At 42.2% G+C, this 107,118-nt stretch carries 96 protein-coding genes, 2 tRNA genes and 21 pseudogenes; 90 read left to right on the top strand and 29 right to left on the bottom strand.

Annotated elements, in window-relative coordinates:
* Nucleotides 1–22: 22 nt before the first annotated feature.
* Nucleotides 23–823 (bottom strand): NAD-dependent deacylase, encoded by an 801-nt coding sequence (locus TT12_RS10395; protein ID WP_045454571.1) that lies wholly within the window; start codon nucleotides 821–823, stop codon nucleotides 23–25.
* 35 nt (nucleotides 824–858) lie between these two features.
* Here TT12_RS10395 and TT12_RS10390 point away from each other — a divergent pair, with 35 nt between their 5' ends.
* Nucleotides 859–1,227 (top strand): hypothetical protein, encoded by a 369-nt coding sequence (locus TT12_RS10390; protein ID WP_045454568.1) that lies wholly within the window; start codon nucleotides 859–861, stop codon nucleotides 1,225–1,227.
* A gap of 340 nt (nucleotides 1,228–1,567) precedes the next feature.
* On the opposite strand, the gene TT12_RS10385 is transcribed toward TT12_RS10390, so the two are convergent.
* The gene (locus TT12_RS10385; RefSeq protein ID WP_201605483.1) at nucleotides 1,568–1,861 is read right to left on the bottom strand and encodes a contact-dependent growth inhibition system immunity protein; all 294 of its coding nucleotides are present in this window, start codon (nucleotides 1,859–1,861) and stop codon (nucleotides 1,568–1,570) included.
* A gap of 39 nt (nucleotides 1,862–1,900) precedes the next feature.
* Nucleotides 1,901–2,173 (bottom strand): hypothetical protein, encoded by a 273-nt coding sequence (locus TT12_RS10380; protein WP_045454562.1) that lies wholly within the window; start codon nucleotides 2,171–2,173, stop codon nucleotides 1,901–1,903.
* 284 nt (nucleotides 2,174–2,457) lie between these two features.
* Between TT12_RS10380 and TT12_RS10375 the strand changes: the two genes are divergently transcribed.
* The 12 genes and pseudogenes from TT12_RS10375 (at nucleotide 2,458) to TT12_RS10320 (ending at nucleotide 17,937) form a co-directional block, all read left to right on the top strand.
* Complete coding sequence (locus TT12_RS10375) at nucleotides 2,458–3,219, top strand: hypothetical protein (RefSeq protein WP_201605485.1); 762 nt, start codon at nucleotides 2,458–2,460, stop codon at nucleotides 3,217–3,219.
* Nucleotides 3,220–3,775: 556 nt separating this feature from the next.
* Nucleotides 3,776–4,069 (top strand): annotated as a pseudogene (locus tag TT12_RS19410) (DUF2939 domain-containing protein); the annotation flags it as partial.
* Nucleotides 4,070–4,426: 357 nt separating this feature from the next.
* Nucleotides 4,427–4,882, top strand: coding sequence for a YfjT/YkfB family phage-associated protein (locus TT12_RS19405; RefSeq protein WP_045454601.1), 456 nt, complete (start codon nucleotides 4,427–4,429; stop codon nucleotides 4,880–4,882).
* A 278-nt stretch (nucleotides 4,883–5,160) separates the two neighbouring features.
* Nucleotides 5,161–7,582: pseudogene (locus TT12_RS10360) on the top strand (type I restriction-modification system subunit M).
* Entirely contained in the window at nucleotides 7,582–8,904 is a 1,323-nt protein-coding gene (locus TT12_RS10355) for a restriction endonuclease subunit S (protein ID WP_227678922.1), read from the top strand. Before TT12_RS10360 ends, TT12_RS10355 begins: the two are co-directional and overlap by 1 nt.
* Nucleotides 8,905–8,930: 26 nt before the next feature.
* A complete protein-coding gene (locus tag TT12_RS10350) occupies nucleotides 8,931–9,701 on the top strand; it encodes a hypothetical protein (RefSeq protein ID WP_045454554.1) in 771 nt (256 codons plus the stop codon).
* A 238-nt stretch (nucleotides 9,702–9,939) separates the two neighbouring features.
* The gene (locus tag TT12_RS10345; RefSeq protein WP_207804050.1) at nucleotides 9,940–10,656 is read left to right on the top strand and encodes a hypothetical protein; all 717 of its coding nucleotides are present in this window, start codon (nucleotides 9,940–9,942) and stop codon (nucleotides 10,654–10,656) included.
* A gap of 36 nt (nucleotides 10,657–10,692) precedes the next feature.
* Nucleotides 10,693–11,313, top strand: a complete 621-nt coding sequence (locus TT12_RS15585) for a hypothetical protein (RefSeq protein WP_201605491.1) — start codon at nucleotides 10,693–10,695, stop codon at nucleotides 11,311–11,313.
* A 34-nt stretch (nucleotides 11,314–11,347) separates the two neighbouring features.
* Nucleotides 11,348–11,470: a hypothetical protein gene (locus tag TT12_RS18510; RefSeq protein ID WP_265089044.1), complete on the top strand. Its 123-nt coding sequence runs from the start codon at nucleotides 11,348–11,350 to the stop codon at nucleotides 11,468–11,470.
* Nucleotides 11,471–11,611: 141 nt separating this feature from the next.
* On the top strand, nucleotides 11,612–12,922 hold the full coding sequence (locus TT12_RS10335) for an SEL1-like repeat protein (RefSeq protein ID WP_167541664.1): 1,311 nt from the start codon (nucleotides 11,612–11,614) through the stop codon (nucleotides 12,920–12,922).
* A 452-nt stretch (nucleotides 12,923–13,374) separates the two neighbouring features.
* Nucleotides 13,375–16,648: pseudogene (locus TT12_RS10325) on the top strand (type I restriction endonuclease subunit R).
* Between the two features lie 389 nt (nucleotides 16,649–17,037).
* A complete protein-coding gene (locus TT12_RS10320) occupies nucleotides 17,038–17,937 on the top strand; it encodes a hypothetical protein (RefSeq protein WP_045454545.1) in 900 nt (299 codons plus the stop codon).
* 1,016 nt (nucleotides 17,938–18,953) lie between these two features.
* On the opposite strand, the gene TT12_RS15580 is transcribed toward TT12_RS10320, so the two are convergent.
* From TT12_RS15580 to TT12_RS10290, 6 genes are all read right to left on the bottom strand, one after another.
* The gene (locus TT12_RS15580) at nucleotides 18,954–21,440 is read right to left on the bottom strand and encodes a DUF927 domain-containing protein (RefSeq protein ID WP_201605498.1); all 2,487 of its coding nucleotides are present in this window, start codon (nucleotides 21,438–21,440) and stop codon (nucleotides 18,954–18,956) included.
* A gap of 97 nt (nucleotides 21,441–21,537) precedes the next feature.
* On the bottom strand, nucleotides 21,538–21,750 hold the full coding sequence (locus TT12_RS10310) for a helix-turn-helix domain-containing protein (RefSeq protein ID WP_045454542.1): 213 nt from the start codon (nucleotides 21,748–21,750) through the stop codon (nucleotides 21,538–21,540).
* A gap of 50 nt (nucleotides 21,751–21,800) precedes the next feature.
* Nucleotides 21,801–22,031: a helix-turn-helix transcriptional regulator gene (locus tag TT12_RS10305; protein ID WP_207804049.1), complete on the bottom strand. Its 231-nt coding sequence runs from the start codon at nucleotides 22,029–22,031 to the stop codon at nucleotides 21,801–21,803.
* Nucleotides 22,032–22,156: 125 nt separating this feature from the next.
* Entirely contained in the window at nucleotides 22,157–23,065 is a 909-nt protein-coding gene (locus TT12_RS10300) for a coiled-coil domain-containing protein (RefSeq protein WP_045454539.1), read from the bottom strand.
* Between the two features lie 153 nt (nucleotides 23,066–23,218).
* Entirely contained in the window at nucleotides 23,219–24,682 is a 1,464-nt protein-coding gene (locus tag TT12_RS10295) for a tyrosine-type recombinase/integrase (protein ID WP_045454536.1), read from the bottom strand.
* Between the two features lie 172 nt (nucleotides 24,683–24,854).
* Nucleotides 24,855–24,931 (bottom strand) — tRNA-Arg (locus TT12_RS10290).
* A gap of 358 nt (nucleotides 24,932–25,289) precedes the next feature.
* Here TT12_RS10290 and TT12_RS10285 point away from each other — a divergent pair.
* The 9 genes and pseudogenes from TT12_RS10285 to TT12_RS10245 all read left to right on the top strand — a co-directional run bounded on the left by TT12_RS10285 (nucleotide 25,290) and on the right by TT12_RS10245 (nucleotide 31,988).
* A complete protein-coding gene (locus tag TT12_RS10285) occupies nucleotides 25,290–25,922 on the top strand; it encodes a c-type cytochrome (RefSeq protein WP_045454534.1) in 633 nt (210 codons plus the stop codon).
* A 230-nt stretch (nucleotides 25,923–26,152) separates the two neighbouring features.
* The gene (locus TT12_RS10280) at nucleotides 26,153–27,115 is read left to right on the top strand and encodes an ABC transporter ATP-binding protein (RefSeq protein WP_045454531.1); all 963 of its coding nucleotides are present in this window, start codon (nucleotides 26,153–26,155) and stop codon (nucleotides 27,113–27,115) included.
* 29 nt (nucleotides 27,116–27,144) lie between these two features.
* Nucleotides 27,145–27,917, top strand: a pseudogene (locus TT12_RS10275) (ABC transporter permease).
* Between the two features lie 63 nt (nucleotides 27,918–27,980).
* Complete coding sequence (locus TT12_RS10270) at nucleotides 27,981–28,838, top strand: hypothetical protein (RefSeq protein ID WP_045454528.1); 858 nt, start codon at nucleotides 27,981–27,983, stop codon at nucleotides 28,836–28,838.
* Nucleotides 28,839–29,363 (top strand): hypothetical protein, encoded by a 525-nt coding sequence (locus TT12_RS10265; protein WP_045454525.1) that lies wholly within the window; start codon nucleotides 28,839–28,841, stop codon nucleotides 29,361–29,363.
* Between the two features lie 49 nt (nucleotides 29,364–29,412).
* Nucleotides 29,413–29,706, top strand: a complete 294-nt coding sequence (locus tag TT12_RS10260) for a hypothetical protein (RefSeq protein ID WP_207804048.1) — start codon at nucleotides 29,413–29,415, stop codon at nucleotides 29,704–29,706.
* 99 nt (nucleotides 29,707–29,805) lie between these two features.
* Nucleotides 29,806–30,564 (top strand): hypothetical protein, encoded by a 759-nt coding sequence (locus tag TT12_RS10255; RefSeq protein ID WP_207804047.1) that lies wholly within the window; start codon nucleotides 29,806–29,808, stop codon nucleotides 30,562–30,564.
* A 63-nt stretch (nucleotides 30,565–30,627) separates the two neighbouring features.
* Nucleotides 30,628–31,502, top strand: a pseudogene (queF, locus tag TT12_RS10250) (NADPH-dependent 7-cyano-7-deazaguanine reductase QueF).
* A gap of 84 nt (nucleotides 31,503–31,586) precedes the next feature.
* Nucleotides 31,587–31,988, top strand: a complete 402-nt coding sequence (locus tag TT12_RS10245) for a lysozyme inhibitor LprI family protein (protein ID WP_045454513.1) — start codon at nucleotides 31,587–31,589, stop codon at nucleotides 31,986–31,988.
* Between the two features lie 86 nt (nucleotides 31,989–32,074).
* Here TT12_RS10245 and TT12_RS10240 read toward each other — a convergent pair whose 3' ends face one another.
* Nucleotides 32,075–33,793: a proline--tRNA ligase gene (locus TT12_RS10240; protein WP_045454510.1), complete on the bottom strand. Its 1,719-nt coding sequence runs from the start codon at nucleotides 33,791–33,793 to the stop codon at nucleotides 32,075–32,077.
* Nucleotides 33,794–34,351: 558 nt separating this feature from the next.
* Here TT12_RS10240 and TT12_RS10235 point away from each other — a divergent pair.
* Together TT12_RS10235 and TT12_RS15575 are read left to right on the top strand one after the other, a co-directional pair.
* Nucleotides 34,352–35,089: a DUF4230 domain-containing protein gene (locus TT12_RS10235; protein ID WP_045454507.1), complete on the top strand. Its 738-nt coding sequence runs from the start codon at nucleotides 34,352–34,354 to the stop codon at nucleotides 35,087–35,089.
* A gap of 168 nt (nucleotides 35,090–35,257) precedes the next feature.
* Nucleotides 35,258–35,419, top strand: a complete 162-nt coding sequence (locus tag TT12_RS15575; RefSeq protein WP_201605505.1) for a hypothetical protein — start codon at nucleotides 35,258–35,260, stop codon at nucleotides 35,417–35,419.
* A 277-nt stretch (nucleotides 35,420–35,696) separates the two neighbouring features.
* Here TT12_RS15575 and TT12_RS17395 read toward each other — a convergent pair whose 3' ends face one another.
* Together TT12_RS17395 and TT12_RS17390 are read right to left on the bottom strand one after the other, a co-directional pair.
* The gene (locus tag TT12_RS17395; protein ID WP_243443586.1) at nucleotides 35,697–36,788 is read right to left on the bottom strand and encodes a cryptochrome/photolyase family protein; all 1,092 of its coding nucleotides are present in this window, start codon (nucleotides 36,786–36,788) and stop codon (nucleotides 35,697–35,699) included.
* The gene (locus tag TT12_RS17390; protein ID WP_243443585.1) at nucleotides 36,746–37,387 is read right to left on the bottom strand and encodes a deoxyribodipyrimidine photo-lyase; all 642 of its coding nucleotides are present in this window, start codon (nucleotides 37,385–37,387) and stop codon (nucleotides 36,746–36,748) included. The genes TT12_RS17395 and TT12_RS17390 overlap by 43 nt, the downstream gene beginning before the upstream one ends.
* A 210-nt stretch (nucleotides 37,388–37,597) precedes the next feature.
* Between TT12_RS17390 and TT12_RS10225 the strand changes: the two genes are divergently transcribed.
* The 11 genes and pseudogenes from TT12_RS10225 to TT12_RS10175 all read left to right on the top strand — a co-directional run bounded on the left by TT12_RS10225 (nucleotide 37,598) and on the right by TT12_RS10175 (nucleotide 48,840).
* Complete coding sequence (locus tag TT12_RS10225) at nucleotides 37,598–38,281, top strand: phosphoribosylanthranilate isomerase (protein WP_045454504.1); 684 nt, start codon at nucleotides 37,598–37,600, stop codon at nucleotides 38,279–38,281.
* Between the two features lie 102 nt (nucleotides 38,282–38,383).
* Complete coding sequence (gene trpB, locus TT12_RS10220; protein ID WP_227678923.1) at nucleotides 38,384–39,658, top strand: tryptophan synthase subunit beta; 1,275 nt, start codon at nucleotides 38,384–38,386, stop codon at nucleotides 39,656–39,658.
* 129 nt (nucleotides 39,659–39,787) lie between these two features.
* Nucleotides 39,788–40,611, top strand: a pseudogene (trpA, locus tag TT12_RS10215) (tryptophan synthase subunit alpha).
* A 269-nt stretch (nucleotides 40,612–40,880) separates the two neighbouring features.
* Nucleotides 40,881–41,843, top strand: a complete 963-nt coding sequence (gene accD / locus TT12_RS10210) for an acetyl-CoA carboxylase, carboxyltransferase subunit beta (protein ID WP_201605568.1) — start codon at nucleotides 40,881–40,883, stop codon at nucleotides 41,841–41,843.
* 234 nt (nucleotides 41,844–42,077) lie between these two features.
* Nucleotides 42,078–43,481: a bifunctional folylpolyglutamate synthase/dihydrofolate synthase gene (locus tag TT12_RS10205; protein WP_045454501.1), complete on the top strand. Its 1,404-nt coding sequence runs from the start codon at nucleotides 42,078–42,080 to the stop codon at nucleotides 43,479–43,481.
* Between the two features lie 257 nt (nucleotides 43,482–43,738).
* Nucleotides 43,739–44,934: pseudogene (locus tag TT12_RS10200) on the top strand (SPOR and LysM peptidoglycan-binding domain-containing protein).
* 296 nt (nucleotides 44,935–45,230) lie between these two features.
* Nucleotides 45,231–45,749, top strand: a complete 519-nt coding sequence (locus tag TT12_RS19400; protein ID WP_502685181.1) for a DUF2726 domain-containing protein — start codon at nucleotides 45,231–45,233, stop codon at nucleotides 45,747–45,749.
* A gap of 257 nt (nucleotides 45,750–46,006) precedes the next feature.
* Nucleotides 46,007–47,452, top strand: a complete 1,446-nt coding sequence (locus TT12_RS10190) for a hypothetical protein (RefSeq protein ID WP_045454497.1) — start codon at nucleotides 46,007–46,009, stop codon at nucleotides 47,450–47,452.
* Nucleotides 47,453–47,579: 127 nt separating this feature from the next.
* Complete coding sequence (locus tag TT12_RS10185) at nucleotides 47,580–48,311, top strand: hypothetical protein (protein WP_207804046.1); 732 nt, start codon at nucleotides 47,580–47,582, stop codon at nucleotides 48,309–48,311.
* A 59-nt stretch (nucleotides 48,312–48,370) separates the two neighbouring features.
* Nucleotides 48,371–48,589, top strand: a complete 219-nt coding sequence (locus TT12_RS10180) for a hypothetical protein (protein WP_045454490.1) — start codon at nucleotides 48,371–48,373, stop codon at nucleotides 48,587–48,589.
* A 32-nt stretch (nucleotides 48,590–48,621) separates the two neighbouring features.
* Nucleotides 48,622–48,840 carry a hypothetical protein gene (locus tag TT12_RS10175; protein WP_045454486.1) on the top strand — a complete coding sequence of 73 codons (219 nt, stop codon included), beginning with the start codon at nucleotides 48,622–48,624 and terminating at the stop codon, nucleotides 48,838–48,840.
* Nucleotides 48,841–48,903: 63 nt separating this feature from the next.
* Here TT12_RS10175 and TT12_RS17385 read toward each other — a convergent pair whose 3' ends face one another.
* Both TT12_RS17385 and TT12_RS17380 read right to left on the bottom strand, forming a co-directional pair.
* Nucleotides 48,904–49,266: a hypothetical protein gene (locus TT12_RS17385; RefSeq protein WP_243443583.1), complete on the bottom strand. Its 363-nt coding sequence runs from the start codon at nucleotides 49,264–49,266 to the stop codon at nucleotides 48,904–48,906.
* Complete coding sequence (locus TT12_RS17380; protein WP_243443582.1) at nucleotides 49,260–49,859, bottom strand: DUF1853 family protein; 600 nt, start codon at nucleotides 49,857–49,859, stop codon at nucleotides 49,260–49,262. The genes TT12_RS17385 and TT12_RS17380 overlap by 7 nt, the downstream gene beginning before the upstream one ends.
* Before the next feature lie 493 nt (nucleotides 49,860–50,352).
* On the opposite strand from TT12_RS17380, the gene TT12_RS10165 reads away from it, so the two are divergent.
* Complete coding sequence (locus TT12_RS10165) at nucleotides 50,353–50,793, top strand: hypothetical protein (RefSeq protein ID WP_045454482.1); 441 nt, start codon at nucleotides 50,353–50,355, stop codon at nucleotides 50,791–50,793.
* A gap of 351 nt (nucleotides 50,794–51,144) precedes the next feature.
* Here TT12_RS10165 and TT12_RS10160 read toward each other — a convergent pair.
* The 4 genes and pseudogenes from TT12_RS10160 to gatC form a co-directional block, all read right to left on the bottom strand.
* A tRNA-Pro gene (locus TT12_RS10160) sits at nucleotides 51,145–51,220 on the bottom strand.
* A gap of 108 nt (nucleotides 51,221–51,328) precedes the next feature.
* The gene (gene gatB / locus TT12_RS10155; protein ID WP_045454478.1) at nucleotides 51,329–52,855 is read right to left on the bottom strand and encodes an Asp-tRNA(Asn)/Glu-tRNA(Gln) amidotransferase subunit GatB; all 1,527 of its coding nucleotides are present in this window, start codon (nucleotides 52,853–52,855) and stop codon (nucleotides 51,329–51,331) included.
* Nucleotides 52,855–54,350: pseudogene (gene gatA, locus TT12_RS10150) on the bottom strand (Asp-tRNA(Asn)/Glu-tRNA(Gln) amidotransferase subunit GatA). Before gatA ends, gatB begins: the two are co-directional and overlap by 1 nt.
* Nucleotides 54,351–54,418: 68 nt before the next feature.
* Nucleotides 54,419–54,732 (bottom strand): annotated as a pseudogene (gene gatC / locus TT12_RS10145) (Asp-tRNA(Asn)/Glu-tRNA(Gln) amidotransferase subunit GatC).
* A gap of 634 nt (nucleotides 54,733–55,366) precedes the next feature.
* Here gatC and TT12_RS10140 point away from each other — a divergent pair.
* The 33 genes and pseudogenes from TT12_RS10140 (at nucleotide 55,367) to rplQ (ending at nucleotide 75,230) form a co-directional block, all read left to right on the top strand.
* Nucleotides 55,367–56,403 (top strand): annotated as a pseudogene (locus TT12_RS10140) (rod shape-determining protein).
* A 189-nt stretch (nucleotides 56,404–56,592) separates the two neighbouring features.
* Nucleotides 56,593–57,451: pseudogene (mreC, locus tag TT12_RS10135) on the top strand (rod shape-determining protein MreC).
* A 161-nt stretch (nucleotides 57,452–57,612) separates the two neighbouring features.
* The gene (gene mreD, locus TT12_RS10130; RefSeq protein WP_045446600.1) at nucleotides 57,613–58,098 is read left to right on the top strand and encodes a rod shape-determining protein MreD; all 486 of its coding nucleotides are present in this window, start codon (nucleotides 57,613–57,615) and stop codon (nucleotides 58,096–58,098) included.
* 131 nt (nucleotides 58,099–58,229) lie between these two features.
* Nucleotides 58,230–58,895 carry a Maf family protein gene (locus TT12_RS10125; RefSeq protein WP_045454474.1) on the top strand — a complete coding sequence of 222 codons (666 nt, stop codon included), beginning with the start codon at nucleotides 58,230–58,232 and terminating at the stop codon, nucleotides 58,893–58,895.
* A 178-nt stretch (nucleotides 58,896–59,073) separates the two neighbouring features.
* Nucleotides 59,074–60,684 carry an Rne/Rng family ribonuclease gene (locus TT12_RS10120; RefSeq protein WP_045454471.1) on the top strand — a complete coding sequence of 537 codons (1,611 nt, stop codon included), beginning with the start codon at nucleotides 59,074–59,076 and terminating at the stop codon, nucleotides 60,682–60,684.
* Between the two features lie 441 nt (nucleotides 60,685–61,125).
* Nucleotides 61,126–61,437 (top strand): 30S ribosomal protein S10, encoded by a 312-nt coding sequence (gene rpsJ / locus TT12_RS10115; RefSeq protein ID WP_010196670.1) that lies wholly within the window; start codon nucleotides 61,126–61,128, stop codon nucleotides 61,435–61,437.
* Between the two features lie 48 nt (nucleotides 61,438–61,485).
* Nucleotides 61,486–62,121, top strand: coding sequence for a 50S ribosomal protein L3 (gene rplC / locus TT12_RS10110; RefSeq protein WP_045446609.1), 636 nt, complete (start codon nucleotides 61,486–61,488; stop codon nucleotides 62,119–62,121).
* 14 nt (nucleotides 62,122–62,135) lie between these two features.
* Complete coding sequence (gene rplD / locus TT12_RS10105) at nucleotides 62,136–62,738, top strand: 50S ribosomal protein L4 (RefSeq protein ID WP_045446611.1); 603 nt, start codon at nucleotides 62,136–62,138, stop codon at nucleotides 62,736–62,738.
* Entirely contained in the window at nucleotides 62,735–63,085 is a 351-nt protein-coding gene (rplW, locus tag TT12_RS10100) for a 50S ribosomal protein L23 (protein ID WP_010196677.1), read from the top strand. The genes rplD and rplW overlap by 4 nt, the downstream gene beginning before the upstream one ends.
* An 11-nt stretch (nucleotides 63,086–63,096) precedes the next feature.
* Nucleotides 63,097–63,922, top strand: a pseudogene (gene rplB, locus TT12_RS10095) (50S ribosomal protein L2).
* A gap of 12 nt (nucleotides 63,923–63,934) precedes the next feature.
* On the top strand, nucleotides 63,935–64,210 hold the full coding sequence (gene rpsS / locus TT12_RS10090; RefSeq protein ID WP_010196682.1) for a 30S ribosomal protein S19: 276 nt from the start codon (nucleotides 63,935–63,937) through the stop codon (nucleotides 64,208–64,210).
* Nucleotides 64,211–64,220: 10 nt separating this feature from the next.
* Nucleotides 64,221–64,550: a 50S ribosomal protein L22 gene (gene rplV / locus TT12_RS10085; protein ID WP_045446615.1), complete on the top strand. Its 330-nt coding sequence runs from the start codon at nucleotides 64,221–64,223 to the stop codon at nucleotides 64,548–64,550.
* Nucleotides 64,551–64,553: 3 nt separating this feature from the next.
* Nucleotides 64,554–65,282 (top strand): 30S ribosomal protein S3, encoded by a 729-nt coding sequence (rpsC, locus tag TT12_RS10080; RefSeq protein ID WP_045446618.1) that lies wholly within the window; start codon nucleotides 64,554–64,556, stop codon nucleotides 65,280–65,282.
* 3 nt (nucleotides 65,283–65,285) lie between these two features.
* Nucleotides 65,286–65,698 (top strand): annotated as a pseudogene (gene rplP, locus TT12_RS10075) (50S ribosomal protein L16).
* On the top strand, nucleotides 65,698–65,895 hold the full coding sequence (gene rpmC / locus TT12_RS10070) for a 50S ribosomal protein L29 (protein ID WP_011279794.1): 198 nt from the start codon (nucleotides 65,698–65,700) through the stop codon (nucleotides 65,893–65,895). Before rplP ends, rpmC begins: the two are co-directional and overlap by 1 nt.
* Nucleotides 65,892–66,164, top strand: a complete 273-nt coding sequence (gene rpsQ, locus TT12_RS10065; protein ID WP_045446623.1) for a 30S ribosomal protein S17 — start codon at nucleotides 65,892–65,894, stop codon at nucleotides 66,162–66,164. Before rpmC ends, rpsQ begins: the two co-directional genes overlap by 4 nt.
* 181 nt (nucleotides 66,165–66,345) lie before the next feature.
* Nucleotides 66,346–66,714, top strand: a complete 369-nt coding sequence (gene rplN / locus TT12_RS10060) for a 50S ribosomal protein L14 (protein WP_010196702.1) — start codon at nucleotides 66,346–66,348, stop codon at nucleotides 66,712–66,714.
* Between the two features lie 8 nt (nucleotides 66,715–66,722).
* Nucleotides 66,723–67,040 carry a 50S ribosomal protein L24 gene (gene rplX, locus TT12_RS10055; protein WP_045454466.1) on the top strand — a complete coding sequence of 106 codons (318 nt, stop codon included), beginning with the start codon at nucleotides 66,723–66,725 and terminating at the stop codon, nucleotides 67,038–67,040.
* Nucleotides 67,041–67,061: 21 nt separating this feature from the next.
* Nucleotides 67,062–67,598, top strand: coding sequence for a 50S ribosomal protein L5 (gene rplE, locus TT12_RS10050; protein ID WP_011512858.1), 537 nt, complete (start codon nucleotides 67,062–67,064; stop codon nucleotides 67,596–67,598).
* Between the two features lie 12 nt (nucleotides 67,599–67,610).
* A complete protein-coding gene (rpsN, locus tag TT12_RS10045; protein WP_021813378.1) occupies nucleotides 67,611–67,916 on the top strand; it encodes a 30S ribosomal protein S14 in 306 nt (101 codons plus the stop codon).
* Nucleotides 67,917–67,927: 11 nt separating this feature from the next.
* Nucleotides 67,928–68,325 (top strand): annotated as a pseudogene (gene rpsH, locus TT12_RS10040) (30S ribosomal protein S8).
* Nucleotides 68,326–68,500: 175 nt separating this feature from the next.
* Nucleotides 68,501–69,034, top strand: a complete 534-nt coding sequence (gene rplF / locus TT12_RS10035; RefSeq protein ID WP_045446634.1) for a 50S ribosomal protein L6 — start codon at nucleotides 68,501–68,503, stop codon at nucleotides 69,032–69,034.
* Nucleotides 69,035–69,045: 11 nt separating this feature from the next.
* Entirely contained in the window at nucleotides 69,046–69,396 is a 351-nt protein-coding gene (rplR, locus tag TT12_RS10030) for a 50S ribosomal protein L18 (protein WP_021813381.1), read from the top strand.
* 2 nt (nucleotides 69,397–69,398) lie between these two features.
* Nucleotides 69,399–69,914, top strand: a complete 516-nt coding sequence (gene rpsE, locus TT12_RS10025) for a 30S ribosomal protein S5 (protein ID WP_010196711.1) — start codon at nucleotides 69,399–69,401, stop codon at nucleotides 69,912–69,914.
* A 20-nt stretch (nucleotides 69,915–69,934) separates the two neighbouring features.
* Nucleotides 69,935–70,114 carry a 50S ribosomal protein L30 gene (gene rpmD, locus TT12_RS10020; protein ID WP_010196714.1) on the top strand — a complete coding sequence of 60 codons (180 nt, stop codon included), beginning with the start codon at nucleotides 69,935–69,937 and terminating at the stop codon, nucleotides 70,112–70,114.
* A complete protein-coding gene (gene rplO, locus TT12_RS10015) occupies nucleotides 70,114–70,554 on the top strand; it encodes a 50S ribosomal protein L15 (protein ID WP_045446637.1) in 441 nt (146 codons plus the stop codon). Before rpmD ends, rplO begins: the two co-directional genes overlap by 1 nt.
* A 19-nt stretch (nucleotides 70,555–70,573) precedes the next feature.
* Nucleotides 70,574–71,904, top strand: a pseudogene (secY, locus tag TT12_RS10010) (preprotein translocase subunit SecY).
* 32 nt (nucleotides 71,905–71,936) lie between these two features.
* Entirely contained in the window at nucleotides 71,937–72,053 is a 117-nt protein-coding gene (gene rpmJ, locus TT12_RS10005) for a 50S ribosomal protein L36 (protein ID WP_010196721.1), read from the top strand.
* 253 nt (nucleotides 72,054–72,306) lie between these two features.
* A complete protein-coding gene (gene rpsM, locus TT12_RS10000; protein WP_021813384.1) occupies nucleotides 72,307–72,663 on the top strand; it encodes a 30S ribosomal protein S13 in 357 nt (118 codons plus the stop codon).
* Between the two features lie 20 nt (nucleotides 72,664–72,683).
* Nucleotides 72,684–73,073 carry a 30S ribosomal protein S11 gene (gene rpsK / locus TT12_RS09995; RefSeq protein WP_045454458.1) on the top strand — a complete coding sequence of 130 codons (390 nt, stop codon included), beginning with the start codon at nucleotides 72,684–72,686 and terminating at the stop codon, nucleotides 73,071–73,073.
* 48 nt (nucleotides 73,074–73,121) lie between these two features.
* A complete protein-coding gene (gene rpsD, locus TT12_RS09990; RefSeq protein ID WP_010196731.1) occupies nucleotides 73,122–73,763 on the top strand; it encodes a 30S ribosomal protein S4 in 642 nt (213 codons plus the stop codon).
* A gap of 80 nt (nucleotides 73,764–73,843) precedes the next feature.
* The gene (locus tag TT12_RS09985) at nucleotides 73,844–74,851 is read left to right on the top strand and encodes a DNA-directed RNA polymerase subunit alpha (RefSeq protein ID WP_045446643.1); all 1,008 of its coding nucleotides are present in this window, start codon (nucleotides 73,844–73,846) and stop codon (nucleotides 74,849–74,851) included.
* Between the two features lie 19 nt (nucleotides 74,852–74,870).
* Nucleotides 74,871–75,230 (top strand): 50S ribosomal protein L17, encoded by a 360-nt coding sequence (gene rplQ, locus TT12_RS09980; RefSeq protein WP_021813387.1) that lies wholly within the window; start codon nucleotides 74,871–74,873, stop codon nucleotides 75,228–75,230.
* A gap of 78 nt (nucleotides 75,231–75,308) precedes the next feature.
* Here the strand turns inward: rplQ and TT12_RS09975 are convergent, their stop codons facing one another.
* Together TT12_RS09975 and TT12_RS09970 are read right to left on the bottom strand one after the other, a co-directional pair.
* Nucleotides 75,309–75,929, bottom strand: a complete 621-nt coding sequence (locus TT12_RS09975; RefSeq protein ID WP_045454453.1) for an L-threonylcarbamoyladenylate synthase — start codon at nucleotides 75,927–75,929, stop codon at nucleotides 75,309–75,311.
* 218 nt (nucleotides 75,930–76,147) lie between these two features.
* Nucleotides 76,148–76,878, bottom strand: a pseudogene (locus TT12_RS09970) (elongation factor P hydroxylase).
* 185 nt (nucleotides 76,879–77,063) lie between these two features.
* Here TT12_RS09970 and TT12_RS09965 point away from each other — a divergent pair.
* From TT12_RS09965 to lysM, 6 genes and pseudogenes are all read left to right on the top strand, one after another.
* Nucleotides 77,064–77,657 carry a YceD family protein gene (locus tag TT12_RS09965; RefSeq protein WP_045454449.1) on the top strand — a complete coding sequence of 198 codons (594 nt, stop codon included), beginning with the start codon at nucleotides 77,064–77,066 and terminating at the stop codon, nucleotides 77,655–77,657.
* A 337-nt stretch (nucleotides 77,658–77,994) separates the two neighbouring features.
* Nucleotides 77,995–78,177, top strand: coding sequence for a 50S ribosomal protein L32 (gene rpmF / locus TT12_RS09960; RefSeq protein ID WP_011512869.1), 183 nt, complete (start codon nucleotides 77,995–77,997; stop codon nucleotides 78,175–78,177).
* 438 nt (nucleotides 78,178–78,615) lie between these two features.
* The gene (gene fabD / locus TT12_RS09955) at nucleotides 78,616–79,584 is read left to right on the top strand and encodes an ACP S-malonyltransferase (RefSeq protein ID WP_045454445.1); all 969 of its coding nucleotides are present in this window, start codon (nucleotides 78,616–78,618) and stop codon (nucleotides 79,582–79,584) included.
* Nucleotides 79,581–80,309 (top strand): 3-oxoacyl-ACP reductase FabG, encoded by a 729-nt coding sequence (gene fabG / locus TT12_RS09950; protein WP_045454442.1) that lies wholly within the window; start codon nucleotides 79,581–79,583, stop codon nucleotides 80,307–80,309. The genes fabD and fabG overlap by 4 nt, the downstream gene beginning before the upstream one ends.
* Nucleotides 80,310–80,591: 282 nt before the next feature.
* Nucleotides 80,592–80,828, top strand: coding sequence for an acyl carrier protein (gene acpP, locus TT12_RS09945; protein WP_025652201.1), 237 nt, complete (start codon nucleotides 80,592–80,594; stop codon nucleotides 80,826–80,828).
* Between the two features lie 302 nt (nucleotides 80,829–81,130).
* Nucleotides 81,131–81,639 (top strand): annotated as a pseudogene (gene lysM / locus TT12_RS09940) (peptidoglycan-binding protein LysM).
* Between the two features lie 107 nt (nucleotides 81,640–81,746).
* On the opposite strand, the gene queG reads toward lysM, so the two are convergent.
* The gene (gene queG / locus TT12_RS09935) at nucleotides 81,747–82,979 is read right to left on the bottom strand and encodes a tRNA epoxyqueuosine(34) reductase QueG (RefSeq protein ID WP_045454439.1); all 1,233 of its coding nucleotides are present in this window, start codon (nucleotides 82,977–82,979) and stop codon (nucleotides 81,747–81,749) included.
* A gap of 191 nt (nucleotides 82,980–83,170) precedes the next feature.
* Between queG and TT12_RS18495 the strand changes: the two genes are divergently transcribed.
* Both TT12_RS18495 and TT12_RS17370 read left to right on the top strand, forming a co-directional pair.
* Nucleotides 83,171–83,638: an NAD(P)H-hydrate epimerase gene (locus TT12_RS18495; RefSeq protein WP_045454437.1), complete on the top strand. Its 468-nt coding sequence runs from the start codon at nucleotides 83,171–83,173 to the stop codon at nucleotides 83,636–83,638.
* On the top strand, nucleotides 83,599–84,909 hold the full coding sequence (locus TT12_RS17370; protein WP_279378872.1) for an NAD(P)H-hydrate dehydratase: 1,311 nt from the start codon (nucleotides 83,599–83,601) through the stop codon (nucleotides 84,907–84,909). Before TT12_RS18495 ends, TT12_RS17370 begins: the two co-directional genes overlap by 40 nt.
* A gap of 8 nt (nucleotides 84,910–84,917) precedes the next feature.
* Here TT12_RS17370 and TT12_RS09920 read toward each other — a convergent pair whose 3' ends face one another.
* Nucleotides 84,918–85,415: a DUF4124 domain-containing protein gene (locus TT12_RS09920; protein ID WP_045454433.1), complete on the bottom strand. Its 498-nt coding sequence runs from the start codon at nucleotides 85,413–85,415 to the stop codon at nucleotides 84,918–84,920.
* A 981-nt stretch (nucleotides 85,416–86,396) separates the two neighbouring features.
* Between TT12_RS09920 and TT12_RS09915 the strand changes: the two are divergent.
* The 10 genes and pseudogenes from TT12_RS09915 to TT12_RS18490 all read left to right on the top strand — a co-directional run.
* Nucleotides 86,397–88,108: pseudogene (locus TT12_RS09915) on the top strand (acetolactate synthase 3 large subunit).
* A complete protein-coding gene (gene ilvN / locus TT12_RS09910) occupies nucleotides 88,108–88,605 on the top strand; it encodes an acetolactate synthase small subunit (protein WP_045454430.1) in 498 nt (165 codons plus the stop codon). Before TT12_RS09915 ends, ilvN begins: the two are co-directional and overlap by 1 nt.
* 146 nt (nucleotides 88,606–88,751) lie before the next feature.
* On the top strand, nucleotides 88,752–89,768 hold the full coding sequence (ilvC, locus tag TT12_RS09905; protein WP_045446660.1) for a ketol-acid reductoisomerase: 1,017 nt from the start codon (nucleotides 88,752–88,754) through the stop codon (nucleotides 89,766–89,768).
* A gap of 270 nt (nucleotides 89,769–90,038) precedes the next feature.
* Complete coding sequence (locus TT12_RS09900) at nucleotides 90,039–90,464, top strand: hypothetical protein (RefSeq protein WP_045454429.1); 426 nt, start codon at nucleotides 90,039–90,041, stop codon at nucleotides 90,462–90,464.
* A 380-nt stretch (nucleotides 90,465–90,844) separates the two neighbouring features.
* Nucleotides 90,845–91,057, top strand: coding sequence for a cold-shock protein (locus tag TT12_RS09895; protein ID WP_010196799.1), 213 nt, complete (start codon nucleotides 90,845–90,847; stop codon nucleotides 91,055–91,057).
* Between the two features lie 252 nt (nucleotides 91,058–91,309).
* Nucleotides 91,310–91,873 (top strand): DUF421 domain-containing protein, encoded by a 564-nt coding sequence (locus tag TT12_RS09890; RefSeq protein WP_045454428.1) that lies wholly within the window; start codon nucleotides 91,310–91,312, stop codon nucleotides 91,871–91,873.
* A gap of 453 nt (nucleotides 91,874–92,326) precedes the next feature.
* A pseudogene (locus TT12_RS09885) lies at nucleotides 92,327–93,075 on the top strand (electron transfer flavoprotein subunit beta/FixA family protein).
* Nucleotides 93,076–93,226: 151 nt separating this feature from the next.
* A complete protein-coding gene (locus TT12_RS09880) occupies nucleotides 93,227–94,159 on the top strand; it encodes an electron transfer flavoprotein subunit alpha/FixB family protein (RefSeq protein ID WP_045446673.1) in 933 nt (310 codons plus the stop codon).
* 342 nt (nucleotides 94,160–94,501) lie between these two features.
* Complete coding sequence (locus TT12_RS09875; RefSeq protein WP_207804044.1) at nucleotides 94,502–95,323, top strand: cupin-like domain-containing protein; 822 nt, start codon at nucleotides 94,502–94,504, stop codon at nucleotides 95,321–95,323.
* A gap of 29 nt (nucleotides 95,324–95,352) precedes the next feature.
* A pseudogene (locus tag TT12_RS18490) lies at nucleotides 95,353–95,709 on the top strand (cupin-like domain-containing protein); the annotation flags it as partial.
* A 106-nt stretch (nucleotides 95,710–95,815) separates the two neighbouring features.
* On the opposite strand, the gene TT12_RS09870 reads toward TT12_RS18490, so the two are convergent.
* Nucleotides 95,816–96,610 (bottom strand): TrmH family RNA methyltransferase, encoded by a 795-nt coding sequence (locus tag TT12_RS09870; RefSeq protein ID WP_045454426.1) that lies wholly within the window; start codon nucleotides 96,608–96,610, stop codon nucleotides 95,816–95,818.
* A 103-nt stretch (nucleotides 96,611–96,713) separates the two neighbouring features.
* Entirely contained in the window at nucleotides 96,714–97,697 is a 984-nt protein-coding gene (locus TT12_RS09865; RefSeq protein ID WP_045454425.1) for a class 1 fructose-bisphosphatase, read from the bottom strand.
* A 416-nt stretch (nucleotides 97,698–98,113) separates the two neighbouring features.
* Here TT12_RS09865 and TT12_RS09860 point away from each other — a divergent pair, with 416 nt between their 5' ends.
* The 3 genes from TT12_RS09860 to TT12_RS09850 are packed head-to-tail and all read left to right on the top strand — an operon-like array spanning nucleotide 98,114 to nucleotide 101,000.
* Nucleotides 98,114–99,187, top strand: coding sequence for an aspartate carbamoyltransferase catalytic subunit (locus tag TT12_RS09860; protein ID WP_045454424.1), 1,074 nt, complete (start codon nucleotides 98,114–98,116; stop codon nucleotides 99,185–99,187).
* A 60-nt stretch (nucleotides 99,188–99,247) separates the two neighbouring features.
* Nucleotides 99,248–100,459: a dihydroorotase gene (locus tag TT12_RS09855; RefSeq protein ID WP_201605539.1), complete on the top strand. Its 1,212-nt coding sequence runs from the start codon at nucleotides 99,248–99,250 to the stop codon at nucleotides 100,457–100,459.
* Entirely contained in the window at nucleotides 100,452–101,000 is a 549-nt protein-coding gene (locus TT12_RS09850; RefSeq protein ID WP_045454423.1) for a DUF2127 domain-containing protein, read from the top strand. Before TT12_RS09855 ends, TT12_RS09850 begins: the two co-directional genes overlap by 8 nt.
* A 119-nt stretch (nucleotides 101,001–101,119) precedes the next feature.
* Here the strand turns inward: TT12_RS09850 and TT12_RS19135 are convergent.
* The 5 genes and pseudogenes from TT12_RS19135 to TT12_RS19385 form a co-directional block, all read right to left on the bottom strand.
* Nucleotides 101,120–102,393, bottom strand: a pseudogene (locus TT12_RS19135) (cation:proton antiporter).
* An 88-nt stretch (nucleotides 102,394–102,481) separates the two neighbouring features.
* Nucleotides 102,482–104,095, bottom strand: coding sequence for a DUF2254 domain-containing protein (locus tag TT12_RS09840; protein ID WP_227678924.1), 1,614 nt, complete (start codon nucleotides 104,093–104,095; stop codon nucleotides 102,482–102,484).
* A 184-nt stretch (nucleotides 104,096–104,279) separates the two neighbouring features.
* Nucleotides 104,280–105,134: an RICIN domain-containing protein gene (locus TT12_RS19395; protein WP_502685180.1), complete on the bottom strand. Its 855-nt coding sequence runs from the start codon at nucleotides 105,132–105,134 to the stop codon at nucleotides 104,280–104,282.
* Between the two features lie 11 nt (nucleotides 105,135–105,145).
* Nucleotides 105,146–105,574, bottom strand: a complete 429-nt coding sequence (locus tag TT12_RS19390; RefSeq protein ID WP_502685179.1) for a TagA domain-containing protein — start codon at nucleotides 105,572–105,574, stop codon at nucleotides 105,146–105,148.
* Nucleotides 105,544–107,118 (bottom strand): M66 family metalloprotease (locus TT12_RS19385; RefSeq protein WP_502685178.1); only part of this gene is annotated, 1,575 nt, incomplete at its 5' end. The genes TT12_RS19385 and TT12_RS19390, both read right to left, overlap by 31 nt.

Genomic DNA, 107,118 nt, shown 5'->3' with positions numbered 1-107,118 from the left:
CAAGTGACTTAGGTTCAGGCGACTAGAGCGCAGTGATTTTCTGGATTAATAACGGCATAATCACACCAGCTTTTTCTGCTAAGGTGATATCCACAATAGTATTCGGCGTTGGATTGGGATTTATCTCAATAATTTTGGCACCATTTTGTTTCGCTAACTGTGCGAGTCCAGCGGCAGGATAGACGAGACTGGAGGTACCAATGCTGATAAATACCTCACAATTTGCCGCCGCGTCTTCTGCCGTTTGCCATGCTTGTACTGGTAATGCTTCGCCAAACCAAACGATATCTGGTCTGATATAGCCACCGCAATGTGGACAGGTCATCAGTGTGTCATCAAAATTGATTGTATCCTCGCTATGATACGAACCCCTCGATTGACTTTGGCAGGCTGTCTCGCATTGACTACAGCGGTTATGCCACAGATTGCCATGCAAATGAGTTACCGTACTGCCAGCTTGCTCATGTAAATCATCAACATTTTGAGTGATAAGTGTTAATGATTGATTGGACGACTGAGTATGGTATTGCCACTGCGCTAAGGCAAAATGTGCAGGGTTCGGTTTTTTATCTGCGACCAATTGCCTGCGCCATTGATACCATGACCACACCAGTTTTGGATCACGAGTGAAAGCCTCAGGTGTCGCCAAGTCTTCCACACCATAGTTTTCCCACAAGCCTGTTTGCTTATCTCGGAAAGTTGGAATGCCACTTTCTGCTGAAATCCCTGCACCCGTTAAGATGCAAATATGCTGTTTGGATGTCAATAATTTAGCAGCAAGTTCTACTTCTGCTATTAACGCTGGTGATAATTCTGCTAACATGAGCCAACCCTTGCTAATAATGGATATCTCTTCTAATGATAGATGGAATTTGGTGGCTTGTCATATTGTTTGCCGTTATTGCCGCTTTATGGTTGTTGGCAAAGTCACGCGGCGTAAAAGTGGGTGAGACAATTCATAATAAATCGTCTAAAAGCGTGAAAAAACCTATTAATGACGACCTGCAAAAAACCTCCGTGCTGATCAAACAGTATTTTCCTGATTATCGAGTCACACGCAAGACCAATCATTTGTTGCTCAGTAAACAAGATAAAAAAATTGCAATGATTACGATGGATAAGAAAATTGCTTCAGGTCAGCGCCTGTTAGGTAACGTGCCCGTGATTAATTATCATCGTGTGCCTAACCGTGCCCAGCTAGCAGCTAATTTGCAGCAAGCAGAATAGGCGAGTGTTATAAGCAAAATGCCTATCATATAAGAAAACTGTCTATCAATAGACGAGCACGCACGGCGAAATCCGCAAATATTTTGAGCACGGAGTTGATAGATATTCAAGATTTAGGGTAATGCTAAGGAAGGATGAAACAAAGATTATTAATACGATGATTGGTGCGCTCGGCGGGAGTCAATCATTTATGGTAAGTATTTGATATTAAATAGTTTTAAATAAATTATTAATTATATGTACAACGTTATGTACAACATTTTAATATCGTTACTCTCGGCTTATAACTTGGAAGCTTACTCATAGCTACTTACAAAATAATTATGCTGATGAAAGTCAATTATCTAATTTCAGCCATTAGCGTCTTATAAGCTGACTCAATCCATGCTTGCTCACTAGCATAACCATTTAATAATGGATCGAAATCAAAAGTATTGTTTTCAAAAACTTTTTTTGCTAAATCATTGGCCAATATATACTCGAGGTCTTGAACTAAGCTATTTAAGATATCTAGATTTTCCTTACTCGCAAAATGAATGAGAACATCTGCGTCATTCACTTTTAGATCAGAATACTCCGCCCACCAACTTTGATAGAAGTAGGCGTTCATTAGATATATAAATGTATTTATCATGATGTCTTCTGTAGAGAATCTTCGCTAACTTATTATTCTTTATCTGCAAGCTAATTCTACTGCTTGCAATGCGGAGTCTCCATAACTATCAAGCATATCAGTAATCTGACAGCCTTCATCAGAACACTTCAATGAAAAGTCCTTGTAGTTGTTAAATTCACTGTCTCTAATATCTTCATCACCGTCAAGCAAGATACTAGCGCGCACATTACCATTATCTAGCACCTTATATTTTACATCAGCCGCTTCATCTATTGAATAGCCGTTCCCCACGCTCAAGTTTAATATATAACCAACCTCACTGTAGTCCAAGATTTCATTTACATCACCATAATATATACCAGTGATATAGGCTTAGTTTTCGTAGTGAATATCGCTATAAGGAGCGTCTAACTAATAACTTAGTTTTTTAAATATTCACAATTTGTCTCGAGAATCGAGATAAATGGGGTAACAAATTTTATTTTTAAAGACTTACTTATATTTACATTTATTGACCTAACAGTTACATTAGTTCGATTGTTTGAACATACAACAATTTAGCCGGATTAATACCAATCTGGATGGTCAATAAAATAATAAAAGAGATGGGAACAATGAGTAATTTTCAATCGAAGGTGTTTTCATTTTTTGCTTGGTTTTTTGGAATAATATTTATACTTGGAGGACTTCCTGTCCTATTTGCTGATGGTGAACTAATTTCTGGCTCATTAATGATCATTGGCGGCTGCTTATTATTACCTCCAATTAAACGATTGATTTTGAATAGAAAACCAAATCTGAGTAGAGGAAAAATAACAACAGTTGGATCTATCATAATACTGATAGCATATATTTTTCTAATATCAAACGAAGATATTAGCCAAACCACTGTCACAGATGAGCAAATACTGTCTAACAACGCAGATAATGGCAGCGTAGAGGTTACTCCGGAATCAAATGAGCAGGTTGTGGAAGAAGAGATTGTTAGTATAGATGCTGGATTTGAAGAAGATAGTTATGATGATGGGTATAACTCTCAAGCACATGAGGAAACTGATATGCTTGAAAGCAAAAGATCTAAATTGCCTGCTCTATCGCTTGAGTTTTATTTCACAGTAATGAATGATGGAAGAGGTAATCCGACAATTATAAGTATAGTGTCTAGAAATAAAGATCCCATACTTATATACGATATTATAGTGAATGATGGTTTGAGTTGTGCAATATATGATGATAAGACTTCTATAAGAAGACACGTATCTTTTGGAGAGAAGGCACAATTTGCTATTGTGGGTTGTGATCCTGATCAGATTATAGAAGTCAAAGTTGTAACAGAAAAAGGTTATGTTTCTGGTGATATAGAGATGTATCTATAGAAAAAATCAGTGGTAGCAAAACAAAAAAAAGAGCCTGCTAAATAAGGCTCTTTTTTATTTTGCTATTTGAGTCTAGAGTACTTCGAACGTGTTTTGAGAGTTGTGGTAATTCAATTAATAGACAGAAAATATAATTATTATTAAAGACAGGCTTTCAGTTAGAAAGACTAAAGCTCAGTAGTAAGACTAGGTTTGTGAATGAAGCAGAGTATCAGGTAGATATGACAAACTACGAATGAGCGCGAAATAACCCGTGTAACTAAGTGAGTTATCTTGCTTTCACGTCTATATAGTATTCGAATCAAAATAACTCTTAATAAGGCGTTCAAACTAGAAGCGTGATTTAGCAAATAAAAGTTTATTAAATTGTTTTGTAAATCAACTAATGTTAATATTATTTTCTAAATGTTACTACTATGTAAGTATGTATGAAGACAGAACTTGGCGAAAATTATGTTTCGTATATACGGTAGCTAATAACTTCAGACTAAGTATTAGCCATTACTACTTTATCTTCATCATATTTTAATATCGTTAGAAATTCAGGAGAGATTTTTTGAAAAAGCTTTTACCTTGGTTTGCTGGCTTGTTAGTTGTATTTGCGATTTATCTTTATGCTTCACCATATATAGCTTTGTATAATATTAAAAATGCTGCTGAACAGAAAGATGCTGATAAACTTTCAGGTTATATTGATTTCCCTAGTGTCAAGCAAGGTATCAAGGATCAAATCAAGACGTTCATGGTTAAGGAAATTGCTTCTAGTGAGGAAGAAAGTGGTTTCGAGGCATTAGGAGCAATGTTAGCCACTGCAATGGTAGATCCAATGGTTGATAGCCTAGTAACACCTGATGGCGTTGCAATCATGCTTCAGGGGGAAGAACTAGATTTTGATTTAGATAAGGAGAGAACTAAGGAAGAGCCCGAAGCCAAAGATGCAAATATTAATTATCAGACAAGCTACTTATCATTTAATCGTTTTAAAGTTCAGATAAATAATGAGGATGAAGTTGATAAATCAATCAATGTGATTATGCATAGAAATTGGCTTAGCTGGAAGGTCACTAGTATTAATTTTTCTTTAGACTCAAAAAGCACAGCATCTGAAAAAGTAATTGAAGAACCAGTGTCACATGACTTAGACTTATCTAATATAGAAGATGAAGTAGTCACAACTGAAGATGATAGTGACGATGTCTTTCATGGTTTGGCTGATGATAGTGACGAGTTACCTGATACTGGAAATAGTAAGCCGAGTATATGGAAATATGGGTTTGGAATGGGTTATTCTGAATATTCTATCCAAAATGGTGAAGGAATAACACTTTGGGTAGCATGTAATGAAGGGGCTGGAGCAGATTATGACCATGGAGTTAATTTAGAGATAGGTGATGAAAGTTATTCAAATACTGACTCAGATTATCCATTGACTTTTATTGTTGACGATCGAATAGAAATAGCACCTCCTGGTACAACAACGTGGCGTAATGGGGCTAATGCTTGGGCTGAATTTACAGATAATATATCGCAGGCTCGTAAAATTGATGTTTATCTTAACGATAATAAGGTAACTACCTTTAACCCAACAGTAGCGAGCATCGATGAAACTGGTAAATCTATTGCTGACTGCCAAGCAATGCTATTCAATGATACTGAGTGGTAGTTTTATGGATATAAGTTTTTTCTGATCGTGTGATATTTAAAATATAGGCTATTATATAAATTATATAAGAGCCTATATTTATTTTACTTTCATTATCTTTTTGGATAAAAAATAAAATATCTGTACGAGTGTTATCTTACTAAAGAGCTTTACAACACCTGCCATATCTGTAACTCACCTGTAGACCTGATATAATTCTAAATATCTTACTGAACATTTATTTATTCTAGCTTTTTATAATAGCACTCAACCTTGCCCAATAACCAAAAGATACTCCCATGACCAAAAACTTCTCTCAAACAGCGGCTTTCATCTGGTCAGTTGCTGATCTATTACGCGGTGACTTTAAGCAATCTCAATACGGCCGCATCATCTTGCCATTCACACTACTGCGCCGCCTAGAGTGCGTATTAGCAGACACCAAAGCTGCTATGGTGGCTGAGAGTGAGCGTATCGCTGAAAAAGGTCTGCCAGAGGAAGCACAAGAGAAGTTCATCATTCGTGCCAGCAAGCATGCGTTTTATAATACCTCGCCGATGGATCTTAGCAAGATGGGTCAAAGCGACATCAAGGATAACCTCAACACCTACGTGCAATCCTTCTCTAAAGACGCGCGTGAGATATTTGAGCATTTTAAGTTTGAAGAGTTTGTCGGACAACTGGCCGACGCCAACTTACTGTATAAAGTGGTACAGAAGTTCGCCAATACTGATCTTAGCCCTGAGGCTATCTCTAACCATGAAATGGGCTTTGTCTTTGAAGAGCTGATCCGCCGCTTTGCTGAAAGCTCAAACGAGACCGCAGGGGAGCATTTTACCCCGCGCGATATCGTCCGTCTGACGACTTCACTGGTGTTTATGGAAGATGATGATGCGCTGACCAAAGACGGCATCATTCGCACCATTTACGACCCTACAGCAGGGACAGGCGGTTTCCTATCCTCTGGTATGGAATACGTGCTAGAGCTGAACCCTGACGCGGTCATGCGTACCTATGGGCAAGAGCTCAACCTGAGTCTTATGCCATCTGTAAAGCTGATATGTTGATCAAAGGGCAAGAGGTGAATAACATTAAGCTGGGCAATACCTTATCTAGTGATCAGCTGGTCGCTGAGAAATTTGACTACATGCTATCGAATCCGCCGTTTGGGGTGGATTGGAAAAAGATATCAGGTGAGATCAACGACGAGCATACACAAAAAGGCTTTGATGGCCGCTTTGGGGCGGGCTTGCCGCGCGTCTCTGATGGCTCGCTATTGTTCCTGATGCATCTCATTAGCAAAATGCGTCCGATCGTTAGTAATGAGCGGGGTGATGAGCAAGCGACAGCTAGCAGTAGCGGTCAAAACAACACAAACAGCAATCAGGCAGCCGTATCGGTATTATCTTAAATGGGTCACCGCTATTCACAGGCGGCGCAGGCAGTGGCGAGAGTGAGATTCGCCGCTACATCTTAGAGGCTGATTTACTTGAGGCCATTATAGCCCTACCGACCGATATGTTCTATAACACGGGCATTGCCACCTATGTATGGGTGCTAAGCAATAAGAAAGCGGATGAGCGCCGTGGCAAGGTGCAATTAATCGATGGTAGCAATCTATACAGCAAGATGCGTAAATCACTGGGCTCTAAGCGTAATGAGATGAGTGAAGACGATATTAAAACCATTACCAAAAGCTTCGGTAACTTTGAGGTGGTCGATGCGCGCGTACTCGATAAACCAGAGGAAGTAAAATCGAACCGTGGTCGTCAATCTGCCAATCCTAAAGCTGAGCCTGCCAAAACCTTTGCTAGTAAGATATTTGCCACCCATGAGTTTGGCTATCGCCGTATCACTATTGAGCGTCCATTGCGTTTATCTGCCAAGCTATCTGATGACGCCATTGAAAGCCTACGCTATGCAGCTAAACCTTTTGATATGGTCATGCCAGCGCTATATGAGAAGTTTGGTAGCGACTGGGCTACTGATAATAACAGTGACAGCGATAACAATAGCTATGGTGATTTATCAGCGGTGACGGTTGATGCGCGTGCGATGATAAAGGCGGACTTTAGCGAGCTGAAAGAAGCCCAAGTCAAAGACGTGCTTGATGTCAAGATATGGCAAACGCAACTTACGCTGATGAATAAAGCCAAGGCATTACAAGCGGCTATTGGTGACCGCCAATCCGATGACTTTAATGAGTTCGATAAAGTCTTTAAACAAGCATTAAAAGATACTGATGTGAATTTGGATGCTAAAGAAAAGAAACAACTACTAGATGCGATCACTTGGAAAAATCCTGAAGCAGAACCGGTCATCAAAAAAGCGGTCAAGGTTGCTAATCCGCTCTATGGTGCGTTTAGTTATAAACCTACCACGACTAATCAAAAAGCAGACAAGCCTGCCAAAATCGTTGAGTTCCAAACCGATAGCGACCTACGCGATTATGAAAACGTGCCGCTTGATCCAAGCATGACCACCACCGCGCTGATTGAAAGTTACTTCGCTCGTGAAGTGCAGCCGCATGTACCAGATGCGTGGATTAACGCCGATAAGACAGATGCTATCGATGAAGAGGTCGGCATTGTGGGCTTTGAAATCCCTTTTAACCGTCACTTCTATGTGTATGAGCCACCGCGCGCGCTTGCCGAGATTGATGCGGACTTGGATGCGGTCAGTAGCGAGATTATGCAGTTATTGGGTGAGGTGCATTCGTAATGGCTGAATCAATAGCGAAGTATCAGCAATATGCAGAATATAAGAATTCAGGGGTTGAGTGGTTGGGAGAGATTCCTAAAGATTGGGAAGTTGTTAGATTAAAATATATAGCCGAATTATCAGGGAATAAAATTAGCGGTTCGGAAAATCAATATGTCGGTTTGGAAAATGTAGAAAGTAAAACTGGAAAATTCAAAGTAACTGAAGGAATAGTTTCTGAGGGGGTTTCTAATACCTTTGAAAAAGATAACTTGCTATTTGGTAAACTAAGACCCTATCTTGCCAAATCTTGGCTAGCTAGTTTCTCTGGAATATGTTCATCAGAATTTTTGGTACTTAATAGTCAGTTAGTTCATCCAAAATTTCTAAAGTATATGACACTAACGGATGAGTTCATTGAGCAAGTTAATTCATCGACATATGGCAGTAAGATGCCAAGAGCGAGCTGGGACTTTATTGGTTTATTACGGCTTCCTGTTATGGATTATTATGTGTCAGAAACAATCGCCAACTTCCTCGACCATGAAACTGCCCAAATCGATACCCTAATCGAAAAACAGCAAACCCTGATTCAATTGTTAAAAGAAAAGCGCCAAGCTGTCATCAGTCATGCGGTAACCAAAGGCTTAAATCCTGATGCACCGATGAAAGATTCTGGAGTGGAATGGTTGGGGGAAGTGCCTGAGGGTTGGACTATTCCTCAAATTGGTTATCATTCAAAGGTCACTAAGTTAACTGGATTTGAATACACCAATCTTTGGCGTCCTAATATGGAAGGCAGTATTATTGCTTTGAGAGGCTTTAATATTCAAGAAAGGTATCTAGATTTATCTAAAACAGAAAAAATTACTGAAGAGTTATCTAATAAGTTAGAAAGATCAAAACTACACGAAGGCGATATAGTCTTACCTTGTACAGGAACACTTGGGAATGCTGCCTTAATACAAGAAAGCAACCTTTACCATATTAATCAGAATATTGCTAAAGTTTCAATAAATAAAAAATTATTTAAACCTGAATTTGCAGTTTTTTGGATGACAAGTTTGCCATTTAGGCAAATGATTGACTTCAATAACACTTCAGGTATGCAACCTGTTTTATTGATAGGAGATATTAGAAAACTTCCTATTCCGTTAGCCCCACTAAGCGAGCAGCAAGAAATAATTGATTTTTTATTAATTAAAGTAGAGCAGTTTGATAGATTAATTGATAATGCAGAACAAGCCATTCAGCTTATGCAAGAACGCCGTACAGCTTTAATCTCTGCTGCCGTTACGGGTAAGATTGATGTGCGGGGTTGGGTTGCGCCCGAAAGCCGTTGAAATAAAAAAATAAAAGGACTTATAGAATGAAAAATTTTACTGTAGCAGCTTTATTAGGCGCAATAGCAGTCACCACTAGCGCCCAAGCGCAGACTTATGAGTGGCGCTCGGAAATGAAGTCTTGTCAATATCAAGGTGATTTTGATAATAATAAATATACTGCCAAACAAATAGAGAATTCTCATTTTGTATTGAACAGTTTGACGAGAGCAAATCTTGAAAGTTTTTCTGAGCCTATGAGCAATAATTTTTCAGACAATATATCGTCGAAAGACCCAGAGGTACTGACTAAAGAGTATAAGCAAGCCAAGAGACATGTAGAACGACTTGATATAGTGCCCGAAGCACAGACCTATAAACAACAGCTACTTAAGACTATTGATGGCGAATATAAAACGGCACAATTGGCTATTTTGGCTTATCGCAATCCTAGTAAAGCGCTTAAGCAAAGCCCGCCAATGTGTCAGCATTATGTAGAGGCTTTATTGCAAGATGAAACGGCAGTGCAGAATAAATGGCAGCAAGTGGTGGAAGAAAATATTCAAGATAAAGTACGTACAGGTGATTTGGGTGATGAGTTTTATCGTAAGATTGAGATGAGAGATTATCAAAAACAAAAGTCACTGAGTGATTATTTTTATGCGCGAAACGCTATTGTGTCTTCTGGGTTTTACAACTGTGTTAAGAGTACCGCTTATCGCCCTGAGCTAAAGACAGTGTCTGCTAATTATGCAAAGCTTAATCATAAAATATTTGACGGTAAATACACAGCGCAATGCGCAATGCACCAAGAGTAGACCTCTTGCAAAAGTAAAAAATAGAGATCATCAAAGGTAGAAAGTATCAGGTCGTTGGTATCAATAAAGTATGGTTGATTGTTTAATTCAATTTGACTGGCTTTAAAAAGCATCCTAAAAAGAATAGTGAGTTAAATGTTTGCTCGATTAATAAATATCAAAATAAGCAAGGCGAATGAAAAAAAGGACTCCAATGATGAAAAGGTATTCGTTGATAGCGGTAAGCGTATTACTGACTGTGCCTAGTATTGCAACAGCCGAAGTCTACAAATGGCAAGACGATCTATGCGATATGAAAGGGAGTTTTGATAATAAAAAGTACAGCGCCAAGCAAATCAAAAACTCCCATCTCGTATTGGATCGTTTAACCAGATTAAATCTGGAAAGCTTCTCTTCACCCATGAGTGTTGATGCGCTAGATAAACTATCTATGAAAGACTTAGATGTCTCGACCGAAGAGTATAAGCAAGTAAAGCGTGATACTGAGCGTCTTGATGTTGTACCTGAAGCGAAAGGCTATAAACGAAACTTACTCAAAACGATTGACGCAGAGTATGAAAAAGATCGATTAGTCATTTTAGGCTATCTAAACCCTAGTGAAGCCCTCAAACAAAGCCCTCAGATGTGTAAAAACTATATTGAACCTTTCATGCAGAACGAAGCGGCGGTGCAAAATAGATGGAAACAGTTTGTTGAAGAGCAAATTCTGGAAACAAGCGAGTATGGGGCTGATGAACTAGAACGATATCGTAAAATTGCGACCCAGCGCTATCAGGAAGAAAAGGTAAGTAACTCTGCTAAGTATGCCAGAATAAACTTGATAACTTTTGGCTTTGGTAATTGTGTTAACGATCAGATCTATCATGCTGACTCTGAAAAAGTCTTTAACAACTACAATCAGCTCAATAAAACCATATTTGGTAAGAGCTTGAAGATGGTATGTGAGGAGCCCTAAGGCTTGATTTAAGCGTATCAAAAAATAGAGTGAGCTATGAAAAACAACGTATTAAGATATCGCAAAATAAGAGGCATTAACCGCCGTAAGCGCACTATTGAAAAATGGGGCGAAGCTAATAAAGTTCTTGATGTTGATCTGTTAAATCAAGAAAAGCGAGATTACGTTAAGTTTTTGGTAGCTCCATGGTCACGCTTGTCTTTGATTAATAGTATCTATCCTGAGCCAATTGGCGACTGTGAATATCTATTGATTAAAAATGTGCAAAATATCTATCAGTCATGGAAAGATTCGCTAGAAAAGTTGCAAACCCCGTATTATTTACAAATCTGGCTATTTGAAACGTACATCAGTCGCTCACAAGTAGTTTGTGCGATAGAGGATTACAAAGACTTTTATCAAAATACGTTTGAGCCAATAGATGAGCAGCCCGAAAATGGTATTCAAAGCTCTATTCACTATAATTCAAAAACCGCTGAATACTTAGATCATTTTGAATGGAAACTTTATCGAAGGCTTGACTATTATGATATGGCTGATGAAGAAGATGTAGAGATGTTGCAAGACATTGACCCTATTAGATTTTTAAGAAAAGAAAGCATTGAAGGGCAGGAGCAACAGATCGTTGAAATCGATAAAGTGTGGTTGATCTCATAAGCCCAATTCATAACTTAATAATAAGAATCTCACCATGACTCAGACAAGTACTGCTATTAACGCGCATAACATCACTTACGAATCTGTCTTTCAAGCCGATATTGTCAGCCAAATGCAGGCGCAAGGTTGGCAGTTGAGTCATGCCAGCGGTTTATGACTATAGTATTAAGCAACGGGAATGCCCTTATACAATAACTTGATATAAATAAAATACCCTATATCCATTCCGCCCTAATATGTAGAGGACAAAATGAAAGTGTCAATCGTACCGCTAAGAATCAGACACAAAGTAATAGCTTTGAGCGCTGCTTTAGCGCTATCGTTATCCGCGCATGCAACCAGTTTTAGCAGTACCAAAGCGCTGGCGGAACAAGGTCATGCCGCCGCTCAATATAGCATGGGCGCGATGTATGAGATGGGCGATGGTGTGCCCCAAGACCCTAATAAAGCGGTAGCGTGGTATAAAAAAGCCGCTGATCAGGGCGTGGCGGCAGCGCAATACGATATGGGCGCGATATATATGACAGGCGAGTATGTGCCGCAGGATTATGCTACCGGCGCAGAATGGTTCCAAAAGGCTGCCAATCAAGGCGACAGCATAGCGCAATATAATCTTGGCGCGATGTATCAAGAAGGCTTAGGGGTAGAGCAAGATTATGCCAAGTCGCTCGCATGGTTCGAGAAATCTGCCAATCAAGAGGAGCCATTCGCGCAATATAGCATGGGCGCGGTGTACCAAGAAGGACTGGGCGTGACGCCTGACTATGCCAAAGCGGTCGAGTGGTATCAACGCGCCGCCGCACAAGATAATGTGATGGCGCAGTACAGTTTGGGCTTGTTGTATCAAAGCGGCATTGGGGTCGATCAGGATTTTACCAAAGCCTATGACTGGTATCAAAAAGCCATTGAGCAAGGAGATCTTGACGCTCACAATAACATCGGCGTGATGTATGAAGCAGGCTTAGGCGTGACGCAAGACTATAGCGAAGCAGCCAAATGGTATCAAAAGGCTGCCGATCAAGGACATGCAATTGCCCAAAACAATATTGGACAGTTTTATATAAAAGGCTTAGGTGTGACGCAGGATTATACCAAAGCACTGTATTGGCTACGAAAAGCCGCCGCGCAAGGTGATGATTTGGCGCAAAATAATTTAGGCTATATGTATGAGAACGGTAATGGGGTTGCGCGTGATTATGCCGAGGCTTTTAAATGGTATGAAAAGTCTGCCAACCATGGCAATGCATTGGGTATGGGCGGTTTGGGCTGGGCATACTATAGTGGTCAAGGCGTTGAGCAAAACTATGTTAAAGCCTTTGAGTGGTCACAACAATCTGCCAATCAAGGTGAAGCTGCTGGTCTAAACAACCTTGCTGTGATGTACTTAGAGGGCAATGGCGTACCGCAAAATTATGCCCGCGCCATGACGTTATTTAAACAAGCTGCCGCCCAAAATCATCCGTTCGCCCCGCGTAATCTGGGACTGATGTATATGAAGGCGCAAGGGGTAAAGCAAGACAACGTGCAGGCTAAGGAATGGTTTGATAAAGGCTGTGGCAATGGCGACTTGCAATCATGTCTTGGCTCTAAACTGTTAAATATGCCTTAAAATGACTTCCGCATATTAATAGATATAATTATGAATCATCCCGATCCAATTACTAAGTGCTACAAGCAGCTATTCTGGGCGCTCATTTATAGCCCTATTATTGCTTATCTAATAAATGCTTACTTAACTTACAGCGGGTACAAAAAGCACGACTCGAATTATACTGTTTCTTTAGAGTTTTTTAGTAGTACCGCTAAGTATATGCTGGACGATATTACCATTACTTTAATGTTCCTTTGGATTCCCTATGTTTGGATTGTAATTATTCCTTATCTGTTTATTTTTTATAAGGCACTTACTTCCAAAAGAGCAGTCGCTGAGAAATATAGAACGCTACTATTAACGTTTCTGCTAGTGCTGCTTTTTATATTTGCTAGAGAGTACTCAGACCTTATAGCGCTTTCGACCTAATTGTTTTAAGCAAAATAATAATAAAACTAAACGGACTTAACATGACCAACGCCCACGATATCACTTACGAATCTGTCTTCCAAGCCGATATCGTCACTCAAATGCAAGCGCATGGCTGGCAAGTAGGTCATGCCAGTGGCTATCAGGCAGAGACTGCACTATATGAGCAAGACGTACTCGACTTTGTGCAGACGACCCAGCCAAAGGAATGGGAGAAGTTTTGCCGTACTTCCCTATCGACTCTGAGCGCCACTTTATCACCGCATTAGTGAAGCAGCTAAACAAGGCTGATGAACACTCAACCGATCAAGCCTCACGCACTTATGGCACATTAGGCGTATTGCGTCACGGTCTAAAGATTCGTAATGCGCGCTTTTCATTATGCCAGTTTAAGCCTGAGCATAGTCTCAACCCTGAGATCATGGCACGCTATGAGGCCAATATCTGCCGTGTCGTTCCTGAGGTGGTGTATAGCCCGCATGCTAGTTTAAAAGACAGCACTGACGGCAAGGTCGCTAAGCGTAACCGTATCGATGTGGTGCTGTTCGTCAATGGCTTGCCCGTCACAACGATGGAGCTAAAGTCGGAGTTTAAGCAAGCGGTACAAAATGCGATTACTCAGTATAAGAAGACACGCCTGCCAAAAGACCCTGATACTAAAAAACCTGAGCCGTTGCTAATGTTTAAGCGTGGCGCATTGGTGCACTTTGCCGTCAGTCAGTATGAAGTCTATATGACAACCAAGCTGGCAGGTAACAGCACCTACTTTTTACCCTTTAATAAAGGCACTAAAGATGGCGGCGCGGGCAATGATACGCCTAGCGATAGCAGCCGTTATGCCACCGATTACCTCTGGAACGAGGTGCTCACGCCAGAGAACTTGCTATCGATCCTTGGGCATTTTATGCACTTGCAGATAGAGGAAGAAGAAGACGCAATTGGTCGTAAGTCTAAAAAAGAAACTATGATGTTTCCGCGCTATCATCAGTGGGATGTGGTGACCAAATTGGTCAATGCGGCCATTACTGAGGGCGCTGGGCAAAAGTATTTGATTCAGCATAGTGCAGGGTCAGGCAAGTCCAACTCTATCGCATGGACAGCGCATCAGCTATCGACCCTATATAACAGTGACGGTGATAAGCAGTTTCATTCAGTGATTGTTATTACTGACCGTACCGTACTTGATGACCAGCTTCAAGAGACCATCTATCAGTTGAACATGCCGATGGCGTGGTGGGCAAGATTAATAGAAAAGAGGGTGATGGCTCAAAGTCTGAACAGCTAGCTAGCGCACTGGTGAACTCACAGCCAATTATCATTGTGACTATTCAAACCTTTCCCTTCGTGCTCAAAGCGATTGAAGATTCAAGTGTGCTCAAGTCACGCCGTTATGCCATCATTGCCGATGAAGCGCATTCCTCACAGACAGGCTCAACGGCACGCCAGCTCAAAGAAGTACTGATCTCTGGTGAGATAGAGATTGATACCGAGAAGCAAGCAGATGATGAAAAGCCGCTCTCTAGTGAAGATATGCTCGATAACGTCATTGCCGCACGCCGCAGCAGTCCTAATCTCAGCTACTATGCCTTTACTGCCACGCCTAAGCCGAAAACCATCGAGCTGTTTGGACGTCTGCCTAATCCTGATTTGCCAGCCTCAAAAGATAACCTGCCAGCCGCTTATCATGTCTATTCCATGCGCCAAGCCATTGAAGAAAGCTTTATCCTAGATGTGCTAAAAAACTACACCAACTATAAAGTGGTCTATCAGCTCAAGCAAAAGCTTGCCGCTGCTGATGACGAAGTCGATGCTCGCCGCGCCAAGATTAAGCTCAATAATTGGGTACGCTTGCATGAGCATAATATCGCCCAGAAAGTGAAGATCATCATTGAGCACTTTAATGACAACATCAAAGGCTTACTTGGTGGCCAAGCCAAAGCGATGGTGGTGACCGGTTCACGTAAAGAGGCGGTACGCTACAAGCTCGCCTTTGATAACTATATCGCTGAGTACGGCTATAGAAACATCAATGCCATGGTCGCGTTCTCAGGGGAAGTGACCTTCAATGACAATGACCCTGACAGCGGCGCATTACTTGGTGAGAAGTTTACTGAGCACAATATGAATATTGGCCTAAAAGGCCGCGACCTACGTAAAGCTTTTGACAGTGATGACTATCAGGTGATGTTAGTGGCTAATAAGTTCCAGACAGGCTTTGATCAGCCCAAGCTATGCGCCATGTACGTTGATAAGAAGCTAACGGGTGTGGACTGCGTACAGACCTTATCGCGCTTAAACCGTACTTATAAAGGTAAAGCTGAGAGTGGCACGTTTGTGCTCGACTTCTTTAATGACCCACAAGATATTTTAGAGGCCTTCCAGCCATATTATGAGACTGCAACCTTAGCGGATGTGTCTGACCCTGATCAGGTGTTTGACCTTTATGAGAAATTGCGAGCATCTCAAATTTTCTTATGGCACGAGGTCGAGCAATTCGTTGAGGCCTTCTACAGCAAGAACAAGTCTAACGCCGCCATCAGTAATATCTGCAAGCCAGCGGTTGAGCGTTGGCAGAAGCGCTACAGCCAAGCACGTGAACAAGCACAGCATGCCAAAGTGATGCTAGAGCGTACCAAGGCCACGGGCGATGTGGTACTGATGACTAATGCTGAGAATGACTACAAAGGTTTTAGGGCCGATCAAGACGCGCTGGAAATATTTAAAAAGGACTTAGGCACCTTTACCCGCCAATATGAGTTTATGTCGCAGATTGTGGACTATGACGACAAAGAGCTAGAGAAATTGAGCCTATACGCGCGTAACTTACAGCCGCTATTACGTGAAAGCGTGGACAACGAAGATGAGGTTGATCTAAGTAACATCGTTATGAGTCATTACCGCGTCTCAAAGCTGCATCAGCAAGACTTAAAGCTACAAGAGGGCAAGTCTGAGTATCAACTAGATGGTGGCAGTGGAGCGGGCACGGCCACGCCTAAAGACAAACAAGAAGCACTGCTATCACAGATTATTGATAGATTAAACGAGGTTTTTGCTGGTGAGGATTTTACCGATAAGGACAAAGTGAACTTTATGAATACTATTTGGAATAAGGTCACTGAGAATGAGCTCGTGGTCAAACAGTTTACCAATAATAGTGTTGATCAGATTATGCTGGGTGGTTATCCAAACGCTGCCGAGGACGCTATGTTTGATGCAAAGGGTACGTTTGAAGACATGACTATGCATCTACTGTCTAACCCGAATCAGTTTAAGCAGTTTATTCGATTGATGCTCGATACGAAGCTGGGTGCTTAAGTTTTAGGATAGGTTATACAGAGAGTAAAGGGTACATAGTATGACGGATAAGAATATTAACCTTTGTGATACTAAAGATGAGAAATTGCGTTATAACATCAGTATGCTACCGTCCTCGCTTCTTTTGAAGAAAGGTATGCTGAAGGCAAAGCTTTAATGAGGAAGTTGACAAAAGAGCTGTCTAAAATACCTAGAAAGCAGAAGTTCAGGTTGCAGATATATTTAATAACTTAGCTACGACGCAGGAAAAAGGAAGTATTAAACCAGAAGATATAAGCTTAGAAGAAGGAGAGCTATCCAAACATCCTTATGAGTCATTAGTACGTACGCTGCTTGGTGCTGAAGAATCAACCCACTTACTTGAGCATGCCAAGATTGTAGATGACAGTTTGAGTCAGAAATTTAATAGTAAGCTTATTATAAATTTTAAGACTTACTTATTTAAGACTTTTAACTATGAAGATGAGGCGCTTAATATAAACATGCCAATAGGGGATTTCTATTCGTTTATAGTGCTTAGCTTTATCGCTAATCTTGATGCTCTAGTTCATGCAGCTTTTTATTCAAAAGATATTAGGCCGATTAGTCTGGGCTGGTTGTTTATGCATAAACGAGATCCAGATAAATGGGAATATGACACAGTAACTTCAAAATACAAGCTAACTAACAAAAATGGTAATCCTTTCACTTGCACCTCACGATCGTTCATACACTTTATATTAACAGATCTTTATTTTTATAGTAGCGAGAAAACTAAACAAGTCCGTAAAAAAACAAAGCCCAAAGAAATGCCAAAAGGTCATTATGGTCTTCGAAATGAGATTAATTGGAGAACGGATGATGAAGATGGTCAGTTGTATAGTTTTTTAGATAGAAAAAGCGAACGTGATAGTAAGAGAAACTGGATTAGTCTTGAAGAGTTTTATTGGTTGTTGGGTATGGAAGAGTCTCTAGAAGATGAGCCTGACAAAGCATTAGTTAGTTTCCAGAAATCGTTTGTAAGATATATAAAAAATGAAGATATAAATGAACTTGGTGGACTTCCTCCTACTGCTGAAGGTATGACTTGGTTCATATATGCTTTCTTTCAAAGTATTTATGAGCACACGGATAAACTCAACAAGCAGACCAAAAAACAACATTGTGTTATCTGTGATGAGTATTATGGATTGTGGGAATCAATGACGGCCAAGTACGAGAAGATGATCAGTGAGCATGTAAACAATCCACGGGTCGAATGGCCGGATTATTTGAAGAAACAAGCCACACATATTGAACGTATGGCTTGAATATAACTGGTAATTACCAGCTAGCTACCTATTTGCTTGATGGGTTATTGTCACGGCCGCCACCTGATGGGTTGCCTGTTGTGCTCGGCCAGCCTGCGCCTTGACCACCATTGTTCATATGAATTTTCATAGTTGTTACTCCGTTAAGTGTTTAGGTTATATAGTCAGTTGCTTACTGCCTACAACCAATATATTAACGGTTCACAAAAATTGAATCTCCCCCAAAAATAAGGATTTTGGTCAAAAGTTATACAGTTGGTTAAATACTATTAAAAATGGGTAGGATCACATAAAAAATGATACTGCTCTCACTGCCAAATCCGAATCGCTATTTGAAATTCAATAGACTTATGTTTTATATTAAGTTAGGTGTTTGGACGTGAATCAGGTTTTTTGACGAGGCTTTTAGGCGTTGTGCAAGATGATGAATAAATCGATTTTCCCAAAATTTTTTGTTTCCGTTTCCTCTGATTTTTCCATCTTTGTTTCCATAAAGGGGCTTGATTTATTTGGTCTAAGAGTCAATTTTTCTTGTTTCCATTTTACTTGGAGATAGGGCATCTTGTTTCCATTTTTTCCTGTTTACTGCGTTTTGTTTCCAAGTCTGTTTCCATATATTTGGTAAAATTCTTAAGAGAAACAGAGAGAAAATAACAATTTTGTACTTATGTATTTGATATTTTAGCTAAAAAAAGTTGGGTTTAATGGCATGTAACTCTTGGGTTTAGAATACAGTTCAGCATCTCACAACCTATAATGATAATCTAAAAAATTTACCATATTACTTAGTAGAGGGGTTTTGTTATCAGAATAGTTTATAAAGCTTCCTGATTTTTCTATGCTTCGCTATTTTACTTGGGACAAACGGGACAGACGGGACAGCGCTTAATTGGTATAGCTTACAGCCGTCCCGTCCCGATTTTTAGCAATGGGACAGACGGGACAGAAAAGCCAAAATATAAAATCCTGTCCCGTTCGACCCGTTATGGTTTCTAGCAGTGGGACAGCGAAATCCTTTAATACATATGGCCTGTCCCGTTCCTCCCGTCTGTCCCGTTCTTTTTCATAGGTTCACAAGAAAGTATGTTAGCAGTAACCGCGTAAACAGACGGGCGATGCTTACCATTAAATAAAGTATCAGGCGTTTTATAGATTTTACGATCACCTTGATTGAGCAGTAGTAGGTCGGCTTCCTCTAATACTTGTAATACTTTCTTTTTACTAAAAGGCGCACATACGCTATCAAAAGTTTCTTTAGAAAAATAATAATCCCCCGTGTCCATATTGCGATAGCCTATACGGTTTGGTGTCCTCTCTTCAAAGTTTAAGCGCGTGTTTTTATAGCAAGGCTGAAAGCGACTTGATCCATGCTGTTCAATAAATGCCTTGATATGATCTATGATTTGGCGTTGTTCATGTTCACCATCACGCCCATAGTTATCAAGCCAATTATCTAAGCAAGTCATCACGGCTGCGGTTGCTTGTCCTGCTTGCCAGCCCGTTATACCTGCCTGTGTTGCCAGCTCACCAGCTGCGCTTACGATAGCGAACCGTTTAGCCACTCTATGCGCTTGTGCTGTCAGGTCGCTGTACTGACTCATAAAGTCACTGACAAACTGCCCAGCGTTGGCGGTGGTCGCTGTCTTGTCACTGGTGATATGTTCTAGCCATGCTATGCCAGCTGATCCATAGTAAGCGTGTGATAACTCGTTGATCTTGTCGGCTTGGGCTTCGCTTGTTTTTGCTAGTATCAAACTATCAAACGTCTTTAACCCCTTGCCAGCATCAGCATCTATATGCGCCACTCGAACCTCAATACCTGCATTGGTTTTTTGCCCTGCTTGTGCCATGAAGTTCTGTAGCGACTCCTCACCATTAGACAAAAAGATAATGCGCCATGTTTTGGCTATGCGATTGTGTCCCGTGGTGGTGCTTCTACCTTTACCGTGACCATTAGCCAGCATGTAAACGGTTTTACCGACTATTTTAGGGTCACATTCGCTGATTTCATCAAGTGGCAGAAAACTGTCGTTGTGTTCGCTTGCTGTGCCCTCTAGGGCGTTGTCAGTGCTGCGCCATGTCTTAACGTACCTATCAGGGTTGCCCCATACGCTAGCAGCCAATTTAAGCGATAATGACTTGCCCATGCTTGATGATCCTAAGAGGTGAAAACCGCCCCCGTCATATTCCAATAGCTCCAGTAATTGACCAGCGAACGCGCAAGCAATAGAGAAAACGAATCGGCTTTGTTCGGCTAGTGGTTTGCATAAGTTATCACGCCACTGGGCTAGCTCTCCTTGCTGGGACAGTGTGCTATTGATTGCATGGGCAGACTGATAGACGATAAGCTGCTTACCATCGCTGCCTATGGCTCTGTCAGGTAATATATATTGCTTATCGTGCCAGCCTAACTTATCCACGCATAACGCCCGTTTGTGAATAGGGTAGTTTTGAATATAGGTGTCTAAGTAATTGCGCTGTTTGGGGTTGGTGGTAATGTTCAATCCTTGACTAGCCAGCTCCTTGCGATACTCACGGGCATCACCTTGTAATAGTGCTAATGGCATTGACCACGTATGTGGCACACCATCATCATCACGCCATTGCAATAACCGCCCCCATGTACCGCTGCTTGTGTCCCGTGTCTTAGCGATAACCTCAATCGGTGAACAAACAAACGCTTTAAACTTAAAGGTTATATTTGCTGGGTCATCATCGTTGTACTTCACGAAAAATAGCCCATCGTGATAGAGCTCAAAACGCCCATCACTATAGATCATTGGTTCATTCAGCTGTGGATCATCGCGCCATTCAGGATAATAGGCAGTATCTTGCAAATTGATTAGCTGGGTGTCACTGTCTGCTAGTATCGCTTCGTAGCTGTCATTTTGTAGCATCGTGACGATATGAGCCACCGTAACCAATGCTTGAGCCTTTACACCTGCCAGCTGGTTCATCAAGCCTTTATCGTCAAGTGTCATCGGTACAGTGACTTGTGATCCACTGCTCCAGTGCTGCACCATCTTTTTAAGGCATTGCTTTGTTTTGTGAGGGCTAATGATGATCGTCTTATCACTAGCCATTAGGTGCATATAAACATCAATACCGCTATCAGCGTCATTAAAGGCTATCACCTCATTGGCTTTGTTTGGCTCACCAATGACGATAGCGCCATAACCTGTAGGATCAATGACAATAGGCTTTGCTTTGCTGTTTGGTGTGTAGAATACCGCGCCTACTGTATCGCCTTGCTTGTCGGTGATTGCTATGGCTATCGTGTTGGCTGTGGGTTCGGTTTTGCCAATTTGTTCACCATGATATATAGTGGTGTCGTCTGTAGAAAATAGCAGCCGTTCAGGTTCTAATATGTCACAGATTTTGATTAAAAAAGTATCGCCTACCAGTTGCTCCTGCGTGGCTGGTTTGCAGCCTTGTAATATAGTGTCAGCGCCCGTGTTCACAGCACGGGTTTTTTCATGTATATCTGTTAAGGTAGTATTCATCTAGTCCCCCTCGTAGACGATTGGCATAAAGGGGTATCACCTGCCTTGAGTGTGCCTTGCGTATTGTGGTCATTATTAGTTATGGTGACGGTTTGTTCTATCCAATACGATTTGTATCGCTTACCATTTTTTTAATCATTTCATCTTGAATGACTATACCTTTGGCTCGTAATTCACTAATGCGTTTCAAGCAACAAGTCATGCCGTACTGGTCATAAGCCTCCATATTTGAAAGCCTTTTACCTGCCAGCAAATGATTAAGTATTATTTGGCTATAAGTTTTCTTGGTAGATTGCTTTGAGGTGGTCATAGTTTATACCTCGCCGCTATTAGTAGTGTTGTGGCTATCTAGCCAGCTATTTATATCAGACAAGCGCCATAGCTGGCACGCCCAATTTTGATCGGAGCGGGGAATTTATTTTCATTAATCAGATGATAGATATGCTTAGCAGAAAAACCAGTGATACCGCGTGTGGCGGCTTTGGAGGTGATAGCACGTTGCTGACCTGATCTGGTCGTATAGGTCTTAGCGGTACGTGCTGGTTGATTGGCAAGGTCTGCCATTCTTAGGTATTGATCATTTAATTTCATTCTCATTCACTCCATAGCAGTTAAAGGAATTACCAGTAATGGTAGGTTGCTATAGGTGAATGTTAAGGATAGGCTGGTCTGATGTCGTTTCTATAGAACTTTTGAAAATTTCTAATAGATATATATTATGTCGGAAGCTTTTGATTTAGATAGTTTTTTGATTCAGGAAATTTCTTTTTTAAAGTGCCTTCTGATATACCGCTAACTCCTTTGTACTTGTCTAAAATAACTTGAATTAGTAGTTCTTGGGTATAGTTTTTTTTAGCAGCATCTTGTATACAGTGCATGACTGCGCCTAGTATTAATAAGCTATCGCCTTGCCCTTCTTTTTTATTGGTATTAGTTGGCCTATCTGCTTGGTTATTTAATTGGTCATTGAGTTTATTTATGTCTTGCTCTTGCTGTTTGATCAGGCTATTAGCGATTGCGAGTTCTTCAAGCTGCTGTGTCAGGCTAGCGTTTTCAGACTTTAGTTTTTCGTTCTCGGACTCTAATTTTTCGATTTTAGACTCTGCTGCTTCCATTTTGATTTCATTCTCCATAGTCTTAGTCCGCTTTTTATTTAAATGCTCTTCTAAGTCTACCTTGAGCACACCGAATTTATTACTCTCAACCTCTATACGAGCGTGATAGCCGAACAGTGGTGAACGTCCACCAGTTTTAAATGAAATGATATCACCCTCTTTAGGTTCGAGATTATCAATTGGATTACTATCTATATCGAGTGGGTTCAAACGATAAATTCTAGCTCTCTCTATTACTATCTTCTCTAGAAAACCTTTAAAAATTAAAATGGCTTCGACGTTGTTTTCGATACTAAAGTAACCTTGTAATTGTTTGTGGTGCGGCTGATATTTGCCTTCACTTCTAAATTCCCATGTTACCCATCCTTTATATTCAAAAACTATTGGTATATTTCTTTCCTCTATAAATTTGATGACTTTACCTTGATTGAAGTTTCTTTCTGTCTTTTTATTTAAATACTCAACCACTTCGTCAATATCCATTAAATGACTATATTCGTCCATAACCATGCCTCTACACCTATAAATAAGAAAGACGCAAAGCATTAACAGCTAAGAGTACGGTTGCTATCATTCGGATTGTTAATCCTAGCCTTGCGATTTGATATGACAGCGATTGAGGCTATCAAGTCCGACTTTTCAGTCTAATACTGAACATACTAATTATATTTGTTTGGCAAGCTGCGCCAATAACTCAGGTGATACGCCTTGCGCTTTCAAACTATTTATCAAAATATCTTTATCTTGCAGTGCAATGTCAGTCGCTTGCTGGTTCCTACTATTCATTTCTTTAGTGACTTCGTCAGGTGTTAATAAGTCAAAGCTAATCCCTTTGTCAGCTCGTAAATCATCTAGATAATTTGCCCATTTATTCATCATCATTTGACGCTGTGCTAAATGTGCTGACAGATCATAACGCTTTTTGACGCTCGATTGCTCAAGGTGCGCTAACTGTATTTCGATGATGCTTTCGGAGAATTGCAGTTCGTATAATCCAGTGCTGGCAAGCTGTCTAAATCCATGACCTGTCATTTTAGGGTAGGGATCACCACTATAGCCCATTCTATTCAACGCCTGATTGAACCATGCTTCACTATATGGCTTGTTTGACTCAAAGTTATAGAAAACATAGCCAGTACTTTCTGTTAGTGGCCTTAAGCTTTCAATAATTGCCATTGCTTGGGATGACAGCGGGATAATGTGATCTTGACGCATTTTCATTTTATGAGCTGGTACACGCCAAACGCTTTTATGATAATCAATCTCTGACCACTCAAAAAACCTCAATTCTTTAGTCCTAACAAAACATAGCGTCATTAGCTGTAAGCCAGCGACAGTTTGTTGATGACCGTTTGGATGATTTTCTATATAGCTGTCAATATTTCGAAGTAGTTCAGGGAATTGGTGCTGCTCAACGGCTTTCATGCGCTCAGCTTTATGAAGTCGTAATGCTTTATTACGTCCGCTGGCAATGTTAACAATGTCATAGCCTAGCGTGTTGATAGCATAGTCAAATATGGAGCTGATAAGTCCCATGCATTTATGAGCGGTTTCAGAGGTATGTTTGCCTTGCTGCTCAAAAGTAGCTTGAATGGCAAGTCCTGTCTTAATAATATCTTGCGCGGTGATTGCACCAATAGGATATTCACCTATATGCTTTAAAATATGGTTATCTAGAAACCCTTGCAGCTTTTGCACGTTCTTTGATGTAGTTTTTGATTTTTCTGACATATAGCTTTTAGCTATGACTTCGAATAAATCTTTTTGTTCGTAGCTGTTTTTATGTCTGTTCTTATGCTCGTTGGGATCGATACCATCATTAATTAGTTTTTTGGCACTATCACGCTCAAGCCTTGCTTGTTTCAAAGAAACTTCGGGCTTAAAATTAGTATCTATCACTTGCGAGGAAAACTTGTAAGTACCTATATGATAAGTTTTTTGCTTTGGCTCAATATCTTTGTCAGATTGGTAGCGATAAGACATTACCCAATAAAGCGAACCTTTAGGATCATGAATTAAGGAGAGGCTGTCACCGTCACTATGTCTGGTGCGTTTAGTAGGTGCTGACTGTTTGGCTATTGCTTTTACACCATTGTCAGTTAGTAGATAGTTTTTGCGCTTATTCATCATCACACCTCTAAGAGTCATAGAATAGCAATGTTGTGTATGTACAACACTATGTACAACATTCTATAGGTGCTACTAGGTAATGACAAGTTATATCAAAAGACATAAAGCGACTAATGTAAAGGGGTTTAAAGGTTTTTGGTAATACTAGGGAAGGCTGTAATATGATGATTGGTGCGCTCGGCGGGAATCGAACCCACGACCCTCGGCTTCGGAGACCGATACTCTATCCAACTGAGCTACGAGCGCATAATAACAACGGCGTACGGTATTATCAACATCATGCCTAAACGAGCGTTATGAGCAGTAAATATGTCGAAAAATAAAGACCGCTTAGTCTAACAAATAAAATCCATAAAGCCAATGAATGAAGACAGTGATTGATGTTTTTTAAGAAAAAACAGGATAGTCATTAAACAAGCATGGCAATCTACCTGCCTTTTCCCTTATAATGACAGGGAGAATTCATATTTATAATCACCGATTACAAGTGTGCTAGTACGCGGGATGGCTGTTTGCTATTGATAACTATTTGGTTGTCAAAGGAGGACAAGCAGAATGTCTGAGCCGTATAAGCCTTTGTATATGTAATAAGAGAACGTGACGAATGAGAAAAGTAGTTATGTTATCGGCAGCTGCCATTCTAGGAATCGCTAGTATCGCGGTGAGCCAAGCTGAAAGTGTTGTAGACACTCCTGTAACTGTTTCTGATGTAGCAGCAGCGCAGGAAGTGGTAGCAAATGCGCCTGAGCAATTGGGTGATGATACCCAAGCTGCTGCAGATACGACTGATAGCGAGGCATCTGCCGCAGAAACTGCCGCTGCCGCACCTGCGGTTGATGAAGAGCCTATTCCGCAAGATACGCCGCAAGTGCAAAAGCTGATTGCTTTGTATCCTAACTTAATTGCTCGCATTCAGCCAGTTGCTAAAGTGTGCTTTGAAGACGATGAAGTTTGTGATGTGACGGCACGCGCCGCTGGCCCAGCAGCGGGTGATGGTCCTCGTGATGGCAAAGCAGTATACAATGCCGTATGTCAGACTTGTCATGCTGCAGGTCTACTTGGCTCGCCAATCTTAGGTGACGCTGGTGCATGGGGACCACGTATCTCCAAGGGTAAAGAAACATTATACACTCATGCTATCAATGGTTTTAACGCCATGCCTGCTAAAGGTGGCGCTGATATCCCTGATGAAGAAGTTCAAAACGCTGTCGATTATATGGTTGGTGAAGCAAGCTAATAGTATTGAATATCTGGCTAAGCCTTTTACCCTATATATCAGTGGAGCGCCTATTTCATTAAATGAGATAGGCGCTTTTTTAATGATGAGTATTATCAATACGGTACTTCTAAGGCATTACAGTTGAAATTCATCGACACTAGCCTCACTTTATGACACTACACAGTCTCTTCTGTCTGTTTATATTCTAAAACTATTTACATAAATTTATAACCAATAAAGAGGTTTTCATGTCTGAGGTACCAGCACTTGCTATCCAGAATTTATCCAAAACCTATAGCAATGGGTTTTCGGCACTCAAAGATGTCAGTTTAACCGTCCCGCAAGGAGGTTTTTTTGCGTTACTGGGGCCAAATGGTGCTGGTAAATCAACCATGATTGGTATTATTAGCTCGCTTTTTAAACCAACAGCTGGCAGCGTAAAGATATTTGGCACAGATTTACTAGAGAATCCGTCAGTCGCTAAACAGTATCTTGGTATCGTCCCACAAGAGTTTAATTTTAATATGTTCGAAAAAGTCGAAGATATTTTGATTACACAGGCTGGGTACTTTGGTATTCCTGCCAAAGAAGCACGCCCACGGGCAAAACGATTATTAATGGCGTTAGGTCTGTGGGACAAGCGCAATAGCAAGTCACGTGAGCTATCAGGTGGTATGAAGCGCCGGTTGATGATTGCAAGGGCGCTGATTCATAAACCAAAATTATTGATTTTGGATGAGCCAACCGCTGGGGTAGATATCGAGTTGCGCCGCTCTATGTGGGAGTTTATGCAGCAGATTAATATCGAAGAAAACACCACGATTATTCTGACGACTCATTATCTTGAAGAAGCGGAGCAGCTGTGCAAACGCATTGCGATTTTGGATCATGGTGAGATTCGTATTAATACCGAGATGAAGGACTTGCTAGCGCAGCTATCGGTTGAGACCTTTGTTTTTGATTTGGAGACACCGCTTACGCGTCAATTGGTTTTGGCAGGAGTGACAGACACATCGCAGCCTGATGATCAGACGCTCGAAGTCACACTGACTGAAGGCGAATCGTTGAATGGTGTTTTTGACCAGTTATCCGAGCAAGGTATCACGGTAGCCAGTATGCGTAATAAAGCAAATCGACTAGAAGAGCTATTTATGCGCTTAGTAGACAAAAATATCCAAAGTGCAGATAGCATGAAGGAGGCAGGGTTGTGAGTCAAGAAATGATAGATCCTAATAAAACCATGTCATGGAATAAAAAGTGGATTGCTTTTCGCACCATTTTGTTAAAAGAGGTTCGCCGAATTTTGCGTATTTGGCCACAGACCTTGCTGCCACCAGTGATTACGATGAGTCTCTATTTTGTCATCTTCGGTAAGATGATTGGCTCGCGTGTGGGTGAAATGGGCGGCGTACCATACATGCAGTTTATCGTGCCTGGCCTCATTATGATGTCGATTATTACCAACAGTTACTCCAATGTGGTATCGAGCTTCTTTAGTGCCAAGTTCACCTCTAGTATCGAGGAGCTATTGGTTTCGCCAGTTTCCAAACATGCGATTTTAATGGGCTATATTAGTGGTGGTATCTTTCGTGGACTGGCCATTGGTATCATCGTTTCAATAGTCGCACTATTTTTTACCGACCTTGGCATTGAGCATTTATTTGTAACGATATTTACGGTACTGGGTACGTCTATCTTATTTTCACTTGGTGGCTTTATCAACGCCGTGTTTGCCCGCTCATTTGATGATATTTCTATCATTCCAAGTTTTGTGCTTACGCCATTGACTTATCTAGGTGGTGTGTTCTACTCGATGGAAACTTGTCACCATTTTGGCAAAATATCTCGCTATTAAATCCTATTGTTTATATGGTGAACTCATTCCGTTACGGTATTCTTGGTTATTCTGATGTGAATGTCTGGTATTCGATGGCTGCTATTTTTGTCTTCTGTGCGGTATTCTATACCATCGCCTATCGTTTACTCAGTAATGGCTCACGTGTGCGCTTGTAGATTAGTTTGTAAAATGTAGCTTGTCACCTTATTATAAGAGTCCAACATTGTTGGGCTTTTTTTATGAAAAATTTTTTTGTCAGAAGTATGAGTAAGGCTTTTACAGCCACTTTATTGAGTACAATCACGAGCATTGCCATCGCAGCGCCACTTACGGCAATGGATGATTATGATTGGGTTGTCATGGAGACGCCTGTAGATCCTGCAACGTATAAGTATGATTGCCATAACGACTACAAATATGAAACTTATGATGCGCTACAAAACTGTCTTTATAACTTGAGGGAAGATGCGGATAATGCGCTTAGTAAGCAATGGAGTATCAGCGATAAAGTCGTTAGAGAGAGAAATGCCATTTATATCAAAGTCGCTAATCGGAAAAACCCACTAGTATTTGTTGATTACTCCAGTCCTTATGAGGAGGATTTTAATCCTTATTATTCGCTACAAGACTACGATAAATCACGGAAATTACTGACAATACATCAAAGATTTTATGAAGGAGAGAGCTTGACGGTAGTTAATTTGGTTACTGGGTTTTGGCAAGATTTTAGTCTCAGAAAGCTAAGTATCTCTTCTGATATGAGATATATAGTCGGTTTTGAAAGTGAAATGGGAGCGACGGAACACGTCAATATTTTGGAGCGACAAGATAGCGGTTATTATGAAGGCTACTATAAAAAAGTCTATAGCAGTAGTGACGATTCAAAAAACTACGACAATCATAAAAAGTTTTATCAAGCAGATAAAGCACAGCAGGTTTATGATAGCGAAACCTTTACTTGGGTAAATGATGATAAGTTTTATGCAGATTCTTTTTATAAGTTGAATCAAGCGGATTCAGCGGCTTTTAGAGTACGATATACCTTTATTAAAAATACCTCAACGAATAAGTGGCAACTGTATGAAGGTAGTAGGTAAATGATTACTATCTCTCATCACATAAAAGCAGCGTTGACTGTCGCAGGACTATTTATATTGACCACAATAGCATCCTTAGATGCACAGGCAGCGCCTTTAGCTTTAGAGCCATCGACAAATGAAGAGGTATGGATAAAAGTCCCTGCGCCTGTAGCGATAGACTGGTATGAAGACAGCTGTCGATACGATCATACTGAATATCGAACGTTTAAAGATTATGAAAACTGTATCTTTAAATCGTTAGCCCAAGCTGATAATGCACAAAGCCGAAAGTGGGGCTTGAGTGACCGCGTTATTCGAGAAAAAGATACCATTTATATTAATACACCCAACCATAAGCAACCATTGGTATTTAAGGATTATCTTGAACCGTTTGAAGAAGAGTATAGGGCTCATTATCAATTGCAGGATTATGATAAATCACATCATCTGTTGCAGTTACTACGTACGATGTATGAGACTCAAGCGACTGTCATTGTCGATTTAAACACAGCGCTGGCAAGAGCTGTATGCGACCAATCTTAAGTTTTCTAGCGATATGAATCAAGTGGTAGGGTTTAATGGTAGGCAAGGTGTGACCAGAGATATCATAATATGGGAGCGTCAAAAAGCTGACAATGACGGACGCTATGCAACGATATTTGCTAGTAATGAATTATATGAACAAGATTATGATAATGACAAAAAACATGAGGTGTACGAAGCGCGAGATATCAGTTGGACAAGCAATAATAAAGTTAACGTTGATTTTTATTACAGAGTCAATCCCACTGACACGGTAGCATTTCGCGTGCGCTATATTTATGCGGCTGATAATAAAGAGGGTAAATGGCAGAGAGTTTTACCTGATGTTAATACCAACGATTAAAAAACAATAAAAAGGTCTAGCTCTCATATGCAAATAACTCTATCAGTAGCCACTGAAATTCGCATCTGTATGACGAGTGCAATACTGCTAATGCTGTCAATGCCAGCACAAGCAGACCTGCCCAAAGCGACGATGGATGACTATGTTTGGAAAGTACTAGACCCAACCAGAAACTCAAATTACTTTGATGATAAGTGTGAATACGATAGTCTGGTCTTTTATAGGAAATGCCTTGAGACAAGCTTAGAGAAACATGATAACAAGCTTAGCAAAAAGTGGGGATTGGGCAACCGTGTTTCGAGAGAAAAAGATACTATATATATCAAAGTACCCAGTCGAAGCTTACCGTTGGTTTTTCGTGATGAGCTGTTTGCTCCTGACGGCCAATCTCACTCTTATTTTTCACTATATGATTATGACGAAAAGAGACAACTGCTGTACTTGTTGAGAAGTTTTCCCGAAATAGAAAGTACTGTACTTATTAATCTCAAAACTGGATTTAGTCAAGAATTTGATGGTATCGATTTAAGTGTATCACCCAACAAAGAACGTATTACTACAATAGAGCGTTATGTAGGTGAAGAAAATATTACGATTTGGCAAAAGCAGAAGGAGGGCGATTATCAGATTGTTTACGAGAGTGACCCCAGCGAATTAAAAGCGCACTTGGATTCTTATCAAAATCGAGACCAGAGACATAGTTTTGAAAATGTAGATATTGAATGGCGAAGTAAGAATAGTGTTTTAATCGATTTTTATTATCTTATCAATGAAACAGATGATGTCGGCTATCGAGTACGTTTTAGCTTGGTCAAAAATGCTAGTTCATCAGAGTGGCAAATGATTCCCATAAAATAGCCCATTGCTGTAAAATGACTGGTTTTTATTTCATTATATTTAAGCATGAAAGGTAAGTAACTTATGAGTATTCACGGTATCTTGGGTGAGCAAACCACTGACTATCCAACCGAGTATAGTCCAGAGACCTTGTATCCTATCGCTCGCAGTATGGGTCGCGATGTCATTGGCTGGCAAGACGATAAGTTGATGGTTGGCATCGATTGGTGGCAGGCATTTGAGATGTCTTGGTTGAATCCGCAAGGACTCTCGCAAGTGGCTATCGCGCGTTTTGGTATTCCAGCCAGCTCGCCATTTATCGTTGAGTCAAAGTCACTTAAGCTCTATCTAAATAGTATCAACTTTACTGAATTCGCTAGTTGGAATGATGTGCAAGCGCTGATTGCTAAAGACTTATCAGCTGTGTACAAGCAGACGTGCAAGTTGAGTTGTTTAGCTTAAATGACGACCTGCATAATAAGACAACAGGGCTATTGATTGCTCAGCCTGAGGGTGTTTGTATTGATAATGCCTTAGGAAATAGTACGGATAAAGTGGCATTGACGATGCACCCTGATGCGTCGCTATTGAGTGGTGATAAAACGGATGCTCATTCAGAAATCCACAGCGTGCAGCCCTATACTTTTTATTCTAATTTGCTACGTAGTAATTGTCCGGTGACCAATCAGCCAGATTGGGGGACGTTGGCGGTTTCGATTACCAGTAATAAAACAGTCGATGAGGCCGGAATGCTGCGTTACATCTTAAGTTTTCGTCAGCATAACGGTTTTCATGAGCAATGTGTGGAGCAGATATTTGCTGATTTGAGTCAATACTATGAGCCAAGTGAGCTGATGGTTCGCGCTTGGTATACACGCCGAGGCGGTATCGATATCAACCCTTGTCGCGTCAGTGATATCCGCTTAATGCCACAGCCAAGCCGCTTGATTAGGCAGTAAATAAATATTAATTTTTAGCTTTCATTGATGCGCGTTCTTTTCTATACTCAATAAACCTTATTTTATGAATATTGAGATGCAGTTATGAAGTTAAAAACCAGCTTTTTAACTGCTCTAGGGACTGCTACTTTGTCTCTAGCTACCTTGCAGTTGGCACAGGCTGCATTTGTGGAAAATCAATATAACTGTGAAAATGCTTATATGGAAGTGGCTTATGATTGTGGTAACGATGCGATTGTAGTCGAAAAAAATCGCCTTAATAAAATCTATATGAGCGTTTATCGTACTTTGAATAAGACACAACAACAGCAGTTGGATAAAGAACAGCGTATATGGTTAAAGATTCGCAGCGATAAGTGTGATTTTGACTACGAAGGTCCAATGAATAATTCTGTGGTATACGCCCAGATTAGCGCTAATGTTTGCACCGCTAATGAAACACAGAAACGTAGTAAGGCGATTGCCAAAAAATATAATATCAAATAACAATTTTCATTTTTTTAGAAGTAAAAAAAGCGCCTATCTCATTTATGAGATAGGCGCTTTTTATGGCACAGTTTTAACGAGTAAAACTATTTGCCGCTCACTTTTGCCATGACTTCTTCACGGCTCAGCATTTGCTTTTCTGTCTCACGGCGATTGACGTATTCGTACTTGCCTTCAGCCAAGTTACGGTCTGAAACCACGATACGATGTGGAATACCAATCAATTCTAGATCAGCAAACTTAACACCTGGACGCTCGTTACGATCATCAAGAAGCACATTGATACCTTGAGCCTTTAGCTCTTCGTACAGTGCTGTTGCCGTTTCCATTACCGTCTCTTCTTTTGACTTCATCGGTATGATAGCGACTTCAAAAGGAGCGATTGAATCATTAACCGTTGGCGTCTGTGGCCACATGATACCGTTTTCGTCGTTGTTCTGTTCGATAGCAGCGGCAATGATACGGCTCACACCAATACCGTAGCAACCCATCATTAGGGTCACAGGCTTACCATCTTCACCAGATACGGTAGCATTTAACGCTTGCGAGTACTTATCACCTAACTGGAAGATATGACCGACCTCGATACCACGTTTGATTTTTAGGCTGCCTTTACCATCAGGAGAAGGGTCGCCTTCTTGTACATTGCGTACATCAACGACACGAGTAATGCTCGCATCACGCGCCCAGTTCATACCAGTGGTGTGTTTGTTGACTTCATTGGCACCGCATACAAAGTCTGACAAAGTTGCTGCCGAACGATCAACAAAGACAGGCATATCCAAATTAACGCCAATATAGCCTTTATGCAGACCAGCAGCTTTCAGTTCTTCATCAGAAGCCATTGTCAGCGGCACATTGGCCTCTTCGATTTTCTCAGCTTTGATCGTATTTAGCTGATGATCACCGCGTAATACGATAGCGATAAGCTGTGGCTCATCATTTTCGGTATGACCATGAACGATTAATGTTTTGACCGTCGTTTCTAATGGTAAGCCTAAATGTTCAGCAACCATTTTACAGCTGGTCATATTTTCCGTCAGGACGTCTTCGCGCTCCATCTTCGGTGGCTGACGCTCAGCGGTGCTCACTGATTCAGCAAGCTCAACGTTGGCCGCATAATCAGAAGAATCAGAGAAGGCAATATCATCTTCGCCGCTGTCTGCTAAGACATGAAATTCGTGTGAAGCAAAACCACCAATAGAACCAGTATCCGCTTGTACCGCACGGAAATCTAAACCCAAACGGGTAAAGATACGTGTATAAGCGTCATACATATCATGGTAAGTCTTGGCGAGTGAGGCTTGGTCAACGTGGAACGAATAAGCATCTTTCATGGTAAATTCGCGTGCGCGCATCACACCAAAACGTGGACGAATCTCATCACGGAATTTGTTCTGAATTTGGAAAAAGGTGATTGGTAATTGTTTATAACTACGCAGCTCGCCTTGCGCCAGATTGGTGATGACTTCTTCATGCGTCGGACCAAGCACAAAGTCGCGATCATGACGGTCTTTGAAGCGCAACAGCTCAGGACCATAATCGTTAAAGCGTCCGGTCGTTTGCCAAAGCTCGGCAGGCTGGGTCATCGGCATGAGCACTTCTTGTGCACCAACTTCTTGCATCTCTTCACGAACAATACGTTCGACTTTTTGCAAGATGCGTAGCCCCATGGGCAACCAAATATATAACCCAGAAGCAATCTTTCGGATAAGACCGGCACGCACCATCAATTGACTTGAGGCAATATCGGCATCACTTGGGGTTTCTTTTAGAGTGGCAAATAAAAATTGACTGGCTTTCATAAATAAAGCGTAACCTTATCAACGATAAAATAAATAAGAAATAGTAGGATGTTGAGCGTGTGCTTTGATGGCCGACGCAAGCTTACCTTTGTATCACTTGGTAATAGTCTAGGACATGCCTAGCTAAAAAGTACTGTGACAAACAGTACATGAATAGAAAGTGCGTTCATAAAACGCCTTACAAAAAGGCTGGAACTTTTTATTTTGTATTAAAACGTTGATGTTGGCAGCGTCATACTTTACGCATAAAGACCAGAAAAATAGATGTACGCCAACATTTTGCTTATACAATCTGACTATGTTAGGTAAAGTTAGCCTAAGACGCAATGACTTTTTGTTTTTTCAGACAGAACGTGACTTAAACAAGCAAATGAGGTCACTACAACTCGATTATTTACCAGTTTTTAGGGTATTTATAGTAAATGGTAGCGCTAGTCATTATGTAGCGTATTGGTAGTTATTACTTGAAGTTGCTGCTCAAAAGTAGCATTTATCATTTAGACAGTTATTTGTTATACGTTTAATAAAAATAAATGATAAAACTCTGAGGGTGTTTATATGAATAATCCTGACAATCGATCTCCTGTTAATAATGATGCGACTAACTCACAAGCGAAAAAACCCATTGCGATGATGTCGTGGATGATATTGCTCATCGGTTTAGCCGCTATCGTTTTTGCTATTTATAGTGTGCAGAATATAACCAAGGAAGAGCCGATAGAAACCATTACTCGTGAAGGCGTGGTCACACAAATCCAAAAATTGAATCGTTTGGAAACGGTGGCGTTTAGTGTCGATACCGTCATTACCAGTCAACGTCCTGGCAGTTGGATGAAGCTGTGGCAAGACGAGCAAAAAGGTTTGTTTATCGCGCGCGGACGAGTGGAGGCGGGGATTGATTTAAGTGCACTTACCCCAGAGATGGTACAAGTGGTGCAGCCTGAAATTAACGTCGATGAGGTACAAGAAGCGGGTGCCAATACGCCAGTCTCAGTGATGCCGCAAATCAATATTACCATCCCACCATCAGAGATATTTTCAGTTTATCTAGACGATATCGAGATTTATGATTGGCAGACGGGTGCTTTTGGCATGATGCAAGTCGATCCAAAAATATTGCAACAAGCGCAAAGTATGGCAAAAAAAGAAGTGCTCGAACGCGCTTGTCGCGGTGATGTCATGAATATGGCACTAGAAAATGCGCAAACCCAACTGCAACAGCTATTTTCGTTAACTGGTGCAGTTGTGACGGTAACTACGCAAGGTGCAGGCGCGTGCCAGATACCAGTAAAATAATACATACATAATTTTATTAGAGCCATAGACTAGATAATCATACGTTAGCTTATTCATTGGAAACACTTAAAGTAACGCCATTTATATTGTATAGTAGAGCTTATCTATTATTCATAAGTAACTTATGAATTTCGTTGGTAATATAACCCTATATAAAAGGTGGCGTATATGACAACTCTTAATAATAAACCGTCTTCTAAGCCTGAAGATCAGCTTAATAAGCGCCCTAAAGCGAAAGAATCGCTTTCTTTTGCGACATGGGTACTGTTAATTATAAGCTTCACTCTACTAGCCTATGCCTTATACATTATCCAAACCCGCATATTATAAGCAGCCAGCTGATACTAGGGCGTGTCCTAAATTCAATCGATTACTTTCTAAATGTGCTAAAAATAGCTAAATTTTGCCAAACATCGTCAAACAGCTTCTTAATATTTCGATATTATGTGCGCTACTTTCCTTGTTTGACGGTAATTTATCTCATTTTTATCACCATTTTTAAAATGAGGACACGCCCTAGGAAGGGTAGATAATGTGATTAAAATACAATAGCTGACACTCTTAGTAAATTGAGGTTTTAGTGTTGATGTCATGCGTCGCTATTTTGCTATTTTTTAAATTCAGCAATCGCTAATTGGCGAGCCGCTTTATGTTCGACCATCGGTAATGGGTAATTAATATCAGCAAACTTACCGCCCTTTGCCAGTGCTTGACGCATTTTATCCTCGCTATGCAAGATGGTGGCAGGAATGGCTTTTAGCTCAGGTAGCCACGTCTTGATAAATTCGCCATCGGTATCGTGGGTTTTGGCTTGGCTAAAAGGGTTCATAATGCGAAAGTAAGGTGCAGAGTCGGTGCCAGTCGACGCGCTCCATTGCCAACCACCATTATTGGACGCAAAGTCACCATCTATCAGCTGCTGCATAAAGTAGCGCTCACCTAAGCGCCAATCAATCAATAAATCCTTGGTCAAAAACATCGCCGTGACCATCCGCAAGCGATTGTGCATAAAGCCCGTCGCATTCAGGCAGCGCATTGCCGCATCGACTAACGGCACGCCAGTTTTACCTATGCACCATGCCTCAAAATCGTCTTGATTATATGACCAGTTAATTTTGACATCAGTCTCATGTTTATACGCTTGATGGCGAATCAGCTCGGGCTTATAGTCTAAAACATGACGATAAAAGTCACGCCAAGCTAGCTCACTTATCCAGCGGTTAATGTCGTTATTATCAGTGTTGTTAAAGCTATCCCCGCTGTCTAAGGTGTCACCGCCATTCCCATGTAATTCTCCCAGTGCTTTGCTTAATTGTAGGGTAGCTTGTAAGTAGCAAAGTCTGGGGCTGATTGCGCCAATAGTCAGGTAGGCAGATAGCTGACTGGTGGTATTTAAACTGGGTACATCGCGACTGATATCGTAGTTATCAATATCCTCAGCGATGAAGTCCTCTAAACGCTGGCAAGCTGCATCTTCGCCAGCAGGGTAGGCTGCCCGAGCGTGCTCAAGCTGTATGTCTATATCAATGTGCTCTAATAAGCCAGTATTTTGCAGTGCCTTTTGATAATCTTCGCCTACTTCTTTACTTACTCTTTCTATATCTTCGATAGTAGCACTGGCGTTTGAGACTTCTAGTTTGGCTTTAGTGTTGCCATTTATGGCGGATGCCTCATGCATTTGTATGGTGCTGATATCCAAGGTATGCCGCATTTTTTATAAAATGGGGTAAACACCTGATACATGCTGTCATCGTTCGTGGTGATGGTTTGTGGTGGCAAGATACATTGATCATGCCAGCGGATAAATTCTATATTGTTGTTTGCAAGCTGTTTGGTTAAATGCTCATCACGCTTAATCTCATTGCCTTCGTACTCGTGATTTGCCATCACAGTGCTAATCTGGTTCGCGCTACAAATATCTAGCATCGCCTCAACACAGTCAGAAAAGCTTGAGCTGACTTGTACTGTTAAGTGGATATTTAATTGTGTTTGCAGAGATTTGGCTAGGATAGGCAAAGTGCGAGCTATATGGTCGAGCTGTGTCAGCGACATGTCATGTGCTTGCCATTGTTCAGGCGTCACGAAGTAAACAGCGCTTACTGAGGCGTTATCCGCATTTGCCTGCTCGCAAAGCGCAGCTAGAGCAGTATTATCATGAACTCGCAGGTCACGACGAAACCACATTAAATAATGTGCTGGATTTACGCTAGTGGCATCGTCGTTATTGTTGACATTGCTTGTTTCGGTGCTATCTGTGCTATCGGTGTTATGAGATGTTTCCGCCGCCGTTTTAGACATTCAACTATCCCTCTATTAATCAATCGCAATCATAAACAAAACTGGTAATAAAAGTATGCTAGGATAAGTTTTTGGATGCAATGGATTTACCATTCAATTAACAAATCCTCATATTTACGCTTTAGCGTTGGCAATTGACGTTTACTTGCCGTCAATGTAGCGAAGACAGTCTAATAATGTCGTACTGAGTGTTATATCTAAGGTCACATCATGCACGTTAAGTTTTGCGGATTTACCCAGCCTAATGATATTAAAATTGCCGCCCAGTTGGGTGTTGATGCGGTTGGCTTGGTGTTTTATCCGCCCAGTCCACGCGCTGTCACTATCGAGCAGGCGCAATCGTTAAGTGCGTCTTTGCCAGCTTTTATAAGTATAGTGGCTCTAGTGGTGAATATGCCGCGCGCAGAGCTGATAGAATTAGCGAATCAGGTCGCTTTTGATATCATTCAATTCCATGGTGATGAAACACCGGAGCAATGTGCGCAGCTGGCCAGTGCGGTCAATAAACGCTGGATAAAAGCGCTGCGTATTAATGCTGACCAACACACCGCTGCTAGCGTAAGCGCCGAGATTAATGAGTTTGCTGCCGCTGGCGCGAACAGTATCTTATTGGATGCTTATCATCCCCATAAATATGGCGGCACAGGGGCACGTTTTGATTGGAGTCTGCTACCGCAAGACAGCTCGCTACCTATTATTTTAGCGGGCGGACTGGATGCCGATAATGTCGCTGCCACTTTAGACTTGCCTATTTATGCGGTCGATGTCAGCGGTGGGATTGAGTCTGACAAAGGCAAAAAAGACGCTGCCAAAATGCGTGCCTTTATGAAAGCGGTAAAACGCGACCGATGGCAAAATGAGACGCTTGGCGAACCTTCGAATATCAGTAACTAGTTTTTTAGCCGTGAACTTTTTATCCGTTAAATAGCTAATTACTTGGAAAATTTTCCCCCTTATTTATCTTAAAAAATACCACTTATTAGAGTAGGAGTTATCATGAGTCATGTCGCGAGCAAAGATGTATCGGCTACTGCTAAAGCTATCAATACCTTCACCAATCCAGAGAACGTGCAAGATTTCAATCAATATCCTGATGCCCGTGGACATTTCGGCGTGCATGGCGGTCGCTTTGTCTCTGAAACCTTGATGGCAGCACTAGAAGAGCTAGAAGCGTTATATACCAAGGTCAAAGCCGATCCTGCATTCTGGGAAGAGTATCACAACGATTTGGTCAATTATGTCGGCCGCCCAACGCCTTTATATCATGCTAAGCGTCTCAGTGATGAGATAGGCGGTGCGCAAATTTATTTTAAACGTGAAGACTTAAACCATACTGGCGCACATAAAGTGAATAACACCATTGGACAAGCACTACTTGCCAAAATGAGTGGTAAAAAACGTATCATTGCTGAAACGGGTGCAGGTCAGCATGGCGTAGCGACGGCGACAATCGCCGCGCGCTTAGGGTTAGAATGTATCGTTTATATGGGTGCGGATGATGTCGAGCGCCAAAAGATGAACGTTTATCGTATGCGCTTGCTCGGTGCGACAGTGGTACCAGTAACTTCAGGTTCACGGACACTGAAAGATGCCATGAATGAAGCGATGCGTGATTGGGTTACTAATGTCGATAGCACCTATTATATTATCGGTACGGTCGCTGGCCCGCATCCTTATCCGTTATTGGTACGCGATTTCCAAGCGATTATCGGCAAAGAAGCACGTATTCAGCATCTGCAAATGACGGGTAAATTACCAGATGCATTAGTCGCTTGTGTGGGTGGTGGCTCAAACGCTATTGGCTTGTTCTTTGATTTCTTAAACGATACTGACGTTAAAATGTATGGCGTTGAAGCAACGGGTGACGGTATCGAAACGGGTCGTCATTCAGCACCATTGGCTGCTGGTCGTATCGGTGTACTGCATGGTAACCGTACCTATCTGATGGCCGATGATGAAGGTCAAATTCAAGAAACGCATTCTATTTCAGCGGGTCTTGATTATCCTGGCGTTGGTCCTGAGCACAGCTTCTTAAAAGACATGAAGCGTGTTGAATATGTCGGTTGTACCGATAAAGAATCGCTAGAAGGCTTCCATGAAGTGACGCGCAAAGAAGGCATTATCCCTGCGCTTGAATCTGCTCATGCCGTTGCTTATGCATTGAAGCTTGCTAAGACAATGACGCCTGATCAAACGATCATTGTTAATATGTCTGGTCGTGGCGACAAAGATTTGCATTCAGTGATGAAGGCGGAAGGGATTGAGTTGTAGTGGCCTCTATTTTTATAAGCTATTTTACGATTTATTCATTATAAGAAAAATTGCTTAACACCCTTTGTTTAATATGGATTCTTAAATAAAGGGTTAACTAGGCCAGTTTATAATAATCAAGAGAACACTATGACCAGAATTGAAAGCACTTTTGAAACCCTAAAAGCCCAAAACAAAAAAGCCCTGATTCCTTATGTCATGGCAGGCGATCCTAATCCAAGCAACTTCGTTTGCCTCTTACATGACTTAGTTAAGCACGGCGCGGATATGATTGAAGTAGGCTTGCCGTTTTCTGACCCGATGGCAGATGGCCCAGTCGTCGCTTTAGCTGGAGAGCGTGCATTAGCCGCAGGTACGAGTACACGTGATGCGCTAAAAATGGTGGCAGAATTCCGTCAGCAAGACACGCAGACCCCCATCATTTTGATGGGTTATCTAAATCCCGTGGAAATCATTGGCTATGACAACTTTGTCGCGCTATGTGAGCAGTCAGGTGTGGATGGTATTTTGATGGTTGATTTACCACCAAGCGAGGCGGGCAGTTTTACCCAACATTTGACTGAAAATTCGATGAATGAGATTTTCTTATTATCACCAACGACTTTGCCTGAGCGCCGTGAGCAAGTATTGACCCATTGCGGTGGTTATATTTATTATGTGTCATTAAAAGGCGTGACGGGTTCGGCAACGCTTGATACTGATGATGTTGCGACTCAAGTGCAAGCGATTAAAGCAGCGACCGATTTGCCAGTATGTGTGGGTTTTGGTATTCGTGATGCAACGTCTGCCAAAGCGATTGGAGCGCATGCGGATGGTATTATTGTCGGTAGTGCCTTGGTTCAAAATTTGCTGATATAGATGCCAATGATAGCACTGCGGTTGCCGCCGCTCAGCAAAAAATCATGGCAAAAATGGATGAGCTACGTGGTGCACTTGATAGTTTGAGTGCCTGAGTGAAATAAAGTTAAATTATCGTCACTTAAATCGTCATGGCAATATGAATAACAATGTTTATAAAGACAGGGTTAAATGACTTTGCTAAATTTAGTTTACGTGTGTAAACTAACATCACATATAAATTGTTACAGTTTCACGTAAGCGTGCCTTATAACTGCGCTTTATAACTGCGAAAGTTATGAGGATATGTGACGATTGAACTGATCCTTATAAATCGATTCTTAGGGACAAGCGCATGAGCCAGCTTGTCGATAAGCCTTTGATAATGGCGAATAATATGACTGATACGATAATAAAACCTGATATGACAACTCTGAACCATACTGAAAAAAGCAACGCTGAGCCAAACGGTAATACTGCTGGGCAATCGTGGTTTAATCGCCCGATACCGGGTATTAAACAGCAATTGACAGCGCCTTTGACAGCAGTAGAGACCGAACCGTCAACCAAGTGCAGTAATTGTCATTCGATGATTACCAATACGGCGCTTATTTTTAACTGCTATGTTTGCCCGCATTGTGATCATCATTTACCGATGAGTGCTCGTGAGCGCTTAAACTGGCTACTCGATCAAGTAGAAGGTGAGCTTGGGCAACAATTTACTGCCAAAGATCCGCTAAGATTTGTGGATAGCAAGCCGTATCCGCAGCGTATGATAGAAGCACAAGATAAGACAGGCGAGTCTGAGGCGCTGATTGTGCTGTATGGTAAGCTGCGCAATCTTGATGTGGTGACTTGTGCCTTTGACTTCCGCTTTATGGGCGGTTCTATGGGCTCAGTGGTTGGCGATCGTTTTGTCCAAGCAGCTGAGAAAGCACTGGCAGACAAAGTTCCTTTAGTTTGCTTTGCTGCCTCTGGCGGCGCACGTATGCAAGAAGGTTTGCTGTCTTTGATGCAGATGGCTCGTACTGCCGCAGCGATTGAGCGTTTGAGAATTGCTGGCGTGCCGTATATCGTGATCTTGACCAATCCTGTTTATGGCGGTGTGACTGCGTCGCTCGCTATGTTAGGTGATATTCATTTAGCAGAACCAAAAGCCATGATCGGCTTTGCTGGTAAGCGTGTGATTGAGCAAACGGTTCGTGAGACGCTAGAAGAGCCGTTCCAGCGTGCCGAGTTCTTGTTAGAGCACGGTGTGGTCGATGAAGTGGTGCATCGTCATCAAATGATTGATACCATTTATCGTTTGCTGGCAAAGTTAAGCCGCATGCCTAATGTTGATGCTTAATTTGCTCATCAGCTTGACTAATGGATAACTGAGTTTAATATTCCGCATGACTTATGCTTAGTAGCATGATCAATTTTGCTGACTAACTAAGATCAATCAATAGCATTTATCGTCAACAGCGGTAAATGCTATTTTTGCTTTTTAGGCAGGTAGTTATATACTGTCTCTACTTTCTTAATGAATGCTTTCTAATCCTCTATTTTTTATTCGAAAAATTATATATAGGTTCTGTCCATGTCTGACTCTCTACCTTCTAACCCTAACACTCCCAACAATCACTCTAGCTTGACCGAATGGCTCGATTATATGCAGCAGATTCATGTATCGGCAATAGATATGGGGTTGTCGCGAGTTTTGCCAGTTGCCGAGGCGTTAGGCGTGGTACAGTCAGCCAAAGACGATGCTTATGTATTTACGGTGGCGGGCACCAATGGTAAAGGCTCAACGACGGCTGTCATCGCGCAGATGTGCCAAGCAGCAGGTTATAAAACGGCTCTGTATCAATCACCGCATCTAAGTGTATTCAATGAGCGTGTGCGTATCAATGGCGAGATGGTCAGTGACGAGACGTTAATTGAAGCCTTTAGCAAGGTAGAAGCAGCGCGATTAGCGTGTGAGCTGACCTTGTCATTTTTTGAGATGACCACACTTGCCGCATTATTAATATTTGCCGAAGCGGACTGTGATGTCTGGGTGTTAGAAGTCGGTCTGGGTGGGCGCTTAGATGTGGTCAATATCATCGATCCTGATATGGCAGTGATTACCAATATCGCTATCGACCATGTTGATTGGCTAGGTGACAATGTCGAAGATATTGGCCGTGAGAAAGCAGGTATCTTACGTGATGGTATCAGCGTGGTTTATGGTGCTACCGCGATGCCAGTCAGTGTGCAGCAAGCGATTGATAAGCATCAAGCAACTTGTTATCAAGTTGGGCAAGACTTTGATTATCGTGAAGTGGATACAAGCGCTTGGCAGTACAGCAATGCCGCCGTTACCATGCAGTTACCACGTCCAGCGCTGTCATTGACCAATACTACTAATGCCTTATCAGCAGTGCTCGCAAGTTCATTAAATGTCGATAGTACTGCTATTGAGCAAGCATTACAAACGGTTAGGCTCGCTGGTCGCTTTGATTATCGTGAGACCCACAATCGTCATTGGCTGTTTGATGTCGCGCATAACGAGCAAGGCGTCGAGTTTTTATTGGCGCAACTATTACCGCTTTGGCAACAGCATTTAGCCAATCAAAATAGCTCTGAGGCTCTCAATCACAGCAGTAATCCAAATAGTAGCCGAAAAAATCAAACTACAGGAAAACCTGCCAGCATTAAAATGCTGTTTTCTATGTTGGGTGATAAAGATATCAATAAAGTCGTGCAGCATTTGACGATAGCGGGCTTACCGATTAGCGATTGGTTTGTCGCTGAGATTGATTATCCACGTGCTGCGAGCACTGAGCACTTGCAAGGTATCCTATCAAGCTATGTCGACAATGCTCAAATACACGAATTTAAACGTTTATCAGAAGCGACCGATGCAGCTATCAATGCCAGTCAGCCGCAAGACCTTATCGTGGTATGTGGCTCCTTTCATACGATCGGCGAGGCACTGGCAGCACTGGCGGTTGATAATTAACATTAAAATGGTGCTTATTTAATGTTAATCTTAGTAGTAGCATGATGGCAGACAGTATGAAAAATATGCTTTATAATCAAAGTGATTTGGCAAGCTGCTCTATAATGGCATTAAACGCTTGGCATAACATTTAAAAACAGATGGACGCAACTGGTGGCAATGACACCTATCAAGGCTATTAAAACTATCTAAACACAGTTTTGAGACGGCAGTTGCGCCGCTCAATCAACTTATTACCAACTAAGAGACGTAAACGGATGAACTTTTCGAGACAAGCCTTATTGGGCATTGGGATGATTATTGGCGGTAGCGTGATGCTATACGCATGGTGCAACAGATTGGTGATAGTAATGAACCACAACCAGCGTCAGCAATGGTAGATAAGCCAAGCCCTGAGCAAGAGTCTCCTCAGCCGCTGACGACGGATATCGAGACTGAAAAACGTATCTTGGCAGAAAAACAAAAAGAGCGCGCTGCTCGTGTGGCTGAACAAGAAAAACGTGCCCAGCAGTTCTTAACTGAACAGGAAGCCGCTGAGGCGGAAGCATTGGCAAAAGCCCGTGCAGAAAGTCAGCAGTACATGGCCAGTAGTGCGGCAGCTGCTGAAGAGAGTGATAAATCCAAATCCGATGCGGAAAAAAATGACGCTACAACGCCAATAAAAAAGACTAGCGCTGCTGAGTCAGCTGAAAGTGAGACAAACACTGGCGACCAGCAAAAAGCTGCCCAAGCGCAACAAGAGGCTCAAAGGCAAGCGGCGATTAAAGAGCAGGCTGCAGCTAAGAAACTAGCAGACAGTAAAAAAGAAGCGGAAGCAAAAAGACAAGCGGATGCTAAGAAACAAGCGGATGCTGCGGCTGAGAAAAAACAAGCGGCAGCAGAAGCGGCTAAAAATGAGCCACCAAAATCGCCTTCTGATTATCAAGTCAAAAGAGGAGATGGGCTGATTAAACTGGCGCGGCAATACAATATGCCAGTAGAAGTATTGGCACAAGCGAATGATCTGTCACCGTCGACATCGCTACAATTGGGTCAAAAAATCACCATTCCATCACGTAAGCAGGTCGAGCGATTAGCACGTGAAGCGGCAGCGGCTGAGCAGGCACGCGAAGACAAGCGTCAGAAAGAAGAAGCTTTAGCCAAAAAATCAGCGGATGCTAAGCGTGAAGCACAGCAGAAACTCAGCGAAGCCCGTAAAGAAGTCAAAGAAACCGACGCCAAAGGCAGCTTTGGGGTGCAAGTAGCATTGGCAAATGACCAAGCCAAAGCGGATGAGCTGGCAAAGAAATTTAAATCCGCAGGCTACCAAGTTAAGACCAGCCCTACTAGCCGCGGGGTTCGCGTCATCGTCGGTCCTGAGCGCGGTAAAGTGGCGGCATTAGCGTTAAAAGATAAAATCAATAGCGATCCTAAGGTCAATACGACCAGTGCTTGGGTTTTATACTGGCGCTAAAATAGTGTGAAAATCACTATAATCAGATGACTATTGTTGCTAAATAACAGCAGAGTCTTTGTTAGATTTTATTGTTTTATCTGAGTTTTATTCAAACACGACATTTATTGTCGTGTTTTTTGTTTTAGTGTTTGCTGATTGGCGTAAGCTTAGCTACGATGTGCGCCGACTGCCCTGATTTTTTCTGTATAACGGGTCAGCCTATAAGGGCTGCCCTGTCGCAGTTGAGTATGTATGTCACTTTATGGAAGTCGTCATACATATTTGGCTGCCTTAATCATGTATAAGGTAAAACCATGTCATTTGGTGTTATATTTTTAATATTGGCCGTTGGGTTTTTAGGGCTGATTACCGTACCAAAGCTGTTGAAAAAACCCCCAGTTGTTGAGCCTGATCCAAAGCCAGTACGCGGCGATGAGTTGGCTATTTGGCCGTTTGCGCCGATGCCGATTATGACGGATACGGAAGTCATTTTCTTTAATAAGCTAAAAAGTGCGTTGCCGGAATATCATATTTTCGTTCAAGTTCAACTGTCACGTATTATCGAAGGCAATAGCAGTGAAGCCTCCGAGCGTAGTTTTTGGTTCAATCGTATCTGTCGTCAAAGCGTCGATTATGTGATTGTGGATATTGATGCGCAGACACGCTGGTTGCTATCGAGCTTGATGATTGGACACACACGAGTAAAGCGCGTCAAAAGGCGGATGACAAAAAAGACAAAGCCCTTGCTAGTGCCGGTATTGCTATTGTGCGCTTTCACGCTGAGCGCATGCCAAGCGCAGATATGCTCAGGTACGACTGATGCAAGTGATTGAAAGCTATTGATAAAGTATCTTTGGTAGACAGTCAAGATTAGTCGCAACAACGGCATTTACTTTTTGTGTAACATTTCTGTTATATTCGTTTACTTTATAGATAAGTTGCTTAAATAAGAGTATTATTATTTTATTTTAAAGCAAACTTAAGTTTTCTAAATTAAGAGGCGGTTTTTTGAATTGAGGCATTATTTGCTTAATTATATAAAAATTTTGATGCTTCTAGTTTTTAAAATTACTCTATAAAGGACTGTGTTATGAAATTTTTTAAATTGAGCGCATTAGCGTTAGCCAGCACGTTAGCGTTAGCAGGCTGTGGTGATGACAACAATAACTCTTCTTCTGGTAATGGTACTAATACGCCAGATGTGCCAGTTAAGCCGCCTGTCGATAATAGTTTGTCTGAGATCGAGCAAGCGAAAGAGATGATTCGTACCGCCAAGCTGTTTGTCAGTGACAATAAAGCGGTTACAGATGCTTACGAAGATGTAAGCGATATCCTTACAGAAAAGCAAGATACACGTCTGGGTTATACCTTCGATATCCCAAGTGATCTAAAATACTATATGGAAGAGAATGAGGTATCACAGCTCACGGCAGCTGACATTACTGCATTGGCTAATGATGAAGAGTTTGAAACAGCATTAGGAAATATAGTCTTGACCCCAGAAAAAGACTTTTTAGCGACGTTAAATACGGATGGTAAGTTTACCTTAACTGGTAGCACCAAGGTTGATATTGAAGAATACGATTATGTGTATAACCCGCAAACAGGTTTGTACGGACCTGTTGTCGTCAATCAAGACAATTTTAAGGTAGCATTTGATGGCTTTGAAGATGCGTTAAGCTCAAACACCAGTACAGATAACTTTAACGGTAGTTTGGGTTTCAAGAGTATTAACATTGGCACTGGCACTGATACCGTTACCCTCAACTCAAGTACTAAAGGCGCAACAGTCAGTGGTCAATTCAGTGATAAAGTCGTGGTCAATGATGAGTTTGATATCAATGACGCAAATAGAGAAGGCATCACGCTAGAAAAGGCGGTCATCAAATTAAGCAGCCTGAAGTTGACGGCTAATGATAGCGTGATTGAAGCAAAAGATTTTGAATTTGCCGCACTGGATGTCAGCAGAAAGCTAGCAGATAACAGTCTGGTGGTTAGAACAATCCCTTATAAGTTTGCTATAACGGGCAAGATGACCAAGCAAAAACCGATGACTGATGTAGAGATTACACTGAACGCGACTGCCAATGACGCTGATATAAAGAAATTTATCATAATCGATGAAGTCGGTGATATCGAAGAGGCCGCCAATAAATACGTAGGTATGGAAATAGTATTGGCGCTTAAAGGCAAGGTAACTAAACAGGGCGCAACAACGATTCCACTTGATTTCCAAGCCAATCTTAAACGTACTGCTCGTAATGTTATTGAGCTACAAGGTCTGACTGCTAGCGTAGAGGGTAAGAAGCTATTTGTAACAGGTAAGTCAAGCTTAGATAATAACTATGATGTGGTTAGCACCCAGTTTACCGTTGAGCAAAATAAAGCGTCGATCAAGTTAAATGTTGATGCCAATGGTGATTTTATTAAAGATAAAATGGGTAAGCTTGGCGATATCATGGTTAACGGTAAAGACTACGGTGATTTAATGGATAATGATGCAAAGTTACTGCCAAGTTTACTGATGATAGTTTAATTATTCTATAATCAAATCATGTGTCACATCGACTCTCAACCGTTGTTAGTAGCGATTGAGGTATAGCAACAAAAAAGAGACAGATTCCTGTCTCTTTTTTATGCTCTCTAATAAACGTGAGAAATTTATGCCATATAACGTTTCAAGTCTCTATGGTTTTTTACCTAAAAGCTTAGCATCACATTTATACAGCCGTACCAAGTTAATCACTGCGCCAGCGATTGCCGCTATGATGATATCCAGCGCTGCGGTTGCTGATAGTGCAGATATACCAGCTGCTGACACGAATTTTTACTTCTACCCCCAAGCGACAGGGTTGCTGGACGGTCATATTGCTCAGTCAAACGCGCAGATAGAGTGGAGTCTGATGGCAACGGCTCATAGTCCAACCCAGCCTATCTCAGCATTTTTAGACGATTGGAGTGCCCCTTTGAACTCGGGTGATCATGCTTATGCCCAAGGTCGGACGTCGCTTGAGATTCGTCCTGCGGGCAGTGCGATTAGCTACGGTCTAGGTTGGCGTTATGATTATTTAATGACGTTTAGCAAAGAGACTGCCGAAGTTTATTGGCAGTATGAAAATAAACAGCCCTCAAGTACCAGTCAAACTTATCCGTTATTTTTGGAAGCCAAGCACAATGAAAGATTCGGTGCTAATATTGGTCTGACGCAGCAGCTCCTGCCTAACTGGCAATTGACGACTCGAGCCAATCTCTGGCAAGGACTGCATGCATTAGAAGGTAAGATAGTTGGCGATTTAAGCACCAGAGTGTTACCAAATAATGAGGTGACAGACATACGAGACAGTTTAGATAAAACCAACGCTTACATCGATTATTACTATGATGAACCGCCTTAGGGGAAGAAAATTTAGACTGGAACCCCGCGAAACCTTCGGGATATGGTTATTCGCTCGATTTGCAGCTCACCGGTCAGTTGTCTGATAGTACGCAGTTGTCTCTGAGTGGCTACGATATCCTTGGACGCATGCGCTGGAAAGACATGCCGAGCACTCGTTATGCGTTGGATTATGACGTCAACGGCAGACCTCTCTATACGATTGAAGGGCAGCTTAGTACTGACGATGTCACACAGACATTGCCATGGCGAGTTGAAGGTAGCTTCAGCATCAGCTAGACAGTCAATGGCAGCTCGGTCTACATGGTCAAGTGAATGACATTCAAGACTTATATCAATTATCCGCAGGCTACCAAACGTCCAATGATGCTTTCCCCATTACGGTGGCGGGCTTAATAGAGCCGCAAACGCAAGCATTGGGTCTCGCTGTAGACAGTCGCTATGCTGGCATCAAATTGCTGACTGACAGTCTCGATTCAGAAAAAGCCAAACGTAGTGAGATTAGCTTGTATGGACGCTATACTTGGTAGCTTCATTGCATTAATAAAACAGATGGCTAAAGCGTCCATGTGCATATAATGCGGTGGACGTTACTAAAATTTGTCATGCGTTTTGTCGCGCTGTTCAGGATAAATGACGATCGGACTATAACCTTCGAAGTATAGTCCTGTCGTAGGCAGTGCGTCGTTTGACCAAGCTACCTGCGGCTGTCTTCCATCATAGCAGTCGCGCCTAGTAAACCATTCGATATAATGGGCGGCTCGTAATGCCCTTATATCAAGCGTCGCAAGATTCGTCATATCAGTGCTATCGCACCATTCGTGCATCGGAAAGCTTGGTGCTAACCAAGGCGGATAAGTAAAGTTAGTGGTATTAATTGGCAAAAAGAATCGCCCTTTAATCACGCCATAACGCTTATCAATGTTAACTTGTCCATGCTTTTCGGTATCTACCATACGGTACGAAACTGCTTGGTTTGCATATGGGTCATTTTACGCTGTAGATTGTCCTTGGAGTTGATGCCAACCCAGTTCTCAGGAGCAAACGGTGCTGAGCCCATAAAAAACTTAATCGCCAGCTCCCAATGCTCGACCAGATTTTCTCCATGATTATATAAGATTAAATCCAGCTCACCAGTCGTCTGCTTACCGTTATACAACTGGACGTTACTGGCTAGCGTTTCATACGGATGTAGCTTGCGCGCAAAGCCATCCTCTAGCCAAAAGGACAGTAACCCTTCAAAGTGAAAACCCAAACGATTGGGGCTAGGGCGCTTGAGTAAATAGCGAGTCAGCACCTGATAAGCATTGGTGCTATCTAGCTCTTCTAAACGCTGCTGATACGCCGCAAACTGCTGTTGCCAAAAGTGTGCGCTATGTACCGACACGGTATGTGTATTCTGATGCGGTGTAACATCGAGCCACTCCGTCAAGACGTTAGGGCAGGCAAGTACATACGCTAAATCACGCACATAAGGTCGTTGGTATACGTCCCAAGGTGCGTCATCTATAAGGTAATTCGAGAGGGGCTGAGCGATAGCCTCAGACATGGGTTGAACCTTCATAAAGTGGTACATTTACCCTAGCTGCTCGCTTGCCAAAAGTCTATAGATGACAAGTATCGGTTAGGGTAGTGCTTGATTATGCTATTACTAAAGCATGATATTCATCATATAAAAATTAAGTTGAATAGCGCTTCTCAATAATGCCTTACTATTAAAACTAAGATGATAACCTATGATAAATAACCATCTATACCATACTTCATGCATGACAATTCCACTACTTGTCGCTGCCTGTGCGTCTATGTCTATGGTAATAACTTTGGCTATGATAAAAAACCCTACTTTGCCATAAGAACCTATCTTAAAAGGTATTTAACAAGCAATTAATAGTGCATGGCTCCTATCAAATTGAGAAAATAAACGGTATTTATGAAGTATCAAGTTCTGAGAAAAAAAGCAGTTATACATATGATAAAATCAAGAAACAGTTCGAATTGTTTGAAGAAATAAAGATGTTGATTATGATAGGTAGTATATTATGAACAAATGGCTAGTCGCAGTTATATCAATAGGAATAACAGTTAATGCTAACGCTGAAGTATTCAGTATGATGGATCAGTTTTTTGAAGATTTTGAGGTCGTAGATGACGACTACCATTATGTAGACTTAGACACTGCATCTATTTTTTTTGATTCAATGGATCGAGTGGCTAATGAAAAAATCAATAACGAGCAACCTGAGTTTAATCTGGGAGATAAAAATTACCTGATGAGCTGGAAAATGAACTTATATTCAAGCTCAATAGCAGTTAAGAATATGGAGCCTAGCCTTCAAGAATTAGGTGTTGATGAACTTTGTCAGAGTTTTTATAGTGCAAAATATCAAGCAGCTAATAATGTTGTGGTTAAGCTATCAAGTTATGACAATCAAGATAATCTAGTAGAAACAGTGATTTTGAACAAAGAGGTCTGCTCGTAGTATAGTAGTATGTAGGTTTTATAAAGCGTAAAAATAATAGGGTTGGAAGGAAGTGAGATGTTTATTAATCATAAGCGGTGCCCAGATTGTGGAACTAGGCTTAGAAAGAATGATTGGCGGTGTAGAAATTGCGAGAGTCAAAGCTTAACTAATTGGTCGCTCACGTTGCCAATGTGGGTAATCGGCTTGTTGATTATCGGAATAACAGCGACATTTATGATTGGTAATTTATGTAATGCCGAGCTGCTTCATCCAGTCATGAATAACTTTGGCATACAATGTTAATTTTTGCCAAATTTGTGCCAAAAAAATAACTCAACGACCTAAGCCGTTGAGTTATTTAGTATTTCTTGGTCGGAACGCAGGATTTGAACCTGCGACCACTACACCCCCAGTGTAGTGCGCTACCAGACTGCGCTACGCCCCGAATGACTGACTATTTTACGCAAAATTATGCATATTGCAAGAGCTATTTATTTTAGTCAAATTCTATAACTCTAATTTACGTATTACACTCAGTACAACCAATCAGCAATTAACCCAATAGCTCTTTTAAGATTTGGTTCACTTGCTGGGGATTGGCACTACCACGACTGGCTTTCATCACTTGCCCAACCAGACCGTTAAAGGCTTTTTCTTTACCGCCGCGATATTCTTCGACCATCGCTTGGTTTTTTGCAATGACTTCTTCAACGATGGCTTTGATAGCGCCCGTATCGGTTTCTTGCTTGAGACCTTTTTCTTCGATGATTTTGTCAGCGGCATCATCAGCATCGCCGCCCGCGCGCTCATAGAGCGCACTAAAGACTTTCTTAGCCAATTTGCCAGACAAGGTATCGTCTTTGATACGCGCTAGCATACCAGCCAATTGCTTGGCGCTGATAGGGGAATCAGTAATTTCTTTATCATCTTTATTTAGTGCACCGAGTAGGTCACCCATCACCCAGTTGCCAGCCATTTTGGCATCTGCTTGCCCAACTTCTGCGACCACAGCTTCAAAGTAATCGGCAATTTGACGACTACCAGTCAAGATACGCGCATCATATTCTGATAGACCAAGCGCTTCTTCAAAACGGGCACGACGAGCAACGGGTAGCTCCGGCATTGCTGCACGAATGCTATCAACCGTATGCTGTTCGATACGCACAGGTAGCAAGTCAGGGTCAGGGAAGTAACGATAATCGTTGGCGTCTTCTTTGGTACGCATCACACGAGTTTCGTCGCGCTCTGGATCATAAAGCATCGTTGCCTGCAGTACTTTGCCACCGTCCTCTAAAATATCGATTTGACGCTCGATTTCACGATTGATAGCGCGTTCGATAAAGCGGAACGAGTTGAGGTTTTTGAGCTCAGTACGCGTACCCAATTCAGCACCAGGCTTACGAATAGAGACGTTACAATCACAGCGGAATGAGCCTTCAGCCATCACTGCATCTGAGATTCCTAGCCACGTGACCAGCTGATGAATGGCTTTGATATAGGCAAGTGCTTCATGAGCCGAGCGCATATCAGGCTCAGAGACGATTTCGATTAATGGCGTACCAGCACGGTTCAAATCCACACCAGTCATACCATCGACGGCATCATGGACTGATTTACCCGCATCTTCTTCTAAATGCGCGCGGGTGATGCCCATACGTTTTGGATATTCGTTCTTATCCCCTTCATTGACCACGACATCGATATAGCCTTCGCCAACGATAGGGTTTGCCATCTGAGTGATTTGATAGCCTTTAGGCAAATCTGGATAGAAGTAGTTTTTACGGTCAAACGTATTAAATAGACCCAACTCAGCGTTGACGCCGATGCCAAATTTTAGGGCACGATCGACTACGCCAGCATTTAGCACTGGCAATACGCCAGGTAAACCCAAGTCGACGATACTGGCTTGGCTGTTTGGCTCATGACCAAAATCAGTGGGCGCACTTGAGAATATCTTACTTTCGGTATTGAGCTGGCAATGAATCTCGATGCCGATGACCACTTCATAGCCATCGACGAAAAGCTCTTTACGCACGGCATGCTCACGCACGGCATTGTTATCAGTAGTAGCTGTACTCATTATACCGTCTCCTTTGCGATGGTAGAGTGTTGTAAATGATGGTCGGTATGCTGCTGGAATAGATGAGCAGTCGTGAGCAATTGGCTCTCTTGCCAATGCTTACCGATTAATTGTAAGCCAACAGGCAAACCTTCTGAGGTTAGACCAACTGGCTGACTGAGTGCAGGTAGACCCGCTAAGTTGACCGCGATAGTATAAACGTCACCCAAGTACATGGTCGCAGGGTCGAGATTGTCACTCAACTTATACGCAGCCGTTGGTGCTGTTGGGCTAGCAATCACATCACAGCTAGCAAAGGCTTCATCGAAGTCTTTGACGATTAAGCGGCGGATTTTTTGGGCTTTGGTATAGTACGCATCAAAGTAACCAGCCGAGAGCGCATAAGTGCCGGTCAAGATACGGCGCTGTACTTCTGGGCCAAAACCTTCAGAGCGTGAACGCGTGTATAGATCGAGTAGATCGGTTGGATTCTCACAGCGATAGCCAAAGCGTACGCCATCGAAGCGTGACAGGTTGGATGATGCTTCGGCAGGGGCGAGCATGTAGTAAGTGGCAAGGGTAATCTCAGGATCAGTGATATTCACCTCCACAATCGTCGCACCTAGCTCTTCATACTTGTTCAGAGCAGCACGTACGGCCGTTTCTACTTCAGCGTCTAGTCCAGCACTAAAGTATTCTTTGGCAACACCAATACGTAGACCGTTAAATGGCTTATCGCCAGCCGCAGCTTCTGCATCGCTGATATCTTGTACGTAGTCAGGCATATCATACTTGATGGACGTTGCATCGCGTGGATCGTGACCAATCATTGGCTGTAGCAGATAGGCACAATCTTTAGCGCTGCGTCCCATGCTACCAGCTTGATCCAGACTTGAGGCATAGGCAATCATACCAAAGCGAGAGACGCGACCATAGGTTGGCTTGATACCGGTTAAACCACAAAATGAGGCAGGCTGACGAATAGAGCCACCAGTATCACTGCCCGTTGCGACTGGGACAAAACCTGCGGCAACGGCGGCAGCACTACCACCTGACGAACCACCAGGGACGCGCTCTAGGTTCCAAGGGTTCTGCACAGTGCCATAGTAAGAGCTACTGTTGTCTGAGCCCATCGCAAACTCATCCATATTGAGCTTGCCTAACTAATCATGCCTGCTTTGTCGATATTAGAGACGATGGTAGCGTTATAAGGTGAGATAAAATTATGCAGCATCTTAGAGCCACAAGTCGTCAGTACACCTTGAGTACAAAAGATGTCTTTGTGCGCCATTGGTATGCCAAGTAGTGGACGCTGATCGCCCTGAGCACGCATCTCATCTGCTGCCTTTGCTTGCGCGCGTGCTGTCTCAGAAGTATGAGTGATAAAGCTGTTAATCTTATTGTCAAGTGCGTCTATACGTTTGATGTAGTGTTCTGTCAGCTCAAGGCTGCTAAATTGTTTGTCTTGCAAGCCCGTAATAAGCTGCTGGGTACTTAATAAATGAAGTTCTGACATAAGGTGTCGTCCGTCAAAATGTGAATAGCATAAAGTAAAATAGGGTAGCGATTAAAGCAGCGCGCTGCTTATTCAATCACTTGTGGAACCAAATATAAGCCATCTTCAACAGCTGGGGCGACTGACTGATTGCGCTCGCGATTGATGTCGTGTTTAGCGACATCAGCCGCAATTCTTGGCAAGCTTCATGAATGTTTGCTAAGGGTTTGATGCCTGTGGTATCCACGTTAGATAGCGTATTCATCAGTTTTAATACTTTACTAATATCGCCGGCATAGCTATCGGCTGTGCTTTCATCGACACCCAAACGTGCAAGGTTGGCAACTTCTAGGATTTCTTCACGGCTGACGTTGCTGTCAGACGTTGCTGGTTGCTGTGACATAGTTTCTCCAGTGAAGGACAGTTTTTGTTAGAGTAGAATGCGGCTAAAATAGGCAAGCATTAGATATAGATAATTATTAACACAAACTAAAACAAGGGGTTTATCTTAAGATGTATATATAGTGGCTTTATTATAAAGCATCTGGCTTAAGTTTACAGAGCATGACGCTTGATTGATGCACAATATCAACCAAGATGGCGTGATTTGCAAAATTGACCGTATAATTCACGATTGATTCTCAATTGCTTACCCATTACGTTCTGAAATACGTTACAGTATGCACCTGTGCTGCTAAGTAAAATTATCATTTGCCTGTAGAGCCTTGTTAGTTATTGAATTAAATGATGTTTCATTAAGTCGAATGGTATTTACTGCTATTTTAAACTTTGTAACAACTTTTAGCGTTTAAGACCGAAATCCTGACTTACTGATGCAAATATCTGTGTTTTTTTTGAGCCAAATCGGTATAATTTAGCTCAGTTTTTCCATTGCATCATTATTGCTTAGGTTTGACTTGTTGCGAGGTTTAAATTTCGCCATAAGTAATGTCTAACGACGACCTGCTCAACGCTGACGAGTAACGCCTCAGTCAATCTCAGTCAATCTCATTCGCCTCATTTGTAATACGCTGGAAATATTAGTCATGAACCTGTTTGGATTTTTATCAAATAATATCGCTATCGACCTCGGTACTGCGAACACTCTCATTTTTATTCCTAATAAAGGCGTCGTACTTGACGAGCCTACGGTGGTTGCGTTACGAAGTAATCGTACACAAAACCCTACCGTTGCGGCTGTTGGTATTGATGCCAAGCAGATGCTTGGTCGTACACCTGCTAACATTACAGCGATTCGCCCATTAAAAGACGGCGTGATTGCTGACTTTGAAGTGACGCAAAAAATGCTCAAGCATTTCATCATGAAGGTAAAAGCCAAGCGTTTTATGGCGCAGCTAACGTGGTGGTTTGTGTGCCTTGTAAGTCTACTCTGGTTGAGCGTAAAGCGATTCGTGAAGCGGTATCTTCGGCAGGTGCGAGTAAAGTACTATTGTTAGAAGAGCCAATGGCAGCTGCCATCGGTGCTGGCTTGCCAGTTCATGAAGCCAGCGGTTCGATGGTGGTTGATATTGGTGGCGGCACGACGGAGATTGCCGTTATCGCGTTATCTGGTTGCGTTTATGCTGAGTCGATTCGTATCGGTGGCGATATGTTTGATGACGCGATTATCACCCACGTACGCCGTACCCATGGTTGCGTGATTGGTGAGACGACAGCTGAGCGTATCAAGCATGAAGTTGGCTCTGCTTTGAATGAAGACAGTCAGTTAGAAGTCGAAGTTCGCGGTCGTAGCATGGCAGAAGGCGTGCCAAAAACCTTTACTGTCAACTCAGAAGAAGTACAAAAAGCCCTGAGTGATCCGCTGAGCGGTATCGTTAGCGCGGTGAAAGCTGCACTTGAGCAGACGCCACCTGAGCTGTCATCAGACATCGCAGAGCGTGGTATTGTTTTGACGGGCGGCGGTGCGCTGTTACGTGATTTGGACAAATTGATTTCAAGAGAGACGGGTCTACCTGTGACCGTTGCCGAAGATCCGCTGACTTGCGTCAGCCGCGGCGGTGGTATTGCACTTGACTTTATCAATAACAAAAGCTTGAACATGATATTTGTTTAGATTGCTTTAGTTAAGCACTGCGGTATTGATAAATCATCTTCGTCGTGCTTGATGATAGCTTGCGTAAAAATAGTGGGTCAAAACAGTATAAAATTAAAGGTAGCCAGTTGCGCTGCCTTTAATTGCATTAATCAACTAGAACCCAGTACTGGCTACTGCTTATTTTATAACTCCTGAGTTAGACAACTTATGACCCCAAGTATTTTTGCGCGCCAGCCCTTAGCACTTCGTAAGACTGCCATTGTATTAATAGCAGCTCTAATACTGATGTGGTTCGATAGCAAAAATTCAGAATGGTTTAATCCAGTACGTAGTACCAGTCATGCCGCTATGCAGCCTATTTATGAACTATCACTGTTACCGAGTTATGCCAAGCATTGCAGGTGGCAGCTTACAGTCTAAAGAAGCGCTGCGCCGCGAAAACATGCAATTGAAGTCTCAGCTTATCCATGCGCAAGCCAAGTTGCAGCAGCAGGATTATATTTTGGCACAAAATGCGCGGCTGCAAGGTATTTTATCAACGACCAAGCCTGAACAGTTTGATCTTAATTTGGCACAGGTAATCGGTACAGACACCAACTTACTCAGACAAATCGTGGTGCTCAATAAAGGGATTCAAGACGGGGTTCAAGTTGGACAGACAGTGATTGATGAAGACGGTATTTTAGGGCAGATTATTAATGTCTATCCCAATACCAGTCGCCTACTATTGATTACTGATGAGCAGCAATCAGTTGCAGTTACAGTCAAGCGCACAGGTCAACGCGCTATCGTGACAGGGCAAGGGATACCAACCTCATTAAGCCTTGACTATGTATTCAAAACCTCAGACGTGCGTGTGGGTGATGAGCTGGTGTCATCAGGATTGGGTGGGCGTATTCCAGCAGGGTATCGTGTCGGGCGTATCGCCCATGTTAAAGATACTCAAGCTGATAACTTTAGAAGTATAGAAGTGACCCCAGCGGCGAACTTTATCGATAATGCGTATGTATTAGTCCTGCAAGATAAGCTGGTGAATAAAAATAATATTACCCTCAATGAGCGCTAAGAAGTTAGGCGCTCAATACGTAAGCACCAATCAGACAATGGCTGGCATCTATTTACTAATTGGTTTGTTTGTCGATACATTTTTAGCCATGGTTTTTACCCCATCAATGCCCACTCATGCTTTAACAGCAGCCATCAATACATTCGTTAAGGTAAGTACCCATGTCGTATCCTGATTCTGAGAATGCAACGGTACTACTGATTGCTACCATCATTCTAAGTTTTGTTATTGCGTCATCGCTTAATGTCTATCCGTTAAGTCCTAGTATGGCTACCTTACGCCCTATGGTCATGATCATGGTGCTGATTTTTTGGTTGTTATTTCAGCCGCGCTATGTTGGTATTTTTACAGCATTTACCATCGGTCTCATTGCTGACTTACTCATGGATACCCATTTGGGACAGCAAGCCTTTGCCGCCGTGGCAGTCGCCTTCTTCATAAAAATAACCAGTATTTATATTAGGCAACTAAATACCATCAGTGCATGGTTATTAGCGAGCTTAGGATTGGTTGTTTTTCAATTATGTTTATGGATATTGCAGATGTTTATCCAGAATGTCTTTGTCGCACAATCTGCCTTATCACTGTTGATGAGTATCATCAGCTGGCCATTGGTACTACTGGCTTTACGTAAATTTGCGTCATAAGAAAAATTCTGCTGATAGCCAATAAAATTGTAGCACTGGTGTTTATTAATTATGACTACCTAATGTTAATGCACTAACAGGCAGCAGTTTTCGGTAGTAGGTAGATAAATTCAGATATAAAGAGAGTAGCGATGGATATTATTTTAGCTTCTGGTTCGCCGCGCCGTCGTGAGCTGTTAGAAAGAGCACAACTAGAATTTAGCACATTGAGTGTAGATGTCGATGAAACACAGCATGATGAGGAGTCACCCACAGACTATATCGAGCGCATGGTCGCCACTAAAGCTGAGGCTGCCATACAGCAACTAGCATCACGTTTGAAAACGGATAAAAGCTGTTTTTCTGACTCACTTATCATTCTAACGTCTGATACCATCGGTGTGCTGGCAGATGGTCAAACAGTGCTGGTCAAGCCAGTCGATCGTGAGCACGCTTATAGCATGTGGCAACAGATGTCTGATAATGTCCATGAAGTATGGACAGCGGTTCAAGCAACGCATGTATCATTATCTTCTAAAGCGGCTAACAGCTCAACTCATGAGCCAGTATTTCAAATCATTAATCAGCAACGAATCACTGAGCGTACCGAAGTGACCTTTATAGCGCTAACTGCGGAGATGATGAGTAACTATTGGGAAAGTGGTGAGCCTGCTGATAAAGCGGGTGGTTATGGTATACAAGGTTTGGGTGCTATTTGGGTCAGCCGTATCAATGGGAGCTATACCAATGTCGTGGGTTTACCACTTCCACAAACGCTGGCGTTAATTAAAAACGTCACAGATATTAGTATCAAATAAAATACGAGACAGAACCGGATGGAGATTATTGGTCTCTCAGAGATTGGTTGTCACTCTAACCTGCTGCACATAATAACACGCGAGAGTAATGGGCGAGAGCCAGCTGCATTTGTTACACTATAAAGATAATAGACGATGAACGTCTAACAAGAAAGCTGAGAGATAAGAGAAAAACATTATGTCCGAAGAGCTGCTGATTAATATTAGTCCAATGGAATCCCGTGTCGCAGTCTTAGACAATGGCATCTTGGGCGAAATTTATATTGAACGTCATCATAAATTGGGTCTGGTCGGCAATATCTATCTGGGTACAGTCGTACGCGTTTTACCTGGTATGCAGGCAGCATTCGTTGATATCGGGCAGTCGCGGACAGCATTTTTACATGTCAATGATATGCAGCGTGAGCCGCGTCCAGTAGCAGAAAATAAAAGTAAAGCGGCTGACAATAGCGATAAAAACTCGGATAGCAATATAGAAGATGCTGTGGTAGAAAATAGTACTGATAACTTGGCTGTCACGCCACCGGTGATTAGTATACAAAATACCGAAGTCATCCCTGTTTCTAAAACGTTGATTCAATATCGCTTGCATGAAAGCCAACGTATTTTAGTGCAAGTGACCAAAGATCAGTTGGGCAGTAAAGGCGCTCGCTTGACCACCAATATATCCTTGCCATCTCGCTATTTGGTGTATCTACCCTCAAGCGAACACATTGGTATCTCTCAGCGCATTGATGGTGAAGAAGAGCGCACTCGTCTGAAGACTGAGCTATCTAGTTTGATGCAAACGGTCAATCTAAAAGGCGGTCTCATCGCTCGTACCGCCGCTGAACGTGTCCCTGTCGATAAGCTTGAAGAAGACATTTATTATCTATTGCAACTGTGGCGTACCATCTGCGCGCGTCGCCAAGAGATGAAACAACATCAAAGTTCTGAGCTTATTTATCAAGAGCTATCATTACCGCTGCGCTCTATCCGTGATTTGGTACACGCGGATACCGAGAAAGTCATCATTGATAATGCACAAATTTATGAACAAGTCAGATCCTTTGCCAAAGAGTTTGTGCCTTTTGTGTATGACCGCATTGTACATTATACCGCTGAGCCATCCTTGTTTGATGTCCATCGCGTCGAAGATGATTTGCGTGATGCTTTAAAACGTCGCGTAGATTTAAAATCAGGTGGCTATCTGATTATCGACCAAACAGAAGCGATGACCACAATCGATGTTAATACGGGATCATTCGTAGGCGGGCGTTCGTTAGAAGATACGGTTTATAAAACCAATCTTGAGGCAACTCATGCAATCGCCCGTCAGCTGCGTTTGCGTAATCTAGGCGGTATTATCATCCTAGACTTTATTGACATGCTTGAACAGCAGCATAAAGATGATGTGTTAGAGAGTCTGCAATCACAGCTAGTACAAGACTATGCCAAAACTAAGATTACTCAGGTCAGTGAGCTTGGGTTAATAGAGATGACGCGTAAACGTACGCGTGAGTCGCTCGGACAGCAGCTATGTGAGCCGTGCTCGACCTGTCAAGGACGCGGCTTTGTCAAAACGGCTGAGACAGTCTGCTTTGAGATATTCCGTGAAATCATGCGTTGTGCTCGTACTTATAACTCTCCCAAGAAATTTACGGTCGTTGCTCATGCTGCAGTTATTGATTTACTTCTCACTTCAGAGTCAGACACGGTGGCAGATTTAGAGTATTTACTTGGTAGAGTGATTACCTTTGATGTCGAAAATCTCTATACTCAAGAGCAATATGACATTGTTTTGGATTGATGTTTCATAGTTTTAGATTAACAGTGCATAGTTATCGATTCATATAAGCATGATTATTAAGCACAGATACGGTTGTTTACATATTACTGTTTATAAAGGGTAATATCATAAGTCGCTACAGATATTGCCCTTGCAATGACTGAAATACTATGTATAATATACACCACTGAATTATATATGCGCCGCCAATCAAACAGCGGGCGCTATGACAGCTAGAGCATCGTTTCTAGCACTATTTCATTATGCCTTTGCTGACATCCTATAATGGAAGGGTCGGCGGGGCTTTAAACTATTTTGCTTTTGGCACGCTACAAGTTCGGATAAAGAACTCATTCTGGTTAAGAACAGAAGGCCGCTTTAAGTGAATATTTAACCAAACGGCTTTTGATCATATCTTTGCAAAGCAAAGATGACAAAAGCACATATTAGGAGCTTGCTGGCATGGCTAACCAGAGAATCCGTATCCGTCTTAAGTCTTTTGATCATCGTCTGATTGATCAATCTGCACAAGAGATTGTTGATACTGCAAAGCGCACCGGTGCGCAAGTTTGTGGTCCTGTACCGTTGCCGACTCGCATTGAGCGCTTCAACGTTCTAACTTCACCACACGTAAACAAAGACGCTCGTGATCAGTACGAAATCCGTACTCATAAGCGTATGGTTGACATCGTTCAACCTACCGACAAAACTGTGGATGCGCTAATGAAGCTTGACTTGGCGGCGGGTGTTGACGTTCAAATTGCTTTGGGTTAATGCACATAAACACCCAACCCATTAATATAAGATATAAAGAGGTCTAAAATGGCGATCGGTTTAGTCGGTAAAAAATGCGGCATGACCCGTGTCTTCACTGAAGCAGGCGCATCTATCCCTGTAACAGTGGTTGAGATCAGTGCTAATCGCATTACTCAAGTAAAAAATACTGATGTAGATGGCTATCAAGCCATCCAAGTTACCACAGGTACCCGTCGTGACAGCCGCGTAGCAGCAGCTCAAAAAGGTCACTTCGCTAAAGCTGGCGTTGCCGCTGGTCGTGGTGTTTGGGAATTTCGTGCCAATGATAGCGATCTTGAAGGTCGTGAAATTGGTGGTGAGATCCTAGCTGACTTGTTCGAACAAGGTCAGATGGTTGATGTCACAGGTAACAGTAAAGGTAAAGGCTTTCAAGGCGGCGTGAAGCGTCACAACTTCAGCATGCAAGATGCCACTCATGGTAACTCAGTATCTCACCGTGCCATTGGTTCAACTGGTCAAAACCAGTCACCAGGTAAAGTCTTCAAAGGCAAAAAAATGCCAGGTCAGATGGGTAACAAACGCGTTACCGTTCAGGGCCTAGAAGTGATATCGGTTGATGTTGAAAAAGGGTTACTTGTCATCAAGGGTGCTATCAGGTGCACCGGTGGCGATGTCATCGTACGTCCGTCAGTCAAAGCCTAAGCAAGGGGATTAACGTGGATTTAAAAACAGTTACAGGGGCGGCAGTTGAGCTTTCTGATACGGCTTTCGGTCGTGAATTCAACGAAGCACTAGTGCATCAAGTCGTCACCGCATATCTTGCTGGTGCTCGTCAAGGTACACGCGCTCAAAAAACCCGTGCCGAAGTTTCTGGTGGTGGCATTAAGCCATGGCGCCAAAAAGGTACTGGTCGCGCTCGTGCAGGTTCTATTCGTAGCCCAATCTGGCGTGGGGGTGGTCGTGCATTCGCGGCTAAACCACAAGATTGGTCACAGAAAGTCAACCGTAAAATGTATCGCGGTGCTATGCAGTGTATCTTAGCCGAATTGATTCGCCAAGAGCGTTTGATTTTGGTCGAAGAACTAAGCGTTTCTGGACCTAAGACTAAAGAGTTGATTGCAAAGTTAGGTGAGTTAAATGCATCACGTGCATTAATCGTCACTAAAGAAGTTGACGAAAACTTATACTTAGCTGCTCGCAACATCCCACATGTCAATGTACTTGATACAAGTGAAGTGGATCCAGTGAGCTTGATCGCTTTTGATAAAGTGATCATGACAGTCGAAGCTGCGAAACAATTTGAGGAAGCACTAGCATGAATAACGCAAGACTTTATCAGATCCTAAGAGGACCTGTATTCTCAGAGAAATCTCAAATGCTTGGCGACTCACTTGGTGTGCAGGTATTTAAAATTGACTCTAACGCTACTAAGCTTGAAGTCAAAAAAGCGGTTGAGATGATGTTTGAAGGTGTTGAAGTTTTAAAAGTAAACACTTTGAATGTTAAAGGTAAGACAAAGCGTTTTGGTAAAAGTATCGGCCGTCGTAATGACTACAAAAAAGCCTATGTTACCTTAAAAGCTGGTCAAGATGTACAAATGGCTGATGCTGGTGAAGAGGTCGCGAATACGACTGCTTCTACTAGTGAAACAGCGAACAACGAATAAGGATTACACTCATGCCTATCGTAAAAGCAAAGCCAACATCACCAGGCCGTCGTTTTGTTGAAAAAGTGGTGCATCCACACCTTTATAAAGGTCGTCCGTTTGCAGCGCTTCTCGAATCAAAAAGTAAAACTGGTGGTCGTAACAATAATGGTCGCATAACGACTCGTCATATTGGCGGTGGTCATAAGCAGCATTATCGTATTATCGATTTCAAACGTACTAAAGACAATATCCCAGCCACGGTAGAGCGTATTGAATACGATCCTAACCGTACTGCGCACATTGCTTTACTTAAGTACGCTGATGGCGAACGTCGCTATATCATTGCTGCTAAAAAACAAGCAGTTGGCGATACAGTAATGTCAGGTGAGCTATCACCAATTCGTCCAGGTAACTGTTTACCGCTGAAAAACATCCCATTGTACTGTGATCCATAATATCGAACTTAAAATCGGTAAAGGCGCACAGATGGCTCGTTCTGCGGGTGCTAGCGTTCAGTTGTTAGGTCGTGAAGGTATTTATGCTATTCTACGTATGCGCTCTGGCGAAACTCGCCGTGTACACGTGAACTGCCGTGCCGTTATTGGTGAAGTTTCTAACACTGAAAACAACTTGAAATCACTTGGTAAAGCCGGTGCTTCACGTTGGCGTGGTGTTCGTCCTTCTGTTCGTGGTGTTGCTATGAACCCGGTTGATCACCCACATGGTGGTGGTGAAGGTCGTAATAAAGGTCGCCATCCAACCAGCCCTTGGGGTCAGAAGTCTAAAGGACTTAAAACGCGTAGTAATAAGCGTACTGACAATATGATCATCCGCCGTCGCGCCAAGAAGAAATAAAGGAAGAATTTCATGCCTCGTTCATTGAAAAAAGGTCCATTCATAGACGCGCATTTGTTTGCCAAAGTTGAGAATGCATTAGACACCAACTCACGCAAGCCAATTAAGACTTGGTCGCGCCGCTCGATGATCCTACCACAAATGGTTGGCTTAACCTTGTCTGTTCACAATGGCCGTACTCATGTACCGGTTATCGTGAGTGAACAGATGGTTGGTCATAAACTAGGTGAATTTGCCCCGACTCGTACGTATCGTGGTCATGGCATTGACAAAAAAGCTAAGAGATAAGGTGCTTACCATGGAAGTAACTGCAAAATTACGCGGTGCCGCCATATCGGCACAAAAAGTTAGACTCGTTGCCGATGAAGTTCGTGGCAAATCTATCGAGCGTGCTTTGGATATCCTAACGTATAGTAATAAAAAAGGCGCTGTATTTGTTAAGAAATGTCTTAACTCAGCCATCGCCAATGCCGAACATAACAACGGTCTAGATATTGATACCCTTAAAGTATCAACCATCTACGTTGATGAAGGCATTACGCTAAAACGTATCCTACCACGTGCTAAAGGTCGCGCTGATCGTATCAGTAAGCGCACCTGTCACATCACTATAAAGGTAGGAGAATAAGTTATGGGTCAAAAAGTACATCCAATCGGAATTCGTCTTGGTGTTGTAAAGAAGCATAACGCAAACTGGTATGCTAACCCTAAACAATACTCAGAATACCTAATCAATGACATTCAAGTTCGTGAATATCTGCGCAAAAAGCTTGATAGTGCTATGATTAGCAAAATCATGATTGAGCGTCCTACCGGTGCTGCTAAGATTACCATCGCCACTGCGCGTCCTGGTATTGTTATCGGTAAGAAAGGCGAAGACATTGAAAGACTTCAAAAAGAATTGACCAAAATTATGGGCGTACCTGCTCAGGTCAACATTGAAGAAATCACCTCGCCTGATCTTGATGCTCATTTAGTAGCGGAAGGTATCGCAAGTCAGCTTGAGCGTCGTGTTATGTTCCGCCGTGCTATGAAGCGCGCCGTACAGAACAGCATGCGTTCTGGTGCTAAAGGTATTAAAGTTGAGCTGTCTGGCCGTCTTGGCGGTGCTGAGATTGCTCGTACTGAATGGTACCGTGAAGGTCGTGTGCCATTGCATACACTACGCGCTGATATCGACTATTCGTCAGTACGTGCGGAAACTACTTACGGCACCATCGGTGTAAAAGTTTGGATCTTCCGTGGCGAAATCCTTGACGGTATGAACAGTGTATACAATCCCGTTAAAGAAGAGCAGACTCGTGCGCCAAAACGCCGTGGTCGTGGAAACGGAAACCGTCGAAACACAGACAGAGGTTAAACTATGTTACAGCCAAAACGTACCAAGTTTCGTAAAATGCACAAAGGTCGTAACACTGGCTAGCTCATCGTGGAAGCACCGTTGCATTCGGACAAATTGGTCTAAAATCGTTGACTCGTGGTCGTATGACTGCCCGTCAAATTGAAGCAGCACGTCGTACCATCACTCGTAAAATTAAGCGTGGTGGTAAGATTTGGATTCGTGTATTCCCAGACAAACCAATTACCAATAAACCACTAGAAGTACGTATGGGTAAAGGTAAAGGTCCTGTAGAATATTGGGTATGCGAAATCAAACCTGGTAAAGTGCTATATGAACTCGAAGGGGTTTCAGAAGAACTTGCTCGCGAAGCGTTTACGCTTGCTGCAGCAAAACTGCCCTTTAAAACTACCATTGTTAAGCGGACGATAATGTAATGAAGATCAGTGAATTACGTGATAAATCATTAGAAGAACTGACTCAGTTACTTGATGAAAAGCAACTTGATGCTTTCCGTATTCGTATGGCTAAAGCAACTGGTCAGTTGGGTAATACCCATGAAGTACGTGTTAATCGTCGTGCGATTGCTCAGCTTCAGACTTTGATTAACGAGAAACAACGAGGCGACTCATGAGCGATAACAATCAAACAGCTAATGCTAGCGTATTGACAGGACGAGTTGTCAGTGACAAGATGGACAAGTCCATCACAGTTTTGATTGAGCGTCTGGTTCGTCATCCTTTGTATGGCAAGCAGCTTCGTCGTTCTACAAAAATCAAAGCCCATGATGAGAATAATGTTTGCCAACAAGGCGACCTTGTCCGCATCAAAGAAACGCGTCCAATCTCTAAAACCAAGTCTTGGACTTTGGTTGAAGTGGTTGAAAAAGTAGAAAAAATCTAAGTAAATTGCATTAAAAGCCAGAAGCTGTTAAAATAGCCGCCTTTTTAAGGATGCTGATTGCGCCGAGCGTATATCACTCACATTAAGAGTAGCAGCGGTTATTATTATTAAAATGCCGACTACTCATACTGTGCTAGCGGCAGCAACTGGTTTTTATTGCTCATACGTGTGGAGTAACGCTATGATTCAGGTTGAATCGATGCTGGAAGTTGCAGATAATAGCGGTGCAAGACGAGTTCAGTGCATTAAAGTACTGGGTGGCTCTCATCGTCGTTATGCATCAGTTGGCGACATTATTAAAGTAACGGTTAAAGAAGCCATTCCTCGCGGTCGTGTTAAAAAAGGCGACGTGATGAATGCTGTAGTTGTACGTACCAAAAAAGGCGTTCGTCGTCCTGATGGTTCTGTTCTGCGTTTTGACGACAATGCTGCGGTATTGTTGAACCAAAATAAAGCACCGATTGCAACTCGTATTTTTGGACCGGTAACTCGTGAACTACGTGGTGATCAGTTTATGAAAATTGTATCACTAGCACCAGAAGTATTGTGAGGTAATCCATGTCAAAATTACGTAAAGGCGATACAGTTATCGTGATTGCTGGGAAAGACAAAGGCAAGCAAGGTACTGTACAAGCTGTAAAAAATGATCGTATTAAAGTTGAAGGCATTAATATTGTCACTAAACATCAGAAGCCAAATCAGGCAACTGGCGTTGAAGGTGGCATTCTTAAGAAAGAAGCTTTTCTACATATCTCAAATGTCGCAATATTAAATGCGCAAACCCAAAAAGCTGATCGTATTACTTATCAGTTCGGCGAAGACGGCAAGAAACAACGCGTCTATCGTTCGAGCGGTGAAGTAGTGGCGACTGCGTAAGACACTAAGGGTGTAATGGTAATGGCAAGATTAAAATCTTTATATAACGAAGAATTAAAGCAGCAAATCAAAGAAGAGCTTGGTTTGGCTAATGTGATGCAAGTACCTAAAATCACTAAAATCACACTTAACATGGGTGTAGGCGGCGCGTCTCAAGACAAGAAATTGCTTGAAGGTGCAGTAGCTGACATGACCGCTATCGCTGGTCAAAAACCTGTCGTCACCAAAGCGCGTAAATCAGTTGCTGGCTTTAAAATTCGTGAAGAATGGCCAATTGGCTGCAAAGTAACGCTACGCGGTGAGCAAATGTACGAATTTTTAGATCGTCTCATTGCCATTGCAATTCCTCGTATTCGTGATTTCCGCGGTTTTTCACCTAAAGCCTTTGACGGACGTGGTAACTACTCATTGGGTATCAAAGAACAGATCGTATTCCCAGAAGTAGATTTTGACAAGATTGATCGTATCCGCGGTATGGATGTGACAATCACCACGTCAGCTCAATCTGATGAAGAAGGTCGCGCGTTGCTTAAAGCATTCGGCTTCCCATTTAAATAAGGTAAAGACGTTATGGCAAAGAAGAGCATGATTAACCGCGAATTAAAGCGCGAAAAAATGGTTGCTAAGTACGCTGATAAGCGTATCAAGCTAAAAGAAACTATCAGTGATATGACTGCAAGTGACGAAACTCGTATGGAAGCGATGCTAGAGCTACAAGCTCTTCCACGCAATTCATCGCCAGTACGTCTACGCAATCGTTGTGCTATCACCGGTCGTCCTCACGGTTACTTCCGCAAGTTTGGCTTATCACGCAATATGCTGCGTGAGCGTGTCATGCAAGGCGATGTGCCTGGTGTTCGTAAAGCAAGCTGGTAAGGGGTAACTATATGAGTATGCAAGATACCGTTGGGGATATGCTAACCCGTATTCGTAACGCACAAATGGCTAACAAAGTATCGGTAGCAATGCCGAGCTCTAACTACGTAAATCAATTGCTGATTTGCTAGTTAGCGAAGGTTATGTGGCGAGCGCTGTTGTTACTGAAGAAGCAAACAATAAAGCAACCCTATCGATCGAATTGAAATACTTCGAAGGCCGCGCTGTCATCGAAACGATTCAACGTTTTAGCCGTCCTGGTTTACGCCAGTTCCGCGGTAAAGACGCTATCCCTACTGTTAAGCAAGGTATGGGTGTTGCTATCGTATCAACTAGCCAAGGCATCATGAGTGATCGTGCTGCACGCGCTGCTGGTATCGGTGGTGAAATCGTCGCATTTGTAGCGTAAGCTACACGACGATAAAGTCTATTTGATGATTGTTAGACTTCTATTGATTGAGTAATAATGAATTATTTCAAATTGATAGGTGTCTAACGCAGTCAACTATGCTAAACTAACACGCTTTTTAGCCTGTTAGTTTTTTCGCTAATATAAAGAAGTTAATTTTTTAAGGAATATTCCTATGTCTCGTGTGGCTAAAGCCCCAGTGACACTGCCAAACGGCGTAAGTGTTACTTTGAACGATCGGCAGGTCGAAGTGAAAGGCAAGAACGGCATTTTGTCTTTACGCCTGCATGAATTGGTCGAGCTGAAACAGGAAGATGATGCGATCATTTTCTCACCTACAGTCGATTCAAAAGAAGCTATGATGCACACTGGCACCATGCGCGCTCTTGTTAACAACTATGTTAAAGGCGTGAATGAAGGCTTTGAAAAGCGTCTTCAGTTAATTGGTGTTGGTTATCGCGCACAAGTTGCTGGTAACAAGGTAACTTTGAACGTTGGTTACTCTCATCCAGTAGAATATACGTTGCCTGAAGGTGTGTCAGCTGAAACCCCAACGCAAACTGAAATTGTTTTGAAATCAAACAATAAACAGCAGCTTGGTCAAGCAGCGGCTAATATCCGCGGTTTCCGCCCACCTGAGCCTTATAAAGGTAAAGGTATTCGTTATAGTGACGAGCATGTGATTCGCAAAGAAGCCAAGAAAAAATAAGGTGAGTTGAAATGTTTGATAAAAAAGCAGCTCGTCTGCGTCGAGCTAAGAAAACCCGCGCGCATATCCGTTTCTTAGGCGTTCATCGCTTAACGGTTACTCGCACGCCAAAACATATTTATGCCCAGATTATCTCTCCTACCGGTGGTGAAGTGATTGCTCAGGCATCTACCTTAGACGGCAGCTTGCGCTCAGGCGCGACTGGCAATGCTGATGCAGCAACGTCTGTGGGCCAAATGATCGCAGAACGCGCAAAAGCAGCTGGTATCACTAAAGTTGCCTTTGACCGTAGTGGTTTTAAATATCATGGTCGAGTTAAAGCTTTAGCAGAAGCAGCTCGCGAAAACGGATTGGAGTTTTAATCATGGCTAGAAATGATAAAAATGATAAAAATGAACAGACTGACGGTCTAGTAGAACGCTTAGTTACCGTTGATCGCGTTGCAAAAGTTGTTAAAGGTGGTCGTATTTTCTCTTTCACTGCATTGACTGTAGTGGGCGATGGCAATGGTCGTGTTGGTTTTGGTCGTGGTAAAGCACGTGAAGTGCCAGCTGCTATCCAAAAAGCACTAGAAGCTGCCAAACGTAATATGATTACTGTTGAGCTTAATGATGCAACTTTGTATCATCCGATCAAAGCACGTCATGGTGCTAGTAAAGTTTATATGCAGCCTGCATCTGAAGGTACTGGCGTAATCGCTGGTGGCGCAATGCGTGCTGTATTAGAAGTTGCTGGTGTCAAAGATGTTTTGACTAAATGTTATGGTTCTACCAATACTGCTAACGTTGTTCGCGCAACGTTTAACGGTTTACGTGATATGTCAACTCCAGAGAAGATGGCAGCAAAACGTGGTAAATCTGTAGACGAAATCTTGGGTTAACTTAGACTAGGTGAGTTACGATGAAAAAAATGAAAGTCACTCAATTTAAATCGGGTGCCCATCGCCTAAAGAGCCACAAAGCGAGCTTGAAAGGATTGGGTTTACGCCGTATTAATCATACTGTTGAAGTAGAAGATACACCTTCAACACGTGGTATGGTCAATCGCGTTAACTACATGGTAAAAGTGGAGGAAGCGTAATGGGTCTTAGATTAAATGAATTATCACCAGGTGTTGGCGCAAAGAAAACTGCCCAACGTCGTGGTCGTGGTATCGGTTCAGGTCTTGGTAAGACTGGTGGTCGTGGTGTAAAAGGTCAGAAATCTCGTTCAGGTTCTAGCATACGCTCAGGATTTGAAGGTGGTCAAATGCCTTTATATCGTCGTCTACCGAAATTTGGTTTTACCAGTAAAATGGCAATGAAGACGGCTGAAGTACGTCTTTCTGAACTGAATAAAATTGATGGCGATGTGGTTAGCCTTGAAACACTTAAAGCTGCTAACCTAATCCGTCACGACATGAAGCGTGCCCGTATTATGTTGTCAGGCGAAGTCACTAAGGCTTATACCTTTAAAGGTATCAAAGTGACTAAAGGCGCTAAGCTAGCAATCGAAGCTGCTGGTGGTAGCATCGAGGAGTAGTAACGTGTCAAAACAATCAATGTCATCGACTGGTATACCGCTCAATCCATTTGCATTCATACGCAAGTATGATGAATTGTGGACGCGTTTATTATTCTTAATCGGCGCATTGGTTGTTTATCGTTTAGGGTCACATATTCCAGTACCGGGTATCAATCCGGTCAACTTGGCTGATCTGTTTTCGCGCAACGAAAACACCATTTTGAGTATGTTTAACATGTTCTCAGGTGGTGCACTAGAGCGTATGTCCATTATGGCGCTCGGCATTATGCCGTATATTTCAGCATCGATTATTGTACAGATGATGTCTGCAGTATTGCCATCGCTTGAAGCCCTCAAAAAAGAAGGCGAAGCGGGACGACGTAAGTTGAACAAGTATACCCGTCAAGGGACACTTGCTTTAGCCCTAGTACAGTCATTAGGAATGTGTGCTGGCTTAATCAGTCAAAATCTTACCTTATCTTCTGGTCTGACCTTTTATATTCCAGCGGTTACCTCATTGGTAGCGGGCGCTATGTTCTTGATGTGGCTTGGTGAGCAGATTACAGAGCGCGGCGTAGGTAATGGTATTTCAATGCTCATTTTTGCGAGTATTGTGGCTGGTACGCCAGGTATGATTTCGCAGTCTATTGAACAGGTCAATCAAGGGCAGATGAACTTGATTGTACTGTTTATTTTTGTGCTACTAGGCATCGCGGTTACTGCTGGTATCGTTTATATTGAACGTGCTCAGCGCCGTGTTCCAGTGAACTATGCACAGAAGCAGCAACAAGGTCGCAAAATATATGCTCAGCAGCAGTCACATTTGCCGCTGAAGCTTAATATGGCAGGGGTTATCCCAGCCATTTTTGCCAGCTCGTTGTTGTTGTTTCCAGCAAGTTTAGGGCAGTGGGTGGGTCAATCAACTGATCCTACCCTTACACAAAAAATACTACAGAATATGGCATTGGTGTTGTCTCCAGGACAGCCGCTATATTTGGTTCTGTTTGGCGCGATGATTATTTTCTTCTGTTACTTCTATACGGCATTGGTATTTAGCCACGTGAAGTAGCTGAAAACCTTAAACGTAGTGGTGCGTATATCCCAGGTATTCGCCCCGGACAACAAACTCAGCGTTACCTAGATCATGTATTAAACCGACTGACCTTTATTGGCGCGATGTATATGACGGTTATTTGTTTAATGCCAATGGTCGTCCAGTCATCGTTTGGTGTGCCGTTTCAACTCGGTGGTACGTCTTTACTGATTATGGTGGTTGTGGTAATGGACTTCATTTCGCAAATCCAAGCGCATTTGATGACCCATCAATATCATGATCAGACGTTAATTCAATCGCCCACTCAACCTTAAATGAGCGGTACGATATCTCAAAGGAGCATGCTATGAAAGTTCAAGCATCAGTTAAAAAGATTTGTGGTAGCTGTAAAGTTGTGCGCCGTAAAGGCCGTGTACATATCATCTGTACAGCAGAACCTCGCCACAAGCAACGTCAAGGTTAATATTTAGTATTATAAAGTCTCAGACTTTTGTTACTATTTCAATTAATACTTGAAAAATGACGGCGGATGGGATATCATCCGCCACTTGCCGTAGTTTATGCAAAAACTTTTATAAGACCGTCAACGAATAGGCTTGTAACCAAGTCAAAGCAGCGATAATAATTATAAAAGCTTTAGTATTGACAGCAACAAATCTGAAAAATAAAGCCTTATTGATAAATAACGCTTATTTTTCTTTAATGGAGAGAAATCAATGGCTCGTATTGCCGGCGTAAACATTCCGGATAATAAGCATGCTGTTATTTCACTAACTTACATCTTTGGTGTAGGTCGTACCACTGCTCAGAAAATCTTAGAAGCAGTTGGCATTGCCCCTACTACTAAAGTTAGTCAGTTAGATGATACACAGTTAGATGCTATCCGTGCACAAGTTGCAAATTACATGACTGAAGGTGATCTTCGTCGTGAAGTGTCAATGAATATCAAGCGTTTAGTTGATCTTGGTTGTTACCGTGGCATCCGTCATCGTCGTAACCTACCAGTTAGAGGTCAGAATACTAAGAACAACGCTCGTACTCGTAAGGGTCCGACACGCCCTCTCAAAAGATAATTAACTTAGGAAGCTAAAAGATGGCTAAAGACACTCGTAGTCGCAAGAAAGTGACTCGTCGTTCAGTATCGGAGGGCATTGCCCATATCCATGCGTCTTTTAATAACACCATTGTTACGATTACCGATCGTCAAGGTAATGCACTGGCTTGGGCCACTTCAGGTGGACAAGGCTTCCGTGGTTCACGTAAATCTACACCATTTGCAGCTCAGGTTGCAGCTGAGGTCGCTGGTAAAGCGGCTCAAGAATATGGTGTTAAGAATATCGACGTTTTGGTCAAAGGACCAGGACCGGGTCGTGAGTCTGCGGTAAGAGCACTAGGTGCATTGGGTTATAAAGTTAACAGCATCTCTGATGTAACCCCAATCCCACACAATGGTTGCCGTGCGCCGAAAAAGCGCCGCGTCTAATATTAAAGACGAAGCTTTTTATCCCAAAAGCTTATAGGAGACATAACAATGGCCCGCTATATTGGACCAAAACTCAAATTATCACGTCGTGAAGGCACGGACTTAGGTCTTAAGTCTGGCGTTAAACCATACGACGTAAAAACGAAAAAAGCTGGTCGTCCACCAGGTCAACACGGTGTAAGCCGTAACAAGACCTCAGAATATGCTTTACAGCTGCGTGAAAAGCAGAAAGTTAAGCGTATCTATGGTGTATTAGAGCGTCAGTTTGCTAATTACTATAAAGAAGCTGCTCGTAAGCGCGGTGCTACTGGTGAAAACCTGTTAGCCATGCTTGAGAGCCGTCTAGATAACGTTGTTTATCGCATGGGCTTTGGCTCAACTCGCGCCGAAGCACGTCAGCTAGTCAGTCATCGTACTGTTATGGTAAAAAAAGCTGGCCGTGATGAGTTTGTTCGTGTGAACATTCCATCAATTCAGTTGCAAGATGGTGATGTCATCGCTATCCAAGAGAAGTCTCGCGAGCAATTACGTATTAAAAACGCAATTGAGCTGGCTACCCAACGTGGTATTCCAGAATGGCTAGATGTTGACCACAGCAAATTACAAGGCACGTTTAAACAAGCGCCTGATCGTATTGATCTACCTGCTGAAATCAACGAAAGCTTGATCGTTGAGCTATACTCTAAGTAATGACGTACTGCTCGATGTCGTGAAAACGGCATTGAGCAATCAACGTTAATTAAACCAGTTTAATAAATCGAGGTGACATCATGATGCTAAATGCAACTGAGTTTCTAACGCCGAATGCCATTAATGTGGATACGGTTAATGAAACGATTGCGAAAGTCACGCTCGAACCGTTAGAACGCGGCTTTGGGCATACCCTTGGTAATGCCTTACGTCGCATCTTGTTATCTTCATTACCTGGTGCTGCAGTCATTGAAGCTGAGATTGATGGTGTTGACCATGAATACTCAACGCTTGAAGGGCTACAAGAAGATGTACTTGACTTGCTTTTGAATCTAAAAGGCTTGGCTATTACGCTTCATGACCAAAATGAAGTATTTTTGACCTTGGATAAACAAGGTCCAGGCACTATTACTGCTGCAGACATCGCGTTACCGCATAATGTAGACATCGTCAATCCAGAATTGGTGTTGGGTACATTGAGTGATCGTGGTCATCTTAAGATGCGTTTGCGTGTAGTAATGGGTCGTGGATATGAGCCAGCAAACCAGCGCCGTGAAGATGGTGATACTAAAGCAATCGGACGTTTAAAGCTTGATGCAAGTTTTAGTCCTGTGCTTCGTGTTGCTTATCAGGTTGAGAACGCTCGTGTAGAGCAGCGTACTGATCTTGATCGTCTTATCATTGAGCTTGAAACTAATGGCACTATAGATCCAGAAGAAGCAATTCGTAAAGCAGCCACTATTTTACAACAACAGATTTCTATCTTTGTTGACCTAGAAGCTGAAGAAGCGCCTGAGCCTGTGAAAGAGAAAGAAGAGGTTGATCCGGTGCTATTACGCCCTGTGGACGATCTTGAACTAACGGTTCGCTCAGCCAACTGCTTGAAAGCTGAAAACATTTACTATATCGGTGATTTGGTACAACGTTCAGAGACTGAACTTCTAAAAACCCCAAATCTTGGTAAGAAATCATTAACGGAAATCAAAGACGTACTAGCGTCTAAAGATTTAGAGCTCGGTATGCGCCTAGATAACTGGCCACCAGCTGACCTTCGTGTTGATGATCGCTTTTCTTATCGTAGCCGTTAAACTTTAAGGATTTTTGACTATGCGCCATCGTAAGAGTGGAGTCAAGCTGGGTCGTACCGGCAGTCATCGTAAGGCAATGTTTCAGAACATGACTAACTCATTATTTGAGCATGAACTGATCAAAACAACTTTACCAAAAGCAAAAGAGTTACGTCGCGTTGCCGAGCCATTAATCACTATGGCTAAAGAAGACAGCGTTGCTAACCGTCGTTTGGCATTTAGCCGTATGCGTAGCAAAGCTATGGTAGGTAAACTATTTGGCACGTTAGGTCCTCGTTACCAGACCCGTCCAGGTGGATATTTGCGTATCGTAAAATGTGGTTACCGTGATGGTGACAATGCGCCAATGGCATATGTAGAATTGGTTGATCGCGACTAATTTTACAATAAGTAAAAGATGTATATAAAAAAGCTCCAATTGAATTGGAGCTTTTTTTGTGTCTGATACTTGAGTCTATTACCGTAGTAGTGAATCTACATCCGCGGCACCTTGTCTGATAATTTCAGGCTGGCTACCAGTCATATCAACAATCGTAGTGAGCTTAGTGGTTTTTATACCTGCATTTATCAAACCGTCGATTTGATTGCCTAATAAATCCTCAATCTCAAAGGGATCATCTAGTATGTCATCACGGTTAGGCAGTATTAATGAACTGGTTAAGATAGGTTCATCCATGGCCTCTAAAAGCGCTTGCGCAATGGGGTTGCTAGGTACTCGAATACCGATGGTTTTTTTCTTCGCATGTGCCAATTTTTTTGGTACGTCTTTTGTGGCATTGAGGATAAAGGTGATGGGCGCAGGAGTAAGTGCTTTGAGCTGTTTAAATTGTATATTGTCCACTGCAGCATAGTTGGCAATTTCGCTTAGGTCACGGCACAGTAAGGTAAACTGGTGTTTATCATCAAGTTCACGAATTTGTTTGAGCTTATCGAGTGCATCCTTTGCCCCTAAGCGACAACCAAAAGCATAGCTGGTATCGGTAGGGTAAATGATTAATTGATCCTTACGTAACAATTCTGCCACTTGCTCAATCAGACGTGGCTGTGGATTTTCTGGATGAATATAAAATACTTGCATAGCAATTCCTTGTTTTATAATTATGGGTTTTTAAATGTGGGGTTTTTGACTAAGTAGAATATTGGTAGCGCGCATGCTTCTTTCACTAAGTTTACTAAAAAAGCATCACTGCCTTCCTAGTATAGCGCAAAGCCAGTATAAGTTTGATTGCAAGCCGTTACTATGCGTAGACAATCGTTAACGCAAAAATGCTACACCTTTACGCTGATATGCTGCTGTTACTCTAGATCAGCTATAGAGACACTGAGTAAGGCATGTAATAAAGTTTTAGCATCAGGTGGCAATATATTGGGCTTAGCGATGTATTGTTGCACTTGTCGGTAGAGTCATTTGCGAATGTACTATTGCTCGTATCAAAGTCAGCAAACAAATTATCTTGTGACACCTCAAATGATCGTTCACAAGCGAGAGTAAATAAACACTCTAACGCTTGTGGCTTAATCTCTACGCGCTCAAATGCTTGCTGCTGAGCGGCGGTACGCCCATCTGGTGCGTACCAGTAGCCAAAGTCAGGCAAACGTCTACGAGCCTCTCCAGCCACACACCAATGGCTTAGCTCATGCAATGCGCTAGCAAAAAATCCATGAGCAAATTCAATTTTTGCGGGTTCGTTATTTTGTGCCGGAAAGTACTCTGGTTCTCCTTGTCCACGAACCAATGTAACGTTTTGATGAGCGAATAAATTATTGAATAATTGGATGAGCCAATCAGTAGCCGCTTGCTCGTACTTATTAAGCGATGATGGAGTGCCATCTAAGCCTTTGATAGTAGCTAACCTTTGCCATTCATTTTTTACATCCTCTAAGCACTGATTGTTTTTAAGGTTCCACGAGTCAGTGGAAGAGGCATTCACATTACTGGTTAACGTAGTGAGACGTTGTAATAGTATTTTTGCTTCAAGTGGAGAAAGTAGGTTCGGGAAGTCAGGTTTATTATTAAACACATTCATAGGTAAAACACTGGTCAAATAAAAGATAAAAAGAAGAACTATCTTTGAATATAAATAGGAGAAATAAAGAGATGAAAATAGAGCTCATATCAAACAAATTTAACATACTAGCGCTAGCGTCGCTTAATGCTTTCCGTTAGTATGGCAGGCAATATTATACACCGTTTTGATGAATGAGGTCGCGCATGTCAAGCACTCCAGAAAGTAAACCGTCAGCAGGTTATGCTGATAATAAAAAAGTGCCTTTATCTACTAGTATGCCTGAATCTATTTCTTTGGATAAATGGGCAGATACTGGTTATGAATGGACAGGAGAGGTAGAGCCAAGCGCTTTCAAACGTCTTGCTGCTACCTTAGCCACCGAACATGAACAAGCAAATATCTCGCTTAATGCCAATCTGTATCGCCGCAATAATGTTTTACATTTGGCATTCACACTGACGGGTGAAGTTTGGTTAACCTGTCAACGTTGCCTACAGCCAGTGGCTATCGATTTGTCTGATGATTATAATATTGCGCTACTAGAAGATGAGAGCCAAGCACGTTCAATCAATGATGAACAAGACTATTTATTACTTGATGAAATTATTACTGAGCCTGCACCAGAGCTTTTATTGCCATTCAAAAAATTGGTAGAAGATGAGATATTACTGAAGACACCAATGTCGCCAAAACATGACGACTGTGAAATGACGGTAGAGCAATTTGGTGAGATTCCAGAAGAGGAAGAAAGCGAAAATCCTTTTGCTGCTTTAGCCTCGCTAAAAGGCAAGTTGTAATCTTATTAAGAGACAAGTCATATATCAATGTACTACTTAATAAATTTATGATACCTTTCATCAGCTTTCTACCAAAGAGTGAGAAGCAGGGCTTTATTAATCCGCTAAACATGCGTATAATGTCCCGTTTATTGCATTCTAGCAATCTGCTACTGGCAGATAGATGCTGATCTTGCAGACTAACTATAGATTTTAGACGTAATCAACACTTTAATACGTGGCAATCTATTTAACTAATGATGCGTAAGACTTAGGTTGTTGTGATTATATAGCCTCTGTCAGTGTCGATTAAAGCTGAATTTCAAGCTTATCCCCTTTTAAGTATAGGAGCTATATCATGGCCGTTCAAAAAAGTCGTAAAAGTCGTTCTCGTCGTGACATGCGCCGTTCACATCATCGTATGGAAATCGCTGAGATAAGCGTAGATGCTACCACTGGTGAAAAACATCGTCGTCATCACATGACTAAAGATGGTTTCTACCGTGGTCGCCAGTTGTTTAAAGTTAGTCAAGACGCTTAAATTATTGGCTATTCAATAGCTGATTGTAAAAATAATGATAGTACTGGTGACTGTCATTATTTTTACAACGCTGTTATTAGGTAATATGCTTTGAGCTGAAGAAAGCCAAGTTATTTCGCTATCATATATTATGTGGCTAGATAACTTGGCTTTTTGCTATTGGCTTTTATGGTAGGTATTTGAACAACCTTTTACCATGTGCCTTTAGAAAATATGAAAATGAACCGATATACTCTACCATTTTAATTTGAGTGGTATCTTTTACTATACGTGTTTCAGTAGCATCCGCTATGATAATAGTGTGCGTCAGTGTATAGTTTATCGATAATCCGTTTTTTTTAGACAAATACTAAAGCAACGGCTTTATATCGCCTCTAATAATATAATAAACCCCAATTGTTTTTAGGGATATTTCCAATTAAATAAGGAATATTGGTTATGGCCTCTGTACCCGATATGGTAAAAAAGCCGCCGACACGTATTGCGGTAATTTTTCCTGGTCAAGGATCGCAAGTAGTCGGGATGACTAGTGAGCTTGCTGAAATCTATCCAGAGATTCTCGATACCTTTACTGAAGCTAGCGCCGCGCTTGGTGAAGACTTATGGGCAATCTGTCAAAATGAAGAAAAACTCAATCAAACACAATATACTCAGCCAGCATTACTGACGGCCAGCATCGCCATTTGGCGTATCTTAAAACAAAAGATAACCACAGCGCCTTGTTATTTAGCGGGTCATTCTCTAGGTGAGTACAGTGCGCTTTGTGCGGCTGAAGTCATATCGCTTGCTGATGCGGTCAAATTGGTACATCAGCGCGGTCAATTGATGCAAGAAGCCGTTGTAGGTGTCGATACTGCCATGGCAGCAGTGTTAGGGCTTGAGGACAATCGAGTAGAAAACTTGTGTGAGCAAGCGACTGAACATGTCGAAGGTGCCATTGTAGGTGCAGCCAACTTTAATAGTCCAGGACAAGTGGTGATATCGGGTAATGCTGCTGGTGTGAATGCAGTTATTGATAAAGTGCAAAACACTGGCAAAAAATCTGTCCCGCTAAAGGTCAGCGTACCATCACATTGCGCGCTTATGGAGCCAGCCAGTAGTGCATTGGCTGAGATTCTGGCAGAAATAAAATTTGATCAAGCGACGATTCCTGTTATCCAAAATCGACATGCGCGTGTTGAGAGCAGTGCGGTAGGTATCAAGCAGGCATTAACAGAGCAATTAAGCCAACCAGTATTATGGTCAAAAACCATGCAAGAGCTGGCTGACAAACAAATTAATATTTTAATCGAATGCGGCAGTGGTAATGTATTGAGCAACTTGGCGAAGCGCCAAGCACAGCCAATTACGAGCTATCCTACTGACAAGCCCGCTCGTCTTGATAAATTAATGGAGGTGTTATCATGAGTCGTACGATTACTCTAGTGACAGGTGCTAGCCGTGGTATTGGTAAAGCCGTTGCCAAACGTTTCGCCAAAGAAGGACATTTTGTTATTGGTACAGCCACTACGGAAAAAGGTGCTGAGCTGATTGATGGTTATCTCCACGATAGTGGCGGTATTGGACGTGTTTTAGACGTGCGTGATACCGCACAAATTGATAAGCTGTTTGAAGAGATTGAGAGCGTCTACGGCGCAGTACAAGTCTTGGTCAATAATGCAGGTATCACCCAAGATGGTCTGCTGATGCGTATGAAAGATGACGACTGGGAAAATGTTATCGATACCAATTTGACGTCGGTATACCGTATGAGTAAACGTGCTGTGCGCGGTATGATGAAAGCACGCCGTGGTCGTATCATCAATATAACCTCTGTCGTTGCGCAAATGGGTAATGCAGGTCAGTCTAACTATGCGGCGACCAAAGCAGGCGTCGAAGGGTTCAGCCGTACGCTCGCGCGTGAAATTGGCTCACGACAAGTGACGATTAATTGCGTAGCCCCTGGTTTGATCGAAACGGATATGACGGACGAGCTTGATGAGCGCCTATTGAACTCTATGTTAGACGCTGTACCTATCAGTCGCCTTGGACAGCCAGAAGACATTGCCGCCGCCGTACATTTCTTAGCCAGCGATGAGGCCAGTTATATCACAGGCGCTGTTATTCCTGTCAATGGCGGTATGTATATGTAGGTGATAAATAAGTGTTACACAGTTATAATAAAAAACTCTGTGCACGAGTGTAAACTATAATAAAGGGTGTTATAATGACGGATACTTTTATGTCAAAGCCCTGTATTATAGCAGGGCTTTACTAGACATCAGTCAAAACGTATAACCAGCTATAAAACAAGTTACAAAGTACTCAGATAGCTGTGCATATCTGAAGATATGATTTTATATACAATGCTGTAGAGCCTAATGATAGGCCTATGGTGACTTGCCAAAATAATAGATCAAAAAGGAGAAATCTACATGAGTAATGATACCGAGCTAAGAGTTAAAGCTGCAGTAGCTGAGCAATTGGGTATGAATGTTGAAGATATCAACAATGATGCATCATTTATGGAAGACTTAGGTGCAGATTCGTTAGACCTAGTCGAATTGGTTATGTCATTTGAAAGTGACTTTGGCATTACCATTCCTGATGAAGATTCAGCAGAATTAACGACTGTTCAAAAAGCGATTGATTATGTACAAGCGCAGCTATAATTAGCTAGTGGCTTAGCGAGTTATTTTAGCCGCCTATCTGTAGAGATAGGCGGTTTTTTTATGTTCTTAATTTGCCATGGCGACAGGTAGTTATATGACTAATCAATACGTTAACATAAGCTACGCCAAATCAACATTACTCAACATACTATTACTATCTACCTCACCTATCTTTGTCTATACTCATAATGGTAAGCAGTAACAAAGTGTAGTTATATATAAAGTGTGGTTATATACGAATGTATATGCCATTAAAAAAATAATGATGAATAATAAATAACAATATTTAAAGGAGTATGTAAATGGGTATGTTCAGTTTTGCAAAAGATATCGGTGATAAAATTTTTAATCGTGATGACGCCAAACACGATGCCAAGTCAGAAACAAAAGCAGACGCTAATACGCCAGTACAGAGTAGTGAACCTTCTGCGCAATCAGTTGCCAATATTTTACTTCGTCGTATTCAGCAGCAGAATCTGAATATTAGCGATTTGAAAATCAAGTATAACGGCTCAACAGATACTGCAGAAATCAGCGGTAAAGCTAAAACACAAGCAGACCGCGAAAAAGCGATTATCGCCATTGGTAATGTACAAAACGTGGCTAAGGTAATCGATAATATTGATATCGAAGAAGATGCGCCTGAGTCAACGATGTATACAGTGAAATCTGGTGATAGCTTGTCTAAGATCGCAAAAGAGGTTTATGGTTCAGCAGATGATTATATGAAAATCTTTGAAGCCAACAAGCCGATGCTATCTAGCCTGATAAGATTTATCCTGGTCAAGTACTACGAATTCCTAAGCCATAAGCCATAATATGGTTTTGAACTATCAGAGATATGCGTGAATAAAATAAAAAATGCCTCTTACTATAATAAGAGGCATTTTTTGGCGTATAAAAATATAAGCTTAAGATTTAGAGGTTTTTTAACTTCTCGTACTGTTCAGCTATGGCCCAATTGATATGTACATCGAGCATTTCGTTATGTACGCCCAACTTTGATTGTAACTGAGTAATGGTTTCTTCATTACCATTAGCATTTCCAAGACCAATCGCGATATTACGCAAAAAGTTCACATAGCCTGTGCGTCTAAGCGGGCTGCCTTCAGTTTTTTTCATAAATTCAGCTTCTTGCCATTGCCACAGCTCAAGCAAACTGCTGCTATCAAGGTTATGCCGTGGTGCGAAATCCTCTACAGGTGTAAGATTGGCGTAGCGATTCCAAGGACAGATAAGTTGACAGTCGTCACAGCCAAAGATGCGATTACCAATCGCGCGGCGGTATTTTGTATCAATAATACCGTCGTGCTCGATAGTGAGGTAGGAGATACAAGCTGCAGCATTGAGCTTATAGGGCGCGACAATCGCTTGAGTGGGACAGATATTGATACAAGCGCTACAACTGCCGCAATGCTCTTTGACGGGTTTGTCATCAGGTAACTCTAAGCTAATAAATAGCTCACCCAATACAAAAAATGAACCCGCTTGCTTGTTGATTAATAAGGTATGCTTTCCTGTCCAGCCAAGACCAGCAGCATCGGCAATGGGTCGCTCGAAAATAGGAGCAGAGTCGCTAAAAGGCCTAAAAATAAAATCTTGCTCTGAGCCTATATTGAGGTGTTGCCACTCAGGAAGCATGGCTTCTATCTTTAGTGCCAATTGCTTCAAACGACTGCGCATCGTTTTATGATAGTCGCGTCCTCTGGCATAACGAGCAATGATACCTTGATTGGGGTAGTCATTGTCAGTGATCGTACGTGGGGTTGGTGCTTGAGTCAGGTAATCCATACGGACACTGATGATGGTTTTTGCCCCTTCTACCAGTTGGTCAGGATTTGCCCGCAGTTCATGGTTGTTATGCATAAATTGCAGTTGTCCCTCATAGCCTTTTTCGAGCCATTGTTGCAATTGTACAATCTGCTTAGCAAATAAAGGGTGATGCACCGATAAAAAACCGCAGTCGGCAAACCCTAAAGCCTGTGCTTGGTCTTTAATCCATTGTTTGACATCTGCTGTGGTGGTAAATGTTGGGCTATTATTTACCTTAATCTTTTTTTCGGACGCAGGCTTAGGTTCAGTAGAGATTTGCTTAGCTGATTTCTGCTGGGTTGAAGAGATAGGCAAGTTTACTTTAGGAAGATTATTCATGTGTGACAGTAGGCGATAGAGTGAATACCGATATAATAAGCCAGTGAGCTAAGAGCGCAAGTATAAAAGCAAATAATTTCACATTCATATTGATACATACGTTGATGTAAGCGTTTGCTAAGCTGATGCTAAATGATAGTAATCATATCTCAATAAAATAAAAATCAGCAAAAAATACTCAAGGATTAGTTATGAAAAATCAGACCAATTTATTACCTATAAAAAGTACAAAACCTATCCCGTTATATAGCAGTGAACAACTCTATGCGATGGAGCAAGCATGGTTTGTAGAGGGGCATGATAGTTTTGGGTTGATGAAACAAGCAGCCTGGCAAATGGCGCAACACATAGAACAATTATATGAACAAAAGCAATTAAATATCTCTTCATCAGCCACTACTTATGTGCCTCTTCGTCATATGCGTCAGCATCGAGTGAGCATTTGGGTTGGAAAGGGTAATAATGGTGGCGACGGTTGGCTCATTGCTTATTATTTACAGCAAATGGGTTGGCAGGTACAAGTGTTAACAGTGGGTTTTGAGAGTGATGATTTTGATACCAATGACACAACTGTATTCTCCGACGCACAAAAAGCCCTAAAAGAGGCGCTATTGGCCAATTGCCTTATCAACGCTTTGAAAATAGTGCTTGTGAGCTAGAAGAAGGAGTAGATGGTAATCTGCAAGCCGATGTTTATATTGATGCACTGTTTGGTATTGGACTGGATCGTGCGCCTACAGGTGTTTATAAAACAGCCATTAGCACTTTTAATAAGTTATCTGAACGAAATAGTACCTTGGCCATTGCGGTTGATATTCCAAGTGGTTTGGTGGCTTCGACTGGCGAAGTGTTTGAGCATGTGGCTATACAGGCTGATATAACGCTATGCTTAATTGCACGGAAATTCGGTTTGCATACCAAAGATGGTATGGATCATAGCGGCAAGGTAGTTGATATACCGCTGATACCTTATCCAATAAACGATAAAAGATTCATGCCAGTAGCAACACTGATTACTACTGCATATGGTCTAAGTCCTCGCCGTCAAAATAGCTACAAAGGGAGCTATGGTCATGTACTGATTATTGGCGGTAATCGTATCGATGGCTCACAAGGTATGGGCGGCGCTGCGATATTGTCTGCTTCGAGCTCGATGGCGGCAGGAGCGGGTAAAATTACAGTTGCTTGCCATGAGGCTTTTCATAGCGCCCTATTAACGTCGCTACCAGATGCAATGACGATTAATTTGCATGATATGGACGGAGTGCAGGAGTTAATCAAGTCAGCCACTGTGATTGCGATTGGTATGGGGCTTGGTCGTGATGAAAAAGCAAAAGTGTTGTTTATAAAGTATCTACAAACTGCGATGACAGCTAAAAAGGCAATAGTGATTGATGCTGATGGACTTTATCATTTGGCATCATTGCAATTAGAGCATCATGAATTGGTCAGTCAGCTGCGAGAATATAGCGTTAATCATCAAGTTTGTTTGACACCGCACAGTGGCGAAACTGCTAGATTACTGAATAAGAGAATCAGTGAGGTGGAAAGCGATAGACTACAAGCGATAAAACAGTGCGCTATAACTTATGGTGGTGAATGGGTGCTAAAAGGCGCAGGTTCTTTGATATTAGAGCAGGGCTTAGATGAGCACCACGTTTATGTTTGTGCTGCCGGTAATGCGGGTATGGCGACGGCTGGCATGGGTGATGTGTTATCCGGTGTCATTGCTGGTCTGCTAGCACAACAAGATTTATCATCAGGAATGCAAAGCTTGCATCAAGCGGTTGTTATACATGGATTAGCAGGGGATACGCTGGTCAATCAGAGTAATAATACGTTATTGGTTGGACAACGAGGACTACAAGCTCAGGATATGCCAGCAGCCATTCGTCATGTGATGCAGCTATTGATTAACGTCTATAATTAGCATTAAGCCTAGGTAGTTGAGCTGCCACAATACTGATCAATTGCCTGCTGTACGCGTTCACGTTTGAGCTCAATTTCTCGGCCATCTAAATATTGACGCTTGCCATTTGCATCCATCTCATAAATACGTCCGCCGACATTCAAGTTGGTCAAATTATTGCGGAGTGACTGGCAACGCTGTGCATTTGCTTGTGCTTCTTGTTCTTTAATCCGTGCTTCAAGCGCTGCAACTCTTTGTTCTTCTACGCTTTGAGTATTAGTACTTTGATTGGCATCTGTTTTGCCAGCCAATTGTCCTGCATTGCTTTGTCTGCCATCACTACGAAATTCAATCAGCTCAATGTTTTTACCATTTTGCGGCGCATGTTGGCTGTATTTGACTTCACCATGTGCACCGACAGATTTATAAACTTGAATAGCATGACTGGCATTCATCGACAGCATTAGCACATACGCAGTACTCATAAGCAGTTTGGTAGCAGTATTTATTTTAGACGCATATGCCATAGTAGCAATCCTCTCAAGGGGTAAAAAACAGATGTGTATATATGTGTCAATATAACATTTAAGTGTTGGAATGGTACTAAAAATGTACCAGCTTTCGATTCTAACAAATAATCCTTATGAATGTATATTATTTAATAACTAATAGTTAGGGATGGGCTTTAGAAGTTTTTCTTGACAATAGCTCACAAACCATCGAATATAATAGCAGTTGATTGGTCAGTGAGCGGCTTTTATGATATTGCCGTGGCACTTGAAAATGAGGACGATAGGTTACTTATCAGTGGCTTACGCAGTTTTCGTTTCTTTGTGACAATGATATTGCAAAGATAGTATCATAACGATTGTTATCGATGACTTTATGTATTGTCTCCGGACTTATCTGTCTACAATGACTAAGATAAACTTATTATTTGAAATGCGCTAAGCGTGACTCTAGCGGTTGTATTAAACATGGAAAAATATTCAGCAATTAAATCTTTTTAATAAGCCTGTCGTAAAATCTAACCATTTTACAAATTAGTATTGGTTGTGAGAGTGATTTAAATTGTGAATATCGATGCCTCTGTATAAATCAATCTGTTGTAAATGCTATTTGCTATTTATCAATAATAAGCTTCTTTTATAGATGCACGCGCATCTTGTCACTGTACATCGATAGACTCCTGCCATAAAACTGACCCTACATATATTGCTGTGTTTGAGTAGCCTGCTGTCTTATAAAACAGCGTTACTTAGAGATAGTGGGCACACATTCTTGATATGGATAAGGATTTGCAGCCATTTCTATAAGACGAACCATCTTGTGTAAATAGCATGGTTTTCTCTTATAAATGAACGCCTATTCTTGACAAAAAAAAGGTGATGACAGTGACGCAAACCACGCAAAGTCCGAATATGACGGGACATACCCAAACGGGGAATGCCGCCAAAAATTTTGAAGAAAAGCAACAACGCCTTGCTGAAGGTAGTGAGCAACCTATAATGCTATCTGGTGCTGAGATGTTGGTGCAATCACTGACTGATGAGGGCGTCAAATATATTTTTGGCTATCCAGGTGGTGCGGTTCTTCATATCTATGATGCTTTGTTTCAACAAGAAAATATCGAGCATATTTTAGTACGTCATGAGCAAGCAGCCGGTCACATGGCAGATGCTTATTCGCGAGTCACAGGGCAGACAGGTGTAGTATTAGCAACGTCAGGTCCGGGTGCTACTAATACTGTAACGGCTATCGCAACAGCGTTTATGGATTCTGTGCCGATGGTGGTCATCGCAGGTCAGGTACCTAGCAGCCTAATTGGAGAAGATGCCTTCCAAGAAACAGATATGGTCGGTGTATCACGTCCTATCGTGAAGCATAGCTTTCAAGTGCGCCACGCTAGCGAAATCCCAATGATTGTCAAAAAAGCCTTTTATATTGCTCAGTCTGGACGCCCAGGTCCTGTAGTGATTGATGTACCAAAAGATATGACCGCGCCAAGTGAAAAGTTTGCTTACGCTTATCCAGAAGAAGTGTTTATACGTTCGTATCAGCCGTCATTAAAAGGCCATAGTGGTCAGATTAAAAAAGCGGTTGAAACGCTGCTTGCTGCAAAGCGTCCGATTATTTACTCTGGTGGCGGTGTTGTTTTAGGCAATGCGCATAAAGAGCTTACTAATCTTGCGCACCGTTTAAACTTACCAGTAACCAATACCTTAATGGGCTTGGGTGCGTTCCCTGGTTCTGATAGTCAGTTCTTGGGTATGCTCGGTATGCATGGCACTTATGAAGCCAATATGACCATGCATCATGCCGACGTCATCTTGGCCGTTGGTGCACGTTTTGATGACCGTGTCACTAATAATGTCAAAAAATTCTGTCCGAATGCGACGATTATTCATATTGATATTGATCCTACCTCTATTTCAAAAACGATTAATGCCCATATTCCGATTGTAGGCGATGTCAAATCTGTCCTGACCGATATATTAGAGATTATCGGTGATGATAAAGAGTTAGATCAACCAGCATTGTTGGATTGGTGGTCACAGATTAATGAGTGGCGTAAGCGTCATGGCCTGCGTTATGACACTAGTACTGATAACGGCATTAAGCCCCAAGCGGTCGTTCAAGCTTTAGATAAAGTGACGAATAGTAACGCTATTATCACCAGTGACGTCGGTCAGCATCAGATGTTTGCAGCGCTTTATTATACCTATAATGAGCCGCGCCAATGGCTAAACTCAGGTGGTTTAGGGACGATGGGGGTTGGCTTGCCGTATGCGATGGCAGCCAAACTTGCTAACCCTGAGCGTGACGTGGTTTGTATCACGGGTGAAGGCTCTATTCAGATGAATATTCAAGAGCTCTCAACCTGCTTACAATATAATTTGCCAGTTAAAATCTTAAATCTAAATAACGCCCAATTAGGCATGGTGAAGCAATGGCAAGATATGCTGTATGAAGGTCGTCATGCCCATTCTTATATGAATTCACTACCAGACTTTGTCAAACTCGCTGAAAGCTATGGTCACGTCGGTATCAAGATTACTGATCCTGCGACCATGGAAGCGCAATTGGCGGAAGCATGGCAATAACAGATAGATTGGTATTTATTGACGTTTATGTCGATCGTAACGAGCATGTATATCCAATGCAAATCGCTGGGCAAGCGATGCGTGATATGTGGTTAACAAAAGGGGAGCGTACCTAATGCAACAACAACATCTGATTTCGGTATTGATGGAAAACGAAGCGGGTTCGTTGTCGCGAGTGGTCGGTTTGTTCTCTCAACGTGGCTACAACATTGAAACTTTGAACGTTGCGCCAACAGACGACTCGAGTATTTCTCGCTTAACATTGACCACTATTACGTCACCTGAAAAAATAGAACAAATCACCAAGCAATTGCATAAATTGATTGAAGTGGTTAAAGTGCTTAATCTATCAGATACCGTACACGTCGAACGTGAGTTGATGCTCATAAAAGTACGGGCAACGGGCGGCGTACGTGAAGAGATTAAACGCAGTGCTGATATTTTCCGTGCACAAATCGTTGATGTGAACGCCAATCTATATACCATTCAAATCGTTGGTGACAAAGCCAAACTTGATGGCTTTATTGATGTGATTGGTCGTGAACGTATTATGGAAGTGGTGCGTTCGGGTGTGATTGGTATTGCACGCGGCGAAAAAACGCTCAGTTTATAATGGGTGCTTACTGTACTATTGTAGGTCAAATTATTTATTCAAACATTAACATAGCGCTTATCTCACCTATCACTTCGATAAGGTGATTATAATTTAAGTGTTTATTTATCCATGGCAAGCCATGATTTAGGAAAAGGACTCTGTTTATGAACGTTTATTATGATAAAGATTGTGATCTATCAATCATCCAAGGCAAAAAAGTTGCCATCATTGGTTACGGTTCACAAGGCCATGCACACGCGCTTAACCTACAAGATTCAGACGTTGATGTGACCGTTGGTCTACGTGCTAACTCTGGCTCATGGAAAAAAGCGGAAAACGCAGGTCTGAAAGTAGCTGAAGTAGAAGAAGCGGTAAAAGCCGCTGATGTCATCATGATTTTGACGCCTGATGAGTTTCAAAAAGAGCTTTATAACGACGTGATTGAGCCTAACATCAAAGAGGGCGCTACCCTAGCCTTTGCTCATGGTTTTGCGATTCATTATAACCAAGTCGTTCCACGTGGTGATCTTGATGTCATTATGGTTGCACCAAAAGCACCAGGTCATACGGTACGTTCAGAGTTTGCAAAAGGCGGTGGTATTCCTGATCTTATCGCTATCTACCAAGATGCCTCAGGTCAAGCCAAACAGTTAGCACTATCTTATGCTGCTGGCGTTGGTGGTGGTCGTTCAGGTATTATCGAAACCACCTTTAAAGATGAAACTGAAACTGACCTATTTGGTGAGCAAGCGGTACTTTGCGGCGGTGCAGTAGAGCTGGTTAAAATGGGCTTTGAAACCCTAACTGAAGCTGGCTACGCCCCAGAAATGGCTTACTTTGAGTGCTTGCATGAGCTTAAGCTTATCGTAGACCTCATGTATGAAGGCGGTATCGCTGATATGAACTATTCAATCAGTAACAATGCTGAATATGGCGAATACGTAACTGGTCCTGAAGTCATCAATGAGCAATCACGTGAAGCCATGCGTAATGCCCTAAAACGCATTCAGTCTGGTGAGTACGCGAAGATGTTTATCTCTGAAGGCGCAACCAACTATCCATCAATGACGGCTCGTCGTCGTAACAATGCAGAGCATCAAATCGAAATCACTGGCGCTAAGCTACGTGGCATGATGCCTTGGATCGGTGGTAACAAAATCATCGATAAAGAAAAAAACTAATTCAGTATTAAGCTATTAAGAGATTCATCGCTGATATAGAACTAAGAGCCCATGCTATTACTTAATAGTGTGGGCTTTTTTAGTTTGCACTACTTTAGTGAATTTTAACCACAATCGCTTTGGTGTTGGTTGAAAACGACCAATCGATGCCTCATATATCTAGCCTTCATTGATTTTTTTGAATATTCTTAGTGCAACCAATTGCTGGTTAATTATCAAGACGATTGAGTTGCGCGTTCTTACTTTTTTATAGATTATAGGTTGTGTGTTGTGCAAATATCTTATCCAGACTGGCTAACGCCGCAATTCGTATATATTACTCTTAGCGCTGTGGTAGCTGTTTTAATATGGATAGAAGGGGAGATGCTCAAAAAAACCGATGGCAAATTGCCGAAGTCTAAGTTTTTTCAAATCAGCTCACTCTTGGATACTTTGTGGTTCTTTATTTCCGTTGTCATATTATATGTGATTGATTTGACGCCACTAGCCATTACGGTACCTGCTGCTTATGGCATCTATACTACCTTTGGATGGATATACGGGACGCGTTTACTAAAACGTAAAGGTATTCCTGATTCTCCTAAAGACTTGGTGATACCTGCTAAATATATCGCCTATAGTCAGTCATTTTCGCTGATATTTTTTGCGCTTTGTTTGTTAGTATTAAGTTCACCGTGGTTACCGATATCTCAATGAAGCATATGCTGACTTATCACCTATTTATTATTTGAGATAATGCTGTCATCAACTTAAATGACACCTTTACGTTAGAATGGTAGATAGTAAATGATATAAAATATCTTTCTTATCAATGTATTAGATAGTATTTTATTGGCTGTTGTGACTTTTCAAAACGGATTATCGTTATTTACAAAAATCATCAATTTAACCTGTTGCGATTATAAAAAGCTGCTATAATCAGCCTGTACTCAAAAGATTTTAGGTCGTAATTTCAAGCTATCTAACGATATTTTGATCGTATTGACTGTTGCATTTAGCAGAAAATAGTTTGGGTATATATCAATTAATCGGTGACGACATACGTCTCGCCAACAGTTAAAGAGTTAGGAAAATTTATGTCAGATAAAGTTGAAGGCACTGTAAAGTGGTTTAATGAAGCTAAAGGTTTTGGTTTTATCGCTCAAGACAATGGCGGACAAGACGTATTCGCTCACTACAGCGCTATCCAAGGTGGTGGTTTCAAAACTCTAGCCGAAGGCCAAAAAGTGTCTTTCATCTTAGGTGATGGCAAAAAAGGCCCACAAGCCGAGCAAATCGAAGCTATCTAATCTCATTTGACATCTGGTAAGCTGATTAGTCGGTAAGCTTGATGACAGTTAAGATTATCAATATGCATTGATGCCTTTGTTTGTTAAAACAATAAAAATACTGTTTCAACTCTAAAAAAAGCAACCTCTTATCAGGTTGCTTTTTTATGCCATTTTTCTCGCTATAAACGTAAAATCATCAAAAGCATACTGATATTAGCTGTCAGTCATCAGCACTGACTCAAAAAAGATCTAACAAAATAAGGTTGTTTTATGAAGTGGGAGCCATGGTTTTCAATCGATTGGCAGCAAGTGCTGGGTATTTCTCTATCTGCAATCGGTTTTTATTTAGGGTTAATGTTATTTACAAGATTGATGGGGTTGCGAAGTTTCTCCAAGCTCTCAAGCCATGATTTTGCGATGACTGTCGGTATTGGCAGTATACTCGCTTCAACGGTGCTATCAGACACACCGTCATTAATGCAAGGGCTGTTTGCTGTCGCGGTATTATTTGTGATTCAAGGGGTTATCTCATTTATCAGGCGTAAATTCAAACCGTTAAAATCTCTGATAGACAATCGAGCCATTATATTAATGGCTCATGGCGAGTATTTTAGTGGAAATTTAAAAGAGGTCAATCTTAGTACCAGTGATGTTCAACAGGTTTTACGCAAGAATGGGATCAAGTCTAAAACCGAAGTATTTGCTGTCATTATGGAAACCACAGGGGAAATGAGTGTCATCAAAAATAATGCAGTCACGCCTGACTGGTCATTATTCGATGATATACGCGACAGTGAGTTGCTGATTGGTTCTAGTAAAAACAGCAAATCGTAGATTTTGAGTTTTTGATTGTTGTTCTCGATTGATGCCAACGAGATAGATCACAACAATCCATTAAGTAACTATCGTGTTGACAGTGCTGAAAACAGGTGAAACATTGAGAATGTAGGTTAAAGAAGACTGTAAAATTGTGCACTTATAAACTATTTATTATAAAATGGTGACAAATTTATGACGCATTATTCACGGCGTTGTCTTGACCTTATGCCTGTGGTCACGCAAGATACAGGGGTCTGATAATAACGGTTGGCTTAGCTTTAGCAGATTTTATCAATGAGTAGTGTGATACTAATACCATTTTCGGTATTGTTTCTTCTCGCTTAATTAACTACTATCTGTTGACGCAGTAATAACCCTAAGTAGTATTTTGAACGACAGTTTAAAAAAATGAACCTTTGGTTCTTAACTGACAATTTTTAATTCATAACATTAATAAACGAGGAACGTATGAAAGCATTAGTAGCGGTCAAGCGTGTCATTGATTACAACGTAAAAGTTCGTGTAAAAGCTGACAACTCTGGCGTTGATTTATCAAACACTAAGATGTCAATCAACCCTTTTGATGAGATTGCAGTAGAAGAAGCGGTTCGTCTAAAAGAAGCGGGTGTGATTGATGAAATCATTGTTGCTTCAATCGGTCCAAAAGAATCACAAGAGCAAATTCGTGCAGCGTTAGCATTGGGCGCTGATCGTGGTGTTTTAGTGTTGACTGATGACAAGCCGTATCCATTACAAATTGCTAAGATCCTCAAAAATATCGCCGAGAGTGAAGGCACTGATATTATCTTATTGGGTAAGCAAGCCATTGATGATGATAACAACCAGACTGGTCAGATGCTAGCGGCATTGATGGGTATCGGTCAGGGTACGTTTGCATCAGAAGTGAAAGTAGAAGGCGATAAAGTAAACGTGACTCGTGAAATCGACGGTGGTTTACAGACGCTAGCACTTGAGCTACCAGCGGTTATTACCACTGATTTGCGTTTGAATGAGCCTCGTTATGCTAAGTTGCCTAACATCATGAAAGCGAAGAAAAAGCCACTTGACGAAAAAACGCCTGCTGATTTTGGTATTGATATGGCCTCTAAGCAAGAGATCATTAAAGTTGTGCCACCTGCTGAACGCAAAGCTGGCATCAAAGTGGTTCAGTGGATGAGTTGGTCGATAAGCTAAGAAACGAAGCAAAAGTCATTTAATGTTTCAATGATTGGATACTTCGCTACGGCATATCCTGTACAAGGCTATAGATCTGGCTGATTTATTTTATATAAAATAATAGTTGTTCAAACAGCTTTGTACACAAACAACCGCATGAATAGATGATACGAACAAAAAAGGATTAAAATCATGGCAATTTTGGTATATGCAGAACATGACAATGCCAGTCTAAAAAAGGCAACTTTGAATACCATCGCTGCTGCTAAGCAAATGGGTGATGATATCCATGTGTTGGTTGCAGGTAGTGGTGCTCAAGCTGTCGCTGACCAAGCAGCTAAAGCAGAAGGCGTGACTAAAGTATTATTAGCAGACAACGCTGCCTATGAGCATCAATTAGCGGGTAACGTCGCGCTATTGGTTGCTGATATCGCTGGTGATTACAGCCATATCCTTGCACCTGCTACTACCACTGGTAAGAACTTTATGCCACGCGTTGCCGCTTTACTTGACGTAAGCATGCTATCAGAAATCTCAGCCGTCGTAGATGCGCAAACGTTTGAGCGTCCTATCTATGCTGGTAACGCCACAGCAACTGTTAAGACCACAGAAGATAAAGTCGTCATGACAGTACGTACCACGGCTTTTGACCCAGTAGCAAGCGAAGGTGGTTCAGCTACTGTTGAGACAATCGACAACGTGCAAGAAACTGGCAAAGCAAGCTTCGTTAATGAAGAGATGGCGAAATCTGACCGTCCTGAATTGACTTCAGCAGGCATTGTGGTTTCTGGTGGTCGTGCATTGGCAAATGGTGAAAACTTCACCAAATATATCGAACCATTGGCTGATAAACTTGGCGCTGCCGTTGGCGCATCACGTGCCGCTGTTGATGCAGGATATGTACCAAACGATATGCAGGTCGGTCAAACGGGTAAAATCGTTGCACCAGACTTATATATCGCAGCGGGCATTTCAGGCGCGATTCAGCATTTAGCGGGTATGAAAGATTCTAAAGTTATTGTTGCTATCAACAATGACCCAGAAGCACCTATTGCTAGCGTTGCTGATTATTTCTTAGAAGCTGATTTATTTACAGCATTGCCTGAGCTTACTAGCAAGGTTTAAGTTTGAACAGTTAAGCGTTTAATGTCGCTTAATATATCATAAGTCATAAAGCCTTCGGTTCAATGAATCGAAGCTTTTTTGTGGAGTATTGTCAATGCTGACATGATTTCGCTGTTTCTTGTATAGCTACAGTTCATCTTGTTTTATCTGCATTTTTGAACTGCGGACATGCTCTAGTCAAATGGATAAATGTCCGCTACTATATGAATGTAAGCTATTATATTAATGTTATAGTTTAATTTGTAGAGCAAGATTATAGTGATAATTAACTGACTATACTCAATAATAGATGATTACATGATAGACCAATTAATTAGTACATTAAGGGATTAGGAGATGCTAATGAAGGCAGAATTAAACACGTCAGAACGCTTACCTCAGGAATGGAATGACTGGGTAGCGACTAATATAATTCGCGGTGTCCAACCAGAGACAATTATTCAAACGCTAAAGGACAATCACTTTTCAGACGCTCAAATCAAAGCCGCTCTGAGTGATGATTCCAAGGTGGCGGCAAACGACAGTAAACAATCAATTCGTAGACTGCCAAATAATTGGAAAGGATGGGTCGCTACCAATTTGCTTGAAGGCACGAGTAAAAACAGTATTGCGAAAGTATTGGCTAAGCAAGGCTTTAGTCACGCAGAGATATTGCTAGAAATAGAGACAGCCTCTAAAAGCCCTTATCTACAAGCAGGCGTTAAAGCCACCAAGCTACTAAAAAAACGAGAATGGCTTCTTAATACTTGTGACGACTTAGCCAAGTTAGATCCCGGATACAACCAACAAATTGAGGTGATTGATACGCCGCCGTTTGAGGTATTTATCAAGGATTACTATAGTAAGTATAAGCCTGTGGTGCTTAAAAAAGGTATCGATCATTGGCCAGCACTGAAGAAATGGAGCCCGCATTATTTTGCAGATACGCTAGGCGATGCGGAAATTCAGGTGCAGTTTAATCGCGAGACTGATGCGCTTTTTGAACGTCATTCCGATAAGTATCGTAAATCAATGCTGATGTCTGAATTTGTCAATATGATAGAAAATGACGGTGAAAGTAATAACTATTATATGACTGCTAATAACACACAACAAAACGTTGAAGCCATAAGACCAGCATTGGATGACATCGGTAATTTTGGTGAAGCTATCGCCAGCTTTTAGATAATGATGCAGCTTTTAGTACCTATTTTTGGATGGGACCCAAAGGTACCTTTACGCCATTGCATCATGACTTAACTAACAACATGTTGGTTCAAGTGTATGGCACTAAGAAGGTTACGTTGATTCCAGCGTGGCAAGTACCTTGGCTCTATAATGATTTGCACGTTTATAGTGAAGTAGATTTTCCTAATTTTGATTTAAAGGAACATCCATTAATGCAGCATGTGACCCCAGTTGAAGTCACTATTAAAGCTGGTGAGGCGCTATTTATTCCTATAGGGTGGTGGCATTGTGTGAATGGACTGGAGAAATCCATTAGCATTAGTTTTACTAACTTTAATGCACCAAACAACTATTCTGCAAGCTTTATGGAAGCACAAGGTTAGTTTCTATATGTAGTTGAGAAAACAAATTCTACCTAAAGCATTGACTGAATCACTATATATATATTCAGTCAATGCTTTGCATGGGCTACATACATGACAGAATATTTTAGGAATAGTTTCTTTGACGTAGTGTTTCATACAAGCATAATGAGCCTGCAATGGCGACATTCAGACTTTCTTGACCATTAGGCTGTGGTAGAGCGATAGGGGTGGCGCACTGCATCAGCTCATCACAAACGCCTTGACCTTCATGCCCCATAATCCAAGCCACAGGCGCAGATAAATCGTGATCGTAAATGATAGTATCTGTGTGTGAGCTGGTCGCTAAAAGCGGTACTCGTACTTGATCCAAAATATCTTGCGTACTCAAGCCTTCATAAATAATCAGAGCAAACTGAGCGCCCATGCCTGCTCGTAATGTCTTAGGGGACCACGCTTGTGCTGTCGCACTGGTACAGAGTATATTCTTGATGCCAACCGCTGCTGCGGTGCGTAATAGGGTGCCCACATTGCCGCTGTCTTGCACATCATTTAAAATCAAGCAGTCATTATCAATCATCGATAAATGAGGCATTGGTACTTTAATGATTGCCATGATATCGATACCAGTACCTAAGCTACGAATGCTCTCATACAGCGAATTTGATAACGTTAAAATAGGCGTATAAGTAGGCAAGCGCGTCAAAATTTGCTGAACCTCAGGATGGTTGTGCGCAGACTCTGCGAGTAGGATTTGGGCAAAGGGGTAGTCGCTACGCAGCGCAGCATCGATGAGATGGACGCCCTCAATCACCGTTTGCCCTTGCTTCTTCCGCTGCCGCGCTTGCGTTAACAAGGATTTGACAAGTTTAACGGTCGTATTTTTATCTGAGGTAATAAGCTCGGTGGGATTTGCTACCATAGTGGATCGCTTAGAAAAAAATATAAAAAAATTAAACGATCGGTATAAAGCTTATAAATGCTCTGGCTTTATACTGATTGTTATCAAAGTAAAGGCAAAGTGCTTATTTATCAGCGTAAGTTACATGCAAATTTTTAACATAATCGACTTCATTTTTGCTGCCTAGTACCACTGGGACGCGTTGGTGAATATCGGTTGGCTCTATGTCTAAAATGCGATTGACTGCATCAGTAGCAGCGCCACCCGCACGCTCAATCAATAAGCTCATTGGATTGGCTTCATACATCAAGCGTAATTTGCCCGCTTTATTGGCATATTTGGTATCGAACGGATAAGTGAAGAGACCACCGCGACATAAAATACGATGCACATCACCGACCATGGCGGCCACCCAGCGCGTATTAAAATCGCGACCACGGACACCCGTTTCGCCAGCAATTAACTCATCGATATACTGCTGCATGGGTGCGCGCCAGTAGCGGTAGTTTGAAGCATTGATGGCATATTCGCTGGTATCGGCATCGATTTGCACGTTTTCTTGTATGAGCACATAATCGTTAGTGTCAGGATCTAGGCTAAACATCACGACATGATCGGCGATAGTTAGCGCTAGTACGGTAGAGGTACCATAAAGCAAATAACCGGCGGCTAACTGTTGATTACCAGCTTGCAAGAAGTCGCTATTTTCACTGACTTGACCTTGGCGCTGGTACGGTAAAATAGAAAAGATAGTGCCAACGGCCATATTAATATCGATGTTTGATGAACCATCAAGCGGATCGAACAATACCAACAAACTGCCATCTGCATTGGCAGGGGTAGCATCGTCAAGCTCTTCTGAGGCAACGCCTGCACAATGTGTATTTTTCGCTAATGCATCTAACAATAAGTCATTGGCCAGTACGTCCAGTTTCTTTTGGTCTTCACCTTGGACGTTTTGGTTGCCAGCTTCGCCTAGAATGTCTGCTAGTGCCCCTTTTCTCAATAATTGTGATATGGTTTTACCCACGTCAGTGACAGTAGTAATAACGTCACTCAGTGCAGGATTGGGCGAATAATCATTGAGATAGTCTGTAAGGGTTGTCATAAGGCTTCCTAATAAATGCTGTTAAAATAAAGGCTACTGAAACTAAGGATTAAATAAGGGGTTGGAAAATCGGTTGGGTCGCACGTTACAGACCGAAATCTGGTAAATTTTTAAATACCTCGCACGGCATCTTTGTCCTGACCACAAAATCAGCTACACTATCATTATTATTATTTATTTATCGTTTGGCTAAGCGGATTTTTAATGATGGTTTTGACAGGTCTATGGCTACTGCCCAAGAGGATGACGATGGCTGTTTTTTACAGCGCTATGTCTCTCACTGCCACTGGGGTAAATTGTAGCAAATAAGTGCCAAAATGTCCTTGTCTCTGTGCTTATCGTCGACTATAAATCGCCAAAAAACGCATAAATAATGATTATTAAATCATATAAACCAACAATAAAGACCTGCCATTATGCCAAATTCTATCGATAGCCGCTCAACTCAGACAGTCTCGCCAACGGATTATGCCAAATTCGACCCTGATACCATTCATGAGAAACTTGATGCGTCGTTAAGTCGTCCGCAGCTTAATAGCGATGGCAGTATTCGCCATTTTTTGGGGGTGGAAGGTCTTAATAAAGCGCAGCTGCAAGCGATTATTGCCAAAGCAGAGACGTTTTTTGATGATAATGGACAGCTCATTAACCGTCCTGAGCTCGAAGGCTATACGGTAATGAATTTGTTTTTTGAGCCGTCAACGCGTACCCGTACGACCTTTGAAGTAGCCGAAAAGCGTCTAGGTGCCAATGTGCTTAATATCGATATCGAGCGCTCTAGTACCAAAAAAGGTGAAAGCTTGCGCGATACGCTGTGGAATCTACAAGCCATGACGGCAGATATTTTTGTGGTACGGCATTCAGCATCAGGTGCTGCCCATTTTATGGCAACCGAAGTAACACCAGATATTGCTATTATTAATGGCGGTGATGGCTGGCATGCGCATCCAACACAAGGGATGCTCGACATGCTCACTATTCATCGTGAAGCGCCGCGTCCATTTGAGGAGTTGTCAGTGGCTATCGTTGGCGATATCAAGCATTCGCGAGTGGCGCGCTCAGATATCAGTGCGCTACAGACCTTAGGTGTCAAAGACATCCGCGTCTGTGCGCCGCGTACCTTATTACCGAAAGGCATTGAGCGTTTTGGGGTACAAGTCTATGAAGATATGAATGAATGTGTCACGGACTGTGATGTCATTATGGGATTAAGAATACAAAACGAACGTATCGGCTCGCCACTATTGGCATCATCGAGTGAATATTATAAACACTACGGTATTACACCAGAGCGCATGGCGTTGGCTAAGCCGGATGCGTTGGTCATGCATCCAGGGCCGATGAACCGCGGTGTTGAGATTGCATCAAGCGTTGCCGATGGTGACCAGTCAGTGATTTTAAAACAGGTGAATAACGGCATCGCTATTCGTATGGCAGTACTGTCGTTAGCTATGGAAGGTCAGCGCGCTCACCAAGCTGCGAGCAAATAATCCTCTGCCTCGCTGTTTTATATTTATTTATCCCATTTTATTGATACGGTAATAACGCTCATGACAACTATGTTAAATACGGATGCACCGATACTTAACCATCTTCCTCAATCATTTAAAGACTCACTATCAAGTGCTGCGACAGATAAGTTGGCGTCACTCGAAGCTGGTCGTGAAATGTGGCTGCTGCCGCCTTTGGTTGATTTGTGCGCCCGCCTACGTGAACCAGGTCAACAACAACATGGCACTTTGGAATCAGAAGGACGCGCTGCTCGCGCCAATGGTTTTTTGCATGTGGTCATTCCGCCTGATACCAATCCTATCTTAGAGAACGGTTCATTATTAAAAGGCTTACGTGAGCGCGCGCTTGGTGATGGCGGCATATATTTGCATATTTTGGGTGCATTGACTGCTGGTTTAGAAGGCGAGCGTCCATCAAATATCGCTGGGCTTAAAAAAGGCGGTTGTATAGCCGTTTCTAATGCGCGCCGCCCTTTTCGCAATGATTTAGTATTACTGCGTACACTGGAATACGCCGCGACTTTTAATATGAAAGTATTCTTTTATCCTGATGAACCGAGTCTATCTGGTGATGGCGTGGCGCATGAAGGTTATATCGCGTCATATCATGGCTTGCAAGGGATTCCTTGGATCGCTGAAACGGTTGCCTTGTCAACGCAGTTGCTAATGGTTGAAGAAACGGGCATCGCCGCTCACTTTAGTCAATTATCCTGTAAATCTTCAATCGAATTGATGCGCTGGGCAAAAGATAAAGGTCTGCCCGTGACTTGCGATGTGGCGATGCATCAGTTGTATTTGACCGATGACAATTTAGAGGGTTTTAATGCCCAAGCCTATGTATTACCACCCCTGCGTAGTAATACCGATCAGCAAGCCATTCGCCGTGGTCTAAAAGATGGCACCATTGATGCGATATGTAGCCATCATGAACCCTTGAACAGTACCGCCAAAAAAGCCCCATTTGCTGAGAGTACACCAGGCATCTCAAATTTTGATACCTTTATGGCGCTGGCTTGTCAGCTAGTAAATGATGAGGTATTAACCTTAGAGCAACTCGTCGATAAAATCTGTCTCAATCCGGCGAAAATCGCTGGTATTAGTGAGCAATATGAAAAAATCGGCGGCGCAGTACTGGTGGATCCTAATTTGGAATGGCAAGTGACCGCCCAATCCATGCTGTCCAATGGTAAAAACACGCCATTCTTTAATCAGCAGTTGCAAGGCCGCGTTGTGGAGACTTTCTTTGGCTAATTTGCCTAGGCAGGATGATAGTCTGCAACCATCCTCGAAGGATAACGATCATCACTTGCACAACCAAACCATCAAGTCGCACGGTACTGCCAGTGAATCTATCAAAGCGGTGGCAATCTATGAGGTGATTAAAGGGATCGGTGCGCTATTAGGGGCAGGGGCTTTATGGTCATGGCATGCTGACCTTGACCATTGGCTAACGACGGCGACTGATTCTTGGCAACAGACTTTTGGACAGCTACTGGCACCGCAAGTTGACAGTGCAGTACGGATTGCCCAGCAGGCAAGTAAAAACTGGCCATTATTCTTGTTATTAATCTTTGCTTACGCCAGTCTGCGTTTCCTTGAGGCTTATGGCTTATGGCAAGATAAAACATGGGCGTATTGGTTTGGTGTGCTGGGTTATGGGGTGTTTATTCCTATTGAGCTTTACTATCTAATCGTTAGCCCATTTGATTGGTTTAAGCTTGGGATATTAGTCTCGAATCTTCTTATTGTGGTCGTGGTCTATCGTAATATGAAGCGAAAGGGTCTGATATAAAAAGGGCTTATTATAGCGCCTATCAAAAAAACTGAATGTGTATGAAAAAGCCAGCGTAAGATAGTATCTTACGCTGGCTTTTCTTTTGCTAAAACGATTGGCTTAAAACTGGTTACAAATTATGGCTTTGCTGTACTTTTATCAGTGCGAATGCTTTTGGCGACTTTGCCAATACTCAAACCTTGCACCAAGATAGAGAATATCACCACTGCATAAGTGAGCGCCAATAAGATGTCGCGTTCGGTTCCCAGCGGCAGCTGCAACACTAAGGCAACCGAAATACCACCACGTAATCCGCCCCATGTCAGCACTTTCCATGCACCAGTCGGTAAATCGAGCTGACGATGAAAGGTTTTGGTCGTCATACCTACAACGATAAAACGTGCAACTAAGGCAATGACAATCGTCAAGCCAGCGGCGATAAATAAATTACCCGAATAAGCAATCATCACTACTTCTAAACCGATGAGTACGAATAAAATAGCATTGAGAATTTCATCGATTAATTCCCAAAATAAATCAATATAATGCCGCGTTTTATCGCTCATCGCCAATGCTCGTCCGCGATTACCAACCATTAATCCCATCATCACCATGGCGAGTGGTCCTGATAAATGCCAATGGCTGGCGAGTGCATAACCACCTATCACACCAGCAAGCGTTAATAACACTTCTTCTTGATAGCTATCGATACTTTTCAGCATGTAATACAAAATCGCCCCAAGTACTAAGCCAAAAATAATGCCGCCACCGGTTCAACCGCTAAGGTATGCGCCACATAATTGGCGGTTGGGATATCACCACTGGATAAAATACCTAGCAGCAATACAAAGATGACGACGCCGATACCATCGTTAAATAAAGACTCACCCGCGATGACCGTTTCTATACTTTTTGGCGCGCCAGCCGATGCCAAAATACCCATTACGGCAATGGGGTCGGTCGGTGATATTAGAGCACCGAATAGCAAACACCAAAGAAACGGCAAACCGAAACCAAGCAGCGGCAGCATAAAATAGAGCGCCGTGGCGATAAGCATCGCAGAGACGATGGTACCGACGCAAGCAAGGATACCAATAGGCAGTTTATAACGTTTTAAATCGCTGATATTGACGTGCAGCGCTCCTGCGAACAGTAGCATAGAGAGCATGCCATCTAATAAGACTTCGGTAAAATCAAGCTGCTCTAATAAGCTTACTTCATAATCAATCAGCTGATCAAATCCCAAAAATCCCAAAAATATGGCGCCAATAGATAATAAAATGGAGATAACCATCACGCCAATCGTGGTCGGTAGACCAATAAAACGATGGTTAACGTAAGTTAATAGGGCTGTGATTGATAAGAATATCGCGCTGATTTCAAGTATGGTTAGGCTACTGGTAGGGGCCATGAAAAAATTCTCAAGTGATTTTAAAATTGTCATAAGCTTAGCGCTTACAAACACTAAATAGGTTTGATTTTAGTTATCGTTTGTCTTTTTATTTTGATTGCGTTTGTAATGCTTGGCGAATATGGGTGTTAAACGCGCTAACATAGTCAAAATACTGATGATGAGCATCGTTGCTAAGTATGAATTGTTGGGCTTGTTGGCACATCGCGCTCAAGTCATCTATCAGCTCTTGATAGCTTAGGTTTTCTTCTCCTGCGCGCTCAATCAGTTTTATCTCATGCAATAAGGTTTGCTGCTGTGCGTTATTTACGCGAGCATAACTTAGATTGACCATCGCCTGACATAGCGCTTTTAAGACCATCAAATCTGCTGCTGCATACCGACGTATCTCGCCAAGCGAGGTATTGATAAAATCAGATATTTTGGGAGTATGAGTAACTATGGCTAATATCGCCAAGCGTCGCTGTTTAACTTCGGCCTTCGATGAATCATCGTTTTGTGCTGGTGTATAAAAATGATAGGGACTGGGCGGCTGACGACGCATCATAATACTTAAGCAACTGGTCAGTGATTGTACGCAGTTGACCGCTGTTTTTGGATCATTGATACCGGGCGATAAGGCGCGTACGGCGATTTCAGTCATTTGTCCCAAGCTATAAGCAATATCGTTAGAATGAGCCAGTCGTTGTTCGATACGTATACAGCCGGCAAAACGTTGCCAAAAAAGCCCGTCAGGGGCACGCGGTACAACAGCTAAAGATGGCGTCGCTGTTTCTCGTCGATTATTTGGATGACCTGCTGGACGTTGGTAAAAGTAGCCGATGACGTTTTTGTCAGTGACATAATCACCAAGATTAATACGCATTTGCACCACGCCGCCATAGTCTTGTGTCAGTGTAATCAGTGACTCAAGGTAAAATTGTTGAACATAACCTGAGCTTGGTGGATAAATAGGCATCGCTGACCAATGATGAAACTGTTCAATATCATGATGTTCTATATCGCGTTGATGCTGGATATCGCAATGATCACGATACCAATAGTGAATATTATTAATCGCATCATTGCTGGCGTTTTGAATCACATGTGAGGCTTGAATGGCATGTACCATATGTTGTACAAAGTACACCAGCAACAGCGCACATATAATTGCCATGATAATCGCAAAAGTCACTGCAAGCTGTGGCACACCAAAAGCCACGTCATATTTATGGATGGATTTTAACACCAATAAACTATAACTAAACGTGCCAATGAACGCCCCCAATACAAATTGATTTGGCGTATCGGTCAAAAAATTGCGCAATAGCCGTGGGCCAAATTGCGAAGAGGCCATCGACAGTACCGCGATTGTAATAGAAAATGTCGTGCCTGCTACGCCTAATACTGCGCCTGCGATGGCAGTCATGATAGCGCGCGCAGCATCGTCGTCACCCGTAAAAGCAAAGGTAATCTCTCTGACGGTTTCGCGGTCAAAGTGTTGATCGATAGTGACCAATAAAGGCGCTAGCAATATCCCGACGATGACGCACGCCGTTGGGATAAACCAATAAGAGCCAATAAGCTGCTGCCATAAGTTTCTTAGTCGATCAGGCATATCGGTCAGTGTCTGTAGCGACCATAACTGGGCAAACTGCTTTAGTCTGTGCGTTATTGTCAGCAATGCAGAGTTAAACCAGCCACTTTCAGGGTGTCTATTCAATATTATATGCTCCACAAATGACCTAAAAAGCGACCCATTTTTTATTACTAAGCTACGATTTTGTTTGGCTAATAAAAACTCTTAAAAGTAAATTACCTTACCATATAAGCCACAAAGATTAAAAATTTAGTAAAAAATAAGCCCCTATCATAGGAGCTTATTTTTAGCATAATGAATTCTTTTGTTAACTGACTAGATTGTCAATCCAATTGCTTATCGCAGTGCTTACTTTTGCTAGCACTGATGGCTCTTCTTTACTGTCCATACTTAATGAACGCGTTTGCATATCATCCGTCGATACTGGCTGTTTTTGCAGACTATCTACGATTAATGGTAGGTTGTTACCAGCGGTTGCTAAGATAAAGCTTGGGTTTTTGGTTAACGTTGTCCATTTCTGATTCCAGCCACCACTACAATTGTAAGTAATTAAGCTTCCGCGATTATCTACTAAATTACCAGTACGCAAATCAAAGCATTTGTTGCCCTGTTTGATTTGGTCAGCACCGTTCATCTCCCAAACTTGCGCTGGCGAGTCCAAGCTACAAGCACCCAAAATCACCCAAGAACCTTGTTCCGTTAAACACTGATCTAATGCCATTTTGCTGTGAATTTTACCTTTAAGATCGTAAATCCATTGTTCAGAGTCGTCACCAGTACAGCCACTTGGGCCACTAATAAAGCTATTTAACTTACCACCTTCTAGAGTTTCAACTTTAAGACAGTTATTGCCATTACGGATAGTAGTCACCTTATCTAAAGGTTTATCATCTTGTAGCTCTAAATCTACAACAAACTTTTGAAATTCGGTAAGTGCTTCAGGCTCTTTTTTGATTAAATCCGTACGATAGACATTGACCCAGCGGTTTAGACGATTTAGAGTTTCTTGCTGCTTCTCATAACGCTCTAATGTTTGGAGTGCTAAAGGGCTAAGCTCATCACGATACTCTTTGTAAGAATCATATAATAACTGACCGTTGGCGTCTAAACTAATAGTCGAATTTTCTGCTTGAGCAAGAAGTTTCTGCTCTAAGATTGGCAATTCTACCTTTCTTAGTGCCGTATAGCCTGTTCTTTACCAAAGGTAACCGCGGGTTTAATCGCATCACTATATTGACGAATATCAATGGTTGAGAGCTGTACTTGTGCTTCATTGACCTTTTTACAGTACAAATCTACTTTTTTCGGGTTGTCTGCAATCGCTAAATTAACATGGAACTTATTGGCGTTACTGGTCATTCGATTAGGAGCCAACGCAATATCATTAATCGTGTTATTACTATAAGTAACGCTTAACCAGCAGCTTGCTGATTCAAGCGAGTTATTCGGTGTCGGTAACTCAAAAACGTTGCCCCAGTTACCACGTGCTTCTGGATAAATGATGCCTTTTTGCGCGACAGGGTCATAACCGCCTAAAATGGTAAATACTGGCACGCCTTGCAAACGTGGTTTTAAGTAATTACCATCGCGCTGTTGTACCAAACGTTTTTAGAACCTTGCCATACCTTAGGCTGGATGACTTCCATCTTTCTGAGATCGGCATTCCATTTCTTATAGCCAGTTGGTGAGTCAGCGTCAAATACTGCTTTATCAAATGCTGGCTGGATCTTAATTTTTGTACTATAACCCGTATAGTGAGTATAGTTTGAATAAGCGCCACTCTGTGATCCACCAGACATCGCATCGCGACCATAGCCATAGGTGGCTAAGAAAAGAGGTTTACCAGTGAGACCATCACCCTCGACCTGTCGTGGCCAGTCTAAGTTGCTGCGCATTTTGTTTCTGACGCCATTATAGCCCCAGCCACTATTGGCATGATGCTCGGCCCAAAAGAAATCGCCGTTCTGTTCACCAGGATAATGACCCAAGCCATAATGATGACCGATTTCGTGGCTGAACTCATTACCTTGAGAGTCGATTAGGGTCAACATACCATTACCGCCGCTTAAGCCATGGTTATGTTCACCATTCTTATATTTACCGCGAGCGTGATGCGCATTGACGTTCTGGGTCAATTGCGGTTGCTCTTGACTTTGCATTGACGCACTGGTGACGCCCCAATTGGCTAAATTAATGCCAACACCAAAGGTTGATTTCGCGGTGTTTTCGCGCATATCACCAGCATAAACGCCAGCATCATTTGAGTCACTGACTGAGTCATAAATAGTGCCATTGGCGACCATTACTCGTTCGAGCTTCATGTCATCATAGCTAGCAACGGTCATTTGTGCTGCTGGAATGGTTTGGAAGTAGTCTGAACCCGCTCTTTCTGGATCGCGTAGCATATAATGACCCCAAGATTGAGGTGCATCCGTTAACATGCCCAGACGGATATTGGTCAATACCAACTCACCAGGGGCGGCAAAATCTATGTTATCTTCTGACAGTTCACCGCTACGATTTTGGTTATCCACAATTCGAATTTTGAGACCACCTTGTACCTCATCCCAGTTGAGTTTGGTTGACCATGCGCGCTTACTGTAAGCAACGCGTGCGCGCTGATCAGTGTTAGTCTGATCCGTGTCTGGGATTTGAGTCGGATCGGCTAAATTGACAGTTCGTAATAAAACCCCGTCTTTGTAAATTTCAGCCGCTAATTTATTAATATCACCCATTTCAAGCGTAGGCGTCACCAATAACAGCGCCTCTTTTTCTGCCGTCAGGCGCGGCATGTTTTTTGCTTCGTTACCCTGTGGATCAACGGTATGATTCTGCCCAAACTGTATCATCGCTTGAAAATCGCCAACCAAGTCTGGACGAATAGCACGAATTTCTCCCGCTCTACCATCGTGGTCAAAAAACCCTAATAAATAAAAATCAGCAATATCCTTTCTTGGTTCTGGATATTTAATAGGCGTACTTGGTTCGAGTGGCGTAGCAGGAATGCTCGTTACCGGTGGCTTAATAGGCGTACTTGGCTCAAGTGGCGTAGCAGGAATGCTCGTTACCGGTGGCTTAATAGGCGTACTTGGCCCAATTGGTGTAGCAGGAATATTGGTTACCGGTGGCTTAATAGGCGTACTTGG

This window comes from Psychrobacter sp. JCM 18903 (genome assembly GCF_000586475.1).
Lineage (GTDB): Bacteria > Pseudomonadota > Gammaproteobacteria > Pseudomonadales > Moraxellaceae > Psychrobacter.
This window is presented reverse-complemented; position numbering and strand designations above follow the sequence as displayed.

Excerpts from the sequence above, each read along its gene's own strand:
- TT12_RS10190 (WP_045454497.1), top strand. The coding sequence starts at position 46,007 with ATGAAATTTTTTAAATTGAGCGCATTAGCGTTAGCCAGCACGTTAGCG.
- TT12_RS18495 (WP_045454437.1), top strand. The coding sequence starts at position 83,171 with ATGAAAAATCAGACCAATTTATTACCTATAAAAAGTACAAAACCTATC.
- TT12_RS10375 (WP_201605485.1), top strand. The coding sequence starts at position 2,458 with ATGAGTAATTTTCAATCGAAGGTGTTTTCATTTTTTGCTTGGTTTTTT.
- rplE (WP_011512858.1), top strand. The coding sequence starts at position 67,062 with ATGGCAAGATTAAAATCTTTATATAACGAAGAATTAAAGCAGCAAATC.
- TT12_RS10280 (WP_045454531.1), top strand. The coding sequence starts at position 26,153 with ATGTCTGAGGTACCAGCACTTGCTATCCAGAATTTATCCAAAACCTAT.
- TT12_RS10350 (WP_045454554.1), top strand. The coding sequence starts at position 8,931 with ATGAAAAATTTTACTGTAGCAGCTTTATTAGGCGCAATAGCAGTCACC.
- TT12_RS17385 (WP_243443583.1), bottom strand. The coding sequence starts at position 49,266 with ATGGTAGATACCGAAAAGCATGGACAAGTTAACATTGATAAGCGTTAT.
- TT12_RS10120 (WP_045454471.1), top strand. The coding sequence starts at position 59,074 with ATGTCCGAAGAGCTGCTGATTAATATTAGTCCAATGGAATCCCGTGTC.
- rplR (WP_021813381.1), top strand. The coding sequence starts at position 69,046 with ATGTTTGATAAAAAAGCAGCTCGTCTGCGTCGAGCTAAGAAAACCCGC.
- rplW (WP_010196677.1), top strand. The coding sequence starts at position 62,735 with ATGAATAACGCAAGACTTTATCAGATCCTAAGAGGACCTGTATTCTCA.
- TT12_RS09855 (WP_201605539.1), top strand. The coding sequence starts at position 99,248 with ATGACAACTATGTTAAATACGGATGCACCGATACTTAACCATCTTCCT.
- rplC (WP_045446609.1), top strand. The coding sequence starts at position 61,486 with ATGGCGATCGGTTTAGTCGGTAAAAAATGCGGCATGACCCGTGTCTTC.
- fabG (WP_045454442.1), top strand. The coding sequence starts at position 79,581 with ATGAGTCGTACGATTACTCTAGTGACAGGTGCTAGCCGTGGTATTGGT.
- gatB (WP_045454478.1), bottom strand. The coding sequence starts at position 52,855 with ATGAGTACAGCTACTACTGATAACAATGCCGTGCGTGAGCATGCCGTG.
- TT12_RS10390 (WP_045454568.1), top strand. The coding sequence starts at position 859 with ATGATAGATGGAATTTGGTGGCTTGTCATATTGTTTGCCGTTATTGCC.
- TT12_RS09870 (WP_045454426.1), bottom strand. The coding sequence starts at position 96,610 with ATGGTAGCAAATCCCACCGAGCTTATTACCTCAGATAAAAATACGACC.
- rplX (WP_045454466.1), top strand. The coding sequence starts at position 66,723 with ATGTCAAAATTACGTAAAGGCGATACAGTTATCGTGATTGCTGGGAAA.
- rplF (WP_045446634.1), top strand. The coding sequence starts at position 68,501 with ATGTCTCGTGTGGCTAAAGCCCCAGTGACACTGCCAAACGGCGTAAGT.
- TT12_RS17390 (WP_243443585.1), bottom strand. The coding sequence starts at position 37,387 with ATGTCTAAAACGGCGGCGGAAACATCTCATAACACCGATAGCACAGAT.
- TT12_RS10165 (WP_045454482.1), top strand. The coding sequence starts at position 50,353 with ATGAACAAATGGCTAGTCGCAGTTATATCAATAGGAATAACAGTTAAT.
- rpmC (WP_011279794.1), top strand. The coding sequence starts at position 65,698 with ATGAAGATCAGTGAATTACGTGATAAATCATTAGAAGAACTGACTCAG.
- rpsK (WP_045454458.1), top strand. The coding sequence starts at position 72,684 with ATGGCTAAAGACACTCGTAGTCGCAAGAAAGTGACTCGTCGTTCAGTA.
- acpP (WP_025652201.1), top strand. The coding sequence starts at position 80,592 with ATGAGTAATGATACCGAGCTAAGAGTTAAAGCTGCAGTAGCTGAGCAA.
- TT12_RS09920 (WP_045454433.1), bottom strand. The coding sequence starts at position 85,415 with ATGGCATATGCGTCTAAAATAAATACTGCTACCAAACTGCTTATGAGT.
- rpmJ (WP_010196721.1), top strand. The coding sequence starts at position 71,937 with ATGAAAGTTCAAGCATCAGTTAAAAAGATTTGTGGTAGCTGTAAAGTT.
- TT12_RS10265 (WP_045454525.1), top strand. The coding sequence starts at position 28,839 with ATGATTACTATCTCTCATCACATAAAAGCAGCGTTGACTGTCGCAGGA.
- rpsM (WP_021813384.1), top strand. The coding sequence starts at position 72,307 with ATGGCTCGTATTGCCGGCGTAAACATTCCGGATAATAAGCATGCTGTT.
- TT12_RS10310 (WP_045454542.1), bottom strand. The coding sequence starts at position 21,750 with ATGACCACCTCAAAGCAATCTACCAAGAAAACTTATAGCCAAATAATA.
- TT12_RS09895 (WP_010196799.1), top strand. The coding sequence starts at position 90,845 with ATGTCAGATAAAGTTGAAGGCACTGTAAAGTGGTTTAATGAAGCTAAA.
- TT12_RS17380 (WP_243443582.1), bottom strand. The coding sequence starts at position 49,859 with ATGTCTGAGGCTATCGCTCAGCCCCTCTCGAATTACCTTATAGATGAC.
- TT12_RS10300 (WP_045454539.1), bottom strand. The coding sequence starts at position 23,065 with ATGGTTATGGACGAATATAGTCATTTAATGGATATTGACGAAGTGGTT.
- mreD (WP_045446600.1), top strand. The coding sequence starts at position 57,613 with ATGTCGTATCCTGATTCTGAGAATGCAACGGTACTACTGATTGCTACC.
- TT12_RS09890 (WP_045454428.1), top strand. The coding sequence starts at position 91,310 with ATGAAGTGGGAGCCATGGTTTTCAATCGATTGGCAGCAAGTGCTGGGT.
- TT12_RS10395 (WP_045454571.1), bottom strand. The coding sequence starts at position 823 with ATGTTAGCAGAATTATCACCAGCGTTAATAGCAGAAGTAGAACTTGCT.
- rpsC (WP_045446618.1), top strand. The coding sequence starts at position 64,554 with ATGGGTCAAAAAGTACATCCAATCGGAATTCGTCTTGGTGTTGTAAAG.
- rpsQ (WP_045446623.1), top strand. The coding sequence starts at position 65,892 with ATGAGCGATAACAATCAAACAGCTAATGCTAGCGTATTGACAGGACGA.
- rpsN (WP_021813378.1), top strand. The coding sequence starts at position 67,611 with ATGGCAAAGAAGAGCATGATTAACCGCGAATTAAAGCGCGAAAAAATG.
- TT12_RS10270 (WP_045454528.1), top strand. The coding sequence starts at position 27,981 with ATGAAAAATTTTTTTGTCAGAAGTATGAGTAAGGCTTTTACAGCCACT.
- TT12_RS09865 (WP_045454425.1), bottom strand. The coding sequence starts at position 97,697 with ATGACAACCCTTACAGACTATCTCAATGATTATTCGCCCAATCCTGCA.
- TT12_RS10255 (WP_207804047.1), top strand. The coding sequence starts at position 29,806 with ATGCCAGCACAAGCAGACCTGCCCAAAGCGACGATGGATGACTATGTT.
- rplV (WP_045446615.1), top strand. The coding sequence starts at position 64,221 with ATGGAAGTAACTGCAAAATTACGCGGTGCCGCCATATCGGCACAAAAA.
- TT12_RS10225 (WP_045454504.1), top strand. The coding sequence starts at position 37,598 with ATGCACGTTAAGTTTTGCGGATTTACCCAGCCTAATGATATTAAAATT.
- rpsD (WP_010196731.1), top strand. The coding sequence starts at position 73,122 with ATGGCCCGCTATATTGGACCAAAACTCAAATTATCACGTCGTGAAGGC.
- rpsS (WP_010196682.1), top strand. The coding sequence starts at position 63,935 with ATGCCTCGTTCATTGAAAAAAGGTCCATTCATAGACGCGCATTTGTTT.
- TT12_RS15585 (WP_201605491.1), top strand. The coding sequence starts at position 10,693 with ATGAAAAACAACGTATTAAGATATCGCAAAATAAGAGGCATTAACCGC.
- TT12_RS10235 (WP_045454507.1), top strand. The coding sequence starts at position 34,352 with ATGAATAATCCTGACAATCGATCTCCTGTTAATAATGATGCGACTAAC.
- TT12_RS10205 (WP_045454501.1), top strand. The coding sequence starts at position 42,078 with ATGTCTGACTCTCTACCTTCTAACCCTAACACTCCCAACAATCACTCT.
- TT12_RS15575 (WP_201605505.1), top strand. The coding sequence starts at position 35,258 with ATGACAACTCTTAATAATAAACCGTCTTCTAAGCCTGAAGATCAGCTT.
- TT12_RS09875 (WP_207804044.1), top strand. The coding sequence starts at position 94,502 with ATGAAGGCAGAATTAAACACGTCAGAACGCTTACCTCAGGAATGGAAT.
- TT12_RS10240 (WP_045454510.1), bottom strand. The coding sequence starts at position 33,793 with ATGAAAGCCAGTCAATTTTTATTTGCCACTCTAAAAGAAACCCCAAGT.
- TT12_RS09975 (WP_045454453.1), bottom strand. The coding sequence starts at position 75,929 with ATGCAAGTATTTTATATTCATCCAGAAAATCCACAGCCACGTCTGATT.
- rpmF (WP_011512869.1), top strand. The coding sequence starts at position 77,995 with ATGGCCGTTCAAAAAAGTCGTAAAAGTCGTTCTCGTCGTGACATGCGC.
- TT12_RS15580 (WP_201605498.1), bottom strand. The coding sequence starts at position 21,440 with ATGAATACTACCTTAACAGATATACATGAAAAAACCCGTGCTGTGAAC.
- TT12_RS09965 (WP_045454449.1), top strand. The coding sequence starts at position 77,064 with ATGTCAAGCACTCCAGAAAGTAAACCGTCAGCAGGTTATGCTGATAAT.
- fabD (WP_045454445.1), top strand. The coding sequence starts at position 78,616 with ATGGCCTCTGTACCCGATATGGTAAAAAAGCCGCCGACACGTATTGCG.
- TT12_RS10125 (WP_045454474.1), top strand. The coding sequence starts at position 58,230 with ATGGATATTATTTTAGCTTCTGGTTCGCCGCGCCGTCGTGAGCTGTTA.
- ilvC (WP_045446660.1), top strand. The coding sequence starts at position 88,752 with ATGAACGTTTATTATGATAAAGATTGTGATCTATCAATCATCCAAGGC.
- rpsE (WP_010196711.1), top strand. The coding sequence starts at position 69,399 with ATGGCTAGAAATGATAAAAATGATAAAAATGAACAGACTGACGGTCTA.
- TT12_RS19400 (WP_502685181.1), top strand. The coding sequence starts at position 45,231 with ATGTCATTTGGTGTTATATTTTTAATATTGGCCGTTGGGTTTTTAGGG.
- rplN (WP_010196702.1), top strand. The coding sequence starts at position 66,346 with ATGATTCAGGTTGAATCGATGCTGGAAGTTGCAGATAATAGCGGTGCA.
- TT12_RS10295 (WP_045454536.1), bottom strand. The coding sequence starts at position 24,682 with ATGAATAAGCGCAAAAACTATCTACTAACTGACAATGGTGTAAAAGCA.
- trpB (WP_227678923.1), top strand. The coding sequence starts at position 38,384 with ATGAGTCATGTCGCGAGCAAAGATGTATCGGCTACTGCTAAAGCTATC.
- rplO (WP_045446637.1), top strand. The coding sequence starts at position 70,114 with ATGGGTCTTAGATTAAATGAATTATCACCAGGTGTTGGCGCAAAGAAA.
- TT12_RS10185 (WP_207804046.1), top strand. The coding sequence starts at position 47,580 with ATGCCATATAACGTTTCAAGTCTCTATGGTTTTTTACCTAAAAGCTTA.
- accD (WP_201605568.1), top strand. The coding sequence starts at position 40,881 with ATGGCGAATAATATGACTGATACGATAATAAAACCTGATATGACAACT.
- TT12_RS10385 (WP_201605483.1), bottom strand. The coding sequence starts at position 1,861 with ATGATAAATACATTTATATATCTAATGAACGCCTACTTCTATCAAAGT.
- TT12_RS10245 (WP_045454513.1), top strand. The coding sequence starts at position 31,587 with ATGAAGTTAAAAACCAGCTTTTTAACTGCTCTAGGGACTGCTACTTTG.
- queG (WP_045454439.1), bottom strand. The coding sequence starts at position 82,979 with ATGAATAATCTTCCTAAAGTAAACTTGCCTATCTCTTCAACCCAGCAG.
- rplQ (WP_021813387.1), top strand. The coding sequence starts at position 74,871 with ATGCGCCATCGTAAGAGTGGAGTCAAGCTGGGTCGTACCGGCAGTCAT.
- ilvN (WP_045454430.1), top strand. The coding sequence starts at position 88,108 with ATGCAACAACAACATCTGATTTCGGTATTGATGGAAAACGAAGCGGGT.
- TT12_RS10305 (WP_207804049.1), bottom strand. The coding sequence starts at position 22,031 with ATGAAATTAAATGATCAATACCTAAGAATGGCAGACCTTGCCAATCAA.
- TT12_RS10355 (WP_227678922.1), top strand. The coding sequence starts at position 7,582 with ATGGCTGAATCAATAGCGAAGTATCAGCAATATGCAGAATATAAGAAT.
- TT12_RS09880 (WP_045446673.1), top strand. The coding sequence starts at position 93,227 with ATGGCAATTTTGGTATATGCAGAACATGACAATGCCAGTCTAAAAAAG.
- TT12_RS09985 (WP_045446643.1), top strand. The coding sequence starts at position 73,844 with ATGATGCTAAATGCAACTGAGTTTCTAACGCCGAATGCCATTAATGTG.
- TT12_RS09860 (WP_045454424.1), top strand. The coding sequence starts at position 98,114 with ATGCCAAATTCTATCGATAGCCGCTCAACTCAGACAGTCTCGCCAACG.
- rpmD (WP_010196714.1), top strand. The coding sequence starts at position 69,935 with ATGAAAAAAATGAAAGTCACTCAATTTAAATCGGGTGCCCATCGCCTA.
- TT12_RS10285 (WP_045454534.1), top strand. The coding sequence starts at position 25,290 with ATGAGAAAAGTAGTTATGTTATCGGCAGCTGCCATTCTAGGAATCGCT.
- TT12_RS18510 (WP_265089044.1), top strand. The coding sequence starts at position 11,348 with ATGACTCAGACAAGTACTGCTATTAACGCGCATAACATCACTTACGAA.
- rpsJ (WP_010196670.1), top strand. The coding sequence starts at position 61,126 with ATGGCTAACCAGAGAATCCGTATCCGTCTTAAGTCTTTTGATCATCGT.